The sequence below is a fragment of the Bacillus sp. YP1 genome (assembly GCF_000877815.1).
Lineage (GTDB): Bacteria > Bacillota > Bacilli > Bacillales > Bacillaceae > Bacillus > Bacillus subtilis.
Genome location: NZ_CP010014.1, coordinates 2,980,074 through 3,095,416 on the forward strand (window position 1 = coordinate 2,980,074; position 115,343 = coordinate 3,095,416).

Sequence of the window (115,343 nt, forward strand, 5' to 3'; positions counted from 1 at the left end):
GTATTTCATGCCGCTCGTGTTGAAAAATTTCTTGAGATCCAGCCCGCTTTTTTCATAAAGCGCTTTTAATTCTTCTTTGCTTGGCGGCTGCTCAGCAATATGTATTTCGTTTATTTCTTTCCCATGCTCTTCAAGCCACTTCTTTGCTTTGCGGCACGTTCCGCATTTAGGGTACCAGTAAAAAGTTAACGACATCTTCTTCCCCCTCAATAAAATAATCGAGGTTATTTTAACACAGTTTGTTTTAAAAACCTAAAACAGTGCTTCTTAAAAAAGAGCTCCGCGCATGCGGAGCTCATGGCCAATCAGACAGTATATTTCTCAGCCTCAAAAATGCCTGCCGCCGCCTCGCGTTTTTTCTGAATCACGTTTTTAGGCGTTACGCGTGTCAGCTTGCGCAGAGCGGAAAGCATCATGCGGAGTGAATCTCCTTCTTCCATTGCGATAAGGGATTCCTTTGCATGCGCTTCGATTTCGTTAAAGGCCTCTTGAACGAAAATTTCTGTGTACAGCACCTTTTGCGCTGCTTTTTCAGCGCCTTGTGCGGCAATGGCCTTTTCCGTTCTGAGCACGGCTGATTCCATTGCGTATACATTGCTGACGATATCCGCTACGTTCACGAGAATTTCTTGCTCACGATCGATCGCTTTTCCGTATTTTTGCGCGGCTAGGCCGGCAGCAAACAACGCAATTTTTTTGGCTTGCTTGACGATATATTTCTCCTGCTCTAAGACGCCGCTTCCAGGCTCTTCAGGCATAAGCATCATGAGTTCTTCCTGCAGCGACTGCGCTTTTTCGAATAAAGGCAGCTCGCCTTTAAGCGCTTTTTTCAGGAAGGTGCTTGGCACGATTAACCGGTTGATTTCGTTTGTGCCTTCAAAAATCCGATTGATCCTTGAATCCCTATAGGCCCTTTCTACTTCGTATTCCTGCATAAAGCCGTAGCCTCCATGAATCTGCACGCCTTCATCAACGATATAATCAAGCGTTTCAGAGCCGAATACCTTATTCAGAGAGCATTCGATGGCGTATTCCGCAATCGATTTGGCGATTTGCCGGCCGTCCTTGAGATCTTCGGCCGTGAACTGGCTCATATTGTCTTCAAACAGCCCGACGGTTCTGTATACAGAGCTTTCCATCGCATACAGCCTTGAGGCCATTGTCCCGATTTTTTCCTGTGTCAATGAAAAACCAGCAATCGGCGTTTTAAATTGGCGGCGCTGATTTGCGTATGCCGCAGACAGCTCGATGACGCGTTTAGATGCGCCGATTGTGCCAACCGCCAGTTTGTAACGGCCGATGTTTAAAATATTAAAGGCGATGACATGCCCTTTGCCGATTTCTCCGAGCAGGTTTTCCTTTGGCACTTCAGCTTGATCCAGAATGAGGGTTCTTGTCGATGATCCCTTGATTCCCATTTTCTTTTCTTCCGGTCCCGTGGAGACACCCGGGAACTCTTTTTCTACAATAAAGGCTGAAAACTTGTCGCCGTCTACCTTAGCGTAAACTACAAATACATCGGCAAAAGCAGAGTTGGTAATCCACTGTTTTTCCCCTGTTAATACATAATGGGTTCCTGCTTCATTCAGCACAGCTGTTGTTTTTGCTCCAAGTGCATCAGACCCAGAGCCAGGCTCAGTCAGAGCATAAGCGGCGATCTTTTCGCCTGAAGCGAGTCCAGGCAAATATTTTTTCTTTTGTTCTTCTGACCCGAAAAAGACGATCGGCAAGGAACCGATACCGACATGCGCGCCATAAGAAAGAGAAAAGCTTCCCGCACGCGAAAATTTCTCAGTGATGAGTGCCGAGCTGATTTTATCAAGGCCGAGCCCGCCGTATTCTTCCGGCACATCGGCGCCAAGCAGCCCTAGTTCGCCCGCTTTCTTCAACAGTCTGACAGAATGCTCGAATTGATGGTTTTCGATATCATCTATATGAGGGAGAACATCTTGCTCGATGTAATCCTCTGTTGTTTTCGCAATCATTTTATGCTCGTCAGTGAAATCCTCCGGTGTATACATTTGATCGTATGTGACATCCTCGATTAAAAATCCGCCGCCTTTTTGTACGTCAGCCGCTTTTTTTGCCATTTGTTTTTCCCCCTTTAGCATAATTCAAATACACCGGCCGCTCCCATTCCGCCGCCGATACACATGGTCACGACTCCAAATTGCTCGTTTCTCCGTTTCATTTCATGGATGAGTGAGAGTGTAAGCTTTGTGCCCGTACAGCCAAGCGGGTGTCCAAGCGCGATTGCGCCCCCGTTGACATTCACTTTTTCTTCATCAATTCCCAATTCCCTGATTACTTGAATGGCCTGTGAGGCAAAAGCTTCATTCAGTTCAAACAAGCCGATGTCCTGCAGCTGAAGTCCGGCAAGCTTCAAAGCGCGCGGAATCGCTTCCACCGGTCCGATTCCCATCACTTCCGGCGGCACGCCGCCTACCGCAAAGGAGCGGAATTTCACAAGCGGCGCCAGGCCAAGAGCATCGGCTTTTTCCCGGTCCATCAGCATGACAGCCGCCGCTCCGTCACTCGTTTGTGAGGAATTGCCCGCAGTCACCGTCCCGTCAACGGAAAAGGCCGGGCGCAATGTCGATAAGATGTCTGCAGTCGTTTGCGGGCGAACACCTTCATCCTGAGAAAACACAAACTGTTTTTCCATAGGCTTATGGTCTTCTCCGATTTCTGTCACCGTCACTTCGACGGGTACAATTTCATCTTTAAATTTTCCTTCTGCAAGGGCTTTAGCGGCGTTTTGATGGCTGCGAACGGCAAACGCGTCTTGATCCTCACGGGAGACGCCGTATTTTTTCGCGACTTGCTCGGCTGTGTGCCCCATGCTCATATAATATTCCGGTGCCTTTTCTGCCAAAGCAAGGTTCGGACGGGTAACATGCCCCATCATCGGAACTTGCGACATGGATTCTGCTCCGCCGGCGATCGCTGTATCGTAGGCGCCCAGCATAATTTTTTCTGCTGCATACGCAATAGACTGAAGGCCTGAAGAGCAATAGCGGTTAACTGTAATCGCCGGAACCGTGTACGGCAGGCCCGCGAGCGCACCGATATTTCTCGCCATATTAAGCCCCTGCTCCGCTTCAGGTGTTGCACAGCCGATAATCAAGTCATCAATATTGCCTTCGTAGCCGCCTGCCCGTTTCAGCGTTTCTTTTACACAAATCGCTCCCAAATCATCCGGGCGAACGGTGGCCAACGATCCTTTTTTTGCTTTTCCAACCGGTGTTCTTGCACCTGACACAATGACTGCCTCTTTCATAAGCTCCCTCCTAATTCCGTAAAGGTTTACCTTTCACAAGCATATGCTGCATTCTCGCTTGAGATTTTGCCTCTCCTGACAAACTCAAAAACGCTTCTCTTTCGATCTCCAATAAATACTCTTCATCAACCTCTGTACCAAACGGCACTTTTCCGCCCGCAATGACATAAGCGAGTTTTTTCGCGATCTTAAAATCATGCTCAGATATATAGCCGGACAGCTTCATCTGCTCAGCGCCAAGCAAGAGTGCCGCATAACCGGTTTCTCCCGGCACCTTGACCTTTTCTTTTACAGGCGGCCGCCAGCCGGTATCGTATAAAGATGCGGCCAGCTGCTTCGCATCGTATAACAGGTGGTCTTGATTCACGCTGATCTGATCCGTTTCTTTTAAGATGTTCATCTCACGAGCCTCTTGAGCGGAAGCGGACACTTTCGCCATCGCGATTGTTTCAAATGTTTTCATTGCCGCATTCATCGGATCATGGCCGCGGCGAAGATGGTTGATGTACAGCTCTTTGTTACCTCCTCCGCCAGGGATGAGGCCGACACCGGATTCCACAAGTCCCATATAGGCTTCGCTTGCCGCTTGAATGCGCGCCGCCGGCAGGCATGCTTCCGTTCCTCCGCCGAGCGTCATGCCAAATGGCGCGGCGACGACCGGTTTCGCACTGTATTTGATCTTCATCATCGTCTCCTGAAAACGGCGGATCACAAAATCAACTTCCAAAAAGTTGTCATCTTGGACTTCCATTAAGATCATGGCGAGATTCGCGCCGACGCAGAAATTTTTCCCTTGATTGCCGATGACAAGCCCCTTGTAATTCCGTTCTGTTTCCTCTAATCCTTTGTGGATCATTTGAATGATATCGAGGCCGATCGCATTGCTTTTCGAATGAAATTCAAGAAGGGCCACATCATCTCCAAGGTCAATTAAGCTTGCTCCGCTGTTTTTCGCAATCACGCCTTTTGTTTCTTTAAGTGCTTGTAAATGAATTCGTTTTTTGTTTTCTTTCACGGCTCTGTATTCGCCGCGGTCATAATAAAATACCGTTCCGTTCTCTTTGATGTAGAAGGTTTCATTTCCTTTGTCCAGCATCTCTTTTATCCAGCCAGGCATATCTGCTCCAAGCTGCTCAAGCTTTTCCGCTGACTGCTTGAGGCCGATGGCGTCCCACATCTCAAAAGGTCCCAGTTCCCAGCCGAATCCCCACTTCATGGCTTGGTCAATCGCATGAATATCATCGGCAATCTCGCCAAGCAGCTCGGCTGAGTAAAGCAGGGTTTGAGAAGTGATATTCCACAGCAAACGGCCGGCCCTGTCATCCGAATAAATAAGCGCTTTCATTTTGGCTTTTGTCCCTTTTGCCTGTTTTGCCGCTTCAAGTGCCGGTGATTTCATTTTTGTCCGCTCGCCGTAAGTAAGCGTCACTGGGTCAAGCTCATAAATCGTTTTTCCTTCTTTTTTATAAAAGCCTTGGCCGGCCTTGCTTCCGATCCACCCTTTTTCCAGCATATCGTTCATGAAGCTTGGAATGCGAAACACTTCTTTTTCATCGCCATCAGCTTTGTCATACACATTTCGGGCAACGTGGGCGAATGTATCGAGGCCGACCACATCAAGCGTTCTAAAGGTGGCGCTTTTCGGCCTGCCGATCAGCGGTCCTGTGATCGAATCAACCTCCCCGACCTGATAACCGCCTTTCAGCATTTCTTGGACTGTCACGAGAAGCCCGTAAGTCCCGATGCGGTTTGCGATAAAGTTCGGTGTGTCCTTTGCTGTAACAACGCCTTTCCCGAGGACATTTTCTCCGAAAGCTGTCATAAACTTTAAAATATCAGGATCCGTTTCCTTAATCGGAATGATCTCTAGCAGCTTTAAATATCGTGCGGGATTAAAAAAATGCGTTCCAAGAAAATGGGCTTTAAAATCATCCGACCGGCCTTCAGCCATTTCCTGCACTGATATGCCGGATGTGTTGCTTGAGACGATGCTTCCAGTCTTTCGATGTTCATCCACAAGAGCGAAAATTTTCTTTTTGACTTCAAGGTTTTCGACAACGACCTCAATAATCCAATCTGCTTCTTTCAGTTTTTCTGCATCATCCTCCAGATTGCCAGGTGTAATATAGGAGGTATTTTTCGCTGATGTGAGGGGAGCGGGCTTTTGTTTCAGCAGTTTTTTCATCGCCTGCCGGCTCAGCCTGCTGCGCACCTCCGAACTGTCCTTCGTCAGCCCCTTTTTTTCCTCTTCCTTTGTCAAATCGTTCGGCACAATATCTAGCAGCAGGACAGGAATTCCGATGTTAGCCAAATGCGCCGCTATCCCGGAACCCATTACCCCCGATCCTAAAACGGCTGCCTTCCGAATGTGTTTGTGCATGAGATATCCCCCTTGAACATTGAATGAATAGTCATTCATTTTTTGACTAAAAAAAATGAAACCCGTTTCTTCTTTCATCTTAAAAGATTTCCGGTTCGACTTCAATAGCTAATTTGTTATTTTTTTGTATGAAGCCTATAAAAGTCGGGCAACTTAAGCCCGGAGGTGAAGGGAATGGTACGAGAGAAAAAAAATCCGTCTTCAGCGGCAGTCAGCGCGGCGAGCGTAAAGGGAGATGCCGGTCCGACTCAGCATTACGGCGGCGGAAAACGGACAAGTCAAAATCAGCAGTATAAAAAACATAACATGGGACAATCATAATGCAGCTGCTTCCCACGGCTGCTTTCACTTTTTCAAAATTCCTTTTAACACAAACGCTGCATTGGCAGGCCGTTCGGCAATTCTTCTCATAAAGTAGCTGAACCAGTCCGTTCCATATGGGACATACACACGCATTCTGTAGCCTTCCTTGGCGAGTTCCTTCTGACGCTCCGGCCTGATGCCGTATAGCATTTGAAACTCAAATTGCGATGCGGGGATTTGATGTTCGGCGACGAGCTGTTTCGTAAATGCAATGATGTCATCGTCATGTGTGGCGACAGCCGTGTAGTTCCCGCTTAACAACTGCAGCTTTATTAAGCTCTGAAAATGAAGGTCCGTGCCTCTTTTGTCGGGAAACGCTACAGCCGCAGATTCTTTATAAGCGCCTTTTACAAGTCTGAGATTCGGCTTTAAGTCCCGCATCTTTCTGATATCTTCTGCCGCCCGGTACAAATACGCCTGAATGACCGTGCCGAGCTTCTCAAATTCCTGTTTGCATTGCCTGTAAATAGAAAGTGTCTGTTCATAATGAGAATAGTCTTCCATATCAATGGTCACAGCAACATCATATTGCTTCGCAACGGAAAGAATGGCGCGCAAATGAGTAAGAGCAAGTTCTTCTGAAAGATCGAGCCCGATTGAGGTCAGCTTAAGTGAAAGCTCTGAATTCAATTGATGTTCGGCAATGGCTTGAATGGCTTTCTTGCATTCCTCTGCGACTTGGTTTGCTTCTTTTTCCGAAGCTGCATACTCGCCTAAATAATCAATTGTTGCACACAAACCGGATCTGTTTAGCCTTTTGACGGTCTTAACCGCCGATTCAATCGTATCCCCTGCGACAAACCTTCGTGCTCCAAGCCGCGTTCCGTATGCTTTTGCGAACTTGGTAAGTGTTTTATTTTGAGATAAGAATAAAAACACATGTCTCAACATCCGACTCCCTCCCGCCGTCATCTTCAAAACACCTGTATATAACTCCCAGTCTGAAGGAAACTATAAAATGAACAGAAACCAAAGGAGGATCACAATGGATAATCAGCAGCAATCTCAAATGCCGCCTTCCGTTATTTCGACAAAGGATCATTTGTATCTCAATGACATGCTGAACTGGAATTTGCTCGCGATGAAAAAAGCGCATTTCATGGCGCAGCAGTGCCAGGATCAAACGTTAAAGCAAGAACTCGACCGCGTCGGACACATGCATCATGATCACTATCAAAGAATATTAAAGCACCTGCAGCCAGGCCAGCAGCAGTCCGGCTACATCCAATAAGGAGGCGCCAGAATGAATCAGCAAAATCAAAAAATCAGCAACCCGCAGACACCTGTACCGACAACATCGGAAATGAATGACAGAGATTTCGTCAACGAATTGCTGACAACCGAAAAATACATGACAACAGCTTATTGCACTGCCTTGCACGAATTCAGCCACGAGTCTCTTTATCAGGATATTCAATCCATTTTTGATGAGTCACAAAAAGCGCAAAGAAAACTATATGATCTCATGTTCCAATATGGATGGTATTCTGTTGAAGCGGAGGATTCACAAAAGCTGCAGCAGTCCTATCAAAAATTCCAGCAGACCATTCAGCAGCAGTCTCCTTATCAGCAATAACAACATTAGTAAAAAGGATACGATGTTCTTTCGGGCATCTATCCTTTTTTTGTGTAAAATCAGTTGACTTTTCATTTACGCTTATTTATATTTAATAAGCATTAACTATTTTGTCATTAAAATATATATACAGTGTATGTAACAGAGGGGAAATGAATATGAAGAGTGCGGATCAGTTAATGTCCGATATTCAATTATCGCTTCAGGCGCTCTTTCAAAAGATACAGCCTGAAATGCTGGAAAGCATGGAGAAACAAGGTGTCACCCCAGCGCAGCTGTTTGTGCTGGCCAGCCTAAAGAAACACGGCAGCCTCAAAGTTTCTGAAATTGCCGAGCGTATGGAGGTGAAGCCAAGCGCGGTGACGCTGATGGCAGATCGCCTTGAACAAAAAAATCTTATCGCCAGAACACACAACACAAAAGACAGGCGAGTGATTGATCTCAGTCTTACTGACGAAGGAGACATAAAGTTCGAGGAGGTTTTGGCGGGCAGAAAAGCCATAATGGCGCGCTATCTTTCCTTTTTGACGGAGGAGGAAATGCTGCAGGCGGCGCATATTACAGCAAAACTCGCACAAGCAGCAGAAACGGATGAAAAGCAAAACATGAAAAGAGGAAACGGATGAAAATGAGTAAAGAAGGCAAACAATCAAAACGAACGTTATTAATAACAGGCTTAATTATTGCCATGTTTTTTTCAGCCCTTGACGGTACCATTGTCGGAACGGCCATGCCGAAAATTGTCGGTGATCTGGGCGGTTTGAGCATGATGACCTGGCTGACAACTGCATATTTGTTAACATCAACAACCATTGTTCCAATTGCCGGTAAACTGGCTGATTTATTGGGACGCCGCATTGTCTATGTATCAGGTTTGATTATTTTTATGGCCGCTTCTGCTTTGTGCGGAATGGCCAACAACATGACGGAATTGATTATCTTCCGTGGACTGCAGGGCATCGGCGGAGGCATCATGATGCCGATGGCGATGATTGTCATCGGTGACTTGTTCACAGGAAAACAGCGTGCTAAATTCCAAGGTGTCTTTGGCGCAATTTACGGGCTGGCTTCAGTGATTGGGCCGCAAATCGGCGGCTGGATTGTAGACTCGTTAAACTGGAAATGGGTTTTCTATATTAACCTGCCAGTCGGAATTATTGCGGTTATTTTTATTGCCAGGGGATTACAGGGACGCCAGCAGACTGGTCCGATCAACTTCGATATCGCTGGTATTTTCACAATGATTGTCGGTGTGGTCAGCCTCCTGCTCGCCTTAAGCTTTGGCGGAAAAGATTATGCATGGGATTCATGGCAGATTCTTGGGTTGTTCGCTCTCGCACTGATCGGCATTGTCAGCTTTATCATCGTAGAATCAAAAGCAAAAGAGCCAATCCTGCCAATGTATTTATTTAAAAACAGAACATTTACATTTCTAAACTTGATCGGCTTCTTTATGAGTATCGGTATGTTTGGCGCCATTACGTTTGTTCCTTTCTTTATGCAGGGAATTGTCGGTGTAAGTGCGTCTGAATCGGGTACAATTATGACACCGATGATGATTTCTATGATTATCACAAGTATCATCGGCGGACAGCTTGTTTATAAAATTGGGATTAAACCGCAAATCATTACAGGCATGCTGGTTATGGCCGGCGGATTCCTGCTGTTAACGACATTGGATCTCGACACGAGCAAGCTTGTCGCTACATCTTTTATGGCGATTATTGGTCTGGGAATGGGTCTTGTTATGCCGATTCTGACATTGGCTTTACAGGAAAGCTTTTCGAAGGAGGAGCTTGGAGTTGTCACTTCATCCAGCCAATTCTTCCGTTCTATCGGCGGAACATTCGGCATTACCATGCTGGGAGCCGTAATGAATGCGAGATCAGGAAATCTATTAACAGATAAATTGGTTCCATATTTAGACTCTCTTCCGGCACAGGCAAGCTCGTTTGCCGCCCAGCTAAAGGGTATGATTGATACAAATCCGCAAGGGCTGCTGCAATCACTGTTCAGTCCGGACGCGGTCAAACAAATCCCTGCGGCTTTCTCATCCCATATTGTGCCGATTTTAAAAACATCGTTGATGGATTCGCTCCACAGCGTGTTTTATACGGGCCTGATCTTTATCGCAGTCGGAGCCGTATTCACCTTGTTCTTAAAACCTATCAAGCTATCAAATAAGAAAGCGGAAGACCAACAAGAAAAAGAGAAGGCGGCAAAAGCCGTTGAATCACCTTCCCATTAATAGAGCACCCCGCGGGTATCAATCCGCGGGGTTTTTTATTCAATCATCTGGGCTCTTCCATTTCCGAAAGACCAATCCTCATCCTGATTTCCGGCCAGCATGATAAACACATCTTCTTTTCTTACACCAAGCTCGGAATGAATCCGGCTCGCGATTGAGCGGTAAAGTGCTTTTTTCTGTTCAGTTGTTCTTGACTGTTTCAGTGTAAAATGAATGTATATCAGTTCATCAGTACGCTCGACTTGGAGATAAAATGGATCATAAAAAAATTCGCTTTTTTCATATTGTCTGATGACTTGGAAATAGTCATCTTCCGGCACATTGATTTCTTCAATCATCGATTGGTGGATAGTCCTGCTCAGTTTTTGAAGCCACACTTCGCTTCTTCCCGACCGTAAATGAATCTGTACAAATGGCATCTCCCCGCATCCCTTTCTTTACAGCGTCTGTCCGCTGTCAATTGTGATAATTTGGCCTGTGAGTGATTCCTGTTCAATTAGTGAACAAATCAATTTGGCAACATCATCTGGTTCAGCAATACACTGCAGCAGCAAAGAGCCGATCATGCTTTTCATTTTTTCTTCCCGTCCGGCCCACCATCTCGTTGCCACAGCTCCTGGTGCTACACCGCTCACTCTGATTTCAGGCGCTAAGGCGTGGGCCAATGATTTCGTTAAACCGTGCACCGCTGATTTTGATACTGCGTAAGGCATTGATGAGCCGGCACCAGTTATCCCTGCGATGCTGCCGACGTTTACGATCGCCCCGTCCTTGCTTTTCTTCATGAACGGAACCACTGCCCGCGCGCAGAAAAACATCCCTTTCACATTGACGGCATACAGCTCATCCTAGACGTCTTCTGTCGCAGCCTCAAGATCATCCATTGGAATATGCCGTGTAATGCTGGCATTGTTGACTAAAATATCAACCGTGCCGTGTGTGTTCACGATTGCTTGAATCATATCCTGCACGTCGCTGTTTTTGGATACATCTGCTTGGATGGCGAAGGCTTGCCCGCCAGCTTTTTGAATCATTTCCACTGTTTCCTCCGCTTCTGATTGCGAGCGTGAATAATTCACCGCCACAATCGCCCCACGCTTTGCCAATTCCATACTGGCTGCTTTTCCGATTCCTGTGCCGCCCCCCGTTACGAGAGCTATTTTGTTCAAGACATTCATTGCCGCCACTCCTTGCTGTTGACTAAAGTATATTTCTGATTCCATTGTAATCCAGCTTTGATGTTACGTATAATGATTGTTAAAGATACTAGATATCACTCAGATTGATAGTAAACGAACGGAGGAGTTCAAAATGGAAAGCGGAGATTTACGTGTGTTTCAAATGGTAGCTCGTGAAGGGACCATTACGAAAGCAGCCCTGCAGCTTGGCTATGTACAATCGAATGTCACGGCCAGAATTCAACAATTGGAAGCTGAGCTGGGTACCACACTGTTTTTGCGCCATAATCGGGGCATGACACTTTCTGCAAGCGGAAAATTGCTGCTGGACTACGCAAATAAAATTATAGGCCTTCTTGATGAAGCGTCTAAAGCGCTCTCATCCTCCGCAGAACCAAGCGGGCCGCTTATGATCGGCTGCACTCAGACAACCGCCGCGGTAAGGCTTCCAAAGCTTCTGGCATCTTATTATGAAGAACATCCAAACGTCCAGCTGTCTTTAACAACAGGACATACGCAATTTCTCCTTGATAAAGTTCTTCGTTATGAATTGGATGGCGCGTTTATCGGATGCGAATGCCATCATCCTGAGCTCGAATCCTATCCTGCGTTTGAGGAAGAACCAGTAGTTGTTTCGGCTGCCTCCGTGCCCGATGTTGAGGAAGCCATCACAAAGCCGATTCTCGTTTACAGCACAGGCTGTTCGTATCGAGAAACACTTGAAAAATGGCTGCGTTCCGTCGGTGTCACACAGCCGGTCATTATGGAATTTGGGACGCTTGAAGCAATTATCGGCGGGGTTACAGCAGGTCTTGGCATCTCGTTGCTGCCAAGAACGGTTGTGCAGAAACATGAAGCAGAAGGATCAATTCGATTGTACCCGCTGCCTGAAGCTCTCAGCCAGATGAAAACAGAGTTTATTGTTCGAAAAGATTCGTTTATCAGCAGCGCGCTGAGAACCTTTATGGATTCCTTTACGCCAGTTAAAACGGCTGAATCACAAAAAAGCAGTCTGCTATAATGAACAGACTGCTTTTTGGCTATTGTTTGTTTCGATGCGCTTCATTTAATTCCTTAATATGCTGAATGATCTCTTTAATGCCCTGCTTCGCGTCGGGGTATGTCGCATTCCAATGCTTAGCGAGCGGAGGCATGCTTTTGGCTATATGGGTGTACAAAATCCATTGCTTCACTTCTTCTTTTAGCTCATCGTTTGTTTCACCAAGCAGAAGCTCAGTATACTTCTCCAGCAATCCATCAAGCTGCTCCTGAAGTTTTTGTTCCATTTTCCATCTTCCTTTCGAAAAAACAGCAAGGAGCTTTCTCAATTGAAAGCTCCTTCGCTGCGTTATTTATCCATGTGATGTGAAAGCCGCTTCCTGGACAATGCATCTGCCCCTGCCATGAGGAATGCAAAGAGGCGTTCCGAAGAGCGGGTCCTGTGTAACCTGACAGTTCATAGAAAACACATTTTGCACAAGATCACAAGTGATGACCTCTTCCGGACGGCCTTCTGCATAAATCCGTTTATCTTTTATGGCCACAAGATGATGCGCATAGCGGCACGCCAAGTTTAAGTCATGGAGAACCATAACAATCGTCCGGTCTTCCTTTTCATTCAGCTCAAACAGCAAATCAAGAATTTCAATTTGATGCGTCATGTCTAAATACGTCGTCGGCTCGTCAAGAAGGATGATATCCGTTTCCTGGGCAAGCGTCATCGCGATCCAAGCCCGCTGGCGCTGTCCGCCTGACAAAGAATCAACGGCACGGTCAGCCATGTCCTCAAGCTTTGTTGCTTTAAGCGCTCTTTCAACTGCTTCCTCATCCTCTTTTGACCACTGCTTCAGCCAGTTTTGGTAAGGATATCTTCCTTGCTTCACCAGCTGATGCACCGTCAGCCCCTCTGGAGCCGAAGGACCTTGGGGCAGGATTGCGAGCTCTTTTGCGACTTCCTTCGTCGGAAGCTTGGCAATCGCTCTTCCTTCCAGCAGCACTGAACCGCCTCTCGGCTTCATCAGGCGCGCTAATGAACGTAAAAGTGTCGATTTTCCGCAGCCATTGCTGCCAATAAATACGGTAATTTCACCTTTGGGAATTGTTAAATTCAACTCATCAATAATAACGGCATCCCCGTATCCTAAGCTCAGCGTTTCTGTAGAAATTGCACTCATACCCATAACCGCTCCTTTTTGCTGGCTTTTTAGCAGCACTATGTATTGCACGTTTTCTATATACATGCTTTTAAGTCAATTGTCATCAATGCAAATGATTCCGATATTCAGCCATTTGATATGGTCATATATCCCTCATTGTAGCAGAAAACACTGACTTTGAAAATCATTTTCAATTAGTTTTATGGACATAATTGACGTTTATGGGTTTTTTATCACAAGATTACTTCTTGATTTCTCTGATGGAGCCGTCCTTCAGCTTCAATTTTAAATCGATATGATCATAATGACTGTCCAGATTAAATGCTGCCAGCACACTGTGTATCACTTCTGTTTCAGCCATTTGGTCTGTCACGGAAAGCTCGCTCAAAATCATTTTCATCTCATCTAACGCTTCTTCTCCTTCCTGATTGACACCGGAGAGCTTATCCTGTATTTCCGCTTTTTCCTGAGTCCCGTTCTTTGTATAGATTCCTTCATAACGGTTATGCTCACCATCCCCGTAGCTCACACGAAGCGAAAAATTACTGTAGGGAACGGACTTCAGCTGGGTGACGGCTGTATTTTCTCCTTCTGCCTGATGCTGGTCTTCATTGAAACGGCAGCCCGCAATCAGAACCACTGCGAGACATACAGCCCCGGCTGCTCTGATCAAATGCATATGTTTCCCCCCTGTAGGATTCCATTTATTTTAGGTATATCCAGAGAATGAAATCCTCATTCAGAGAAGAATTGAAAAAGCCGGGGCATTTAACGCCACGGCTTTTTCTTTAAGATTCGGTCATTTGTAAAAAGGTTTCGGCGTCACGCACAGCCAGCTTGATGGCATTCTCCCAGAAATCGCGCTTTGTGATGTCAGCGCCCAAATGCTTCATCGCCAAATCCTCCACTGTCATAGAAGCCGTATCGCGCAATAGCGCCATATACTTCTCTTCGAATGTGTCTTTTTCTTCAAGCGCCAACGCGTAAATACCAAGAGAAAACAGGTAGCCGAATGTATAAGGGAAATTGTAAAACGGCACCCTCGTGATGTGAAAATGAAGCTTTGATGCCCAAAAAAGCGGATGATATTCTTCTAACGCATTGCAGTATGCCTCTCTTTGCGCCTCTTCCATCAGCTCATTCAAGCGGCTGGCCGGTACCACTCCCCGCTTTCGTTCCTCGTAGAATCTCGTTTCAAATAGAAATCTTGCGTGAATGTTCATGAAGAACGCAACGCTTCTTTGCACTTTATCCTCCAGAAGAACAAGCTTTTCTTCCCTCGTCTCGGCCTGCTGGACAGTCGCGTCCGCCACTATCATCTCTGCAAACGTTGAAGCTGTTTCTGCAACGTTCATGGCGTAGGAACGGTTTAACGGCCTGACGTTGAGCATTGCTTCCTGATGGAACGCGTGCCCGAGTTCATGCGCAAGGGTAGAGACATTTGAGGCGCTTCCCGAAAATGTCATGAAAATCCGGGATTCCCCGCTGTCCGGAAAACTGGTGCAAAAGCCGCCGACTCTTTTTCCGCTCCTGTCTTCCGCCTCAATCCAGCCGTCCCGAAACGCTTTTTCAGTGAATGAGGACAGCTTTTTGCCAAACGTTGAAAACTGGCTGGTAATGATATTTGCGGCTTCATCATACGAATAGACCTTTCCGTCAGAACCGATCGGTGCCTCGACATCGTACCAGCTGAGTTTTTCAAGGCCGAGCATGGATGCTTTCCGGTTCAAAAACTGAACGAACGGCTTCTTGTTTTCAGTGATGACCTGCCACATCGTATCAAGTGTTTCTTTTTTCATCCTGTTAATTTGCAGCGGTTCCTTCAGGACATTCTCCCAGCCGCGCGCTTTATAGGTTTCAAGCCGGAATCCCGCCAAATGATTCAGCGTGCTGCTGAAAATATCTTGCTTGCTCTCCCAAGCTTGGCGGAAACGTTCATATACTGTTTTTCTGACAGTACGGTCTTGATGATCCATCATATTCTCCGCCTGACCGACAGACAATTGCTTGTTTTCACCGTTTTCCTCATACGGGATCGTCATTTTCCCGACAACCATATTGTATAAGTCACTCCAAGCGTGATATCCGTCCACCGCAAGGTTTCCGATCAGTTTTTCCTTACCGGGGCTAAGCTTTTCGGCAACCCTCTGTCTTCTTTCATTTAATATGTAAGAAACATCGCGCAATCCCGGTTTTGTTAACAATTCATTCCACACGTCTTGATTAATGTCCACAAGTTTATGATCTAATGTAACGAGCGACGATTGAAAATCTGCGGAAAGCCGATTCATGAGTGCCTGATGCTCTATAGCCTTTTGATCATTGATATTCTGGGCCTGGAGGCAAGCAACAAAAGCGCCGGCCTGCTGAAGCTTGACGGATGTCTGTTCGAATAAATCAAGCAACGCGGTCAGCCCTTCAGCCTCTTCAGGCGATTCAGGCACCTGAAACGCATCAGTCCTGTCTTGAAATGCACGCAGACTTTGTGACAGCTTCTCAATATAACCTTTGAATTCTTCCGATTGGCTCCCGCCCTTAAAAAATGAATCAAGATCCCATCTTTGGCCTACCCCTTGCAGCGCCATATCACAAAACCCCTTTCCTTCTTTCGTTCTATTATAGAACAATTCTGAATTATTGTATAAAAATTTCTATTACAGGCGTCATTTCGTGTTCAGGATAGTACAATAGCTGTAGCAGTTTAATAGGAGGGTTAGGATGAATAAAAAAATAGCCATCGTGACAGGAGCGTCCAGCGGCTTCGGTCTGCTGGCAGCTGTAAAGCTTGCCCGATCATTTTTCGTGATAGCCACATCAAGACAGCCTGAAAAAGCGGAACAGCTTCGAGAATTGGCTGCAGCACACAATGTGTCTGATTCTATTCACATTACAGCTCTCGATGTCACCGATGAACAATCTATAGTCTCATTCGGAAAAGCTGTTAGTGCTTACGCCCCGATCGATTTACTCGTTAACAACGCCGGAACGGCTTATGGAGGATTTATCGAGGATGTGCCGATGGAACATTTCAGACAACAATTTGAAACGAATGTCTTCGGTGTGATCCATGTGACAAAAACCGTGCTGCCTTACATAAGAAAGCATGGCGGCGCAAAGATTATAAACGTGAGCAGCATCAGCGGACTGACAGGATTCCCAGCGCTGTCGCCATATGTTTCTTCCAAGCATGCATTGGAAGGTTTTTCTGAAAGCCTGCGTATCGAGCTGCTTCCGTTCGGTATCGAAACCGCTTTGATCGAGCCGGGCTCATACAAGACATCGATCTGGTCAACGTCATTATCAAATTTTATGTCGGTGCCTGCTGACGATTCAGCCTATCATCAATACTATAAAAAGATCCTTTCCTATGTTCAAAAAAACGGAGAAGAAAGCGGAGATCCCCAAGAGGTTGCCGACCTCATTTATCAATTGGCAACAAAACAGCACATAAAGAATTTGCGATACCCGATCGGAAAGGGCATCAAGCTCACCCTGCTGTTCCGATCGCTTTTTCCTTGGTCTGCGTGGGAGTCTATCCTGAAGAAAAAGCTATTCAGCTGATCTAAATTATAATTATTATAATTTAGTATTGATTTTTATTTAGTATATGATATAATTAAGTCAACAGATCACAAGGAGGACGTTATCTTATGAAAACTGAAAACGCAAAAACAAATCAAACATTAGTTGAGAATTCACTGAACACACAATTATCAAACTGGTTTCTTTTATACTCTAAGCTCCACCGTTTCCATTGGTATGTGAAAGGGCCTCATTTCTTTACATTGCACGAGAAATTTGAAGAACTTTATGACCATGCGGCTGAAACAGTGGATACCATCGCTGAGCGCCTGCTGGCGATTGGCGGACAGCCTGTTGCCACAGTGAAAGAATACACTGAGCATGCATCTATCACAGACGGCGGAAACGAAACATCAGCATCAGAAATGGTACAAGCATTGGTAAACGACTACAAACAAATCAGCAGCGAATCTAAATTCGTGATCGGCCTGGCTGAAGAAAATCAAGACAATGCGACAGCGGACTTGTTTGTCGGATTAATTGAAGAAGTTGAAAAACAAGTGTGGATGCTTTCCTCTTATTTAGGGTAACAAAAAAGCTGAACCTTAATCGGGTTCAGCTTTTTGTTTTTTCTTAGCTTGAACTGCTTTCTGTCTGCTTGGTCAGTGTTGCGTTCAACGTTTTCGTTTTTCCCTTTCGCAGCACTTGGATTGTTGTTTTATCTCCGACTTTTAAGTCTTTGTAAAGGATCTGACGGATATCCGCACTGCTTTCCACGTCTTTACCGTTTAGTTTGACAATGACATCCTCAGATTTAATACCTGCTTTTTCTGCCGGCGAATTTGCTTGAACTTCTTTTACATAAACACCTTTGCCCAATTGATCTCCAAACAGGCCGAGCGTATTTTCCTGATAGGTTTCAGGAACTTGTGACATGTCAATCATCTGCACGCCTAAAAACGGACGGTCCACCTTCCCGTTTTGCAGCAGCTGGTCAACAATCGGCTCGACATCATTGCTTGGGATCGCAAATCCAAGTGATTCCACGCCGCTTTCGCTCACCTTCAAGCTGTTGATGCCGATGACCTGGCCGCTTGCATTGATTAATGGGCCTCCGCTGTTCCCCGGATTGATCGCTGCATCGGTTTGCAGCACGTTCATTTCCACCGTCCCCTGTGTTGTATCCACATCAATTGTCCGGTTCAGTCCGCTAATGATACCTTGTGTCACTGTACCGGAAAACTGCTGTCCGAGCGGGTTACCGATAGCGATTACCTTTTCGCCAGTGCGCAGCTGTGAAGAGTCACCAAAGCTCGCCACTTTTTTTACATTCTTGCCGCTGATTTCCAAAACTGCCAAATCAGTAATGGTATCGCTGCCGACAAGCTTGGCAGTTTCCGTTTCTCCGTTGTATAGCGTAACAGTCAGCTTGTTCGCGCCTTCAACGACATGGTTGTTTGTAATGATATACGCTTTATCGCTGTCTTTTTTGAAAATAACACCTGACCCGGTTCCGCTTTCACTTTCTGAGCTGGAGCCTCCTCCCGTGCCGAATGTGTTATTTTGAGAGGTTTGGATATTTGAGATTCCGACAATCGTAGGCTCTAAATCCTCTACCATATCAGCGATGTTTGATGCGTTCGTTATCGGCGCCGTTGTAAAATTATCAGACTGCACCTGTTTATTTGCGGAAGCGGTTTCGGTCGCCTGATTTTGGTCTGACGGCAGATAAGGCGCGATGCCAAGCATGAGGCCCCCGCCGATAATACCGCCTAAAATCGGGCTCAGCCATGCGGCTCTCCGTTTCTTTTCTTTTTTCACAGCCGTTTCTTGCTTTTCCATTTCTAAAGCAGAAGCCGTTTCCTGCCGTCCCGCTTCATACGACACAGGCGCGTCAAGCAATTCTTGTTCAGAATGTCCAATCAGCTTCTGGTTTTCTGTATTCTGCTGTTCTGTATGTGAAGGTTCAGTTTGATGTTGATCGTTTTGGCCATCACGTCGATAATCCATGTTCTTACACTCCTTTAACGGTTATTCATTTATCGTTACATATTCATCGCATGTACAAGTTCAATTGTCCCAATAATGAGGAGAAAAGCAAAGCACCAAAATAGAATATGTTTGATCATCCTACATCTTCCTCGCTCTTTTTCTCTTCCTTTCTTCCCTTAACCATATCATAAACAAACATTGTGGGATAAAAATGAAAAGAATATGTGAAATTATGAAAATTGCCTGCCGTATGTTAAAACTAGTTTATAATGACGTTGAAAGGATGTGAAGAGCCTTGTCATACACCATTTATCTAGTTGAAGATGAGGATAACCTGAATGAACTGCTGACGAAGTATTTAGAGAATGAGGGCTGGAACATTACATCTTTTACGAAAGGTGAAGACGCCAGAAAGAAAATGACACCGTCTCCCCACCTATGGATTCTCGATATCATGCTGCCGGATACCGACGGCTATACATTAATAAAAGAAATCAAGGCGAAAGATCCTGACGTGCCGGTCATTTTTATTTCCGCCCGAGATGCGGATATTGACAGAGTGCTTGGCTTAGAGCTTGGCAGCAATGACTACATTTCAAAGCCGTTTTTGCCGCGGGAGCTGATTATCCGTGTGCAAAAGCTGCTGCAGCTCGTATATAAGGAAGCTCCTCCTGTCCAAAAAAATGAAATTGCCGTCTCCTCGTATCGGGTCGCTGAAGACGCCCGCGAGGTCTATGACGAAAACGGGAATATCATCAATTTGACGTCAAAGGAATTTGATCTGCTGCTATTATTTATCCATCATAAAGGGCATCCATACTCTCGTGAGGATATCCTCCTAAAAGTGTGGGGACATGACTACTTCGGAACAGACCGGGTCGTTGATGATCTCGTCCGGAGACTGCGCAGAAAGATGCCTGAATTGAAGGTGGAGACGATTTACGGTTTCGGCTACAGGATGATGTCATCATGAAAAACAAGCCGCTCGCGTTTCAGATATGGGTTGTCATATCCGGCATCCTGTTAGCGATATCGATTTTACTGCTTGTGTTATTTTCAAACACGCTGCGAGATTTTTTCACTAATGAAACGTATACGACGATTGAAAATGAGCAGCATGTTCTGACAGAGTACCGCCTGCCAGGTTCGATTGAAAGGCGCTATTACAGCGAGGAAGCGACGGCGCCGACAACTGTCCGCTCCGTACAGCACGTGCTCCTTCCTGAAAATGAAGAGGCTTCTTCAGACAAGGATTTAAGCATTCTGTCATCTTCATTTATCCACAAGGTGTACAAGCTGGCTGATAAGCAGGAAGCTAAAAAGAAACGTTACAGCGCCGACGTCAATGGAGAGAAAGTGTTTTTTGTCATTAAAAAGGGACTTTCCGTCAATGGACAATCAGCGATGATGCTCTCTTACGCGCTTGATTCTTATCGGGACGATTTGGCCTATACCTTGTTCAAACAGCTTCTGTTTATTATAGCTGTCGTCATTTTATTAAGCTGGATTCCGGCTATTTGGCTTGCAAAGTATTTATCAAGGCCTCTTGTATCATTTGAAAAACACGTCAAACGGATTTCTGAACAGGATTGGGATGACCCAGTAAAAGTGGACCGGAAAGATGAAATCGGCAAATTGGGCCATACCATCGAAGAGATGCGCCAAAAGCTTGTGCAAAAGGATGAAACAGAAAGAACTCTATTGCAAAATATCTCTCATGATTTAAAAACGCCGGTCATGGTCATCAGAGGCTATACACAATCAATTAAAGACGGGATTTTTCCTAAAGGAGACCTTGAAAACACTGTAGATGTTATTGAATGCGAAGCTCTTAAGCTGGAGAAAAAAATAAAGGATTTATTATATTTAACGAAGCTGGATTATTTAGCGAAGCAAAAAGTGCAGCACGACATGTTCAGTATTGTGGAAGTGACAGAAGAAGTCATCGAACGATTGAAGTGGGCGCGGAAAGAACTATCGTGGGAAATTGATGTAGAAGAGGATATTTTGATGCCGGGCGATCCGGAGCAATGGAACAAACTCCTCGAAAACATTTTGGAAAATCAAATCCGCTATGCTGAGACAAAAATAGAAATCAGCATGAAACAAGATGATCGAAATATCGTGATCACCATTAAAAATGACGGTCCGCATATTGAAGATGAGATGCTCTCCAGCCTCTATGAGCCTTTTAATAAAGGGAAGAAAGGCGAATTCGGCATTGGTCTAAGCATCGTAAAACGAATTTTAACTCTTCATAAGGCATCTATCTCAATTGAAAATGACAAAACGGGTGTAACATACCGCATAGCAGTGCCAAAATAGACTGTAGATGTTTTGCAGTCTATTTTTTTATGTGAAAGAATAGCCGTTAAAATCTCTGTAATTTGTTTTGAGCGGCTGTTTGCATTGATGAACCCATTTTTTCTCTGACAAGGTCTGCTTCGGATATTTGACTTTCTCCACTTTGATTCCTCTGTTTCGCAAGCGGCTGATCATTTCGTCCAATTCTCTCATTCTAGATTCACCCTTTCGCTTGAGCTTTGACCATTCGGTCATCTCAATTTATAATATAAATAATACATGATAAAAAAACAAGTTACAATAAGGTTAATTTTATAACAGACGGTGTGACTATATGGTCATATCCTAGCAGGCCTCCGGGCTCCGAAAGGGTGGAACCATTGAAGGAAAAAGAAAAACTGATTATTGAAACAGCCTTAAAACTATTTGCCCAAAAAGGATACAACTCAACATCAGTCCAGGAAATCGCAAAAGAATGCAAAATATCTAAAGGCGCTTTTTATATTTATTTTCCTTCGAAAGAAGCGCTTCTTCTCTCTATGCTGAACTACTATTATGATAAAACGTTTACCCGAATTTTAAATATTAAAACGAAGGGCGACAGCCCCAGAACGGCTTACCGTAAACAGCTGACCGTCCTCTATGAAAACATTCTTGAACACAAAGATTTTATCAGCATGCAGTTGAAGGAGGGTTCTCTGCCTTACACAGAAGAAGTGGAGCAATGCGCAAAAAAAATCCGCCAGTCCTCACTTCAATTTCATATCGACAGCCTGCTGAACATCTATGGAAAAAAAGCGGAACCGTACACTGCTGAGCTTTGTTTTTTAATAGAGGGCATCAGCCAGATTTACCTGGAATGCATGATTTTGCTCGGGTACACTGTGAAGCCGTCTCAATTAGCTGATATCATTATGAATCGAATTGATGATATGGTAAAAGGCATGTCTGAACGAAACGATAAGCCTTTCATCACATTGGAAGAGGCGAGCTCTTTATTCGGACCTCTTACGCACGGACGGCCTGACCCGCTGACTGAATCAATTGTGAAAAGCCTACGTGACAAAATTAACAGCTTAAACACAAACTCCTCTCTTGAATTATCGGAGAGCTTGGACATACTTGAAGCAGAAATGAAGAAAAAAACACCGAAGCTGGCGATCATAAAAGGAATGATTCATAATCTGACGGAGTCTGAAGCTCTCGCCAAAGATGCGGAACAGCTTAAATATTTATTAAAACAGCAACATATTTAGAAGAACGGCTGCTTAAAAAGCAGCCGTTCTTCCTATTACGCCTTTGGTTTTACCATGTCTTCCGGCTTAACCATTTCGTTAAATTGCTCCTCTGTCAGCAATTCAAGCTTCAAAGCTGCTTCTTTGAGCGTCAATCCCTCTTTATGGGCAAGCTTGGCGATTTTCGCCGCGTTTTCATAACCGATATGCGGGTTCAGCGCCGTAACAAGCATTAATGAATTTGACAGGTTTTCCTGAATGGTTTCTTTATTAGGCTCAATACCGACAGCACATTTATCATGGAATGAATTCATGCCGTCACTGAGCAGCTGCACAGATTGCAGGAAGTTGTAAATAATAACAGGCTTAAACACGTTCAGTTCAAAGTTCCCCTGACTCGCCGCAAAGCCGATTGTCGCATCGTTCCCCATGATTTGCGCTGCGATCATTGTTAACGCTTCGCTTTGTGTCGGATTGACTTTACCAGGCATAATAGAGCTTCCCGGCTCATTTTCAGGAATGACGATCTCCCCGATGCCGCAGCGGGGTCCGCTTGCGAGCCATCTGACATCGTTCGCGATTTTCATTAAGTCAGCCGCAAGCGCTTTTAATGCGCCATGCGCATAAGTGATTTCGTCATGGCTTGTCAGCGCGTGGAATTTATTCGGCGAGCTGCTGAACGTTTGGCCGGTCAGCTTAGTGATCTCTTCTGAGACAAGCTCTCCAAACTCTGGGTGGGCGTTGATACCCGTTCCGACAGCCGTTCCACCAATTGCAAGCGCACGCATTTTATCTGTCGCTTCCAAAATCATTTCCTTCGAACGGTCCAGCATGTGAACCCATCCGCTGATTTCCTGTCCGAGGGTCAGTGGCGTAGCATCCTGAAGATGCGTGCGTCCGATTTTGACAATATCATTGTATGCTTTTGCTTTTTCATCCAGTGTATTGCGAAGCTGATCAAGCGCCGGCACAAGCTGCTCGTAAACAGCCAAAACAGCGGCAACATGCATCGCAGTCGGGAATGTGTCGTTTGAGCTTTGGCTTCGGTTCACGTCATCATTTGGATGAATCGTTTGATCAGAGTTCTTCTCTTTTAATAAAGCAGTCGCACGGTTGGCTACCACTTCGTTCATGTTCATATTGCTTTGTGTGCCGCTTCCGGTCTGCCATACGACAAGCGGGAAGTTGTCATCGTACTTGCCTTTGAGCACATCATCACAAACCGCTGCAATCGCTTCTGCTTTTTCAGCGTCCAGATTGCCGAGGCGTTTATTAGCTAGAGCAGTGCTTCGTTTTAAAATTGCAAACGCCTTCACAACACGCATCGGCATTTTTTCAGAACCGATCTTAAAGTTCTCCTTGCTTCGCTGTGTTTGGGCGCCCCAAAATTTATCAGCAGGAACTTTTACTTCTCCCATGGTGTCTCGTTCAATTCTGTATTCCATTTATGTATCCCTCCATAACGGTTGCTTCAATAGATCATAATTCGCCAATGACACAAAAAATCCTTTTTATTTTTCGATCTTGGCAGATTTTAATTTTAATTCAAGATATACGCGGGAATCCTTTGAATATTTGTATTTTGGATTTGTCCTGCCGTACTCCTTTGATGTATAAGAGACATCATAATGCTGTTCAAATGATCTAATGAGCTGTTCAATTTCTTCTTGTTTTCCAGCTAGCCTTACCTGTGCCACTTCGTATCCTCCGCTTTCATAAAAAAACTTACTCCATGAAATACTCTAACACAGTATATCATTTTTTTAACAGGAAAAGATAACCTCTACTAAGGTTTTGGATAAGAGGTGACCTCATTGGAACAAACAGAGTTTAAGGAATATATACACGATAATTTAGCATTGGTGCTGCCAAAATTAAAAGAAAACGATGATCTGGTGAAAAACAAAAAAATGCTTGCGAACGGACTGGTTTTTTACTATCTCTATTTCAGTGAAATGACTGATGAGAATAAGGTGTCAGAAGCCATTAAAACTTTGATTAAAGATGAGGAGACCTTAACGCTTGACCAGGTCAAAAAACGCCTTGACCAGCTTGACGCAAGACCTGTTGAAACTGCAAAAAAAACGATTGAATCGATTCTCAACGGCAATTGTGCTGTGTTTATCAACGGATTGGATAAAGCCTATATTCTGACCACAGGAAAGAAAAAAACAAGAAGCCTGACAGAGCCGACAACTGAAAAAGTGGTTCGCGGCCCAAAAGTAGCGTTTGTAGAGGATATTGATACAAATCTCGCTCTGATCAGACAAAGAACCTCTCATCCGAAATTGATCACCAAAAAAATCATGATCGGCGAAAACAAGCTGAAGCCTGCAGCCATTATGTACATTGAAGGCAAAGCAAAAAAGTCCGTCATAAAAGAAGTGAAGGCGCGGCTTAAAAATATCCAGCTGGAAGATATCCAGGACAGCGGAACGCTCGAGGAGCTCATTGAAGATAATAAATATTCACCATTTCCGCAGATACAAAATACGGAAAGACCTGACAAAGTATCTTCAGCCCTGTTTAACGGCCGTGTGGCAATTTTGGTCGACAGTTCACCATTTGTGCTGCTGGTGCCGGTTTCTCTCGGCATCCTGATGCAATCCCCGGATGACTACTATGAACGCTGGATTTCAGCATCTCTTATCCGGTCGCTGCGCTTTGCTTCTATCTTTATCACCTTGTTTTTGTCATCGATTTATATAGCACTTGTTTCCTTCCATCAGGGGCTGCTGCCGACCGCACTCGCCGTCACGATTTCGGCGAACAGGGAAAACGTGCCGTTCCCTCCGATATTTGAAGCCCTGCTGATGGAAGTCACCATCGAGCTGCTAAGGGAAGCCGGACTGCGACTCCCCAATCCGCTCGGACAGACGATCGGCCTCGTTGGGGGCGTAGTCATCGGACAGGCTGCTGTAGAAGCGAATCTCGTCAGTTCGATTATGGTCATTGTCGTCAGTGTCATTGCCCTGGCATCCTTTACCGTTCCTCAATACGGAATGGGTCTGTCTTTCCGGGTGCTGCGTTTTATTTCGATGTTTTCCGCCGCTATTTTAGGGCTATACGGCATTATTTTATTTATGCTTGTCGTTTATACGCACTTAACGAGACAAACGAGCTTTGGGTCTCCGTATTTTTCGCCAAACGGATTCTTTAGCCTGAAAAATACGGATGACTCCATTATCCGTCTCCCAATTAAAAACAAACCAAAAGAGGTGAATAATCCAAATGAGCCAAAAACAGACTCCACTGAAACTTAATACCTTTCAAGGTATTTCTATTGTTGCAAATACAATGCTTGGGGCCGGACTTTTAACATTGCCGCGAGCGCTGACCACTAAGGCTAATACGCCTGACGGCTGGATCACGCTGATATTAGAAGGTTTCATTTTTATTTTCTTCATTTATTTAAACACGCTCATTCAGAAAAAACATCAATACCCTTCACTCTTTGAATATTTGAAGGAAGGGCTTGGGAAATGGATCGGCAGCATCATCGGCCTTTTGATCTGCGGCTATTTCCTCGGCGTAGCCAGCTTCGAGACACGGGCAATGGCTGAAATGGTGAAGTTTTTCCTGCTGGAGAGAACCCCAATTCAAGTCATTATTTTAACGTTTATTTGCTGCGGCATTTATTTAATGGTTGGGGGCTTAAGCGATGTGTCGCGGCTGTTTCCCTTTTATTTAACGGTAACCATTATTATTTTGCTGATTGTGTTCGGGATCAGTTTTAAAATTTTTGATATCAATAATTTGCGTCCTGTTTTAGGCGAAGGCCTTGGACCCATTGCAAACTCCCTTACCGTCGTTTCCATCTCTTTTTTAGGAATGGAAGTGATGCTGTTTCTTCCTGAACATATGAAGAAAAAGAAATACACGTTCAGATATGCGTCTCTAGGATTTCTGATTCCGATTATCTTATATATCCTTACGTATATTATCGTTGTCGGAGCTTTGACCGCTCCCGAGGTGAAAACGCTGATTTGGCCGACTATTTCTCTCTTTCAGTCCTTTGAGCTTAAAGGCATATTTATTGAACGGTTTGAATCCTTTTTACTGGTGGTCTGGATTATCCAGTTTTTCACCACATTTGTCATTTACGGATACTTTGCCGCTAACGGGCTAAAGAAGACATTTGGATTATCGACTAAAACAAGCATGGTGATTATCGGCATAACGGTCTTTTATTTTTCTCTCTGGCCGGATGACGCCAATCAAGTCATGATGTATAGCGATTATCTTGGCTATATTTTTGTCTCCCTGTTTCTGCTTCCGTTCATTCTCTTTTTCATTGTAGCTCTCAAGAGGAGGATTACAACAAAATGAAAATCCGGATTTTATGTATGTTTATATGCACCCTATTGCTGTCCGGATGCTGGGACAGTGAGAATATCGAGGAATTAAGCTTAGTGATCGGAGTAGGGCTAGACAAGCCTGACGATGAAAATTTAGAGCTGACACAGCAAATTCTCGTGCCGAAAATAATCAGCGCCAAGGAGGGCTCTTCATCTGATCCGACACAGCTTTCTATCACAAAGGGTAAAACTGTCCATCAAATGATGAGAACCTCTGCATTAAAGCATAAGCCTACGTTTTCACAGCATTTGCGTCTCATTCTGCTTTCCAAAAGCGTGATTGCGGATCAAATTGGAATGGACGCCATTATTAACCAGTTTGTCAGAGACAACGGAACAAGGAGGAGTTCCTACGTCTTTATCACCAACGGCCGAACTAAGGATATATTTAACATGAATGATGAAGGCGAACCCGCATCCAACGTGATATATGATCTGACAGAGAATAATAAGGTGACGATCAGAACGATGGAGCCAGTTACATTGGGGGAGATCTCAGAACACTTAACCTCTGACGATTCATTCCTCATCCCTCATGTCGGTAAGGAAAACGGCAAGCTCGCGATAAACGGAGCCTCTATCATAAAAAATAAATTATGGCACCGGGACCTCACCCCGATTGAGGTTCAAAATATCAGCTTATTTTCAGGCACTGTCGAGGGAGGCGTCATTGACTTGAAGCGCGATGGCCATCTCTTTTCTTATGAAGTATATTCAAGCAATCGGAAGATCAAGACGGCATACAAGGACGGAAAGTTCAAATTCACCGTTACCCGCAATATTGAAGGTCGTCTATCTGAGGACTGGAATCCCAATGAAGACTCGTTTAAGGATTCATATATTAAAAGTATTGAAAAGACAGTCGAAAAACGAGTACACGAAACAGTAACGTCATTTATTACAGAGAAGCTGCAGAAAGAGATCAAAGCGGACGTAACCGGGCTGGGAAACGAGGTCAGAATTCATTATCCTCAAAAGTGGAAAAAGATTTCAAGAAAATGGGATGATGATTATTTCAGCAATGCGGAAATAGACTACCGGGTCAATGTGATTGTCAGAGACTTCGGAACGAAAGGCGCAAACAAATAGCAGCCGCCTAATTCACGAGATGATTTCGGTGTGCGTACACCGCCGCCTGCGTCCGGTCACTGACATCCAGCTTTGATAAAATATTCGTAATATGTGTTTTGACTGTTTTAATCGTAATAAACAGTTCCTCGCCTATTTCTTTGTTTGTCTTTCCTTCTGCGATCAGGCAGAGTATTTCGAGCTCCCGTTTTGTAAGCGATTCATGCGGGAGCGCGTTTTCACCTGAGTGGCGCAGCCTGGATAATACTTTTCCCGCCACTTTTGACTCCAGCTTCGGCTCTCCCTTGCTTGCGGCGCGGATGGCATCGGCGATTTCTGCCGCTTTTGAGGTTTTCAACAGATAGCTGAGCGCGCCAGCTTCAATAACCGGGTACACTTTGTCATCATCAATGAAGCTAGTGAGCACAATAATTTTCGGGTCGGAAAGCTCCCGGCAAATTTGCTTTGTAGCTTCAATGCCATCCATGCCCTCCATGACAAGGTCCATTAAAATGACATCAGGCGACAGTTCCACAGCAAGCCGAACACCTTCGCTGCCGTCCGATGCTTCGCCGATGACTTCAATATCGGGCTGCGCCTCCAAAAAAGCCGCGAGCCCCATTCTGACCATTTCATGATCATCAATCAATAATACTCGAATCACGTTCGTTCTCTCCTTTTTCTTCCGGAAAAATCGGGACCTTCACTTCGATTTGAGTGCCTTTTCCTTCTACTGAAATCACTTCGGCGACACCGCCGATTTCACTTGCACGTTCTTTCATAGAATTCAAGCCGTATGAGGAGGCTTTCACCTGGTCCATTTTAAAGCCTTTTCCATTATCAATCACCTTCAGACGGAGCTGGCTGTTCTTTATGCCCAGAATCACGGTTACTTTTGACGCTTTTGAATGTCTAAATACGTTTGAAAGGGCCTCCTGCACGATTCTGAACAAGTGGTCTTCAACACCCTTGGATATCGCTGTGTCCTGTATATCCCACTCAATATCAATCGGCTGCTTTTTTCGGAACTCGTCCAAAAGCTCCGTAAGGCCCTCCTTCAGCCCTTTTCCTTCAAGGGTAACAGGCCGTAAATGGAGCAGCAGCCCCCTCATCTCATTTTGGGCTTCGCCTGCCATATGCTCGACCATCCTGATCCGCTTGACTGTTTTGTCATCAGCATCCTTGACATGTTCCAGCACGGCTGATGTCATCATCGATATGGCAAAGAGCTGCTGGCTGACCGCATCATGAAGATCTCTGGCCAATCGCTGGCGTTCTTCTGAGATAACCGACTTCTTCATTTGAGCCTGCCATTCCGCACGTTCATTGGAAAGTTTCTGGAGGGATGCGACTTGAAGCTCCACGCGCTTCGCCATTTCGTTCAGCTGATCAGCAGCCAGGCCGATTTCATCATCACCGAGCGGCGGTATCCGATAAGCGAAATTGCCGTTTTCAAAGGTTAAAATGGATTCAATTAATGTATCAATCCTTGTCTTCAACCGGTTGCCGTACATATACCCTGAGGCGAAACCGACGGTCACGCTGATCAGAAGCAAAATCAGGATAAACGGAATTCCGAACCAGCTTGATGACAGCAAAACAAGCGGATCGAGCCGATAGTAAAACATCATAAAGGAAATCAGGCAAACAAAAAGGAGCAGGCTGATTCCCGTTGTCATGCGGATGGCGCGCCATTGGAGGCTGGCAAGCATTTTTTTTCTCATACGTACTTCACATCCACATCACCGATAAATAAGGAAACGGACACTTTTACCCGGCGCTTTGACTCGCTAAAATCAGTTGACGCGGCATATACCTTCGTGCTTAATCCGCTTTTCTTCGAGCCGATCAGATTAATGTCTCCTATAAAAACAGCCGAGCTGACAGCCACTTCAAGGTCCGATGGTACATAAATATCAACGTTACCAATGACTCCGCTAATGACGATTGTACTTTCTCCCTCGGGAATCATCGCTTTAGATAAATCGATTTTGATATCACCGATAAAACCAGAGACATTTAAATCGTTCAGGTCAAACGGCTGCTTCATCATTTGCAGCTCACCGATAAAAAAGCTGCGCATGTCGGGATGTTTTACATCTTTTGGCGGCTCATGATGTTCTTTTTTATTGAGATTGACCTGTTTCTCATTCGGTTCAAATATCGGCTTCCCTTTGATAAGCCTGTAGCCGGCGTAAATCAGAAATGCGGCAAACGCATAGCCGAATAAATTAAAGGTGATGCTGAAGAGGTTTTTCAAAAATAGAAACGCGGCAAAGATATACATGACGGAGCCAAGCCAATCACGGGAATATTTTTTAAGGAAATAGCCGGCAATCAGAAAAAAGAGCGGCCAAAACAGCAGATCGCCTATTCCGATAATTTGCAAAAACATACTGATGCCGAATAAAGCAATGATCAATCCGAGAAGCTGTTTTTTTGTCATTCCTGGTGTCCGCCTCCTTTCTTCTGCCTAGTGCTACCGTATCGCTAGATCCCCGCTGTCCGTTTTGATGTCGATTGGATGCCGGCCGCTTCCTTGCGTGCCTGTGATGTGATGCTGTTCTTTATGTCCTTTATCAGCAAATGAATACGGCGAACTGACGTCACCGCTTGCTGATAAAGCATTGACTGCAAAGCTGCCATTTTGGGGAAGGCTTACATTAGCATCACCGCTTGTCAGCGTGACAGATACGGGACCGGTTACCTTTTTCAATACAGCATTAAAATCTCCTGAAGTCATTTTCACATCAAGAGAGCCTGATACATGAACCAGATTTGCGTCCCCTGAAGCTAAATCAATGCCGGCTGTTTTGGAGACGGTATTTGAAATGGAAACATCCCCCGATGATGCCTTCACTTTCAGATCTTGAATGCGGACGTCCGTCACGCTCGTATTTCCGCTCGCAGATACTGCGTTCAGCCCGGAAAGCGCAAGATGGTCATTCCCGGCCACAGACACGTCACCGCTTGAGGTTCGTACTGCCAGATCACCTTTATAATCATACGGAAGCCTGACGATAAGAGTTGAACGGTTAAATCCATTCAAAAATTGAAATTCTTTTTCCTTTACGGTCAGCTCCAGTTTTCTTTTGTTTTCAGTAACAAATAACTTTCCTGAGTCTCCTGAAATGCCTGCCGATATGTCACTTCGTTCTTCCGCTATAATCCGGACATCCTTGCTATCCGACTCAATGACCATGCTGTCAATGTCCCGCGGCGATGCGCTGGCTGAATCAGCTTCTGTGCCATTTATGAAACCTAGGCCTGCAGCAAACACATCTTTTACGACGACGGCGAAAAAAACCAGAATACCGGCAGTGATCAACAGTTTGCCAAGCATTTTTTTCATTCGGTTTCATCCTTCTCATTCATTCTATTATAAAGGAAAAGCTTGCGAATTGATACGTGCGGAAGGGAAGGACTTGACCGCAAATCCTTCCCCGTTCCGCTTATTCATTTGCCGCTTTTGTCTGGTCTGATTTTTGCAGTGAAAGTGTCCGCATTTTTTCAATCTCCGCTTCCACATCGTCTGCGAATTCTTTACGTGTAAGTTCTGTGCCGGCTTCCGCTGACTTTGAATAATTCGCGCGGATTTCCATTTCTTCAATACGATTTTCAATACGTAAAAATTCACGATACGCGCTTTCACTGTCAATTTTGTCAAATGTCGTATTCATATGCTCTTTAGCTTTCGCCGCATTTGCCCGCGCAATCAGCGCCTGTTTTTTATCCTTTACGTCCTGAAGCTTTGTTTCAAGTGCAGCCAGCTGCTCTTTCAGATCAGCCAGCTGACTGTTTGCCTGTTCATAGGAAGCTTTATGCTCAGCCGCCTTCCCTTCTAAATACTTCATTTCAGTCAGCGCCTTTTTCGCCAGTTCTTCTTCACCTGCGTCAAATGCGAGCTGTGCCTGATTTTTCCGTTTGCCAGCCACTTCAGCGGCTTCTTCATATTTTTTCTTAAATTGATAGGCAATCGTGTGCTGTTTCACAATTGTTTGCTTTGCTTTTGCGATGTCGCTTTCCATATCGCGTACATATTGATTCAGCATCACCTTTGGATTCTCCATTTTATCAAGTCCTTCATGAACTGACGCAACAAACATGTCTCTGATTCTTTTTAATACCATACCTGATTCCTCCTAATATATTGATATTATTTTTTCTTCAAAAATTCTTCCCATTCGTCATCAAAGTGAGATTGGTAGGCAGCAGAAGCCGGTTCAGGATCAAAAGATGATACACCGTTATCAGCTGATCCGTTTTTCATCAGCTTCCAGCCGTAATACACCATAGCGGCCGCCAATGCGATTCCGACGACAAACGGAAGTGAGCAGATGAGCATAATGGCTCCGATACCGCCCACGATGATTCCCGTGATGGTTTTTCCCGCGGCAAACCTTTTGATTCCTGCGTATGTCATCAAGCTCCCGATGGCGAGCGGGATGATAAAGCCGAAGCTTCCTCCTCCAAAAAAGACGGAGATCCCAAATACAATTAATAAGAATCCGCCTATTGTTTTCTTGTTTATTTTCATGCAGATCCTCCTTTCGTTTTCCTTGTCTTCATCTTATACAAGTTGGAAGATATGCAAAACGAATCAGAGATTGATTTTTATATAAGACCGGAGTCGTATCTCGCACAGGACCCATCGGCACAAAAAAACGCCATGCACGAGGCATGGCGTTTTAAAACCCTTTACAGATGAACACTTGCTTCCCTTTCTTTAATCAGGTCGGACCTTTCTGCTTTGGCCAGTTTTGTAAACAGCAAGATTCCGATACCCGCAATAATTTCGACAATCCCGCCGGCAGCGATCACTTTACCTGAGCCGAAAGCATTTGCGGCATACCCGCAAATGACAGCTCCGGCAGGGATCGAAATATTGGAGATCATATGTATAACGGCGTAAACCTGCGGCTGATCCTCACTATCCACAGACGTCTGGATAATCGTGTACTCAGGAACATTAACAGCACTGACTGCGGCGCCAAAGGTAAAAGCAGCGAAAAAGACGAGCGGCAAAAAGGTATTCATCCCGGTAATAAAGAAAGCAAATCCTTCAATAATGCCGGCAGTGACGAATAACAAGCCGTACCTGTTTACCTTGACTTTCGCCAGCACAAACCCTAATAAAAACGCGCCCGCGGCGGTGGTGGCCTTTAAAAGCGAGTATACGATCGGCTGGCCGTTTAAATCTTCCGCAACGTATACGGCAGAGAGCGCTTCCCATGGGGCAGCCGCGAAATTCATAAAGATACAGTAAATGGCGAGCGGATATAAAATCTGGTGTTTTCTGACGAGCCTAAAGCCGCGTTTCAGTCTTCCGATATATGTGCCTCTCTGTGTAACAACCGCAGACTCTGATTGAGATTCAACCGCAGTGTACTTAATAAAAAGAACGAGAAAACCTGACACCAAATAGAGCACAAGTGCGATAAGCATGGTATAAGAAGGACTGATAAATGTAAGAAAAGCGCCGCATAATGTGACAGCCCCAAGCCGGACAATTTGAGCGGAGGATTGCAGCACAGCGTTTGCTTTTTGAATGCCCTGTTCATTGACGATTTGAGGAATCAAAGCGATAGAGGCGGGATTGTAGGCAGCTCCAGTAGCTGAATGCACAATCATAAGCGTCATGACAAACCACAGCGGAGAGAAGCCCGCAAAATGACATAGAGGGATAATCAAAACAATCGCCGCCCTTGTCAGATCTGAAAAGTACATCCAAAATTTCAGCGTGGTCTGTTTCATAAAAGGCCCCGTCACAGGCGCCAGAACGGCTTCCGGCAAAAACGTGACAGCAATCAATAAAGCAGTGCCGATCGCACCTTTGCCGTCATAAATTAAAAACCATAATATTGAATTAAATGCGAACATATCGCCGGATATCTTGACTATTCTTGAGAAAAACAGATAATTGAAATTTCTCTTCCAGATGCTATCACTTTCAATCAATTTCACCATCCATCAGAGCCCCCCGTTGCCTATTTTTTACATCTATTTATTACAATATCTCATTTTTCCATTTTTCAGTCAATAATTCATAAGGTTCATTTTTTGTCGTAAAATGGGAAATTGACAGAGTGAAAAACAAAAAAAGCCGGCATGTATTTGAACACGCCGGCTTTCGTTTTCACTTTTTATGATTAACTGCTGTCTCGGTCCCGAAACACAATGGCACTTCTTTCATATTCTACATCGCCAATACCGTTTCTTGCATTCACAACCCGTGCGGCGGCAAAGAAATAATCGGACAGACGATTGAGATAACGCAGCACTGTTTCATGAATCTCCTCCGATTTCATCAGCGCCACCACTCTTCGTTCTGCCCGCCTTGTAATGGTGCGTGCGATATGGAGAAGCGAAGCACACTTTGATCCGCCTGGAAGAATAAATTTCTTCAGTTCCGGCGCTTCTGCTGTATAGGCATCAATGCGCGTTTCTAAAAAGGAAACAGATTCTTCCGTTAGTTTGTAGTCTTTTCTTTCTGTGACGATTGCCAGATCGCCTCCGCAGTCAAACAGCTCATGCTGGATGGTCAGCAGCTCGGCTGTCAGATCTTCAAAGCCGGGCTGCCCGGAAAGCTCTGCCAAAGTAAGCCCGATAAAGCTGTTAAGCTCGTCAATCGTGCCGTAGCTTTCGACGCGTAGGCTGTCCTTGTCCGTTCTGCCCCCGACTAAGCCCGTTTGTCCCTTATCGCCTGTTTTTGTATATAGTTTCATACCCTGAATCTCCTTTACAGACTTATTCAAACAACTCAGCAGCCTCTTTTATACATTCAGCTGTCCCTTTCTTTATCAATTGATTCAGCCGCTGTTCTATGTTTTCGGATTGCTGAGTTTGAGTCGCGGCGATGAGAATATCACCTGTGCCTCCTCCGTCTCCCAGCACTTTCGTCCGTTCTGCTTCGGCAGCCATAAGAGCTTTGATGAAGAATTGATCTGCCGCATAGCCGTTTATCAAAATCCAAATCGAAAAGCCGGTCTGAACGCATATGAAAACGGATAACTCTCTGTCTTCATACGTTCGATACACGAAACGGTCAAGTCTTTCTGAAGAAGCCATCGCACACGTCTCCTGCAGTTGAAAACCGCTTTCTGAAAGACAGGCCGTAAGTCCTTCTATCGGATCTGGCTGATCTGGCAGCCGTTTATGGATCAGCGTCCTGCTCCACGAAAACCCTGCACCGATAGGCGTCGAGGACAATGTTCGAAGCGGGATTTCCGTTTGCAGAAGAATGTTATCACGCCCCGCTTGGAGCAATGCTTCAAATAGGATAGACTGCCGCTTCGCGCTATCTTTTTCAGGCTGAATCACAATCAACGGTTTAGGTGAGCTTTGATGTACCAAGGCGGTGACATCTGTATCGTACACCGCCTTTATGCTTTGTTCTGTGACAGCATATTCCGGTTTTTGCTTAGGACCAGCGGCACCGTTTTTCATAAACATGAGCTCATCACAGTACAGGCTTGCGGTGTTCAGATCATGAAAAACGCTGACAGCTGCCAATCCGCTTTCTCTCGTCAGGCGTTTGATCAGATCAAGCAGGTCTTTTTGATAAGCCAGATCGAGAAAATTAGTCGGCTCGTCCAAAAATAAAATACGCGGCTGCTGCGCCAAAGCTTGTGCCAAATACACCCGCTGCTGTTCCCCTCCGCTTAGTTCGCGAATAGGCTTTTGCGCAAAATCGGCCACTCCTGTTTGCTCCATTGCTTCCTGTACAATGGCTTCATCCTTTTCAGTCTGCTGTCTGAACAGCCCCGTTTGGAATGGATATCTGCCAAAGGCTACAGTTTCTTCGACGGTAAAGGTGAAGGCTTGATCCGTTTTTTGCGGCAGGACGGCCATGATTTGCGCCAGTTCCTTCGGTTTATAGTCCGCCAGCAGTTTTCCGGCCAGATAAACGCTGCCTTCCTTGGCCGGCAGCGTACCTGTCAGCAAGTGCAAAAGCGTAGTTTTTCCGCTTCCATTAGGGCCAAGAATTCCGAGAAATTCTCCCTTCTTCACTGTTAAGCTGACATTGTTGATTAGGCGGCTGTCGCCGTATCCTCCCGACAGCCCTTCTGCCTTCATCATAAGCTTCTCCTCCCGCGGTGCTGCCGAATTAAAATAAGAGCGAACACAGGCGCTCCCGCCAAGGACGTAATGATCCCGATCGGCAGTTCAATCGGCTCAATGATGGTTCTGGAAAGCAGATCGGCTAAAACGAGAAACCCTGCCCCGAGCAAGGCGGACAGCGGCAGTAAATGCCGATGGTCCGTTCCCCACAATAGCCTTGTGATATGCGGAATCACAAGGCCGACAAAGCCGATCGTGCCCGATACTGCCACAGCGCTTCCCGTCAAAAGAGATCCTGCTATTAATATCATCATCTTCCTCTGCTGAACGCTGACTCCAAGAAGCTTTGCTTTATCTTCTCCATATGTCATCACGTTCAGTTCCCTTCCGTTTATAATCAATAAAATGGTTCCCAAAAGAAAAAACGGGAGAAACAAAATAACATAGCTCCAGCCCCTCATTGAGACGCTGCCAAGCAGCCAATGCACAATCGGAAGCAGGTTGTCTCCTGTCAAGGCGATGATAAGAGAAATAAATGCGCCTAAAAAAGAGTTGGTGATGACACCGGTCAAAATGAGGGTGGAAACAGACATCGAAGCATGAACGAGGCGGCTGAAGAAAAGGACCGCCGCCATCGTGGCAAGTGCCGCGGCTACACTCACAACCGGGAGTGTAAACCCTCCGATGACAGGAAGGTGCAGACCTAAGAACAGAGTCACAACAGCTCCGACTGAAGCACCGGATGACACACCTAGCGTATAGGGATCAGCAAGTGGATTTTTCAATAATCCTTGAAAAGCGGCCCCTGCAATAGAAAGAGCCGCCCCCACAAGGGCGGCCAGCACAACTCTCGGCAGTCTGATATTCATCATAATATTAGTGTACATCGGATCATCAGAACCAATAGAGCCGCCGAAGCCTTGATGCCAAAAGACACGAAAAACAGCGGGAATAGGAATATGCAGGCTGCCGCAAGAAATTCCTAAGATGATGCTCACGGCTAAAAATGAGAAACCAATGATATATGCGGCATAACGATTATTCCTTAAACGTATCCGGGTAAATGCTTTCCGCAAGTTCTTCGACCCCTTCGATCAGACGGGGACCGGAACGTGTCACAAGATCAGGGTCCACATCATATACACGATGATGTTTCACAGCATTGATTTCGCTCCAGCCATCGCGTTTTTCCACAGCTTTCGCTTTCACACCGTCCGTTGTAACAATTGCATCAGGATTGAGTTTTACGATCGCCTCATCTGTCATTTGCACCCATCCTGTCTGATCCGCAGCTGCGTTTTTAGCATGGATGACATTCAGCATTTCATTCATAAACGTATCTTTTCCGGTTGTATAAATGTCAGGATCAGGAGAAACCTCGATAAATACGCTTTTCTCCTCGTCTTTTGAAATGGTTTTCGCTTTTTCTTGAATATCCTTTAGATCTGATTTCATGCTTTTCACGAGCTGATCAGCTTTTTTCTCCGCCCCGGCAGCTTCTCCGATCATTTCGATTGATTTGTACACCTCGGAGAATGATTGTGCATCATTGACAGTCAGCACTGTAATGCCCGCGTCCTTCAGCTGTTTGATGGCATCCGCTGATGCTGACATGGAAGACTCATGGGCCAGAACGAGATCTGGTTTTAGAGAAATGACTTTTTCAACGTTTACATTCATATCTCCGACTTTCTCAACCTTTTTGACTTCCTTTGGATATGTATCGTTTGTGGTGACACCGACCACTTTGTCACCAAGGCCGAGTGCGTATGTAATTTCTGTGTTGCTCGGCATTAATGAAACAATCTTTTTTGGCTCTTTTTTGATGGTTACATCTTGATTTGACGCATCATCAATGGTGACAGGAAACGCTTCTGTTTTTTGTTTTGCCTTTGAATCCTTCTGATCCGCAGGATTGCCGCAGCCTGCCAGCATAACAACAGCCAACAGGAGCGCAGTCCATATCCCGGCTCGTTTTTTCATAATTTTTTCCTCCTAAACGAACTAAAAAAGCATCTCTACGACGGTAAAGATGCTGTAAACAACACAAAAAAGCCTATTGTTTACACATCATCTGTCCTCGCAGAATTCGTGCTGATCAAACAGGCAGGTATCCTGGCTCTTGGCGCTTGGCCAATTACAGTGGCGGGACCGCACCGGCTTTTACCGGTTTCCCTTTTAAGCCGGCTGTTGTTCACGGACCGGCACCTATTTGACATTCGTATCCTTTTTTCGGAGTAATTATACTATATGACTGACAGGCTTGTATATGTGTCCTGAATGACTTTTCCCCATATTGTGTATGGGAGCAAAATCCTCGTAAACACTAAATTTGATCTTGTATACTTAATACCATCATCAATCAAAAGGAATGATTCTTATGGATTTACAGCTAAAAGACAAACTCGTCTTAATCACCGGCTCGACGTCCGGTATCGGGAAAGCCGCCGCAAAAAGCTTTCTGCAAGAGGGTGCGGCAGTCATTGTCAACGGACGCAAACAGGAGACTGTCGATCGCACCATTGAAGAGCTTTCTGGCTATGGAACAGTGCACGGTGCTGCTGCCGATTTGTCAAAAACAGATGAAGCAGCGGCTTTTATCGAGAAAGTAAATGAAATCGGTGATATTGATATCCTTGTCAACAACCTTGGTTTCTTCGAGGTAAAAGACTTTGCCGATGTGACAGATGAAGAGTGGAATCAATATTTCGAAGTGAACGTGATGAGCGCCGTTCGGACAAGCCGTCACTTCCTTCCAAAAATGCTTGCCAAAAACAGCGGCCGCATTTTAAATATTGCAAGTGAAGCAGGCGTCAAACCGCTGCCAACGATGATTCCATACTCAATGACAAAAACGGCGCTGATCAGCCTTTCAAGAGGAATGGCTGAAATGACAAAAGGCACAAATGTGACGGTTAACTCAGTGCTCCCGGGACCTACTTGGACAGAGGGCGTGGCATCCTATATGGAAGGTGCCGCACAAGCAGCCGGCCAGGATACAGATACATTTATCAAAGACTATTTCAAGGTCAATGAGCCAACCTCACTTATTCAGCGATACGCGACAGCAGAAGAAGTCGCCAACACAATCGTATTCCTCGCGTCTGACGCCGCATCCGCCATTAACGGCACGGCACAGCGTGTGGAAGGCGGCATTATCCGTTCTCTGTAGTATAAAAAACGCATCCGTGTTTCGGATGCGTTTTTTTATACGTCTCCAGCAAATGGTACCGGCTGATATCCGCCTGTTTCCAGTTGTGCTGAAAACAACCCTCCAGCGTGAGGCTGCTCGTATCTCTCTTTTTCTGTCATTTGTTCTGTTGCCGTTGTAATGTAAAGGTTTTTTAAGTCTCTGCCGCCGAACGCGCAGCACGTGACATATTTAGCCGGCACGCTGATTGAATTGATTTCTTTTTTCTGAAACGGGTCAATGTGAACAACGCGGCTGCCGCCAAACAGCGCCACCCACAGCATGCCATTTTGGTCAATTGTCATGCCGTCCGGTAATCCGTCTGACTGATCAAAACGATAGACAGGTTCTGGATTCGAAACATCTCCGCTTTGAGGATCATAGCTGTAACGCACAATCTCCTGCGTCGGCGTGTCGATGTAATACATCAAATTCCGCTCGCGGTCCCAATCCAAACCGTTTGAGGTGGAGACTTGATCCTTGATTTTGACAAGACTGCCGTCTAGATTCAAACGGTACAGCGACGCCTGTTTTTGCTCGCCTTCCATGCTCGTCGTCCCCGCCCAAAGCCTTCCGTACGGGTCACATTTAGCATCATTAAATCTCAGGCTCTCATGCATGTCCTTCGGCTGTTTAATTTTTTCCAAGCTGTCATCCCGAAGATGATACAGGTAAAACCCGTCCTTCATGGTCATAATCAGTTCATCCTTTGAATATTTCGCAAGCGCCGTCACAAAGGATTTGAATTTGATTGATCGGTTGATTTTTTCTTCAGGGTCAAAGATATGGAGCTCGCTCCCCAGGATATCAACCCAATATAAGCGGCCGTTTTCTTCATCCCATAACGGGCCTTCTCCAATCACTGCCCGAGTGTCTGCTTCCAATACTGCATCCATGTGTTACACCTCTTTAGCTTCAGTCTATATATTGTTATTCCCGGCAAAGAGGTGTCCAAACCACTTGATGTTTATTGTTTTTTAAAAAGGATGGTAATGACCGTTCCAATGTTCATTCTGCTGTTCACATGGATCGTTCCGTTATGGAGATGGACAAGCTCCTTGGCAATCGCGAGCCCGAGACCCGTTCCGGCAGTTGAATCTTTTGTGTTCGTCCCTCTGTAGTAACGGTTAAACAAATGGGTAATCGTTTCTTCATCCATTCCTTTCCCATTGTCCTTCACCTTTAAAGATATATGATTTTTTGTTTGCTCCAGAATGACTTGAATCTCTGTTCCTTTGTCGTTGTGCTTCACGGCATTCCCAAGGAGGTTTTCTAATATGCGCCTGAACCACGCTTCATCAAGGGCAAATTCAATATGCTCTTCTTTGGATACAAACGAGATATCATAGCCTTCAGAAAACGGATTTTTCTTAAAATCCTCAATGACATTTTTAAAAAACGGGATAAGGCTAGTGAGATTTCTCTCAATAGGAAGAGCATCATTTTTCAGCCGATACGTTAAATTTAAGTCTTCAATCAGCTTGGACATGTATTCAGATTTTTCTCTGACAACCTGCCCCATTTCTTTCACTTCTTCCGGCGACCAGTCATACTGCTTCGACTCGAGCATCATGCTGTAGCCGTAAATGCTGCTGAGCGGTGTTTTTAAGTCATGTGACAAACCGGCAATCCATTCTTCCCTTGTCGCCTGGATTTTTTCTCTGTTTCTTTTATCCCTTCTCAGCGTTTCAGTCAGCTGATCCATTGATTCAAATATCTCACCGAAGAAGCGGTACGGCTGTTTGATTTTTCCCTTTTTATTTTTGCTGACAGGACGGCCTTCCCGGTTTCTGGGCTCCTCAAGCTTCCCTTTTGACAGATTGACCAGCCATCTAATCGTGTGAAAAATCGGCAGCCCGAATCGGAACATATACCAAACGGTCATCCAAATGATATACATGAACAAAACGGCCATCACGAGAAACATCGCTTTTAATACAACCTTCAGGAATGATTTGTTAAACTCCTGATCGGTTACATAGACTGGGTTTGGCACCGTAGCGACCATCCATCTGTCTTTATTGAGGATCTTAACGGAAATTTCCCGCTTATAGTTCCAAGGCTTAGAGCTGTATTTAAGCAGCTCCAGCTGGTTCATCGTTTTTCTTTCGCTTTTTGTGCTGTTGATGCTGTCGAGAATCTTTCCATTGCTGTCTAACAGGTAAATGGCGCCTTTTTTCCGTTTAATATAGTCGACGGTACTGGACTTATAGTGCGCTAGCGAGTCTATCTTTTGTTCGCGCTTTTCAACGGAAGTCAGGAGCTGTTCACTTTTTGATTTCCAGCCGGACAATAGAAGATACGACTTATCTTCAATATTGATGGCCCAATAATTCAGTTTATAGTTATGAAGCTTTTTGGTTTTATAAATAGACAAAAGCTCTTTCTTGGTATAGGTGCCCGGCACGTCTTTTGGCACGCCGTAGGAATAATCAGTGTTTCCTTCCGAATCAATGATTTGCATCCAGCCGTGCTGTTTATCAACAGATTTCTTCAGGAAATTATCCACTTCCCATGTCCCGTCTTCGTTTACATCGAGATATGCCTCAAGTGTGTCGGTCGTTGCCTTCGTCAGCCCTGAATTGGATTCCGCATCGCTAAAACGAGCGTCTAAATAGAAAAACGACGCAACAAGCATAACCGTAAGCAGCAGGATCACAATCAGCATCTGGCCGAAAAAGTGAAACAAAAACTTCCATCTTAACCTCATGACCGCTTGCCTTCAGGATTTGGGATAAAACGATAGCCGAGACCTCGAACGGTTACAATATACTCCGGATTGCTCGGATCGCGCTCAATCTTCTCCCTAAGCTTGCGAATATGTACCATGACGGTGTTGTTGTCACCGTAGGAAGGATAGCCCCATACTTTTTCATATATTTGATCTTTGGAAAGCACCACGTTAGGGTGTTCACAAAAATACTGCAAAAGCTGCAGAAGCTGGGCTGAACAGGCAACGGCTTCCCCGCCTACGATCAACTCGGCATTTTGCGGAGAAAAAGTAAAGTAATCATATGTGTAGGTTTGATTTGAACTCGTTTCTTTCGATTGATATGTACGCTTGAGATGCGCTCTGATCCGCGCCGCTAATTCCAGCGGATTAAATGGTTTTGTGATATAGTCATCAGCTCCAACCGCAAAGCCCGATAATTTGTCCGCGTCGGATGATCTTGCCGTCAGGAAAAAAATCGGAGCGTCTGAATACTCTCTGATCAATGTGCAGGCTTCAAAACCGGACATTCCGCCCATCATGACATCCAGCACAATCAAGTCAACCTTATTGGCCTTCACAACGGGAATCGCTTCTTCTGCGCTTGCCGCATCCAGTATATTTCGATAACCTTCTTTTTCGAGAACGCGTTTGATCATGTCCACAATCGCTTTCTCATCGTCTACGATTAAAATTGACGCATTTTCCACTTTTATGTTCCTTTCTGTCACTGTTTTTTTCATCTTATCATTATATCGTTTATTTATGGTACATTTTTGAATACATTGGAGCTTGGCAAATCAAAACAGCAAAAAAGGAGCAAACAAGCGCTCCCTTTTGATGTTTTTTCAAATGAAAATATTATGAGTTCTCATCTACCATGTACAAAATAAACTCCCAAAACCCCGGGACATCCTGACATAAAAGCATATCAGCCTTTTCAAACATTTTGATCTTCAGCTCTTGCTCTAAATCTTCTCTTTCTTGATAGGACGTATTGCTGAGTTTTTTTCTGATCATCGGTGAAAAGCATGCAATCAGGTGCTCAATGTCATAAGTCTCGTCTTTTTGTTTCTTTTTTTGTTCAAACTGGCCGTTCACAGCTTACTTTTCCCCCTTTTTTTGCGCCGCTAGCTGCTTTCTGATATTCTCTAGCCCCTTTTTATGAATGTTGGAGATGTTTTGTCGGGACTCCCCTAATGAATCTGCAATCTCCTGCATCGTGGCACCGTGAAGATAGACTTTCGTCAGCACACTTTTTTGTTTGTCAGTCAGCTTCTGGATCGCTTGGTAGAGCTGGTAATCCTGTACATGCTGGCTCAAATCATCCTGCCTGTCTAAAAATTCTTCAAATGCATCGCTTCCTGTTTCGGAAGGAAGCCGATCTCCCGCCTCCGGATGATCTACCGTCAGCGGATACCGTTTTTGATTTTTGCGAACCCGCTTATCAAAATCAATAGAAAAGATGCGAATCATTGAATTCATATACTTGACGATACGGATTTCTTTATAAAATTGCTTAAATAGCTCGTCCAATGATTTTGCATCTTTTTCGTTAGGGCTTTCCAATACGTTTTTGAACAAACGGTAATGCTGAGGATTGCTCAAAAAATGCTTCACGATGGGATGCTTCATTATCTCCTTACATTTTGACCGTAAAAGACTTTGATAGTCCATCAAACCGCCTCCCTACTAAATTAAATGAAGGAAAGCAAAAAAAAGTAAACTACTACTTTCCGCCTAGTGTCTTCCAAAATACTTTGCAGCAGTTTACGTTTTATCGGTTTTCCTTCACTTACATACATGACTGAAGAAAAAGAAGGGAGGTATTTTCCTATGGATCAGGTTTTTATAGAGGAAGTCGTAAAACAGATCGGCAATTTTGGGTTTCCCGCGCTGATTGCAATGTATCTGCTGACCCGATTCGAAAAGAAGTTTGATCAACTAATAGAACTAATGACAGAACTGAAAGATCATGCAAAAAAATAATTTTTCAATCGAAGTTGACTTTTCACTGGTTTTTTTCACTTAACAAAACAGAAGGGAAAACGAAAGGCCTTTCACCTTCTCTTTCTGCTATCACATTTAAATGTAAGGAGGAAACATTTCATGAAAAAACAAAATGACATTCCGCAGCCAATTAGAGGAGACAAAGGAGCAACGGTAAAAATCCCGCGCAATATTGAAAGAGACCGGCAAAACCCTGATATGCTCGTTCCGCCTGAAACCGATCATGGCACCGTCAGCAATATGAAGTTTTCGTTCTCTGATACTCATAACCGATTAGAAAAAGGCGGATATGCCCGTGAAGTGACAGTACGTGAATTGCCGATTTCAGAAAACCTTGCATCCGTAAATATGCGGCTGAAGCCAGGCGCCATTCGCGAGCTTCACTGGCATAAAGAAGCTGAATGGGCTTATATGATTTACGGAAGTGCAAGAGTCACAATTGTAGATGAAAAAGGGCGCAGCTTTATTGACGATGTAGGTGAAGGAGACCTTTGGTACTTCCCGTCAGGCTTGCCGCACTCCATCCAAGCGCTGGATGAGGGAGCTGAGTTCCTGCTCGTGTTTGACGATGGATCATTCTCTGAAAACAGCACGTTCCAGCTGACAGATTGGCTTGCCCACACTCCAAAAGAAGTCATTGCTGCGAACTTCGGCGTGACAAAAGAAGAGATTTCCAATTTGCCTGGCAAAGAAAAATATATATTTGAAAACCAACTTCCTGGCAGTTTAAAAGATGATATTGTGGAAGGGCCGAATGGCGAAGTGCCTTATCCATTTACTTACCGCCTTCTTGAACAAGAGCCGATCGAATCTGAGGGAGGAAAAGTATACATTGCAGATTCGACAAACTTCAAAGTGTCTAAAACCATCGCATCAGCGCTCGTAACAGTAGAACCCGGCGCCATGAGAGAACTGCACTGGCACCCGAATACCCACGAATGGCAATACTACATCTCCGGTAAAGCTAGAATGACCGTTTTTGCATCTGACGGCCATGCCAGAACGTTTAATTACCAAGCCGGTGATGTCGGATATGTACCATTTGCAATGGGTCATTACGTTGAAAACATCGGGGATGAACCGCTTGTCTTTTTAGAAATCTTCAAAGACGACCATTATGCTGATGTATCTTTAAACCAATGGCTTGCCATGCTTCCTGAAAAATTTGTTCAAGCGCACCTTGACTTGGGCAAAGACTTTACTGATGTGCTTTCAAAAGAAAAGCACCCAGTAGTGAAAAAGAAATGCAGTAAATAAAAGACTTGCGGCTTGCAGAGAGCACTCGTTCTCTGCAAGCCTTCATAAGGAGCTGAACCAGTGAAACATCAAAACCCTTCAAAACGCTTATTGCGGCTCTCCATAAAGTACTTACTGGCCGCAGCAGCAGTGGTGTTGACCTATTTTGCTGTCATCTATATATTGTTTTCTTTAGCGGGAACGAGCTACCGCTCAGCAGCTCATGTCCTGCTTTTTGCCGTGGTATTTCTTGTTCTCGGATTATGCTTTGAACCATTTGAAAGGCTGATGATACATAGCTTTACATTTTTCAAGACAGGAAAACGTCTATTCATTCTCCTTGCCGGCATCGTACAGCTGCTATTTTTGTGGATGACTGCTCATACAACAGACCAATTGATCAGCGACATCTGGCTGTCCACCACAGAAGAAATGATTGTCGCAGCCGTTTTTTTGATTTTAGACAAATGCAACTCGGCTCTTCCCAGCTAAAAAAGAACGCATTCCAATTGGATGCGTTCTTTTTATTCATAGCGAAGCGCGTCTACAGGCTGAAGCTTCGAAGCCTTGATAGACGGAAGCAAGCCGAAGATAATGCCGACTGCCATTGAAAAGATCAGTGCTCCGACAACAGCTGGAATGGAGACGATAAAAGGCATCGGAAAAATGACCGTCAGCAGCTTGGCGATGCCGAAACCCGCCAGCACACCGAGTATTCCGCCAATGCTTGTCAGCACAACAGCCTCGGTTAAAAATTGAAATAAAATCACACGCCGCTTAGCACCGAGCGCTTTCTTAATTCCGATTTCCCTCGTGCGCTCCGTTACGGAAACGAGCATAATATTCATGACGCCGATACCGCCCACCAAAAGTGAAATACTGGCGATTCCGCCAAGCAGCAATGCAAATGACTGATTAAAGGACTCCACTTCCTGCGCGATCTCCTGAAGATCCATTACACTGTACTCTGCTTTTTCCAGCTCAGCTTCTGACAGTCCCTGATTTAAAAGATCTGCAGCCATTACACCCGCTTCTTGGATATGCTCAGAAGAATCAGCCTGCACGGCAATCTGCGTTGGCGCGTCAAACCCTTCAATAAGCGGCCACACTTTTTTCGGCACGTACAAAACCGGGTTCGCGTAGTCGCCTTCAAACATGCTTTCCTGTTGATTTTTTTCTTTAAAAACACCGACGACCTTAAACGGCACACCATTCATCTCAATGCTTTTATGCAGAGCTTCTCCGTCCGGAAACAGTTCATCTCTGACAGCTTCATTGATCATCACCACTTGGTGTGTGCTGTTTAAATCATTTTCCGTCAGCTTTCTCCCTTCGGTTATTCGGATTGGAAACATGTCGAAGTAATCATCGTCCACTCCATACACTTGGGGATACGAAACGTTAGTTAAATGAAAAACGCTCGCGCCTTCTGACAAGTAATATAAGGATAATCCTTTGACCATCGGATCTGATTTGATCGCCTTTACTGTTTCTTCCGCTACAGGCGGCGCGGACGCATACGACACCTGAGGGCCGCCGCTCTCCTCTTCTCCTCCAGACGGCTGGTAGACAACGTTGATGGCGTTGTTTCCCATGCCGATCATACTTTGCTTTAATTGCTCACTTTGGCCCTTCAGCATTGAAACAATCGCGATGATTGCCGCTATGCCGATAATCACGCCGAGCATTGTCAGAATGGATCTTAATTTATGAGAGAAAATGGATTGAAAGGAGATGCGAATATGTTCAAGCATGGCTGATTTCCCCTCTCTCATCTAATACCAGCTCTCCGTCTCTGATAAAAACGGTTCTGTCAGCTTTTTTGGCAACGTCCGGGTCGTGGGTTATCATAATAATGGTTTTGCCTTCCCGATGCAGTTCGGAAAACAGTGACAAAATTTGTTCACTTGATTTGGTATCAAGCGCCCCGGTCGGTTCATCAGCTAAAATAAACCTCGGCTGATTGACAAGGGCCCTCGCTATCGCCACCCGCTGCTTTTGGCCGCCGGACAGCTTAGGCGGTTTGTAGGAGACCCTGTCTTTTAATCCGACTTTTTCCAGCGCTTCATATGCCCGTTGTCTTCTCTCTTTTTTCTTCACTTTATTGTAGATCATCGGCAGCTCGACATTTTGCAGCGCGGTGAGACGCGGCAGCAAATGAAAAGTTTGAAACACAAACCCGATTGATTCATTGCGAATTTCGGCTAAAGCCCCGTCTTTCCCTTTCAATATATCGATCTGGTCAAGCATATAGGTTCCTGAGGTTGGCCTGTCCAAACAGCCGATAATATTCATTAACGTTGACTTTCCAGAACCTGAAGGCCCCATAATAGCTAAAAACTCCCCCGCCTGAACAGTCAGATTGATATGTTTCAAGATTGGAACTTCTTCTTTTCCCAGCTTGTATGACTTCGAAATATTATTCAGTGTCAGCATTGACTGTAACCTGCTTTCCTTCCTTGACCGCGGGATCAGGATAGATCACATAATCTTCCGGCGTCAGGCCGCTCTTAATTTCCACCATGTCATTTTCATCAGTCTCTCCGATTTCAACAGGCTGCTTAACCGCTTTGTGATTCTCATCAGCTTTCCACACATACGGTTCGCCGTCATCCTGAATGACCATGTCGGACGGCAGCTTGATCGTATCCGCATCAGCATTATCACTCATCACTTCGATGTTGACATGATAGCCGACTTCAAGACCTTTATGGCTGTCTAATAAAATGGTGAAAGGATAGTTAGAGGACTGGGGGTTCATTTCTTCATCAGCAAAGCTTTCTGATTCTTCACCCTCGCCTGCTCCCGCTGGAAGCTTGCCGATCGAGGTGACCTTTCCTTTCCACTCGCCCTCACCGCCTGTTTTCAGCGTGACCCTGACTTTGCTGCCTTTTTTGATCGTGTCCATTAACAGCTCATTGATTTGGCTTTTGACCAGATATTTGCCCGTCGAAACAATCTGGATATACGGGCCTGCTGCCTGGTCACCTGTTGCACCGTCAGTGATATCCTGATTGACGCTTTGAACGATTCCGTCATGCTTGCTTGTAATGACATTGGAACCTTTGTTTTTCGTCAGGCCAGCCAGTTCTTTTTGATGCTGCTTCAGTTCGAGCTGGCTTGTTTTCAAATCGAAATTGGCCTGATCAAGTTCATCTTGAAGCTGGGTTTTCTCTTCTTTTCCTGCAACTTTCAGCTTCTTTTCCGTTTCCGTTATTGATTTTTGCAAACGGTTGATTTGCAGATTTGTCATTTCAATTTGCAAATTGGCTTGCTCCACTTCATCAGAATGATCCTCGCCCTCATACTCAAAAAGCTTATCGCCCTTTTTAACCTGATCGCCTTCTTTGACGTATGTTTTTTTAATGCTGCCTTTTTCTGAATCTATGTATACTTTCTGCTGTTTCTCAGGTTCAACCTTTCCAGAAAACGTTTGGCCTGATTCTGAATCTCCTCCCATGTATACCGCGACCGATTCAGCATAGGGCTCCGATGATACGGCAACTTGGTTCATGTGGGTAAAAAAGTAAAAACCGCCAGCGCCGATCCCAGCCAATACAAGCACACCGGCACATATCGCACCGCCAATAAGCCATTTTTTCTTCTTGGACACAACGATCTCCTCTTTCTGTAAACTATGTAATATTTTCGAAACATTCTAACCAATATTATCTATTAATTCAAAAAGACTTGCAATCCTTTTATTGAAATGACGGAATCAAATAGAAAAATTGTATTTTCAAAGCCGAATAAAAAAAATCCCGGCTTCGAACCGGGATTTTTTCATACAGTAACTAGCTCTTTTTCATTTTTAATCAAGTCATAGGTCAAGCATACAGGTTTATTTGTACGGGGATCAGTCACGATTTCGGCATCAATCTGAAATACCTGCTTCAAAATGTCCGGTGTCATGACCTCCAGTGCAGTTCCTTCCTTGATGACCGTGCCTTTTTTGAGCGCGATCATATAATGAGAAAAACGAGCTGCATGGTTAAGATCATGAATGACCATTAAAATCGTCCGCCCTTGCTCTTTGTTTAGTCTGTCAAGCAGCTGCAGAATTTCAAGCTGATGTGCAAGATCAAGATACGTTGTAGGTTCATCCAGCAGAAGCAGTTCCGTACCTTGCGCAAGCGCCATGGCAATCCACACGCGTTGACGCTGTCCGCCTGACAATGCCTCAATCGGCCGTTCAGCATATTCAGCCATGCCTGTTTCTTCAAGCGCCCATTTGATAATCCGGCGGTCTTCGTCATTTAATCTGCCGAATCCTGATTGATGCGGAAACCTGCCGTACGACACCAATTCGTGCACTGTTAGGCCGCTCGGCGCTTCAGGTGTCTGTGGAAGAATCGCCATATCTTTCGCAATGTCCTTTGTAGACATTTTATGAATCGCTTTGCCGTTTAAATAGACGGCACCTGCATGTGAACGCATAATTCTGGACATTGTTTTTAAAATCGTTGATTTCCCGCAGCCGTTCGGGCCAATTAAGGTGGTAATTTTCCCTTTAGGAATCGATATATTTAAATCCTCTACAATCACCCTGTCGCCATAACCGATTCCAAGCTGTTCCGTTGATAATGAATTCATATTCGGCCCCCTCCTCTAATTCGCTTTCATCAATAAATAAATAAAGTAAGGCGCACCTAGCACGGAAATGACAAGTCCGACCGGAATTTCTGATGGTGCCAATACATTTCTCGCCAGCGTATCAGCAAGCAAAAACAGGAATGAGCCAATGAAGGCGGAGACCGGTATCAGCGTCTGGTGACGTGGACCGGTCAGCCTTCTAGCCACATGCGGCGCGATCAATCCGAGAAACGCAATGCCCCCCGCAGCTGCCACGCATGAAGCGGCAAGAGTGACCGCTGCCAGAAGAAGAATCCGTCTTTCCTTTTCAACAGCGGTGCCCAGCCCGGTCGCCAATTGGTCTCCGAGCTGCATAATGTTCAAATAGCGTGCCTTATATAAAGTAAACAGAAGCAAGATCACAATCCAAGGGAGAATCGCCCAGATCATATTCCAGTTCGCCCCCCATATTGAGCCGGATATCCAAACCGCGGCTTGCATAAAATCATGAGGGTCCATCTTAAGCTGAAAAATCAGCAACAGGGCATTGAATCCGGCATTCACCCCTATGCCGACTAAAATCAGCCGAATCGGTGTCACGCCTTTTTTCCATGCCAGAATATAAATGAGAAACGCAGCGAGGATTGCTCCTGCCAAAGCACTGAATGGCAGCATAAATGTTCCGAAAAAGCTGAGATCTGAAGCTGACCCTTGAAAAAAGTATATAAAAAGCACTACAGCAAGTGAACCGCCGGCGTTAATTCCGAGAATACCAGGCTCGGCAAGTTCATTTTGAGACACGCTTTGCAAAATGGCTCCAGCTACGGAGATCCCTGCTCCAACAAGCAAAGAAAGGATGATCCGAGGCAGCCTGAACTCAAATAAGACAAGTTCATCACGCGCCGTTCCTTGGCCGAAAAAGACCTGAAGCGTTTTAAGCGGTGCAATTTTGATAACGCCCAAATTGAGACTGATAAAAAAGACCACCACGATAAGCAAAAAGGTCACAGCCATTACAATAAGCGGTTTGTTTGTTTTTGTTTTCATTACAGCCCTCTCCTTTCACGACGTGCCAAATAAAAGAAAAAGGGAACGCCGATCAGAGAAGTCAGCGCGCCGACAGGCGTTTCAAAGGGCGCATTTACGAGTCTGGCCGCTATGTCAGCAAAAACAAGCAAAACAGCACCGAGCACCGCCGAGCAAGGAATGATCCACCGATAATCCACACCGACCAAAAAACGGGTAATATGCGGAATGATCAGCCCGATAAATGCAATGGTGCCGGCAATGGAAACCGCAGCTCCGGTCAGAATTACTACAATAAGCATGCCAACCAGTTTCACCGCTGATGTATATTGTCCAAGCCCTTTTGCCAGATCGTCACCGAGACTTAACACTGTAACAGACCGGGCGATGAAAAACGCGAGCGTTAAACCGACAGTCCCTGCAATAAGCAAAAGCTGGACCCCCGACCATTTCACACCCGCTACCCCGCCTGCGTACCAAAAGCTGATATCCTGAGCGACATCAAAGCGGATTGCAATGGCAGTTGAAATGCCGGTAAAGAAATAAGTAACTGCCGTACCCGCCAGAGCAAGCTTTACAGGCGTAAGTCCGCCCCTTGAAAACATGCCTATGCCCATTACCGTCGATGCCCCCAGCCCCGCTCCCGCAAAGGACCATAGCACAAGCCCCATTGCAGAAAGCCCGGGAAAAAAGGCAAACGCAATCGAAACTGCAAACGCAGAGCCTGATGTCACACCCATAATCGAAGGCTCTGCCAAAGGGTTTCTCGTCATCCCCTGCATGATTGCTCCCGACACTGCCAACAATGCGCCTACAAGCGCGGCAGCCGCCGTTCTCGGAAGCCGAAGATCATGTATAATTTGGTGAGATGTCTTTGTCGGCTGATAATGAAAAATGGCGTCCCATACAGTGCGCAAATGAATATCCGCTGCACCGAGGGATATGGATAAAAATGCGCCAAGGCAAAGCAGGCATAGACCTGCAATAAGGACGATGACCGCGCCATATGTCCTTGACGTCCATTGGATTTCTTCTGATGCAGTCCGTATATTTTTATGTTGACTCAACTGCCGTACTTCCTTTCTGTTACTGATAATGATTATCAATTGCTGTTTCAGTATATCACTTTTTTCAGCTGATTTAATAGAGTGTTTTGAACAAAAATGAAAATGCATTTGCAAAAATATCGTGTCAACCGGCACTTGCAGTGGTATAATCACAGATGATAATGATTCTCTTTTTCATCTATTTTTTAGAAAGAAGGTATGAGATATGACCCATATATACAAGAAACTCGGAGCCGCGTTTTTTGCCCTGTTATTGATTGCAGCGCTGGCAGCCTGCGGGAATAACTCAGAAAGCAAAGGTTCTGCCTCTGATTCAAAAGGCGCAGAAACCTATACATACAAGGCTGAAAACGGAAATGTAAAAATCCCGAAGCATCCTAAACGGGTGGTTGTCATGGCAGACGGCTATTACGGCTACTTCAAAACACTCGGCATCAACGTTGTCGGTGCGCCTGAGAATGTATTTAAAAACCCTTACTACAAAGGAAAAACCGACGGCGTCGAAAACATCGGAGACGGCACTTCGGTTGAAAAGGTCATTGATTTGAACCCTGACCTGATTATCGTCTGGACAACACAGGGCGCTGATATTAAAAAGCTTGAAAAAATTGCGCCGACTGTCGCAGTAAAATACGATAAGCTCGACAACATCGAACAGCTGAAAGAATTTGCAAAAATGACGGGAACTGAAGATAAAGCTGAAAAATGGCTGGCCGAGTGGGATAAAAAAGTTGCAGCCGCTAAAACAAAAATCAAAAAAGCGGTCGGTGACAAAACCATTTCCATTATGCAAACGAACGGAAAAGACATTTACGTATTTGGTAAAGACTTTGGAAGAGGCGGAAGCATCATTTACAAAGACCTCGGCCTGCAGGCTACAAAGCTGACAAAAGAAAAAGCCATTGACCAGGGGCCAGGTTATACAAGTATTTCATTAGAGAAGCTCCCTGATTTCGCCGGAGATTACATTTTCGCGGGTCCATGGCAATCAGGCGGTGATGATGGCGGCGTATTTGACAGCTCCATTTGGAAGAACCTGAATGCCGTTAAAAATGGCCATGTATACAAGATGGATCCGATTGGCTTCTACTTCACAGACCCGATTTCATTAGAAGGACAACTGGAGTATATTACGGAAAGCTTGACTAAATAAACAAAAGAGCCGCCTGCCCGCGGCTCTTTTGCTTATTTATAAGGAACGGCTCAATTTGAATCATATCGGATATTTTCTTTGAGCCATTCATATTAAGCTGCATCCTCAACACGATCAGTTTTTTTATGCTGGAGAGACTGAAAAACGTTTTTTGCATATTTAACGAACGGATTCCTAACAGGAGAAATTGTGATTTTATAAAAAAGACACCTGAGCAAATCAGGTGTCTTTTCATTATGCTTGTTTTTCTTTCTGGAACTTTTTACTCACAAATGGATAAACGATTAAGCCGACAAAGAATAAACCGATGCCGAGGATAAATGTCGTTAAATCTGCTGTGCCTGTTACGATAACAAACACGGAGTATGCACACGCCAGTATCGCGATCAATCCGTCTCTTACACGGGAGCCTTTCAGCTGGTCATACGTTTCACCTTTGATGACTACCTTCAAGCTGTAGATTGCAGATACCAGATACGGAATTAAATATGCGAGTGTAGCTGCTGTCGTTAAAAATGTAAATGCGTCACTTATTGTCCGGGAAATAACCGAGAAAATGAAGACCTGTGACATGACGTTTGTAATAATGAGTGCAATGACCGGACTTCCCTTTTTATTTGTTTTTGCAAAAAATGCCGGAAAATCTCCTGCTTTAGCGGCTTGGTATGGCACCTCAGAGCCGAGCAAAATCCAGCCAAGCATCGTTCCGAATAAACAAAGGATAGCCAAAAGCGCCATAATCACGCTTCCCGCGTTTCCAACAATCGCATAGAGTACATCAACAAATGGTTTTTCAGAGCCGACAAGCTTATCATGCGGCAGAACACCCATCGTAATTAAAGTCACAATAATATATATGCTCAAGGCAATCAACAAGCCGGTAATTGTCGCACGTTTCACATCACGCTGAGAGCGCGCACGGCCGGACAGGATCACCGCGGATTCAATTCCGACAAACGCCCACAGTGTAGAAATCGCGGCGTTATGAACCTGGCCGCCAATTCCAATACTTGTGCCGTTTTCTCCTTGAACCGGGAAATAAAAATGACCGAATAATGTCGTTTGAAACACAAACAAACCGGCAACGATAAAGAAGACAAAACCTAATACTTTAGAAAGCGTTGTGACAAAGTTTAATTTACTTGCGCCGTTAATGCTGGCAACAAGAATCGCGTGCGTTCCCCATAACAAGATCGTACATACGGCAAACGTCAGTAATTGGCCGAGTGTCACCTCTTGCCCGCCGATCGAAAACATCTCACGTTTATCAACCAAGATCGGGAAGAACGAAGTCAAGTAACCGGCGAGACTTGTGATGATCGCCACGTTACTGATCCAGCTCGCCACCCAGTAGCCCCACACCATTGTGAAACCGGCAGCGTTGCCTTTTTTCGGGTCAGAAAACAGCGCTCTTGCATAACTTTGCGGTCCCGCTGTCAGTTCAGGCTTGCGAATGGACAAGTGTCCGAACACAAGTGCAATCATCAGCACGCCGGCACCTGTCAAAAGCCAGGCGGACGTAGCTCCAAACGGACTCGCAATTGAAGCAAGCGAGCTCGGCAAGGAGAAAATTCCTGATCCAACCATATTTCCAACGACAAACGCCGTTAATAACCAAAAACCCCATTTTTTTGTCTGTTCCATTCCAGTACCTCCATGATTCTTTGTACGGACCAGACCCCGAGATCATATAAACGCAAAAAAAGCCTGAACAAAAGTCCATGCTTAAAGAAACACACACCCTTGATCTCCGGATAGCCCTCCGCGAAAAAGCACGCGGCAGTCCTGCACTTATTCAGATACAGTCCCAGCATAGAGAAGGATCGGCTTTCTCCACACTTCGGCGCTGATGCCTTTTACACATGTTTAACAGCCCCTGTCAGCCTGGCATGTGTGACTTATCATCCGCGCAACCTCTACCTCACTGAGAAAGAGTGAGGATTTAATTATTCAGTTACTCCCAGAAGGTTATCAAAGAAAGGATGATCTGTCAAAGGGAACAGATGGAAAATACGGATAGAGCCAAGCCCTATCCGCATGTGGTTATCGATTATTTTTCTTTTTTTGCACAGCTTCTTGAAGCGGATCATCTTTTAGAGCTGAACCAGCATCTTCAAGAGCTCCTTGGATTACGTTTTTTTCTTTTTCGGAACGTTTTCCTTTATCTTTATTAAAGAAACCCATTCGTATCACCTCTTTTAAAAAATAGGTACATGTTTAAGATGCCTCTTTCCTGAAAAATTATGCGGGATATTTTTTATCGTCCAAAGTCCTGTTGATCAAACATACATTCTCTTGATATATTTGTAATTCAGAGATTTTTTGCAAAAGATAAAAGGAGAAGCGGCAAATGACAGGAAAAACACACATCATGGGAGGCATCGCTTCTTGTACGGCAGCGGCTTATTATTATGGATTTGATCCAGTGCTTATGGCTGCGTCAGGCGCGGTTGGAGCATTAATACCCGATATCTGCCACACACAAAGCAAAATCGGGAGAAAATTTCCTATTTTATCGAAAGTGGTCAGCTCCGTTTTTGGCCATCGTACATTTACACACAGCTTGCTGTTTATGCTCATCATGTTTTTTATCACTTCTACATACATTCCAGATAAAAACATATCAGCCGGCCTGATGATCGGAATGGCGAGCCACTTGATTCTTGACGCTTGGACGGTGAACGGAATCAAATTATTATTCCCTTCAACGATCCGCGTTCGGCTTCCATTATATATGAAGACAGGCAGTTTTTCTGAGCAGCTCGTGCTAGCCGGCCTGACCCTTGCTTCATGTTACTACTTTTATATGCTGTTTCATGGGCGCATGTTTTAAACACATGAGTGCTGAGACTTGTCTGAACCGGCTGTTTTTAGTAGGTTTTACTTAAGAAGCATTTCATGCAGATGATCAAGAAAACGTGAGGAGTCATATTGATGAAAGGAACCTTTTTTCACAATCAGCGGTTTTTATGTTTTTCGATCTTATTTATGTGGATCAAAACGTATGTGATATATAAACTCGGCTTTGATTTGCAAATCGATACTCTGTTGGAGGAGCTAATGCTGCTGGTCAACCCGCTCAGCTTTATTCTTCCTTTATTCGGGATCGGCCTGCTTCTGAAAGGAAACAAGCAGCGGGCTTTTTTGCTGATTGCCAATTTGGTTCTGACTTTTATCTTGATCTCTAATACGATTTTTTACGGCTTTTATATCGATTTTATTACCATTCCGGTTTTATTTCAGGCGAGCAACATGAGCGATATGGGCAGCAGTGTAAAAGAATTGTTCCATCCTCTGTTTATCGCCCTGTTTGTGGATTTGGTTTTTCTGCTGCTGTTCGCCAGAAAAACCAAACACCCACAGACAAAAGCCGCTCCCCGCACGATCAAACGGTACTATGCAGCTTCCTGCGGCATGCTTTTATGCACACTGGCACTTGCAGAAGTACAGCAGCCGAAGCTTTTGGCACATTCTTTTGACCGGGAAATGCTAGTCAAAAGCATCGGCCTGTTTCAGTTCCATATTTACGATACAATTTCTCAGACTGTTAATATCAGCGCGAAAGCTTTTGCCGATGAAGACAGTATAACTGCCATTAAAAACTACACAGAGGCTGATTACAGCAAGTCTGATCAAAGCAAATTCGGTCTTGCAAAGGGGCGCAATGTCATCTTTGTAACACTTGAGTCGACCCAAAGCTTTGTTCTGAATGAAAAAGTAAATGGAAAAGAAATTACCCCATTTATGAATGATCTCATTAAAAAAAGCTATTCCTTTGATCATTTCTATCAGCAAACAGAACAAGGCAAAACATCAGATTCAGAATTTATCGTCGCTAACTCACTGTATCCTTCCCTTAGCGGCGCCGTCTTTTTCACGAAAAGCGACCATCAATTTCATACGATGTATAAATCGCTGAAGCAGCACGATTATTATTCAGCCGTCTTTCATGCTAACCATAAAACATTTTGGAACAGAGATGTCATGTACGATACATTTGGCATTGACCGCTTTTTTGATGTTGATGATTTTCATGTCACTCCCGGGACATCGACAAGCTGGGGCTTAAAAGACAAAGAATTTTTAGAGCAGTCCGCCGAAAAGCTGAAAAGCCTGCCGCAGCCGTTCTACAGCAGTTTTATCACGTTAACGAATCATTTTCCGTTTGAGATTGATGAAAAGGATCAGCTGATAGATGAATTCGATTCAAGCAGTGATCTGTTAAACCGCTATGTGACCACGGTTCGCTATGAGGATGAGGCATTGAAGCATTTTATCAAAAAACTGAAGGACGAAGGCTTATACGAAAATTCGATGATCGTATTTATGGGAGATCATTACGGCATTTCTGAAGCCCATAACGAGGCAATGGCTGAGTTTTTAGGGAAAGACGAAATCACACCGTATGACAACGTTCAGCTCCAGCGGGTGCCGTTTATCATACATATCCCGGGAATCACCGATCAAAAGCCGGAAACCATCCCTGATGCCGGGGGACAGGTCGACGTCAGGTCTACGCTGATGCACTTGCTCGGCGTTGAGACAAAAGGCGATATCCAATTCGGCAATGATTTACTGTCCAGCGACCGCACCCCATTCGCCGTTCTGCGAAACGGCAGCTTTATTACGAACGATTATATATACACAAAGAACACGTGCTATAGCCAAAAAACAGGTGAAGTGCTGGAAGATCAGGATGCGTGCCTCCCTTACAAGGAGAAAGCAAACGAAGAACTTTCTCTCTCTGATAAAATTTTAAATGGTGACCTGCTCAGGTTTTCCGAATAAAAAAATCCCTCTATCAAGAGGGATTTTTTACGTTTCCAACATCACCTTGCCAGTCAGCTTCGTTTCATAGCCGTTTAAATGAGACAAATTCGCCTTGTATTCCTCAGAATTCAAAATCTCCTTCACGGCCTTCAGTAGCTGCTCATGTTTTTTCAAAACAACGATATCATATTGTTCGTCGATGAGCGGGATAAAATCAACACTGCCCATATGTGCCGCGTGCTGCGCCCCGATTCCCGCGTCAGCCTGTCCGCTTGAAACTTGTGAAGCGGCAGCGTAATGATCGGTCACGATATCGCCGTATCCCTTTACATCAGCCGGATTCACACCAAGCAAGCCAAGCTGTTCATCAAGGAGTACCCTTGCGCCAGAACCCTTTTCCCTGTTGATGATCCGGATATCGGCTCTTTTCAAGTCTTTCCAGCCTTGAATGTTTTTCGGATTCCCTTTTTTCACATACAGTCCTGCTTTGCGGAGAACGACATTGATGAGACAAAACGGTTCACCTGTCAAAATCCGTTTTACATAAGGAGCGTTATACTGGCCCGTTTCAGCATCGTACAAATGGAGGCTGACAATGTCACACTTGCCTTGATACATATCAATCAGGCTGTTTAAGCTTCCTTTGTATTTACGGAGCGGCGTCTCCTGAATGGCATTCTCCAAATGCTTGCTGAGAAGATCCATCGAAATGTCCTGTCCGCTGATCATGACATTCCGTCTGCCGTCCGGCTCAGCCTCCTGCACCTGTTTCGGCGCTTCTGTTGCAGCGATGGGCTGAGACATTCTCATATTCGTTTTATATTGCTTTAAATCTTCTTCATCCACACGCATCTGCCTTCCGACACGATAAGCAGGCAGCACGCCTTTTTTAATCAAATCATAAACGGTCAGCTTTGATACCTTCAGCAGACCTGCAACTTCTTCTATCGTATAGGAAGAGGTTTCATTCATCATCATCACTCTCCTATTTTATTATACCTTTTCGCCGAATGTAAAAAAACCCACATAAACCAAACATAATCAGTTATAATTAGTTATATCTAATGATAAGGGGTGCAATCATGTTTAAGAAGTATTCTATTTTCATCGCAGCCTTAACTGCTTTTCTCCTTGCAGCAGGCTGTTCTTCAAACCAGTCTTCAACGGACAGCGAGAAAAAAGTAACGTTAACCATCTCAGCTGCCGCCAGCGCGCAGGATGCACTTGAGGAAATCCAAAAAAATTATGAAAAAGAGCATCAAAATATTACCATCCAAGATAACTATGGCTCATCCGGCGCCTTGCAAAAACAGATTTCTCAAGGAGCAGGAGCAGATCTGTTCTTCTCAGCTGCTGAGGATAAATTTAAAAAGCTGGTGGATGATGGAGATATCGCAAAAAAAGACAGCACTGATTTAGTCGGTAATGAAATTGTGCTGGTCGTACCGAAAAACGGAGATTCACCTGTGACAAGCTTCAGCAATCTGGCTGAATCAGAAAAAATCGCCCTTGGCACTCCGGAATCCGTACCGGCAGGAGCTTATGGGAAAGAATCACTGACAAAGCTGTCTTTATGGGACAAAGTGAAGGATAAAATTGTGTATGGAAAAGACGTTCGCCAAGTTCTTTCTTATGTTGAAACCGGCAATGTAGACGCAGGTATTGTTTATAAAACAGATGCCCTGGTCTCGAAAAAGGTCAACATTATTGACGAGGCAAAAGCAGATACACACAGCCCAATTGTCTATCCGTTAGGAATCGTAAAAGATACAAAACACCGTAAGGAAGCGAAGGAATTTTACGAATACCTGCAATCTGATGAAGCAATGAAAGTATTTGAGAAATATGGCTTTACTGCCTAGTAGCATAAGCGCTTCAGAATTTTTCACACCCGTTGCGCTTTCCTTTCAGGTGGCGGCAGTTGCCGGAATTGTTGTCATTATTCTCGGAACACTTGCTGGAGCATGGATGTCACGGGCATCATTTTTCGGAAAAACGGCACTCGAAACATGTTTTATGCTTCCGCTCGTTCTTCCGCCTACTGTTGTCGGTTTTATTTTGATCGTCATTTTCGGAAAGCACAGCTTCATCGGACAAGCCATCGAGTGGATTTTCCAGCAGCCTGTCATTTTCACCTGGTGGGCCGCTGTGATCGCCTCGGCTGTTGTAGCCTTTCCGCTTATGTATCAATCAGCCAAAACCGGATTTGCTGACATTGATCCCGATATACAAGGTGCGGCAATGGTAGACGGCGCTAGCAGATGGAAAGTGTTTATCCATATCTCCGTCCCGCTTGCCTATCCTTCGTTACTGACCGGAAGCATCCTCAGCCTTGCGCGGGCGCTCGGAGAATTTGGCGCAACACTCATGTTTGCAGGAAACATCCCCGGTGTTACGCAAACACTGCCGACGGCGATATATGTCGCATTGGATTCCGGCAACAATACCCTTGCTTGGGCGTGGGTCGTCTGTATTGTTGTCATTTCCTTTTTGATGCTGTTTTTCATTCAACAGAAAAAAACGCACTAAAAAAACTCCCCATAACGGGGAGTTTTTTGATTAAAACAGAAGCTCATCAGGATTTGGGCCGACACGCTCATCTTTATTTAATGCGTCAATTTTGTCCATGTCTTCTTGAGACAATTCGAAATCAAAAATATCAGCGTTTTCGATGATACGGTGTTCTTTAATGGATTTTGGAATGGTTACAACTTCATGCTGCAGATCCCAGCGCAAAATCACTTGAGCCACAGATTTATTGTGTTTTTCAGCAATCTGTGTCAGCACTTCGTTATCCAAAAGCTGTCCCTGCATGAGCGGAGACCACGCTTCCAGCTGAATGCCTTGCGCTTTGCAGTAATCTCTTAATTCTTTTTGCGTCAAACGAGGGTGAAATTCAACTTGGTTCACCATCGGTTTGATTTCAGCATCTTTCAACAGCTCTTCTAAATGATGAACTTGGAAGTTGCTGACGCCGATCGCGCGAATTTTGCCATCTTTGTACAGCTTTTCAAGCGCGCGCCATGTATCTTTATATTTATCTTTGCCAGGCCAATGGATCAAATATAAATCTAAGTAATCAAGCTGTAATCTTTCCAGGCTTTTTTCAAAGGCAGCAAGCGTTGTTTCGTAGCCTTGATCTTCATTCCACACTTTTGATGTGATGAAGAGCTCTTCTCTTGACACACCGGATTCTTTAATCCCGATGCCAACGCCTTCTTCATTTTTGTAGATCGCTGCTGTATCAATACTGCGATAACCATTTTTAATTGCCGCTTTCACTGATTCAGTCGCTTCATTACCATTTTCTACTTTAAAAACACCCAGACCGAACCAAGGCATTTCAACTCCGTTATGTAACTTTACAGTATCTTTTAAACTTGTTGGCACTTGAACATCCACCCTTTCACTGAAATGTAAGCGTCTATATTATCTCACATTCCTCTCAGCCGATACCAATAATACGCTTAAGACCCTCTTTTTGCTTCTTTTTTCACAGCACAGGCAAATTCAAACACTATTTTTTTCCTATTTTAACAATATTGAGATTACAAATACATTGAGCAGGGTATGCGTGTAGTGTAACCAAATGAAAACAAAGGAGGAAACAACTTGAAACGTATTCGTATCCCAATGACACTTGCTCTTGGTGCCGCTTTGACAATTGCCCCTTTGTCCTTTGCTTCCGCTGAAGAAAATCCTGCTCCGAAGATGTCGCAGACAACTACTGCTGGAACAACTGCCGCTGATGTAGGTTTAAACGTCAACCTGGATGTACTTGGAATTGCCAACCAGATCGCTGATGCCATCAAATCCGCACAGAATAGGGATGGCTTTGTGAAAAACCTCATGGAGTCTTCCTTCTACGCGTCCGGCCAAAAATATAACGTCATGGTCTTTAATTTAAGCCAGGAATATGAAGATCATTTGAACGGTGTGCAATTTTACGGCTCAGCCGTTTACGACGGCATTACGTATGGCATTTGGGTATTTGAAGACGGAACCTTTACAAACAAAGGCGATGGCGGCTGGATCAACTGGGCCTTCAGAGGCTGGTTCGACCGGGATGGCAGCACTGTCGCATTTCATCGCCCTTAATAAAAAAAAGCTGGCGCTCTAACGCCAGCTTTTTTGCTGCATTTATTCGCCGCCTTCAAGCATGGCGGCTTCGACATCATTAATGTATTGGCGAAGCTCATGGGAGATGTCCCGGGAAATTTCTCTTTCCTCGAAAAGTGTTTGAATTTCATTTCTGATCGCCTGTACAGCCTTCAGCTTCACTTCCAGCTTCTGATTTTCAAAATGGGCGCTTGATTTCAGCTCATGATGGCTGTGCTCCAGCCTGAAAATTAACTGTTTATAGAATGTAATGACAGATAAAAACACTTCTTTATGCTCTTCCGTCTTGTGTTTTTCCAGATATTCTATCGCTGCTTTTGCCGTTTTCACTCTTGTTGCCCGTATCAATCCCGCTTCATTTAAAATCGACATCTCCGGCTTTTTATGTTCACCGAAGAAAATCCAATACATCAGCCTCTTGAGCCTTGTTTTTGATAATCCGACTTTAAACGGGTTCGCATACAAAATTTCCAACTCGTTAAATCGTTCTTGCAGCACATTTGCTGTTTCTTCCGGGATGTCTCCCCGCTCCAGCATTTTCATCAGCGCCTCTTGCTCTGCCTTAACCCCTTGGGCACGGACTTTACGCTCGTGCTTTTTGATGCGATTAGACGATGTATATTGCTGAAAACGAAGATTTTTCATTTTCTCATTGTATTCAGCTATCACCGCAAGAGAGGCCGTTTTGTTTGTCTCATTCATGTCCTCTTTAATCGTTTGAAGGGCTGTTTTGATCAATTTGCGTCTCGCCGTCAGCAGCTTCTTGTTTCGTTCCTCGTCCTCTTCTTCTTTTTCAGTCAGAATCGGCAGCACAACGGTAGCAATGACAAGCGTGCATAAAATGACGCCGGCTGCTAAAAAGAGAATCAGATTTCTTTCCGGAAACGGCGTGCCGTCCTCCAGGAAATACGGAATGGAAAAAGAACCTGCAAGCGTTACTGCTCCACGCACACCAGAAATCGAAATTAACAGCGTCGAACGAAGACCCGGTTTATAGATGTTCTGATCTTTATTAAAGAACCATTTGCCGTTCCAGAAGAACAGCACCCACAGGAATCTCAGGAGCATTAACGTAAATGTGATGACTAGGATATAGCCGATCACCTTCATGTTGCTGATGGCAGTGTCGTTAAAGATAACAGAAATAACATCAGGGATTTGCGTGCCGAGAATAACGAAGACCAGGCCGTTCAAAATAAATAAAATAATGTTCCACGTACTTGAGGAGACAATTTGCAGCTTGATCATCGTTGATTCCAGACGATCCTGTTCAACCGCATGGGTAATACCGCCAGCCACAACAGCTAAAATGCCGGAAACGCCGATTTCTTCAGCTGCCAAATAAATCACAAACGGCGTCAGAATTTGAATCAGCATATGCATCGTGACATCCTGCATGCCAAGGCGGCGCAGAAATAGGCGAAAACGAATAATCAAAAATGAAATGACAACTCCGCACAGCAAGCCTCCGAGAGAAATAAAGACAAAGCTGACAGCCGCTTGTGCTAATGAAAATGCACCAGTCACTGCCGCTGCAATCGCAAACTTAAAGGCCACCAGACCTGATGCGTCATTCATCAGCCCCTCACCTTCCAGCAGGCGAAGAATCCCTTTTGGCATTTTCACTCTTCCTGATAATGCGCTGACAGCGACGACATCAGTCGGTGAAAGAATGGCCGCAAGTCCAAAGGCCGCTGCCAGCGGAATAGCAGGAATCATCCAGTGAATCGTGTAGCCGCCTACAATCACAGTCGCAAATACAAGGCCGAGTGCAAGCAATAAAATCGGAGCCCTTAAATTCCAAAGCTCTGCCCGCGGTGTCCTCTTTCCATCATTAAATAGCAGAGGCGCGATAAACAGAACAAAAAACAATTCGGTATTTAATTCAAAATGAAGACCCTGTGGAAATGAGGCGGCAAGAATCCCAAGAGCCACTTGAATCAGCGGCACCGGAATAAACGGAATAAACCGGTTCACGATATTAGAAATCGCAATAATCGTTAATAATACGAGCACAACTAAAAATATGTCCAAATGCATGACCTCCTTCGTCTGTTGTGTGTCGGCATGATGAGCCAAAAAATCTGTTTGTCTAAAAGCCCTTGAGCTAGGGTGGCCTTGCATACGCTATGTGGTTTCGCAGGAGTTCTCTCCACACTTGTCTTCTTTTATAGTACCCTTTTTAGGGTATTTTTTCTCATGATATGCTCATAGTGAACTTTTTTGCAGCAGAGCAAATTACAGAAAAAAGAGACAGGAAGCTATTCCCTGTCTCTCTTCTTAGTTTTCTCAATCATGAAAATTCGTACCGTCAGTTGTTGCTTTAATAATGCCCGCACGGATGACAAAGTCACCGAAATGCTCGCCTTCCTCGCGTTCTTTCGCATAGCGGGAAAGAAGGACACGCAGCTCGCTTAAAATGTCTGCTTCACCGATGTTTTCACGGTACATTTTGCTTAAACGGCTTCCGTCAAACGCAGCGCCAAGATACATATTATATTTGCCCGGCGCCTTTCCGATAAATCCGATCTCACCGAGTGCATGACGTGCACAGCCGTTCGGACACCCTGTCATACGAATGGTGATTTCCTGATCACGAAGGCCGTTTTCGTCAATAATCTCTTCAATCTTATCTAACAGGGTCGGCAAATAACGTTCTGCTTCGGCCATTGCCAATCCGCAGGTCGGAAGAGCGACGCATGCCATCGAGCTGCGGCGAAGCGCTGAATAATGCTTGCCGTCAGTTAATCCGTATTGTTCAATTAAAGCACTGATTTCTTCTTTTTTATCGCTTGAAACGTTCGCAATCATTAAGTTCTGATTGGCCGTCAGCCGGAACTCGCCTGTATGAACTTTGGCGATTTCCCGCAAGCCTGTCATCAGTTTATAGTCATCGTAATCTGTTACACGGCCGCCTTCGACAAACAGCGTAAAATGCCATTTATCCTCAATGCCTTCCACCCAGCCGTAACGGTCGCCGTTATGATCGAAATGATACGGCTTCGCTTCTTCCAGGCTCCAGCCGAGACGGTTTTCCAATTCTTCTTTTACGTTTTCTAAACCGAGGCGGTCAACTGTGTATTTGAACCGCGCATTTTTACGGACAGAACGGTTGCCGTAATCACGCTGAATCGTAATCGTTTTTTCAGCAACGTCATACATTTGCTCAGGCCGGCAGAATCCGATCACCTTGGCTAATTGCGGATATGTCGCAGTATCGCCATGCGTCATTCCCATACCGCCGCCGATTGCCACGTTAAAACCGATCAGCTTGCCATCCTCGACAATCGCAATGAATCCCAGATCTTGTGAAAAGACGTCAATATCATTAGACGGCGGAACGGCAATACCGATTTTAAACTTCCGCGGCAGATAGAGCGGTCCGTACATTGGCTCGACTTCTTCCTCCGGCGTGCCGGCAACTTTTTCCTCATCAAGCCAAATTTCATGATATGCTCTCGTCCGCGGCAGCAGATCATCACTTAACTTTTTAGACCACTCGTATACCTCTGAGTGGATTTCAGATTGATAAGGGTTTGATGCACACATGACGTTACGGTTTACGTCTCCGCAGGCTGCGATCGTATCCAAAAGTGCTGAGTGGATCGTCTGAATGGTTTTCTTCATGTTCCATTTCAGAATCCCGTGCATTTGGAACGTTTCACGTGTCGTCAATTTTAATGTGCCGTTCCCGTATTTCTGGGACAGGTCATCCATGACAAGCCATTGTTCAGGCGTCGAGACGCCCCCTGGCATACGCACGCGCAGCATAAACTGATATGCGGGCTCAAGTTTCTGCTTTTGGCGTTCATTTCGGAGGTCCCGATCATCCTGCAAATAACTGCCGTGGTGTTTCATCAGGCGGTTATCATCATCCGGAATTCCGGCACTGATTCGATCGAGCATCACTTCTTTCAGCGTGCCGCGCAAATAATCACTTTCTTTTTTAATGCGTTCAACATCACTTGGAGAGCCGTCCGGTGCTTTTAGAATTTTGGTCACCATGTTGAAAAACTCCTTTCAAGTCAAATCAATATACATCACGCTGATAGCGTTTTTGCTGCTGCATATCGGCAAGATAAGCCTCCGCTTCTTCGCGGCTCATATTGCCTTCTTTTTCGATAATTTCAAGTAATGTGTGATGGACGTCATGCGCCATATGCTTTTCATCTCCGCAAATGTAAACAGCCGCTCCTTCTTGAAGCCATTCAAACAATTCTGCGCTATGTTCAAGCATGCGGTGCTGCACATATACTTTTTCTTCCGTATCACGTGAGAACGCCACATCCATTTTTGTCAGCACACCGTCTTTGAGCCAATTCTGCCACTCTGTCTGGTAAAGGAAATCCGTGACAAAGTGCTGATCGCCAAAGAACATCCATGCCTTTCCTTCCGCTCCCGTCTCCTCACGCTCCTGCATAAAGGAACGGAAAGGTGCGACGCCTGTCCCAGGGCCCACCATGATAATCGGTGTTTCAGGGTCTTTCGGAAGCTTAAAGTTTTGATTGTGCTGTACATAAACCGGCAGTGTGTCACCCGGCTGCAGACGTTCCGCGCACAAAATCGAGCAGACGCCTTTTCGTTCACGGCCGTGCGCATCGTAGCGGACTGCGCCGATTGTTAAATGCACTTCATCCGGATTTGCGGATAAACTGCTTGCAATCGAATAAAGGCGGGCAGGCATTTTTCGCAAAATCGAGACAAACTCCTGCGCAGATACACTAAATGGGCCATAGTCACGGACGAGATCAAGCAAATCGCGCCCTTCAATATAGGCTTTTACATTCTCCTCATTTCCCGGGGCTAAAAGCTCTCTAAGCTCATCGTTCCCTGTCAGCTGGGCTGCCTGTTCAAGAAGCGGTTTTGTGAGAACGGTAATCTCATAGTGAGAAATCAGCGCTTCTTTCAGCGGACGGACATCACCTTGCTTATTAAGCGTCACAATTTCTTCCGGGTCCCAATTCATTTCCTTAAGGAGCAGCTCGACAAGTTCCGGATCGTTTTCCGGATAGACGCCGAGGCTGTCACCAGGCTCGTAAGTCAGGCCAGATCCTTCAAGAGACAGCTCCACATGACGTGTTTCTTTATTTGATCCTCTGCCGTTTAAATTTAAATTTTCTAACACTTCAGCCCGAAACGGGTTTGTTCTGGAATACGAAGACTCACCGGTTTGTGACGCAGCCGCCGGCGCAGGCGCGGCGCTTCCGCCCCCAGCTTCATTTAATCCTTTCAATACACCCTCAAGCCATTCGGCTGCCGGTTCATCATAGTCAAGATCGCAATCAACGCGCGGAGAAATCCGTTTTCCGCCGAGTTCTTCTAAGCGCTGATCAAATTCTTTCCCTGTCTGGCAGAAAAATTCGTACGAACTGTCACCAAGCGCCAAAACGGAAAAGCGCAGGTCTTCAAGCTTAGGCGCCCGTCTTCCGTGCAGAAATTCATGAAACGACAGCGCGTTATCAGGCGGCTCGCCTTCTCCATGCGTACTGACGACGATTAAAAGATTGGTTACCTTCTTCAGCTGATTCGGCTTAAAATCGCTCATGGATGAGACGGTCACTTGAAAACCGCTCTGTTCAAGCTGCTTGCCGGCATTTTCTGCAAGCCCCTGTGCGTTTCCCGTCTGTGAACCATAAAGAACGGTCACTTCTTTTGAAACGGCCGGTGCCGGTGCTTCCGCAGACACAGCTGCCGCCGGCGTACCCGCAGTTTCTTGGACGGAAACAGATTGAGCGGATAAATATCCGCTCAGCCAGATTTTCTGGGATTCGGTCAAGGTCGGCAGAAGGCGGTTAAGGAGCTCTGCCTGCTCCTGATTAAACGGACTGTTCATTACCTGAAGTTGCAACGTATCCACCTCACAAAGTTATAAACTGATCGAAAATTGCATCTAATTGAACTTTACCGGAATACTAGGCTTAAGTAAAATATATTTACATGATGATAACTATTAAGAATCCTAATGATAAAACGGCTATGCTTCATGTAAATAGAAAAAAGAGAAGGACTCCCTTCTCTTCATTCAGCAATCTGATATAAGTGAGGCGGCACAGCGGTTACAAACGGACTGGCTTCACCTGTATAAAATACCGCCAGCATGTGCATCGCACGGGTGCACGCAGTATATAAAAGCCTGCGGTCGTGCTCTGTATGATAGTGTTCTTCAGATGCATCATAGACAAGCACTGCGTCAAATTCAATTCCCTTCGCTAAATACACCGGAATCACGCAAACACCCTTTTGGAATGGTTGATTTTCTTTATGAATCAGGCGAACATCTGTATATTCACTCATGTGGGCGTGCGCCTGTATGCATTGCTGCGCAGTCTTGCAGATGACGGCTATTGTTTCGTGCCCTTTTTTCTTGAGCCGGCCAATTTCTTGCGCGAGCTTTTGGCAAAGGCTCTCATGTCCTTCAGTTTTGACAACGAGCGGCATTTCCCCGCTTCTATTAAACGGCTCAATATCCGCTCCATCTTGAAGCATCGCTTTGGTAAACTCGACAATCTGCCTTGTTGATCTGTATGTTCTCTTTAAACGAACATACTCAGCAGGATCATCCTCAAAGCACGCATCCATACGCTGATCCCCGTGTATGGTATGCGCGTAGATGGACTGATTGATATCACCGAGCACTGTCATGCTGGCAGCCGGAAAAATGCTTCTCATGTAAGCCATCTGAAACGGTGAATAGTCCTGGGCTTCGTCAATAAATAGATGTTTGATCTTCGTATTTTTCTTTCTGCCCTCAATCAGATCCTGCATATAAAGAAACGGTGCCGCGTCCTCATAGAGCAATTTATTATCCGTAAATGCCGAACGGGTCAGCTCACCTATCACGGCCATCTTCTCATGCTGAAATTTCCCTCCCCAGCCAGAAAACAATTGCAAATACAGCTGTGAAACATCAAGAAATGCAAGGAGCCTGACTGCCTGCTTGAGCGGTTTGAAAGCTTTTTTCACAATGATGGCGGCAAGCAGCTGCTGCTCTCTTTGATAATCGTTAAACGTACTCTCGCTGAACCGTTTCCTTTCCTGCAGTTTTTTGTACACGTCCAAGTAGTCCTCTTTGTCAAGCAGCTCAGCTTCATGAACGACCCAATCCTTTCGCCGTTCCTTTTTCTCAAGCTTGTTAAGCTCACTCAGCAGCCACTTCGCGGTTTGCTCCATCCGATTCGGAATGGAGTGATTTTGATCCAATGAGTAAAAATAGGATTGAATTTGCTCCTTTGTGATCAGCTTTTGTCCGCGGAATATAATATTTTTAAAAATCATCCCTTCAGAGGAAAGCCGTGTGACGTATTCATTAATGAATTGCTGAAAGGATAAACCCGCCTTCCATGTGATTCCCGCAAGCCTTGTTGGAAAATCGCCTCCCTTTGTTTCGGTCAGGCAATATTCGAGCTGATCAAAGGGGCTTTCACATTTGAACTTGCGGCCAAGACGATGCTCGATATATTCCTGAAACGTCGCCTGCTCCATATTCTCTTCTCCTAACTCCGGCAAAACAGAGGAGACATAGCTGTTAAATAAGAAGTTGGGAGAAAACAAAACGATTTGTCCGGCATCAATGACGCCACGGTGCCTGTATAACAAATAAGCGACACGCTGAAGCGCAGCCGATGTTTTCCCGCTGCCAGCCGCTCCCTGCACGATCAGGATCTTGCTTTTTTCATTACGGATAATCTGATTTTGTTCTTTCTGAATCGTAGACACGATGTTTTTCATTTGGGTATCGGAGTGATGGCTTAATACCTCTTGCAGCATTTCATCACCAATCGTCATATCGGTATTAAACATCGCCTTGAGAGTGCCGTTTTTGATCATAAACTGGCGTTTCAGCACCATTTCCCCTTCTATCGTTTCACCGGGCACCTCGTACTCCGCTTTACCTGGGGAATAATTGTAGTACAAACTTGATATCGGCGCCCTCCAGTCATAAATCAGAAAGTGTTCCTCCTTCTCATCCAAACAGGAAGCTAAACCGATATAAATTCGCTCTGCCTGCTCCTCGCCGTTTTCAATAAAATCAATTCGGCCGAAATAAGGCGATTTTTTTAATTGATGAATTCGTTTGAGCTGCTGATCCATGCGCCGATGATTGTGTTCCCGATCAGACAGCAGCTCTGCCTGCTGCTTAATGCTTGCCATCGTTTCAATCGCTTCATGGGCATCATCAAAATTAACCTTAACATCCTCCCAAAAGCTTTTTCTTAATCCGATGATATCATGCTTCAACCCGCCCGCAGACGTTTCCAGAAACCGCTCTTTTTTTTCGAGCTCCTGCAGCACCTCATCTATTCTCGACTGCTCTTCCTTCCATTCCTTATCCTGCTGATTCATGAACGGCACCTCCAGAAAATAGTTGACAAACATAGATGAAATACTGTAAAATATAATTGGATACATATATCGAATGTATGACGAAACTGGCAAATACAATTTATCTTAGCACATTCACCCAATACCAATCAAGGTTTGGGTTATTTATATGCAGAAAAAACCGATTTCAACTCGAAATTGGTTTTTTCTCTTATGATTTCACATTGATCACTGTTGGAGGTGCTTTTCTTAGGTTGCGAATCTTCTCTTTCATCAGTATCGATTCCTTATTCCATTCAATCTTCGATATAATATTTCTTTTTCATTTTAAAAACACCGCAGAGCTTTACCGTGTTTGTCTGTTCATCTAACGTGAAGAATGACTAAACTGGCTGTTATTGTCATCTTCCATAAAACAACTACATCCTCGCTATCGTATCTATAGTCGCAGTAAAATAGTCATTTTTCATCCAATTTCGACATATTTCAACAAATTGAAGTTTTTCATTTGGGAGAATAGGACGATGTTACATTATTTCTCTCGGTTTATGATAAGAACATGAAGAAAGAACCAGAATTAGTTAGGAGGAAATACTCAGTGAAGAAAAAGCTATCTATGATGTTGCTGGCATTCGTCGTAGCCGTAACAAGTTTTACGGCAATTGACCTAGTAAACAACAAAGCGGAAGCTAAAGATTGGGTTAAAAAAGGTCAAATATGGAGTACTCATTACCATTCGGGCTCATTTAAAAACTATACTTACTCGCCAACATTTCAGATTTATTATCCGGGACGAGGAACTTGGGCCAACATGACAGCAAACGGATCAGGCAGCGGGAAAATTACAGCAACTCTGCAACAAAAGACAAATAAAGGCTGGAAAAATGTTAAAACTTTTTATGCAACGAAAAAAGGCTCTACAAATTTAAGTTACAAACAAGCTTCTAAAAGCTACAAAACAAAATACAGATTCAAATTCACTAACACAGGAACTAAAAAAACCATCAGCTATACCTTTTGGGCTACCTATTAATTTTCAATAGCTTTGCTCTGCGCGTCAGCATTCGAAAAGGACTTTTTATTTGATCCCGGCAGGCTACCATAAAAGAAACCTCTCCATGACGGAGAGGTTTCTTTTATTTTACTGACTATCTAAGCGAAAAGAACGGTTTGGCAGCTTCCAATTAAACATATAGGAACAAACCCGGCAAACAACGAGCACGAAAAACAGAACGTACAAGCCGAACGAGTTTCCCAGCCAGCCCAAGCCGACGATTAAACCGCCGAGAGCCGCCCAGACTGCATAAATTTCTGCCTTCAGCACAAGCGGTTTGCGCCCGGCAAGAAGGTCGCGGATGATTCCGCCCCCGCTTCCCGTCAGCACCGCAGCCACGATCACGGCACTAAGCGGATGGCCCATTTTGACAGCATACAGTGCGCCTTGGATAGCAAAGGCAGCGAGGCCGATCGCATCTGATAAATTGCCCCACTTATTCCAATGCTTCAGCAGCAGCTTCGGAAACAGAAACACAATTGTAATAGATAAAAGCGCGATTTGAAAGTACGCTCCCTGCTCCCATAGCGCTGACACCGGAACACCGATCAGCAAATTGCGGATCGCTCCTCCTCCAAAAGCGGTGACAATCCCTAATATATAAACTCCTAAAATATCATATTCCTCTTCCATCGCAACAATTGCGCCGCTGACTGCAAACGCAATGATGCCAATCACACTGAGCAGCTCCCAAGCCATTCTGATGACTCCCTTTTATGTTTGTTAAATTTTCTGACGACCTCTAGATTTTATAATCGCTCCAGCGTAAAATCAATAACATTTTTATGAGAAAAAAAGATAAATTTAGAGGGAATACGGCTATTGCTGATGGACATGAGTTTGCGAAATTAAAAAAGCGTCCGGCATACGCGGGCGCTTTTTTTGTTATTCAGATTTTTCGCCTTTCAGCAGGCACATAAAAATGATAATCAGGATAAAAGCAATCAGGGCCAGGAATGGAATCGTAATAAAACCAAACCAGTTAATATATTGGCCCGAGCACGGCACGCCGCTAACACATGGCTTAATGCCGCTAAAGCCGGGCACTTTTTGCTCTAAGTAATGCATGATCGAAATGAATGCCCCTATAATCGCCATCGGGAGCACATATTTTTTCACTCGTGTGTCCCCTTGAAAGGTGGCGATGCCTAAAATCAGGACGAGCGGATACATGAGGATACGCTGGTACCAGCACAGTTCACATGGAATAAACTTTCTGATTTCACTGAAATACAGGCTGCCCAGCATAGCGATAAGAGCCACAACCCAGGAAGCATATAAAAATACGATTCTATTTTTCATATCGTTACTTCCCTTTCAGCTCTTTTTCTATTGTCTCTTTGATTTCATCATAATCCGCAAAATTTTTGATCACTTTATCATTGACGTAAATCGTCGGTGTTGCCTGTATGTTCATTTTTTGATTAAGGTCAGAATCCTTTTCCACTTGAGAAGCGAATGTTTCCTTATCAAGATTTTCCTTGAGCGTCTCAGGTTTTATCTTTGTGGTGCTTTTTGCAAGATCACCAAGGAGGCCTGGGGTTACCCATTCCTGTTCCGTATCCGGCTGTTTTTCGAACAGCTTTTCATGGAAATCCCAGAAAGAGTCAGGGTCTTCCTTCCATACTTCTTCAGATGCAAGAGCCGCTAACCTTGAACCTTTTCCATGGAACATGACGTTCACGAAAGAAAATTTCACATCGCCCTTATCAATAAAGTCTTTTTGTATTTTTGGAAAGATGTCACTGTTAAACACCTTGCAAGACGGACATTTGTAATCTCCGAATTCTACTACAGTTACCGGTGCATCGTCCTTGCCAAGCACAGGCTGCCCTTTGATAGACGGCTGTCCGGAAACCGCATCATTGCCTTGTTCCGTTTTGTTATTAATGATGACAATGGCTGCTAGCAATACAACAACCACAACCGTAAGGATGACCGCGAATTTCGCAGAAGACTGCTGTTTCTTTTTCACTCCGACACCTCATCGTTTTAAAATTAAAAAAGAAGCGGATCGCAATTGACCCACTTCTTTATTTTAACAAGACAAGCGCTGATAAGAAAACCCCGAAAAAATGAATTCTCTCCGACAATTTATTTGTTTTTGAGACGCATGACGCGCATGGCGTTCGCCACAGCAAGCAGTGTAACGCCGACATCTGAGAAAACCGCTTCCCACATGGTCGCAATTCCAAATGCACCAAGAATAAGAAAGATCGCTTTCACACCTAAAGCAAATCCGATGTTTTGCCACACGATACGCCGTGTCCGTTTCGCAATCCGAATCGCTTCCGCAATTTTTGACGGCTGATCTGTCATTAGCACGATGTCTGCGGCTTCTACCGCGGCATCTGAGCCAAGGCCTCCCATCGCGATCCCTATATCTGCGCGGGCAAGCACCGGCGTATCATTGATACCGTCACCGACAAAAATGAGTTTTTCATTAGGCAAAAGCTTAGCTTCTAATGCTTCGACCTGCGCGACTTTATCTTGCGGCAGCAGCTCTGCATATACCTCACCAATCCCAAGCTGTTTTCCGACGGCTTCTCCCGTTTGTTTCGAATCACCCGTCAGCATAGCTGTCTGTTTGATCCCAAGCGACTTCAGATCAGCAACCGCCTGTGCTGCGTCTTCCTTTATCTCATCCGCTATGATGATTGCTCCGGCATAGCGGTGATCAACAGCAACGTGTACGATTGTTCCAGCATTTTCATCCGGGACATCCTCAATTTGTTCTCTTTCCATGAGCTTTTTATTCCCAGCAAGGATCTCAGTTCCATTTACCTTTGCAAAAATGCCGTGACCGGAGATTTCTTCGTATGACTCAATCTCATCGGAAGAAAGCATTTTCCCGTAAGCTTTACGCACAGATTCAGCAATTGGATGCTGTGAATGAAGCTCAGCGTATGCCGCCGCTTCAAGTAATCTATCCTTTGTAAAACCTTCCGCGGGTTTGATTTCTGTCACTTCAAAGCTGCCTTTTGTTAGTGTTCCCGTTTTATCAAACACCGCGTATTTGACTTGATTCAAAGCTTCTAAATAATTGCTTCCCTTTACAAGCACTCCGGCCTTTGAGGACGCTCCGATTCCGCCGAAGAAACCGAGCGGAATGGAGACAACAAGCGCACAAGGACAAGAAATCACTAAAAAGATAAGCGCGCGGTACACCCAATCGGAAAGCGCGGCGCCAGAAAGAACAAGCGGCGGAACAAAGGCCAGCAATACCGCGATGATCACAACAGCAGGTGTATAATACTTGGCAAACTTCGTGATAAAGTTTTCTGTCCGGGCTTTACGGCTGCTCGCATTCTGAACCAAGTCTAATATTTTTGATACTGCTGATTCCTGATAGCCCTTTGTGACTTCAATATGCAGAACGCCGTTTTGATTGATAAAGCCTGACATTACATCTTGTCCTTCCGCAGCTTTTCTCGGAACGGACTCACCTGTTAAAGCAGATGTATCAACCATCGCTGACCCTTGCACGACCTTACCGTCCAGGGGTATGCTTTCTCCCGGATTAACCACAATGATGTCTCCTGTCTGAACATCCTCCGGGGAAACCTGTTCGATGCCGTTCTTTGTTTTGAGATTAGCGTAATCAGGCCGTATGTCCATTAACGCACTAATTGATTTTCTGGAACGGCTGACCGCGGCACCTTGAAAAAGCTCACCGATTTGATAAAACAGCATAACGGCGACGCCCTCAGGGTATTGCTGAATCAGAAAGGCGCCGATTGTAGCAAGAGCCATTAAGAAATGCTCATCAAACACCTGACCGCGGATGATGTTTTTGACTGCGCGGATCATAATGTCACCGCCGATGATCAAATAAGCAGCGAGGAAAAGGAAAAGTTCAATGGTTCCCGAATGAACCAAATATGCCGCTGCGCCGAGAATGACAGCCGCCGCCATTCTGATCAGCATATTGACCATTCGATTACGATAGCCATCATCAGCTGATTTCTTTATATGCTTTTGGCGAACCGTTACATGCGGATCAATTGATTTCACTTTTTTCTCTACTTTATTCGTGACCCATTGCTCTTCTTTCCCATCGGCTGAGACAGTTAAGGTGCTTGCCGCAAAATTTACCGCGCATCCGTCAATGCCTTTTATGCCTTTGACTCCATTTTCGATTTTTTGGGCACAATTGCTGCAATCCAAACCGTCCAGAACGTATTCCTGTTTCACTAGTCTCACCTTACCTTCCGATTTAGGGTTCCCTTTTCAAAGCGTATCAATGAGTATTGCATTCATTTTAATATATATGAGCATATACTCATATATAAGTTACACCTATTATATGTTGTTTTCCAAGAAAGTGTCAATGAAAAACAAAAACCGGCATATAGCCGGTTTTTCATTTTACTTTTTGCAGACGAAGAGCATTCAGAACAACGGAAACGGAGCTGAATGCCATTGCTGCTCCTGCTATCCACGGTGCTAAAAATCCAAGTGCTGCGATTGGGATGCCGAGGCTGTTATAGCCAAGCGCCCAGAATAAATTTTGTTTAATGTTTTTCATTGTCAATCTGCTCATGCGGATTGCGTCGGCAATACTGTTCAGATCGCCGCGAATCAGTGTAATGTCTGCTGTTTCCATGGCAATGTCCGTGCCAGTTCCAATCGCCATGCCGATGTCAGCTGTGGCAAGCGCCGGCGCATCGTTAATTCCGTCGCCTACCATTGCCGTCTGGCGGCCCTCTTTTTGTAGGCGGGCAATTTCTGCTGCCTTTTGTTCTGGAAGGACTTCCGCAATGATATTCGTAATTCCCGCTTCCTTCGCGATAGCTTCTGCGGTTCTGCGATTGTCTCCTGTCATCATGATGACATCAAGGCCCAACTCTTTCAGACGGGCAACAGCCTTCCGTGACGTGTCCTTAATCGTATCTGCAACCGCTACTAGCCCAGCTGCTTCTCCATCAATGGATACAAGCATAACTGTTTTTCCTTCTGCCTCTAGCTCTTCCATTTTGGCGAGAAGAGCCCCATGCTCAACCTGTTCGCTCTCCATTAATTTTCTTGTGCCGACGAGAATGCTTTTTCCTCCGGCTTCAGCCAAAATGCCTGCGCCGACTTTTGCTTCAAAACGGGTTAGCTTCGGTATCTCAAGCCCTTTATCTTTCACGCCAGCAATAATCGCTTCGCCAAGCGGATGCTCTGATCCCGTTTCGGCTGCCGCTGCAAATTGAAGCAAATCTTTTTCTTCAAAACGGCCGAATGGAATGGCATCTGTCAGACGCGGCTTCCCGTTTGTCACGGTTCCGGTTTTATCAAGAACAATTGTATCGAGACGATGTGTTTTTTCTAAATGCTCGCCGCCTTTAAATAAAATCCCGAATTCAGCAGCGCGTCCAGATCCAGCCATTATGCTTGTCGGAGTGGCAAGACCGAGGGCGCAAGGACAGGCAATGACAAGAACCGCAATGAACTTGCTGATCGCTTCAGCAAAATCGCCAGGAGCCGCCCAAAGGTACCAAATGAGAAAAGTGAGAACGGCAATCCCCAATACAATGGGTACAAAAATGCCTGAAATCTGGTCAGCGAGACGCTGGATCGGCGCTTTTGACCCTTGTGCTTCCTCAACAATTTTGATGATATGAGAAAGCGCAGTATCCTTTCCGACGTTGACAGCTTTAATTTTCAGGAAACCGTTTGCGTTAACGGTTGAACCTGTCACGCTGTCACCCGGATTTTTGTCAACAGGAAGACTTTCTCCTGTAATCATCGATTCGTCAACCGCTGAACGGCCTTCAACCACTTCTCCGTCGACAGGAATTCGTTCGCCAGGTTTGACGTAAACAATGTCATTAACAAGCACTTCGTCGATCGGGATGATTTGCTCCTGTCCGTCTCTTACAACAGTCGCTGTTTTCGCTTGAAGCTTCATCAGCTTTTTAATCGCATCCGAGGAACGGCCTTTTGCTTTTGTTTCAAACAACTTGCCTAATAAAATCAGCGTCAGCAAAATCGCGCTTGTTTCATAGTAAAGGCCATCTGTATGCCCGTGAGAGCCAAGGCTTTGAAAAGTAAGATAAAGGCTATAAGCGTAAGCAGCCGTCGTACCGAGGGCGACCAATACATCCATATTGGCGCTTTTATTTCTGAGCGCCTTATACGCACCCACATAAAACGGCCAGCCGATCAGAAATTGGACTGGTGTCGCCAGCGCAAATTGCATCCACGGATTGAGAAATATATCGGGTACCCAAATGAATGATGTAAATGTAAAATGGCTCACCATCGCCCAAAGCAATGGAAACGACAGGACAGCTGAAAAAATCAGTCTCGCTGTTTGCTTCCGTTCTTCTTTCTTTTTAGCAGCAGCAGCCTCACTGTCCTGTTCACCCTTCAACTTTAGCTTATATCCAAGCTTATCTACCGCTTCTTTCAAATCGCCGACAGACGCTTCTTTTGGATTGTATTCGACCGTAACTGTTTCTAATGCGAAGTTTACTGGTGCATTTGCGACGCCTTCTATTTTGTTAAGCCGTTTTTCAATCCGATTGGCGCAAGCCGCACAGGTCATGCCCTCAATATCGAATTCAGCTTTTTCTGTAACAACGTGATAGCCCAGCTTTTCTATTTTTTCTTGAATCGCTGCAGTCCCTGTTTCAGCAGGATCGTAGATTACATTTGATGTTTCCGTTGCCAGATTAACATTGGCATCCGTGACACCGGGCATCCGCTTCAGGCCTTTTTCAATTCTGGCAGCACATGCCGCACAGGTCATACCAGAGACCTGCATCGCGATTTCCTTTTGTTCACTCAACATACTCACTCCTTTATATACACCTGGGGGGTATATAAAAATGAAAGAAATATCGCGCCTCCCTAAAGGCGCGATACCTTGAATCACTCAGCTACGTCATAGCCCTGATCTTCTATCGCATCCGCAATATCTTTGACTGATACTTTGTCAGCATCAAACGAAACATCGACTTTACCCGCTTCCAGATTGACATGAACGGCACTGACGCCGTCCAGTTCTCCTACGCTTGTTTCTACTGCTTTGACGCAGTGCTGACAAGACATTCCTTCAACTTGCAATGTTTTTTGTTCCATAATCAATTCCTCCTGTTTATTCTTTCTATTTACATCCTACCATACCCCCGTAGGGTATTACAATAAAAAAACGCTTTATGATTTTGTGAACTTTTTAAATACGTCCAAAAGCTCAGAAATGGCCTGTTCCCCGTCGCCGCTTTTGATGGCATCTGCTACACAATGATGGGCATGATCCTCAAGCAAATGAAGCGCCACGTTTTTCATTGCCGCCTGAACAGCTGAAATTTGCACAAGAATATCTACACAATATCTGTCGTTTTCCACCATGTTTTGAATGCCTCTGACCTGGCCCTCAATCCGCTTAAGCCGGTTTGTAATCTGATCTTTTTCTTTCGAGCTTTTATGGTTTAATGTTTTATGTTCGTTATGCTTTTCCATGCGTACACCTCTGTTTAATGATATTAATTCCCATTATACTGATTGTCCAAACGGTTGTCTAAGCATGCCGACGCAAAAAATGAATCAGTTACGTTTTACCATTTGATCAGGAGGGTATATACTTCTGTTGATAACGCTTTTAAAGGGGAGAAGAAAAGTGGATACGATCAAGGTTGGAATATTAGGATACGGATTGTCCGGTTCTGTTTTTCACGGGCCGCTGCTGGATGTTCTGGATGAATATCAAATCAGCAAAATCATGACATCTCGGACAGAAGAAGTGAAACGGGACTTTCCAGATGCTGAGGTTGTACATGAGCTTGAGGAAATCACAAATGACCCTGCCATTGAGCTTGTCATTGTCACCACCCCGAGCGGCCTTCATTACGAGCATGCTATGGCATGCATACAGGCCGGAAAACATGTTGTGATGGAAAAACCAATGACAGCAACAGCCGAAGAGGGGGAAACATTAAAAAGGGCTGCCGATGAAAAAGGCGTATTATTAAGCGTATATCATAACCGACGCTGGGATAACGACTTTTTAACGATTAAAAAGCTGATCTCTGAGGGATCTCTTGAAGATATCAATACATATCAAGTTTCCTATGACCGCTACAGACCTGAAGTTCAAGCGCGGTGGCGGGAAAAAGAAGGCATTGCCACTGGTACGCTGTATGATCTCGGCTCCCACATCATAGACCAAACCCTGCATTTGTTTGGGATGCCTAAAGCCGTGACTGCAAACGTGATGGCCCAGCGGGAAAATGCCGAAACGGTTGACTATTTTCATTTAACCCTGGACTATGGCAAGCTTCAAGCCATTCTATACGGGGGATCAATCGTTCCGGCAAACGGACCTCGTTATCAAATCCATGGAAAAGATTCCAGCTTTATCAAATACGGAATTGACGGACAGGAAGACGCACTCAGAGCGGGAAGAAAACCAGAGGATGACAGCTGGGGTGCAGATGATCCGGAGTTTTACGGACAGCTTACAACCATTCGTGGCTCCGGCAAAAAAACAGAAACGATCCCATCAGTAAATGGCTCCTACCTTACTTATTACCGCAAAATAGCGGAAAGCATACGGGAAGGTGCTGCGCTGCCAGTCACTGCTGAGGAAGGTATTAATGTCATCCGCATCATTGAAGCCGCGATGAAAAGCAGTAAAGAGAAACGAACCATTATGCTGGAGCACTAAAACAAAAGCCTCCCCAAATAAGGGGAGGCTTTTTCATTAGAATGTTTTTCCTGCTTCTTTCGCACGCGCAATCGCGTCTTCTTTGATTTGCTGTGCTTTATCAGGCTCCGCATTATGTCCCTCTACGAAAATGCCTTCGAATGATGGTACGCCGAAGAAGTTCATCATGATGCCGATGTAGCGGTGTCCCATTTCCATCTCAGCCGCAGGGCCTTCTGAATAGTAGCCGCCGCGAGCTTGGATATGAATTGCTTTTTTATCAGTCAACAAGCCGACAGGACCTTGTTCTGTGTATTTGAATGATTTTCCTGCAACAGCAACAGAATCGAGATACGCTTTCATCACTGGCGGGAATGAGAAGTTCCATAAAGGTGTAACAAATACGTACTTATCAGCTGATGCAAATTGATCGCTAAGCTCTCCCAAACGGCCTACTTTCGCTTTTTCGCTTTCAGAAAGCTCTTCAAAGCCTGTACCTGACTGAAGCTTTCCCCATCCGCTGAATACATCTGCGTCAATGTGCGGGATGTTTTCTTTGTACAAATCGATATGTACAACTTCATCATTTGGATTTGCTTCTTTGTAAGATTCGATAAATGCTTTACCTGTTGCCATACTGTACGAAGTTGCTTCGTCATGCGGATGAGCAGTGATATATAATACTTTTGCCATTTTTACCAGCCCTTTCGTTTTTAAAAATCACACACCAATTATTATCATACAGATGCATAATGATTATTCTGTCTCTCTTAGACTTTATTATAGAGACAAAGAAATTTACTTTCAAGTAAAACATCTCGAATTAAAGATTATTTAACTTTCCAAACAGCTTACTTTTCAAAAGCTGTTCTCAAGCCTGAATACAGCGCGGACAATTCTTTACTGATTCGAGGATAATGAGGAACATGCGGCACTTGAATATCCGCAGGCATCCTTTTCATGATAAAGGATTGCTGAGCCTGTTCAAAAAACGCCCGCAGCTGGTTGATCTCTTCATCAGAAAACGGAGCAGGCGGACGGCGGTGAGCTTGGGCCGAGAGCAAATAGTACCCTAAGTGCTGAGCACCGGAAATGGCAGGCCAGAGCGCCTCCGCATTCGCATGAGGAAACTCGCCAAGGGCCTTGTCATACGCATCCCGAAGCCTGACAAGACTCACCCTTAACTTGTGTTCGTCGGCATTCTGCCCGGTTAACAGTTTCTCCATAAACTGCCCTTCCAGCCGGATGACGTTCCTCATCAGTTCAGGCAGTCGCTTCGTTGAAAACCGCCGCCACAAAAGCATTGTTCCCAACAGCCCGATCACGCTGCCGACAGCTACATCAGTCAGCCTCGCTATCATAAAATAACCGGCGCCCGCGCCGCCATGCATACTTTCTGTGATAACAAGCGCATTTGCGGTTAAAAAGGGAACAGCCAGCGCATAATTGCGGACGATCAGCATCTCAAGAAGACATTGCAGCGCTGCAATACAAAACGCAATATAAATACCGCCCGGCTTAAAAAACAGGATTGCGCCTGCCAGTATAACACCGATCACCGTTCCGGCCGAACGCTGAATAGCCCTGTGAAGCGTAAAAACAACAGTAGTGCCAAGCATGACCGCTGCTGCCGAAAGCGGAATCCAATAGGAGCGTGCAAAGCCGAATGCGAGGGCAAACATATCGGCGGCAAACAGAACAATTCCGTACTTTAACGCTCTAATTAAAACTGGAGACTTCCAGTCAAAAGCATTTCTCAAAAAGTAAAAAGAGGATGGCAGGCGGCTCGGCTCCCCGTCAAGCTGCTTATCAAAACGTTCTGAAGCGATATGCAAAACCTCATTGATTTCTTCAAACAGCTTCCGCCTAGGCTCAGATTCATTTTCATTAATCTGAAACGTATTGAAAACCCGTGCATTCGCAAGCATATCTCCGGTTTGGCGAAGTGCCTTTTCAATCTGCGCGGTCTCTCTGTCCGGCGTTTCAGCTGAAAAATGAATAATGGCAATGAATATGTCGTCAGCTTTTTCAAGGAGGCGGAAAAATCGTTCATCATGCCGCGATTTTTTCCGTCTGTTCCCTTTCCCAAGAACCGTTTGGCGGGCTGTTCTAAGCATGAGCACGGTCTGATGCTGTGCGTTATGAAAACCTGGCGTTCCGACGGCTGAAAGACATGCAGCCAGCTGATGATATGTTTTTTGCAGCACCGCTCCCTCCGGTCCATGTTTGTTCGATAACCAGCCGATTAAAGCGATACCCATGGCGAAGATGCCGCCGAGAAACGTCAGTCCCGCTCTGAACAGCGCTTGTGAAGGATCGGCCGGCAGCCCGGAACTGACTAAAAAGGCAAGGACAAAAAACATCGGCGCAGGGCCTTGAATGCCGAGCGCGCTAAAAATAAACATCGCCGCTGCACCGACCAGCCCCAAAACAGCCGCCATCATCCAAAGCGTCCCGGACAAAAGCGTCCCTAAACCAAATGAGAGGGCGATCCCAATAGAAACTAAGAGCAGCTTCAAGGCGCGCTTTTTGTACGATTCACCGCCCGCATATAAATAAACAAAGCCTCCGATACTTGCAATTAATCCGTAATCCGTGTGACCTGCCAATGCACCGACCAGCACAGGAAACCCTGAAGCGAAACCTGATCCGATAGCCTTTTTCCAAGGAAATGGATTTGCATGAATGCGAAAGGCATCCTTCACGATAGGCATGATTCTTTGATTGTTCGCAGCAGTTTTGTTCATTTGACAAAATCCTTTTCAATGAATGTGTAGAACTTTTCCCGTTTCTTTGCTTTAGTATGCCCAAAAACGCGGTTAGCTTCTCAATTGGTGCGCCCGATAAAAAAACAGAGACTTATACCGTCTCTGCTTCATTACATCAGTTTATTATCATAAAAGCGGCACCTGTCAGGACTGTTTTGTCCTTCTGCCTTCCTTCAAGAGCAGGTGAATAAAAAATAAAGGATAAATCAATAGATACCCATTAAACAGCCACCATACAAGATCAAAGTCCCTGCTGAATGTCCAGAATGATATCGCCTGCAGACCTGAACAACAGGTCAGCACAAGAGAAATCAGCGCCATCATTTTCCAGTCAGCACGATTCACCCGCTGTAGGTACAAGCTGTACAACCCTGTGACAGAAATCAGGATATCCAGCGGAAAAAAAGACCAGTTCCAAGCGATCATAAACGGATGGTCATGATGTTTAAAAGCCCAGCTTTCCGGTATGAGCGAAAACCCGGCTGACAACCAGTACAAGATAAAACCGATATCAGTCACGAGAAAAAACAGCTTCATATATCTCATTTGTACTGCCCGCTTTTATGTACCGGCTCAGACACCGCAGCATGCTCAATCAGGTTTAAAGACACAACACCGGCAATAATCAATCCAATTGAAATGACTTTGATGACACTAACATGTTCTTGAAAAAACAAAAAACCAACGACTGTAATCAGGACAATTCCCATCCCTGACCATACAGCATAAGCAACTGATACATCAATGGATTTAAGCGTAAGCGTCAGAAAGAAAAGACTCCCTCCATAAAAGAAAATCAACAGCAAACTGGGAATAAGCTTTGTAAAACCAGACGATAGCTTCATGCTGACCGTTCCCACAACCTCAAACAAAATCGCCAAGCATAGAAACACCCAATTCACGTGGCATCAGCCTCCTCATCAGCTGTTATACCGTTAAACAAAACATCTACAATTGATTCAAGTACCTCTCCTGTCGTGAACTGATGTTTCAGTGGATATTCAGGGTCATACACTTGGTTGATGCTCCCTATATACATGTGAATAAACAGGTCCGGATTGATGTTTCTGATTCTCTTTTGCTGTTTGCACTCGTTTAATAATTCTAGGACAATGGCCCATTCTGCCTTAATAAACGTGTCTAATGTAAGCCACGCATCGTAATGGTATTTCTTTAGTTCATTTAATAATCCCATGTTCAGCAGTTCCATTCCCTGCGGAAGGCTGATCAGCATTTTTTTCACCTTTTCAAGCACATTTAAACTTTCATTTTCATAGATGTCTCTTTCCATTTGCTTCATTTCGGCTAAAAATTGTTCGACAACCGCCTCAACAAGCTGATCTTTAGATGAATAATATGCATAGAGCGTCCGTTTGCTCGTTCCCAGCGCTGCAGCCAAATCATTCATCGTAAATGAAAATCCTTTTTGCTTGATCAGCCGGAAAGTTTCCGCCAGAATTCTTTTATCCATATTAATCCCCCGCTTTCGGTACCAAGAAAACTATTTCGGTACCAATATTATACGGCAGAAATTTATGGAAATCAACAATATATAAAAAACCTCTCCTGTTGGGAGAGGTTTAAAAGACACTGCGGACCAAACCGCCGTCCGCCCGAAGTGCCGCGCCATTGATCGCAGAGGAAAGCGGGCTGCTTAAAAATGTAACGAAATGGGCGATTTCTTCCGGACGGATCAGTCTTTGAATAATAGATGTCGGCCGGTTTTCTTTCATAAAACGTGCCTCAGCTTCTTGAACAGTCAGGTTTTCACCAGGATACAGCGAGTTCAGCATGGTTTCCACACCCTCTGTTAAGGTAGAGCCCGGCATGACGGTGTTGACTGTGACATTCGTGCCGGTTGCCAGCTCCGCCAAACTGCGGGAAATGGACAGCTGCATCGTTTTTGTCGCACTGTAATGGGCCATTTCCTGTGACGGCATAATCGCCGCTTCACTGGCAATGAAAATCACACGCCCTTCTTTTTTCTCTATCATGTTATGCAAATACCTGCGTGTCAGCCTTACACCGCTCATAATATTCACTTCAAAAAAACGAAACCATTCATCGTCGGGAATATCAAAGTACTCCGCCGGTTCAAAAATCCCTAAATTGTTGACCAAAATATCAACCTCTGGATATGCCTGAAACAGCTCATTGCAGCCTTCTTCAGTTCCCAAATCAAATGCGGCCGGATAAAGAACCGCTTCAGCATGTTGTGTTTTCAGTTCATCTATCGTCTGATTCACTTTCTCTTCCCGGCGTCCGTTAATGATCACTGCCGCACCTTCTTCAGCTAACGAAGAGGCAATAGCTTTTCCGATCCCTGATGTCGAACCGGTCACCAGTGCGGTTTTTCCTTGTAAATTCAGCTTCATTATTCATCCCTCCGTTTTTGATTTCTCTTATTTATTGACAGAAATCTGATTGGTGAAACATCTGCTCTGCAATCAGTATGAAACAGCTGGGATTGAAATGGAAGTACGCACTTTTTGGTGCCTGTGGTTTGGAGAAAAAATAAAGCAGAACCTCTTAAGAGGTTCTGCTTTATGCTCATTATGTATGGAGACAGCGGGAGTCTATTACCATGGTATGGTTATGTTTTAAAATAGTTACAAACCGTTGATATATAAGCCTTTACGTATGATAAAAAATCAGTTTAAAAACTATAATTTTATATTTTTGTTATCAAAATGTTACCGCAAATGTCATGGACCTACACACATACTCAATGCCTTGAATTCTGCTACGATGCGGTAGGTCCATTTACCGATCGTTCCCCTCCCTCCTCATTTTCCCTGTTCTGGTCCATAATCACCTTATCATTCAACCTAAGGGTAATTTTTACATGATAGCTAACACTTTGATTTGATTTATTTTAAAAATAATTCTTTGTTTATCAATATACTCATTATCTAAATCTACTTTAAAAAATGGAACTGCCCTTGTAGAACTTTCTGCCTGCAAATAAAAAGGGCCTTCACTAGGAAAGGGCCTTTTCCATTCCTCTCTAAAAATGGAGGAACTTGATTCCAGATTGTAATTCTAACATTTTAAAAGCAAAGACAAACATTCCTTTAAAATGGTTTCCGCCAAAAAGTCTCACTAGATATAATTGAATTATGTGCATATGTGCTTTAAAGATAGAGGTGAATATATATGAAATTAACTTTGATCCGCCTGTTGATATGGGGTGTGGGTGATACAGAAAACACAAATGAGCATGACAAATTTTGAACGCAAGTTATATCAGTTTTTTGTTAATATGCGGCTTTACAGAAAAAAAGAAAGACCGTAAAAAGTGAACAGGAAATACGTGATACCACGAAAACCTTATCCGAAAAATGGATTGTTTAGAAAGTCCTACTCGATGAGGACTTCTTTATGAATAGGCTAAATTCTCTTCAAAATAAATTTTACATTTGGTAAAATAATGGATATATGAAGGAGAGTGATTGATACATGTTGCTATTTATAGGTAAATTCATATTGCTCTATATCTTCTGTTCTTTTGCTTATTATTTATTTAAAGTCGCTTATTACAATATTGGTAAAAAATTAGCGCTAAGCACATCGGAAGGAACTAAAGCGAATTGGGTCGCAAACGTGTTTATTAAAAACGGTACTAAGCTAACTGATGGTGATTATTTTATGGTTGCAGTTGTTTCAGCATTGTGGCTTTTACTTAGGTAAAATAACAAGCCTCCCTTTACAGGAGGCTTGTTTTTATTCAGTTGGATAACCATTTGCCTTACAGAAACTCTTAATATATTTGTTTTTGCTAGCAAATTTTCTGCAAGCTTTATTCATCCCAGCGTTATAAACTTCTTTCAAGAATTGTTGAGCTATCCCAGCCAGACCAATTGCAGTAAGAAGAGCAATAAGCTCTTGCAATCCAATATATACTACCCACGGGAGTGCTGGAACAATTGCAGTGGAGGCATCTCCAACTTTGACTTCTTGTCCTTTGTTTTGCTCTAACCATTTAACCTGTTCAGTTGGAATGCTAGCATAAAATAATGAAAGGTTAAAGATTTCATCACCAGTATAACCAATTTGTTTAGCTTTTTCTTTATCTACGCTGTATGTAAAATCATCGTTGAGTTTTAAAGCTTCTTTGACAAATTTCTCTGCTTTCTCAAAATCAGCTTCCTTTGCATGCTTTAATGCCTCGCTTACCTTCTCTTTCGATGTTAAATTGTTCATAATTGATTTTGCTTCTACGGTGTTGGCAGGAGTGCTTAAGAGGACAGTGACTAAAAGGGCAAAAGACGACAAAATGACAATTATGCTACTTTTTAGCTTACTCATTCCTTTAATCATTCCTTTCTACTAATTTGTTACATGCTAAATATTATCATATTTGGAATTTAATTTACATTACAAAACTGTGACATTTAAACTTTTTACACATTAAAAAAGCCCTGCTCATACGAGGGGGCTCAATTATTATGCGGACGATATTTTTTATTTGTTTCAAGCTATTCTTTCAACGCCTCCGCATCTTGCAGTAAAGACAAACTTGTATTCCCTATCTTTTTTTTACAGCTTCAATGCGTTTGTCACTTATCAATTTACTCATGCGCTGCTTATTTACCCCTAAAATCTCGGCAACTTCAGAAGTGCTGAGGACCTCAGTTTTCAGGAAGCCTTCAACCTCCTCACGACCGCCGAAACATTAAACACGTATAGTCACCTTTATCCGTCTGCACAACGTGAGGTTATTGGCTTTATGAAAAACGAAAAATTTTAAAAGTGTTACCAAAATGTTACCGCAGTGCCCTCAAAAGCTTTAAAAGCCTTGATAGCACTGCGGTTTCAAAGTATGTATGGAGACGGTGGGAGTCGAACCCACGTCCAGAAACATCGATTACTTAAGCGTCTACGAGCGTAGCCTGCATATTTATGGTTTCACTCATCTTCTTGCCTGCGGGCGGGCCTTCCGAGAGCTAGTCTGTTCATCTCTTCTTACGTTCTCAGACAGGAACGCAAGCGTAGCCTACTTGGATGTGCTCTTCACAGACACATAGGCAATGTCAGGAAGAGCTCGCTGCGCTTATTAGGCAGCTAATGCTACGTTTTGGTTAAAACTGTTAGTTTTGCCAGTTATATTTAAGTGCGTGTTTACGAGATCGCCTCTCGGCTCGCAGCTCAAGCTCGATCCATCCCTGTCGAATCCGTAACGTCCCCTTGGTATAAGGGAAATACGGGAGAAAATATCAAGCTCTCACTCAAACTGGCTATAGTCTTATTATAACATGATCACGGCTCTTTTCAATTGTCAAATCCTTCAAATGAATGGCGACGTGATCTGATCGTGACCACAGTATAGCACAGGCCTGATTTTCGAATCAAGCACTATGCCTTTAGAAGCCTTTTTGACTGTCTCTGAACGCTCTTTCGATTTCCCGCTTCGCGTCCTTGCGCTTCAGATCTTCCCGTTTGTCATAGTTCTTCTTCCCTTTTCCAAGGCCGAGAAGCACTTTGGCAAAGCCGTTTTTTAAATACAGCTTCAGCGGAACGAGAGAATAGCCTTTTTCCTTTGTTAACCCGATCAGCTTATTAATCTCCTTGCGGTGCATTAACAGCTTTCTTGTCCGAAGCGGATCGTGGTTATAGCGGTTTCCCTGCTCATATGGGCTGACGTGCATATTGTGGAGAAACACTTCTCCCCGTTCGATTTTGGCGAAGGAATCCTTAAGGTTTACGCGGCCGGCGCGAATCGATTTGATTTCGGTTCCTTGCAGAACGATGCCTGTTTCATAGGTTTCTTCTATAAAATAATCGTGATTGGCTTTCTTATTTTGAGATAATACTTTTCCTGACCCTTTTGGCATGCCAGAACCTCCTCTCTCTAAGGAAAAACTGTCCACCTTTTGCGATACGCTCTATTTTACCAAATGTCACGTACCGCTACAATGAAAAGCTGTTTCCGAAAGAAAGCAAATAGAGCGCTGCGGCCCTATTTGCTGGTTGAGCTGCTATTTCTTCTTTTTCCGTTTCTGTTTCGGAGCATTCTGGAAGCCGCGTTTTTTCTTTTTCTTCTTCGGCTTAGTGAACCACTCCCCTTTTTCCTCAGACGGAGCTGGAGAAACAGGTGTATTGGTGCTTTGAACACGTTTTCTGGCAGGCTTTCCGCGTTTTCTGCTCCGGCTGCTGTCCAATTCTCTCGGACGCCGCGGAGTGCCCTTCATGCCGACAATTTCAAAGTCGATATTGCGCTCATCTTTATTGACATCGACAACCTTGACTGTGATTTCATCCCCGATGCGGAAGACGTTGCCTGTCCGCTCGCCGATCATTGCGAAATGCTGTTCGTCAAAGCGGTAGTAGTCATCTGTCATAAAGCTGACGTGGACGAGTCCTTCAATTGTATTCGGCAGCTCGACGAACATTCCGAAGTTTGTCACAGAGCTGATCATGCCGTCAAACTCTTCACCGATTTTATCAAGCATGTATTCCGCTTTTTTCAGATCATCCGTCTCACGCTCGGCGTCAACTGCACGGCGCTCCATTGATGATGTATGTTCGGCGATATCCGGCAGGCGTTCAGCCCACTTTTCCTGAGTCGCTTCATCGACTTTGCCGTTGATCAAATACGTTCGGATCAGGCGGTGAACGATTAAGTCCGGATAACGGCGGATCGGCGATGTGAAATGCGTATAGAATTCCGTTGACAGACCGAAGTGCCCCAAGCTTTGCGGGTCGTATTTCGCCTGTTTCATCGAACGGAGCATAACAGTAGATATAACCGTTTCCTCTGGTCTGTCACGCACAGCGTCCAGAATGCTTTGCAGCGCGCGCGGATGAATATTCCCCGCCGTTCCTTTCACCACATAGCCAAATGTCGTCACAAACTCTAAAAACTTTTGCAGCTTTTCAGCATTCGGCTCTTCGTGAATCCGGTATATAAACGGGACGTTCATCCAATGGAAATGCTCCGCTACTGTTTCGTTTGCCACAAGCATAAATTCTTCAATCAGCTTCTCGGCGACAGAGCGTTCTCTGATCACAACGTCTTTAACCGCTCCTTCGTCATCAACAAGCACCTTTGCTTCTTTGAAATCAAAGTCAACGGCGCCGCGGTCCATCCGCTTATCGCGAAGAATTTGAGCCAGGCGCTCCATGTCTTTGAACATCGGAACAAGAGGCTCGTATTTTTGCTTCAGCTCTTCATCATCGTCAACAAGAATTTTATTCACATCTGAATATGTCATTCTTTCCGTTGTTTTGATGACACTTTGGAAGATCTCGTGCTCTGTCACCTGTCCCTGACTGTTAATTGTCATTTCACAAGAAAGCGTCAGGCGGTCAACCTTTGGATTTAAGGAGCAGATGCCGTTTGACAATCTGTGCGGAATCATCGGGATGACACGGTCAACCAGATACACACTTGTCCCTCTTTCAAGCGCTTCTTTGTCAATCGGCGAGTTTTCGGTTACGTAATGGCTGACATCAGCTATGTGAACGCCAAGCTTGTAGCTTCCATCATCAAGTTTCGTCACGGTAACTGCATCATCCAAATCCTTCGCATCCGCACCATCAATGGTGACAATCACCTGGTCACGGAGATCACGGCGGTCTTTCAGATCTTTTTCATCAATCGTGTCAGGCGTACTTGATGCCTGTTCCATCGCGTCAGCTGGAAATTCTCCCGGCAGGCCGTGCTTATGAATGACCGATAAAATATCAATGCCCGGGTCGTTTTTGTGGCCGAGAATGGTTTCAACCTCACCCTCTGCGTTCATGCGGCCTTCAGGATAGCTCGTCAGCTTGACAACAACCTTATGCCCTTCCGCAGCTCCATTTTTCCCATTTTTCGGAATGAAGATGTCACTCGTGATTTTTTTGTCGTCCGGAATGACAAAGCCGAAGTTTCTCGTTTCTGTATACGTGCCGACAACCCGCTGAATCGCTCTTTCTAAAATCCGTATGACGGTTCCTTCCTGCCTGGAGCCGCTTGACTGTGAATTCAGACGCACCATGACGATATCGCCGTTCATTGCCGTATTTAGCTCATTAGGCGGAATAAACACATCACTTAACGACGAATCCTCAGGCAGCAAAAAGGCGAATCCTTTCGCATGGGCTGAAATCTTTCCTTTTATTAAATTCATCTTCTCCGGAATGCCGTAGCGGTCGCTTCTCGTCCGTACGATAAGCCCTTTTTCTTCCAAGGCGACTAACGCTTTGACTAGCTCTTTAAACTCCTCGGCTTCCGTAATATTTAACATCTCCTCAAGTTCCTGAACGGTCAGAGGTTTGTACGCCTCTTCCTTCATAAACGAGAGAAGCTTTTCCATAAATGCTTCTTTTTCCATTATCCGACCTCCTGTTGATTACCAATCGAGCTTCTCTAAAAATTCATACACATCCTGATGGACGAGGTCACGTTCTTTGTCGAGTGTAATGACATGCCCTGATTCCTCGTACCATTTCAGCTGTTTATCATCAGTTTCCACTTCGTTGTAAATAATATTGGCGCTTTCGGTATTAATCATGTGGTCATGACGGGCCTGCACCACAAATGTCGGTGAATAAATCATATCGACATTATTCCGCACATCAGCAATTAAGTCTTGCAGCGCCTTGAGGGTATTCATCGGCGTTTTTTCGAATTCTTTCATTTCCTCTTCAATTTGCTCCGGGCTTTTCCCCTCAAACTTTTTGTAATTGCGAGCGTATGAAAGAACGCCTTGATACATGACCTCTTCACTCTTAATATGCATCGGTGCGCACATTGGGACAATTCCCTTTATGGGTACAGTGTAACCCAATTTCAGCGAAAAAACCCCGCCAAGCGACAGTCCGCAGGCAGCAATGCTCTCATAGCCTTCAGATTTTAAGTATTCATAGCCATCCATTACGTTTTTCCACCAGTCTTCGGGCCCCGTATGTACAAGTTCTTCAGGCGGGACGCCATGTCCTTCATATTGAGGCGCGTGGCACGTATAGCCGCGTTCATTCAAATATCGTCCCAGCATCCTTACATCCGCTGTATTGCCTGTAAAGCCGTGCAGCAAAAGCACCGCTTTGTCTCCGCCTTTAAATGTAAATGGTTTTGGTGTCACAACTTTCATGCTCATGTCTCCCTTTCTATCTGCACGATCATTTTAGTTTTCCACAGTTTAATCAGAAAAAAACGTATTGAATATCATCCAGAAACGTGAAAAAGGCCTGACTTCACATCAGACCTTATACAAACATTGCCCTATAGGATATAAGCAAGCGCAATCGTTAACACGAAAAACAAGACTGCCAGCACTACCGTAATGCGGTGCAAAATTAAATCAAGACCTCTTGCTTTTTGTTTCCCGAAGAGCTGCTCCGCTCCGCCTGAAATCGCACCAGATAATCCGGCGCTTTTACTGGATTGAAGCAAAACGACAATAATAAGTGCAATGCTGACGATAACCAACAAGGTAATCAAAACTGCGTGCATCCCATACACCTCCAGACTCACTGGCTACATTACTTCTATTTTACATGAAAAGGGTTGGCATGTCACGCTGTATCAGACGCCAAAAGGCCGGATAAGACGTTTTATCTTGGTTACCCTATTCATATGAAAAGGTCAAAGGAGAAAAGCGATGCCGCTTATCAGCATAGACAGCAGGAAACATCTTTTTTATGAAGAATATGGACAGGGAATCCCTATCATTTTTATCCACCCGCCGGGCATGGGACGCAAGGTTTTTTATTATCAGCGCCTTCTATCCAAGCATTTCAGGGTGATTTTTCCCGATTTAAGCGGCCACGGTGATAGTGATCACATCGATCAGCCAGCGTCTATTTCCTATTACGCAAACGAGATCGCGCAATTCATGGACGCTTTGCACATTGATAAAGCTGTGTTATTCGGGTATTCTGCCGGAGGCTTAATCGCGCAGCATATCGGCTTTACCCGCCCGGACAAAGTGTCACACCTTATTCTGTCCGGCGCCTACCCAGCTGTTCATAACGTAATCGGCCAGAAGCTGCACAAACTGGGAATGTATCTGCTTGAAAAAAACCCCGGTTTGCTCATGAAAATCCTCGCTGGCAGCCACACAAAAGACAGACAGCTTCGCAGCATATTAACAGACCATATGAAAAAAGCAGACCAGGCCCATTGGCATCAGTATTATCTGGATTCGCTTGGCTACAATTGCATTGAACAACTGCCCCGCCTAGACATGCCAATGCTGTTTATGTATGGCGGCCTGCGGGACTGGACCTTTACAAACGCAGGCTATTACCGAAGATCGTGCAGACATGCCGAATTTTTCAGATTGGAATATCAGGGACATCAATTGCCGACAAAACAATGGAAAACGTGCAATGAGCTGGTGACAGGGTTTGTGCTGACACATCATTCATAGGAATAGAAAACGCTTGGCTTCCTTGCGTTTTTTGTTACTTTATTGACTTTTGTCAATAAAGTCATAGTAAAAAAGATCCTCAAATTTCAAATTAAAATAGTGAAGCATTTTACCGATCACAAGCTGCCCCGGCCGTCTTTCTCCATTCAGCACGCGGCTCAGTGTGGCGGGTGAGACTCCGATTTCCAGCGCAAGCTGATTAAGGGAATAATCGTTATTAACCATATACTGCAAGACATAATCACGTCTAATCTGTATCTTTTCTACTGGCACTTTCCTCACCTTCCATTCCTGAAAAACTTTTTTCTATACTTTTACATTACGGCTTATGTTAACTTTTGTCAATACATTTCCAGTCTACCTATTCCCTTTAGTCAATAAACATACTAAAATATGAGTAACAGTGAGGGACGGGGTGAGATATATGGAAAGCTTTGGCGAACAATTACGGGCATTGCGTGAAGAGAGAAAGTTAACAGTCAACCAGCTGGCGACTTATTCAGGCGTAAGCGCGGCCGGCATCTCCAGAATCGAAAACGGAAAACGGGGCGTTCCCAAACCTGCCACCATCAAAAAACTGGCAGAGGCCTTAAAAATTCCTTATGAGGGGCTTATGTACAAGGCTGGTTACATCGAAGAAGTGCATGAAGCCAAGGCTCCTTATGAAACGAAGTGCAAGCTGCTCGAAAAAGCGGAGGCCTATGACCTGAAAAACCTTGCGCTTCTTGAGAACGAAAAATGGCAATATCTCAATAAAGAAGATTTGCTCATGCTGGATCATTATTTTTCGTTTATTTCAGACGAAGCCAAAAAACGGTCTGCTGATGACTGACTCTATAGAAATGTGAGGGCGATAGACCATGTCACCATTCGGACAGCAATTACGGGAGCTGCGCCGCGCCCGCAAACTGACAGTGAATCAGCTTGCGGTGTACTCAGGCATCAGCTCGGCCACCATTTCAAAAATTGAAAACGGCAAACGCGGGACGCCAAAACCCGCCACGATTAAAAAACTGGCAGCCGTCCTGAAAGTGCCGTACGAAAACCTAATGGCCGCCGCAGGCCATATTCAGGCCTTTCCTGAAGAAATCCGCGAAGCATCTGAAAGCTATCAATCCGTTTATGAAATTTACCAGACGGCTGTCACTCGCGGAGCGGAGCACCTCCCGATTTTCAATAGTCAAAAATGGGAACATCTCTCAAAGCAGGATATTGAAAATCTCAGCAAATACTTCGATTTTTTGTCTTCAGAAGCAAAAAAACGCGCCTCTTCCTCATAATCCCCTGTTTCTCTTTCTGCATTTTATCAATCACGCTTGCATACCCTCCCTCGTTATTTGCGTTATAATAGTGACAGACGAGGTGAAAAGTATGAACCAATCAGAAATGTGTCCTAGATTTGAAAAAGCAGTCGACATCTTAAGTAAACGCTGGGTCGCTTTGATCGTATTTCAGCTCTTGAACGGATCGCAGCGATTTAGCGAAATTGAAGCAGCACTTCCAAATCTAAGCGGCAGAGTTCTGTCAGAACGGCTGAAAGAACTTGAGCTTGAAGGAGTAGTGAAGCGGGATGTCATCCCTGAAACTCCGGTTCGCATCGAATATTCATTGACTGATAAAGGAAAGGCACTGGCCCCCATTCTAGGTGAGATTTCTAAATGGGCGACTGAATGGATTGACCCTTCCTTTCTTGACTAATTGCTAAAACGGTTCTGATCTCAAAGACGAGAAAAGAGCCGTTTTTTATTTTTTTCCAGGTGAAAAAACGATTTCTCAGCCGATATATAGTACATCCACACATTACGTTTTTAAAGGAGACCACTATATGCGACTGACGATTTCCCGCAAATTCAGCCTGGTATTTTTGACACTGATCCTGATCAATTTACTTGTAGGCGGAATAGGCGTTCTTAATATGCAGCATATCATTCAAAAAACAGATGAAATCAACACAAAATGGATTGACGGCATCAAAGGAATCACTTCAATTAATTATGTAACCGAGCACCTGTCTTCTAAAGAAAAGGACTTTCTGATTTATACAGACAAAAGCAAAATGGATACACTTGATCAAGAAATGAATCAAATCATGGAAGACATTAACCAAAAGCTCGATAACTACGAAAAAACGATCTCCACTGATAAAGAGCAGAAACTGTTCGAGCAGCTTCAAACTGAAGTGAATACCTATATGGATATTCATGCGCAAATTATCGAAAGCGGCCGCACGAATGACATGGACAAAGCAAGAGGTTTATTGGTTCAGACTGAGGCCAGCTTTGAGGATATGAAAAAAACAATCACTCAGCTTGTTGACTTAAATCAAGAAGGCAGCAACACAGCGGTAAAAGAAACGAAGGCCGTCTATCATAAAGGGCTCATTTACACTGCTTTGCTTGTGGCAGCATCGATCCTCATCAGCATTTTCATCTGGCTTTATATCACGCGAAACATTGTAAAGCCTATCATTCGCATGAAGGAATCTGCCAATCATATTGCCGAAGGCGATCTGTCGAACGATATGGAGCCGCTCAACTCAAAAGACGAGCTGGGTGATCTGAATGAAGCGCTGCAAAAAATGGTAGGGAATCTGAGAGATATTGTCGGATATTCTAAAGACATATCAAGCCGGGTTCTTTCTTCTTCACAGGTGCTTGCAACCGCAACGAATGAAACAAGTTCCGGCAGCAAACATATTACCGAGACGATGAACGAAATGGCTGAGGGCTCTGAACAGCAGGCCCAAGACGCCGTGACGATTGCCGAATCGATGAATGAGTTCACTGAAAGCATTGATAAAGCCTATAATCACGGCATCACCATCAGCGATACGTCGCAAAACGTTCTCGAACTCGCGGTAAGCGGAAACGAAAATATGGCTACGTCATTACAGCAAATGAAAACCATCCATCATATTGTTGAAGAAGCCGTGCATAAAGTGAGATCACTTGAACAGCATTCTCAGGATATCAACAAGCTCGTTCAGGTCATCAACGGGATTGCCGAGCAGACGAATTTGCTGTCCCTTAACGCCGCGATTGAAGCTGCCCGCGCAGGAGAAAGCGGCAAAGGCTTCGCCGTTGTGGCAGAGGAGGTCAGAAAGCTGGCTGACGGCGTTTCTGATTCCGTGCAGGATATTACCCGGATTGTAGGCGGGACACAGCAGGAGATCCACACTGTCATTACGTACTTGGAAAGCAGCTTTACAGAAGTCGAAAAAGGAACGGAAAACCTGACAGACACCGGACAGGCTATGCAGCATATCAAACAATCCGTCACCCATGTTGCAGACAGCATTAAGGAAGTAACGGATGGCCTGAAGCAGTTAACAAACCAATCGATTACCATCAATCAATCGATTGAAAATATCGCTTCTGTATCCGAAGAGTCGGCCGCCGGCATTGAAGAAACATTTTCAATAACCGAGCAATCCGCCCATTCGATGGATCAAGTGCTTCAAAATACTGAAGAGCTTGAGCAGCTGGCGAAGGAGCTTAATGAGAAGATGGGTCAGTTTACGATTTAAAAATAACCCACGTCCAGATAGGGCGTGGGTTTAATGATTTCTATATAAGGGTATTTTCACTCGCACTTCTCCGCCACCCTCTATAGTGTTTCCAAGAGTAAGTTCTCCATTATGAAGATTCACAGCATTTTTTGCGAAGGTCAACCCCATTCCATAATGACCTTTAGACTGACGGGCCTTGTCATCCATGTAAAAAAGTTCTGTTGCTTTTTTTAGCCCGATTTCCGAAAATCCATTTCCTGTGTCTTTTACAAAAAAATAAAAAGTATCAGAATCGCATTCAGCATGCACCGAGACAGTCCCATCCTCCGGTGTATAATCAACTGCATTTGTTAAAATATTCAATAACGCCCTATGTAACAGTTGCCAGTCTATTTCCGCCTCTTTCTTGAGATTTTCTTTTTTAAATGAAATATTTATTTTTTTATTTCCTTTATAGGCGGATATATCTTTCTGTAGAGTTTCTGTCAGCTTATCTACAAAGGCTTTCTTCAAATGAATAGTTAAGGAATCCTCCGTTCTCGAGAGGTGAATCAGCTGAGAAATATATTGTTCAATTTGATTTCCTGCTCCAAGAATATATTTTGTATACTCAGCTTGTTCTTCGCTTTGAATAGACAAGCTGAGTAATTCAGCATTTCCCTTAATAATGGTAATCGGGATCTTGATATCATGTGCCAAAGCACCAATTTGCTCTTTCTTATTTTTTTCTAATCGCCACTGAGCTTCGAGTGATGACCGAAGAGCATCTCTCATTTCAATTAAGGAATCAATTACATCATCAAATTCCTTAATATGTGTAAATTCGGGAGTAAACTGCAAATTTTGCTCTTTTATATATCGAGTAATTACGTTCAGTGTCTCAAAATGTTTTCTTAATCTATTAGCAAAGTAAGTTGTTATAATAGAAATGACTACAATGAGTAAGACTATCAAAATACAAATACTCGTTAATTCATAATTAGGAAGGTATTTTCTTAATAAAGGTGAGCTAAAATCTGCACGTAATGAATATTGCAAAATACAATACTCTTCATTTCTATTTATAACCAAATATCCTTTTTGTTTATAATTGACATACGGTTTTTTTTCAATCTTCTTTTTAACCAGTTGCAGATCTTTTTCTTTAATGGTTCCGGCTGTTTTTTGTTTTGTTTCTTTATCAAGGATGGCATATGACATTGTATCTGGAATCATATCAGCAGTGACTTTAGCTGTATTTTCCAGCTTTGGCGCAAGTTTTTCTGCTTCTCGTTCATTATAATTCGCGGGATGTGAGAAACCCGTATTCATTGCGATTGTATTTATAAATAAATATAGCAGAGCCAGTACAACTAAACTTATACATAACGTGACCATATACTTTATCAGTTCTCTAAGAAGTGTTTTCTGGCCCTTAAAACCTATTCCCATTTGTACCCAACACCCCATACCGTTTTGATAGGGTCTGTATTATGCTCTTTACATTTTTTTCGAATCGTTCTGATAAATTCAGTAATTGTTGAATACAAAGCATTCCCCTCTAATCCATATATCTCCTCGTAAATTTGTTCTCTTGAAAAAGTTCTCCCTTTATGTTGAGCTAAAAATTCACAGATTTTATATTCATTTTTTGTTAGGTTAAGTTTGTGGTTATTGATAAATACTTCTTTACTATCAAAATGAAATAAAAAACCCGAGATGACTCTTTTCGATTGATGTTTATCTCTCCGTTCCCTTCTTAAGTGAGCATTAACTCTAGCACTAAGCTCTCTAACACCAAATGGCTTTGTAATATAATCATCTCCGCCGGTAATAAGACCTTTTACTATCGCTTCCTCTTCTGTTTTAGCCGTGAGGAATAAAATTGGACAATCAACCAAAGGACGTATCTGTTTACATAGCTCAAAACCATCAATATCTGGCATCATAACATCCAGCAAAATTAAATCATATCCTTGAAATACGTCAGGCGGCTGTCCTTTAACACGATCTAAAATGTCAACTTGATGCTGGTCACGGCGCAAAATATTTTGTATCAGTACAAGAATATCTTTTTCATCATCGACAGCAAGGATTTTGGCCATTTCCTGTCCCCCTCATACTATTCAAACGTTTTTCTGCCTTCCCATTTACTAAACCATATTAGACTGGCAATGATTATACATATTATACCAAAAATCATAACCAATACCCCTGAATTTATTTCATGCATTAATAAAGGATTATCCCCTTTTTCTTTAAAGTGGAGTACCCCATTTAAACCTGACAATCTAATACCCCAAGCCCAAGGGTTATATTTCCATATAGCATCTCCTAATCCAGTATTCATTAGAGCGGTCATAAGCAGGCCAGCTCCGCCTATCAGGACAGAAGCACCCATTCCAAACATACAGCTGATAAAAAAGTAAATACAATATAGGGCTACACTACCCGCAACTAGCCAGGCACCACCTGTTATAAAAATATCGTAAGACAAATCCGGCACATGTAAAATAAATTTTAATACTATTATATAAATGAAAAGCGCTATACCAATAGAGCAAAGTTCCATGAAAAGCAGCATTAACATTTTGCTGGCATAAGCAATGACTTTTGGAGACGTACTCCCTAGTAACACTTGAAATTTCCCTGCCTGTTCTTCTAAGGATGCAGTCATTCCGCATAACACCCCTATAAGCAGCGGCAATGCAACTGCAATAGCTTCCATAAAAGACTTATACAAGTGAAATTGACTCTGATCTCTCTCATAAAAATACAGAATCAATACAGTTGAAAAAGCTATAGGAATAATTAAATGGAGCCACATAAAGGAGGTGTGTTTGCTTTTCTGGAAATCAGCTTTTAAACACCTCAAAAGTAATCTCACCTTATATCGCCCCCTGCTTTTTTGTTCTGTAATCGATTGAAGGGGCAAACGAACGGCTAGTCAAAAACGCTATTATTAAAAATAATAGAATAGAAATCAATATAGCAGGAGGGACGACCATCCAACTCAACAAAGGATCATTTTTTTCAAGCAACAGACCGTTAGGATGAATACCTATTGTGGGACACATCATTCGAATTGGCCAGCTCCAAGGAATAAACCACCAAAAGGAACGAGATGCCGGCATTATACCTAGAACAAGGGTTCCTATAAGATTTAACATTACCGCTATTGTAAGCCCCCACTTTTTTGCCACAAATAAACAAAGTGGAATTTGCCAAAGGCTTGTTACCCAAAGCAATAAACTTGCGGCAATTGTAGAAAGCGTAACAATAGCAAAATCAGCTATAACAAACCCCATTAGTAACATAAACACTAAAAATACAATTTGAGATAATAGCGAATAAATCATAATAATTACAATCTTAGAGTACCATAATCTTCCTAAATCAATAGGCAATGAATACGTACCATTATAATTAGAGGCCTTTTTTTCTTTTTGATGAGATAAAGAACAAAATAAAGCTATCATCACCGGCATAAATATAATAGACCACCAGTTAAAAGTACCGGGAACAAAAAATTGAATGTTCATCAAAAAAGAAAAACCTATATTAAGCAGCGGCACTAAGATAATCATTTTTCTAGAAAAGGTCCTTTTAAACTTCAGGTTTTCGGCCTTCATATAATTCATCATCTTTTTACACCCTCTTTTTCACGGCTTGCCTTTACAACTTCCATAAACAAATGCTCTAAATCATCAGTCTTGTTTATTTCCCCCTGGTACCCAAGATGACCGCCGATGATAATCCCAATATGATCTGCTATTTGCTCGACTTCTGAAAGTATATGACTAGATAAAATCACGGTTATTCCTTCCTGAGGAAAAGAGCGAATAAGATCTCTGAGCTCCTGAATGCCGATTGGATCTAGCCCATTCGTAGGCTCATCAAGAATTAATAATTTAGGGTGATTTAATAAAGCAATAGCAATTCCCAGCCGCTGCCTCATCCCCATCGAAAACTGCCCTGCTCTTTTCTTTCCAGCATGCTGCATATCTACTGTCTTTAGCACGCTGTTTATGCGATCCTCAGATAGGCCCAGCAACGTTGCATGTACTTTTACATTTTCAAATGCTGTTAAATTATCGTAAAGGGGTGGAGCTTCTATTAAAGATCCGATATTTTGCAAATCAGAACGTTTCCATTTATGTCCGTCGAAGAAAACCTCACCAGAAGTTTTCCGTAAAATTCCTGTTAAAATTTTAAGTGTCGTCGATTTTCCAGCTCCATTTGGTCCAAGCAGACCGTAAATGCTGTTTTTTTGAACAGTTAATGAAACATCTGAAACAGCTGTTTCTTTGCCAAACTTTTTTGTAAGACTTTTGGTTTCTAATAGGACTGTACTCATGTCACACTCTCCCTTATCCCTTTTCATTCTTAATCAAAACCGCTCGATAATACTCGCGATTAAACTCCACAATGATTTCATCTTTGGCATCAGTATCCTCGTTCGCACTGTAAACCTTCCCATAGCGTAGAGGTTTTTTCTCTCTGGTTTCATCCGGATCATTAGAGATATACGGTTCTTTCAGTTCTTCTTCAGACCATCTCTTTCCCTCACTATCTACAAAGAAGGTTTGACCTATTGCCCCTATTACTTTTCCTTTTTTGTCTTCATCAACTTTATCTTTCATCTGATAAAGTTTTTCGTTATAGACCACTTGATCGAGCTTTCCCTTATCAATCAAGCTCTCCATTGTTTCAGATGTTTCGTTGTTATCCTCAGTAAAATGCACTGTTTTTTTTGTTTCTTCAACAGTTTTATCTTTAAACTTCGTTAATGCTTGACAAGCAGATAACATAAATAAAACAATAAAACAGCCTGAAATGTTTACACATCTTTTCAAAAACACGTACATCACCTCAATCTTATGAATTTTCCCCAATAGATGTTAAAGATAAAATGAATTCTTCCTCTGCGCGGTATCTATGTGGGATGTTGATCATTCTAGAATACTTTTATCAAAATTTAATCAAAATACTTTTTCTAACTGGAAACTTAAAGCATTTGGGCTTCTGGCAACACAATCAACTTGTCTAAATAAAAAAGCGTGATCAGGTCACACTGTTTACTCCAGATAGATCTATCTCATATTGATCTATCCATTAAAATATGAATTTCTGAGGAATTTCCTTAAATTGTCTGTACATGATAAAAAGACTGACTTGGGTATGTATTAGAGTGTTGTTTAAATCGACTTATCCATCATCCCCCTTGTTACTTTTTTCCACATGAAAAACGGGTGTGAAATTTAAACTCATTCACACCCGTTACTTTTTACATCATTTTTAGGCCCTAACTCTATGAAAATAGTATGTATAACGCTCAGGAATGCAAGGAGTCAGAGCAAAGTGATTCAATGGTTTTACTTATTTAGAGATTTTGCAGTTACAAGTTATTGTTTGAAGGAAGCAAGTTTGCAATACACCAGTTACACACCCAGGTGTACAAAGTGATTCACTTTTCCATTGAGGAGTGATTTTAGAGTCTTGTTTAGAGACTTTTACTACATCCAAATCGAAATCATCGAACTTTGACATATTGGTCACCTCCTTTCAATACCTATATAGTAACAGAAGAATATCAAGATTTTATCATTTTTTCCTTTTTTTATTAAATAAGTAATGCTTTTGTCCAATCTGTTTTTGAGCCTAATTCCATGTTTAATAGCCCTAATCCTACACCTACAGCTCCATCCAATAGACCGACGTACTGCAAAGGTACTGCTTCATTCCCTTCAATTGATTCATAATTGTGGAACCCAAAGATATAATCCTTGTCATAGTAGCTCATAATTTTTTGTTTGATCTTTTGAAGCTCTTCGTTAAAAAATTCTTGTCCAGTGAGTTGATTCACTGCAAGCAAAATCTGGCTTATTCCACTATAGCCATGGCATATCGTAGGAGAAAAAATCCCCTGTATATCAGATGCTGTGCACCTTAAATTCTGTACACCTATATTTAAAAATCTAGTATTTTGAAGTGCTTTTCCCGCTTTAACAATCGCAAGACATACTCCAGGTCTCCCATAGCACCAAGCATCTCTACTAAAATTTAGAGCGTTAGGTGGAGATCCGTATTGATACTCCTCAAAGCTTATATTTCCTTTCCAAAACAAGTTGCCTTGATCTTTTTCAGAAAATCCCAGTAAGAAATCTACCATTTTTTCAATTGCACGTACTTGACCCTTTACTTTAATTCCCTGCATGAGTGCTGAAGATAGAATGCAAATAGGACCAGGTATCCCATGTGCTAATCCCATATTAAAGTTTCCATTTGGATAAGCTTTTTTTTCGATATCTGTAAACTGATGTTCAGATGGAATATGCCATCCAGGAACTTTTTCTCCATTCATGGTAATGTCTTCAGTTAATCTAACCAGATACTTTAAAATATCAATTAACAAATCCTTCATTGCCTTATCTTCTTGAAATAGCAGAAGATAACTTGCAATTCCACTGACACCTTCTATTACATCGTAGTCACTCATATACACTTCCCGCTGAGAAAATTCAGTTAACAATTGAGGTACTACTTCAGCCAAATATTCGTTAATACGGGAAATGAAACCTTTGTAATAGGTGAAATGTTGCGATAAACAGACAGCTGCAAGTCCAATGCCAGCTGCTCCGGAAAACATAGATGGAGTATGCAGCCCTTTTTCTTTTATTTCATTTACTAAAATCGATAAATATTTGTGTCCTAAATCGTCCCATCCTTCCTCAGGAAAATGAGCGTGCAATTCGCCATACAGCATACATATGCCTGGTATACCATGACTCAATGCGGTCGGCTTCCAAGGTATAAGAGGAACTTCCCCAATACTGAGGAAGTTATCTTTTTTATTCACTATTTCAAGTACTTTATCGTAATTAGAAACTTGTCGAGCGATTTCCTTCACCAGTTCAACTTCTATCCCTGATACAGCGCCTCTTCCCATTTAGTACCGTCCTCCTCTAGCGGATTCATATAGTTCTCGGATTCATCCATCTTTTTATACAGTGGACATGTTTTTAATAACTCTTCATGTGTTCCTATTCCTACTATTTCCCCTTTATCCATAACAATGATCCGATCTGCAAGTTTAGCAGCAACCAATCGATGGGAAATAAATATTCCTATTTTATCTTTTGACAAACTGAAAAAAGTATCGAAGGTTTCTTTTTCTGCAATTGGATCCAGCGCAGAACTTGGCTCATCCAAAATATACAAAGAAGCTTCCCTAAAATAAGCCCTAGCCAAAGCAATCTTTTGCCATTGTCCGCCGGATAATTGCCTTCCTTCATCAAACCATAATCCAAGCTGTGTATCGAATTGATAGGATGAATGACCTTTTAAAAAATCAGCTTTTACAATATCGAGGACCTCATGCATTTTATTTGTCTGATGTAGTTTATCAATTTGTCCAAATCCTATATTTTCCTTTAAGGTCATTTCATATTTCATGAAGTCTTGAAAGAGTGCCGCAATTTGTTCCATATAACTGTCCATATCCAATTCTTTAATATTTACTCCATTAACCAAAATGTCACCTTGCTGAACTTCATATAATCCGGTAAGGAGCTTAATGAATGTACTTTTCCCTGACCCGTTTGGCCCAACAATGGCTATTCGTTCTCCTTTATTCAATGAAACATTAATATGATTCAGTGTCTGTTCTCCTTGATTAGGATAGATAAAGCTGACATTCTGAAAGATAACAGAATGAATAGGCTCAACAATTTGCTTCTTATGACCTTGATTTTTCTCTTCTCTTAATTCCAGAAATTCATACAATTGATTCATATAGAGATTGCTGTTATAGATGGAATAAATGCTAGTCATGATAGACTGTGAGTGACTTTGCACCAGCGAAACAGATCTGATATAACTCATCACATTACCGACCATTATTTTTCCCGCAAAAGCAGACATAATAGCAATAAATATAATGACAGCTCCAACTAATTGCACTGCAATCTCATATATTAGGTTCAAATAAGTTTTCTTTCTCAATATTTTTGTATCTTGATCAATAAAGGATTTTTTAATATCCCAGTATTTGTTTAATAAATAATCTTTAAGGTTATACAATTTTAATTCTTTAAAAGAAAAATCGTGTGTGAGTATATAACTGATATACCACGATTTCCTTTCCTGTCCTGCTCGTTTCCAATGTATAAAAAATTCTTGCTGTCCAATCTTCAAAAAATAGAATAGAGAAATCACTGGAATAACCAACAAGAGCAGCGAAACTTTAGGGTTCCATGACATCAAAAATGCAATTGATGAGAGCAGAGTCACAAATGATGTGGTCATTGTAATGATGGCTTGAATGATTTGGTAAGGTTTATAGCTGATTTCCTTAGTTACCCTTTCTAATTTGTCGTATATTTCAGGATTTTCGAAATCCTTCAATGCTAGATTACTGCTCTTTTTCATGACTTTATAGTTCAGTTTATAACCAATATTTAATTGGAATTTACCATTATAATATTCAGAAACCTGAGAGATCAGCTCCGAACAAAATGATACGCCAAGATATGTTAAGAAAATGGAGATAACAACTGAAACATCTTTGCGTATAGTCACAAGGGAATTAATCAATTCTTGGGAAATATAGAGTGAAACAATTGGCAGAATACCGGTAATAATACTGAATAAAATTAACTTTAAAAACAGTGATCTTTCTAAGGTGAAAATTAATTTGATAGTCTTAGGCATTTGTTTCATGATAAACAGCAGCTCTTTTAGCTTTAGTTGTTCCTTTACTTCCATGCTAAACTACCATTCTTCTTTTGATATCTCTGGGCATATAAAGAGTGTCTGCAAAGTGTAAGTATTTTAGTTTCCATTTCTCTATCAGTGCCGAATAAACGATTGCAATGTAGGTGAATTACACTACCTATGCGTGAATATACTGCTTCTTTGTTATCAAATGCCTTGTTTATTAAGCATGCATAATTAGCTGCAGCTATTTTTCTAGTTTTCAATATTTCATATAATATTCTGCCATCACTTGTTTTTCTGAGATTATCCCATTCTCTATCAGAGTTGCATATTTCAATATACATTTCTCTATCCTTCTTAAATTCAGTACGATACTCATTCTGCAGGCAATTTTTTTCTAAAAACGTTAACTGCTCTTCGAACGTAAGCTCGAACTGTTCTAAAAACTGTATGACAGAAACCATACCTGCGATTTCCTTGCTTATCGCAATATCCTTCATGCGATGCATTCTGATCATCGTTTCAACAACTTTGCTATCTTCACAGAAAACCTGTTCTGCAGCATCCATTAGGTCTAGCCCGCCATATCGTTCTATTTCCCGCTCATATTGGGTGATAACAAACTCAGTAACCAGTCCTTTTTCTCTTAAGCTTTTCAGCCAATTCAATAATTGTGGAAATAAACTGTACAGCACCTCTGCTTTTCCATTCAATCTAAGTCTTATATGAGGCTTCGGATCTCGATACCTCATAAAGAAATGTCTGACTGGATATTGATCAGAAATCTGGTTATAAATATCCGCTATTTCAAAAGCAATTAGCTCTTCTTCTCTAGTTTGTTTACAATAAAGTTTAATAAACAGCCAATCTTCAAATGGCATTTTAATTCTTTCGGATCCATTTTCCTCTACTGAGTTAAGGACCGGTAATTTCAATGGTTTTTCTGGTTTTTTCCTGATCAGCGGAACAACGATTTCCCCCGAATAGACATTTTGGTTTCTATCCTTTAAAGCATTTGCATCAAGCTCAGCAGCCACAAGTTGTAACGGATGGTTATGATTCGTTTTTTTAAGTTCCCAGAAAAAAACATCTAAAGTACGATCATCTTCTATATCAATTAATAATCGATTGTCTGCGTTAACGATATAAAATCTTTGCGGAAGATCATAAGTACGATGAAATTCAAAAAATGCAGATTTCACCTCGTCTATCGATGAATTCGAATGAATGCTTAAATCACTTTTGTGTATCAGCCATTGTTCACATGATAAGATTATTTCTTTATATTTGATTTCAGGAATATACTTAAAATCACTATAGATGCCCATCCACGGGAAATCATTCCATTTTCTTTTGCCGTCTCTTGAAATTTCCAATAAAAATCGTATGGCATTTGGCATTAATAAAGGATTAAACATATGATTTGATTCAAAAGACAGAATTTCGCCAGTACATTTATGTCTGGCATAAAAGATATGGTTTTTATCGATTCCAATTAGAACATCTTCAGCTTTAATAGAATCATTGTGATGCAAGACACTGTTTGTAAAAAGGTTCATTTCTTTTTCCCGATAACTTACATTTCTTGTTACATTTCCAGACCTGACCTGATTAGGCACAATACTCAGCTCACAAATTTTCTTATTTTTGCCCGTTAACTCTTTTTCCTTATTATGTATATTTTTTATAACGGCATTGATTGAATCAGATAAGTGAGTGAACCTTCCAAATGTTTTCCCTGCACGTGTAGATCCGACATTTGGTCCTAAATAAAGCATGACTGTGCCATTGCGCAATTTAACAAAGAAATTGAGTTCAAATGATACTGGAATTTCTTCATCTGCAATTTCGTAATTGCAGATTCTATGGAATGTTTCGTCGTGTAATTGAATGGGAGCTTTCTTTCTAACTGATTCAAAGTATTTTTTCATAAAAAATTGTTTCATTTCAGGTGAAAATTGATCCTCAAATGATATTTCTTCGAAGAATTCATTAACAGGATTCGTGTAAGTAGCAGGGGCACCAATGCCAGCGTTGGAACAAAGCATTTCTAAAAGAGGAACTTCTCTTTCATACCCATAACGCTCCAAAAACACATTTTTGTACTTTTCTAAGTGGTCTAGTCTTTCTGCGGAGGGAGCAGCCATATAAGTAAACATACTAGCCAATTCACTTATCGCAAGAGATGTTTCATTATCTAGTTGAATGGAGGAGTCACCTAAACCCGTGTCCACTTGCAGAGGAGATGAAGTCTTTACGAGTTCGTTCATTGTTTCAATCAGATTTAAATACTGGTCCTCTCCCTCTCCGATAGTGATCCGGTTATATGCATCTATCTGATATTGTATTTTCCTGCAAGCCTGAAGAAGCTCACTTGGAATTCGGCTGCTTTCCGCTTGAGTAATTAAATACTGAAATTGATCTGAAACAGTCATTGGCGGCCGTAAATTTGATATCAGGAACTCTTTGTCAATAAGATCTTCTACGTACTGATTAATTTTGCTTATTGGGGTATTTTCATAGTTCTCTGTCAAACTACGAATAATATCATGATAAGCAACACATTCACCACAAAGTTCATTTATTAGATGGAAAACCGATGTTGCACGAACACTAACCTCTTCAGATTTTCCATCTGTGCTATACAACAAGTAAGCCCGATCACCTTTGATGTAACAAGCGGGGTTTAATGTAAACGAAAGCCGGTCGATGTATTCGTTTTCTAGTTTTCTCATCAATTGATAGAGCCACTCAAAATCAACACGTGCTTTTTTGTAAAATGAATGCTGATTAAAAGATAATTGATTTTTATCGGAAAATGCCCCTATACCCACTGAAGAAAAAAGGCCAAAAGGCGTTGTTCTAGTTGCTCTTCTTGTTGCATACTTCAAAATAGCTTGCTGGAAGTTCCGCTTTTTTTTTCCTTTTAATTTATCGGGCGTTTGAAGGAAAATATTCATTGTGTCATATAGTGTCCTGCTAGATACCAGTATTTGTTCACGAAATAATGAATCATTACAAAGGTCATGCAATAACTGATCTGTATCCTCAGAGTTCTCATTTTTCAAGGCCTGATGTACCAAAGGAACCCGAATCATATAATAATCTGTAGGTGTATATAAGGATTTCATCTTAGTCTTCAACCTCCCATATTTATCCACTTCGATAACAACAACAATTCAACATCCCTTCGTAAAGTCCTCCATTTTATTCATTCCATTCTAAAATTTTCATAATATTCTATTTAAACTATACATTTGAAAAATCAAAAAAAAATCAAGATTCACCCAATAAATCCCATAAAAAAAGGACTCTTTTCCCTTTTAGAAAAGAATCCTTTTTGCTTAACTCGATACACGAATTAACTTTTTTCTGTTTTTTTGTTTAACTGGGTTCAACAATCTTTCAATCCAGGCCATGAGCAAATCCGCCCCTACCGCCATCACCGCAGTTGGTATCGCTCCGGCTAGAATAATCGCAGTTCCGTTTGTCGCGTTTGAGCCGCGGACGATCATGTCCCCAAGGCCTCCGGCACCGACAAATGTGCCGATCGCAGTAATTCCAATGGCAATGACGAGAGCTGTGCGAAGGCCCGCCATAATGACAGAAAGTGCGAGCGGGAGCTCAACCATTCTGAGCACTTGGAATTTCGTCATGCCCATTGCTTTTCCCGATTCTAAGTAGGCATGCTCAATACTGATAATGCCTGTGTACGTGTTTCGAATAATCGGCAGCAGGGAATACAGAAATAATGATAGAATCACGGTATTTGCGCCGAGCCCCATAACAAGCATTAAGACGGCCAGCATAGCGAGCGCCGGGATTGTTTGAATAACGTTTGTTACTGCAAACACCCAGGCTGACAAACGGCGAAAATGCGCGATGAGGATTCCGGCCGGAACCCCGACGACAGCGGCAAATAAAACGCCGTAAGCCGACATGAGAAAGTGGCGGCCGAATTCATCCATGACGTAACTGCCATTCTGCGCGTAATACGTCATTAACTGTTCAAGCACGTTCATTGACCTCTTCCCCCTTTCACGATTCGAAGTAGTGATGTTTTTCTAAATATTCCTTGGCAACGACAGACGGTTCTTTGAGATTGCCGTCGACTTCATAGTTAAGCTCCTGCATCGTGGCTGTGTCGATTTTTCCGAGCATTTTCTTGATGATGCCTTCAAGCTCAGGATGTTCTTTGAGCACCTTTTCCGGAACAACCGGAGAACAGTCGTACGGCGGGAAAAATTGTTTATCATCCTTTAGCATTTTGAGACCATAGGACTTGATTCTTCCATCGGTTGAATACGCAAGCACAATGTCCATTTTTCCGCTTTTCACCGCGTCGTACACAAGGCCGATCTGCATCGGATACGTGCCGCCGAATGTCATGCCGTAGGTTTTCGTAAAATCCTGATAGCCGTTTCCTTTGAGCTTCATCCAATAGTTATCAACGCCCAGCTTTAATTGCGGCGCCCATTTTTTAACGTCTGATACGGTCTCTAAATGGTATTGGTCGGCCAGCTCCTTGCTGACTGTAAAGGCATATGTATTATCAAACCCGTAGGAGTCATACCACTTTAAATCATATCTTTTTTTAAACTCCCGCTGAGTAAGCGCCAGCGCTTTGTCCGGATCTTTTTCAGGTTCCATTCTCAGCGTGCCTGTCAGCGCGTCTCCCGTATATCTTGTGGCGGCAATGTCGATTTCCCCGTTCATTAAAGCCTGCTGCTGCACCGCGTTGGAGCCAAGATTTTTAATCGTTGCTGTTTTGAGATCTGTATGGTGTTCGATCAACTGGCCAAGCATGCTGGCGATGATTTCTGATTCGCTCATGCTTTGCGCGCCGATTTTAATGGTCTGGTCTGCAGCAGCGCTGAGACCAGGAAGCGAACATCCGCTCAGCGTCAGCGTTGCCACAAGTGATAAACCTATCATTAATTTGAGATATTTTCTTTTCATGAGCCGCCTCCTTATGACAATTCCTTCAATCTCTGCATGCCGGCAGGTGTCAGTTTTCGTTCAGCAACTGCCAGCACATAATCAATCACAATTGCCAATATCGTGACAGGTACCGCGCCCCCGATGATATATTCCGGCTGATATAAATTCAGTCCGATAAAAATGTAATCACCCAATCCGCCGCCTCCGATAAAGGAAGCAAGCGTGGCCCAGCCGATTAAGTAAATCGTCGATGTTCTGATTCCCGCCATGATCACTGGCGCGGCAAGCGGCAGCTCCACCAAGCGGACTTGTTCAGCCGGCGTCATTCCGATGCCTTTGCCAGACTCGAGCAGATTTTTGTTGACGCCGCGAATGCCGGTATACGTGTTGCGAAGAATCGGCAATACGGAATAGAAAAACAAAGCCACAATGGCCGGAACCTTTCCTACACCAAGGAGCGGGATAAAAAAAGCGAGGATGGCCAGACTCGGCAGCGTCTGAATGATATTGGCAATGCCGATAATGGTGCCGGCTCCTTTTTTCATTCTGGTAAGCACAACCCCGAGGGGGACGGCAACCAGCACGCCTAAGATCACAGCAATGAGCGATATCGTAATATGCTCGTATGTTTTATAAAGAAGCTCGTCCCCATTGGTTTGCAAAAATTGAACAATATGATGCATGACTTATCGCGCCTCCCTATGACAATGCTGCGAGCTGCTTTTCTTCTCCCCAGAGGGAGTCATACACGATGTCGACCAGACTTGCCCTCGTCACAATTCCGATCAGGCGTCGGTCTTCATCCACAACGGGAACATATTTGACACCCCGTTTTAAAATTTTGCGGACCGTGTCGCGCAGCAGTGTGCCGCCCAGTACTGTGTATATATCTTCATGTAAAACTTCACTGACGAGATTGGCCTTTTTCCGGCATTGATCAATGATTTCAACATCGACATAGCCTTGCAGAACGCGCTCGTCATCGACGACCAGCAATGAATCGACCCGTTCCTGCCTCATCAGCTGAATGGCCTCAGAAAGCGTTTTATCCGCGGTGATCGTTACAGGCTGTGTGTTCATAATCTGGTCAACCCGTTCAACATCCGGGCTGGATGACTGAATCAGCCGCTCCTTGCCGATAAATTCCTCAACAAATTCGTCTGCCGGATTTCTTAAAATGTCATCGGGCGTTCCAACTTGAACGATTTCTCCCGCTTTTAAAATCACAATCCGGTCTGCCAGCTTAATCGCTTCATCCATATCGTGGGTAACAAATACGATGGTTTTATGTAAGGTTTTTTGCAGTTTTTTAAATTCTTCCTGGAGGGAATCCCTCGTAATCGGGTCGAGTGCCCCAAACGGTTCATCCATTAAGATAAGCGGCGGCTCCGCGGCAAGTGCCCGTAATACACCAATTCGCTGCTGCTGTCCCCCGCTTAATTCATGAGGGTAACGGTCTACATATTCTGGCCCCATATCGACCAATTTTAAAAGCTCACGCGCCCGCTCTTTCCGCTGCTGCTCCGGCCATTTCAGCAGTTTTGGGACGAGTGAGATATTCTGCTGAATAGTCATATGGGGAAACAGGCCGATCTGCTGAATCACATAGCCAATTTTGCGCCTGAGCTCTACAGGATCCTGGTCCATGATGTTTTCACCGTCAATGAAAATCTTTCCGGCGGAAGGCTCAATTAATCGGTTAATCATTTTCATTGTTGTTGTTTTTCCGCAGCCGCTCGGCCCGATAAAGCAGATAAATTCGCCTTTTGCAATCTTAAGATTTACGTTGTTCACGGCTTTTTTGCCGCCCTTGTATGTTTTCGAGACATTTTCTAATGTCAGCAAACATCGCACCTCCAAAATTAAGTTTATTCAATTTGTTCAGTTTAAATTTAATTTTTCAGACAATTGAATGCTTCCCATTATAGAATAAAGTTTATAAAATAAAAAGTTTACAATTTGTTCATATTATTTATAAAGTATGTGTAAACGCTGATTTACCCGCATTGACGTGTGTTGATCTCCTTATTGCTCCAATTTCCTGCCAAATTCTCTTTTGACAGCATTCTCGCCGTATCAAAAATGTGGTATATTGACATCGGAATTGTTAGCTGAAAGGATGAAACCGTTGGAGAAAGATCCGTTAACGATCATTGAACAGGCCGAGGACCATTTTATAGAAAGAATCGCGGAAAACATGCATGCATTTGGAATGCCCTCTACCGTCGGACGAGTGCTGGGCATTATTTATATGAATCGAAAACCGATGACGCTTACGGAATTATCTGAGGCCACCGGCATGAGCAAAACACGCATGAGCCAGGTAGTGCGGGAAATGCTTGATGCCAACATTGCCGAGAAGGTGTTCGAAAAAGGCGTCCGAAAAGATTTATATGAGGTTGAGCAGGACTACTATCAAACATTTATCACGCTGTTTTCAGCCACCTGGAGCAAAGTCATCAGCAAAAACAAAATGATGCATAAAAAACTCAATCGGGAGCTGCTTAGCGTGTTGGATGAAGAGCTTACTCCTGAAGCGGAAGAAAAAGTGAATGAACTGCTGAAAGAATTAAAGGAATGGCTTGATTATTATAATTGGCTCAGCCGTTTGATTGAGTTTTTTGAGAGCGAAGAAATTTTTAAATATGTGCCGAAGCCGTAAAAAACGCCCTGTCATTACAAGGCGTTTTTTCTTATGCGGCACCTGCCAGATTTTTCTTCTTTCTCTTTTTAATCGGGCTTAATGCTCGTTCAAGCCAGCCCATGACCAAATCGGCAATCACCGCCATCAGAGCTGTGGGGATCGCTCCCGCTAATATAATCGCGGTTCCGTTTGTGGCGTTTGATCCTCTGACGATGATGTCCCCGAGACCGCCAGCACCGACAAATGTCCCGATGGCCGTAATGCCGATGGCAATGACAAGCGCGGTGCGCAGGCCGGCCATTATGACAGAAAGCGCAAGCGGAAGCTCGACCATCCGCAGCACTTGAAATTTTGTCATCCCCATTGCTTTTCCGGATTCAAGATAGGCGTGCTCAATACTGATAATCCCAGTATACGTATTTCTGATAATCGGCAGAAGAGAATACAGAAATAATGACAATATCACCGTATTAGCGCCCAGCCCCATGACAAGCATCAGCACGGCGAGCATGGCGAGAGCCGGGATGGTCTGAATGACGTTCGTGACCGCAAAAACCCATCCGCTTAATCTTCTGTATCTGGCTATCAGGATGCCAAGCGGAATTCCAACAATGGCAGCAAATAAAACGCCGTACACCGACATCAGAAAATGGCGGTAAAATTCCTGCATCACGTAACCGCCGTTTTGCGAATAGTATGTGCCAAGCTGCTGTAGTACTTCCATATGATCCACCTCTTTTCTTAGTCAAAATAATGATGTTTCTCTAAAAATTCCTTTGCTACGACAGACGGCTCCTTCAGCTTGCCATCCACTTCATAATTAAGTTCCTGCATCGTTTCCGTGTCGATTTGCCCAATCAGCTTATTGATCACACCTTCAAGCTCCGGATGCGCCTTAAGCACCTTTTCCGGAATCACCGGTGAACAGTCATACGGCGGGAAGAAACGCTTATCATCTTTTAAGATTTTCAAGTCATAGGCTTTAATCCGTCCATCCGTTGAATAAGCCAGAACGGCGTCCATTTTCCCGTTTTTGACTGCGTCATAGACAAGCCCGATCTGCATTGGATAAGTTGTGCCGAATTCAAAGCCATATGTGCTGACAAAGCCTTTATACCCGTCGCCTTTTCGTTTCAGCCAAGCATTGTCGACGCCTAATTTATATTGGGAGGCATTTTTTTTCAGGTCGGATACGGTGTTAATATGCTCATTTTCCGCAAACTTTTTTGTTACGGTGAAGGCATACGTGTTATCAAAGCCGTAGGAATCAAACCATTTATAAGAAAAGCGCTTTTGAAACTCGTTCTGCACAATGTTCAGCGCTTTTTTTGGATCTTTCTCCGCTTCCTTGCCGAGGGTGCTTGTTAAATCTGTTCCGGAATAGCGCGTGGCTGAAATATCAATGTCACCGCCCAGCATCGCTTGGTGCTGAACATAGTTTGAGCCGAGGTTTTTCACTAAAGCGGTATTCAAATCTGTATCATGTTCAATAAGCTGCGCGATCATATTCGCTAAAATTTCTGATTCTGTCATGCTTTGCGCCCCGATTTTGATTGTGTCGTCAGAAGCGCCGCCGAGACCCGGCAGAGAGCAGCCGCCTAGCAGCATGACAAAGACGAGAGCAAACGCGCCAAGCCATTTGATTTTTGTCATTTTCAACAGAGCCAACTCCTTACGAAACTTCCTTCATCCCTTGCAAGCCTTTCGGCGTCACCTTTCGTTCTGTCACGGCTAGGACATAATCAATGATAATTGCCAGAATTGTGACAGGCACGGCACCGCCAATGATATATTCAGGCTGGTATAGGTTCAGGCCGATAAAAATATAGTCCCCGAGGCCGCCTCCCCCGATAAACGACGCAAGTGTCGCCCAGCCAATTAGGTAGATCGTTGATGTGCGGATCCCCGCCATGATGATGGGAATCGCCAGCGGGATTTCAACGAGCCGAATCTGCTCCCAGCCGGTCATGCCAATTCCTTTCCCCGATTCCAGGAGGTTTTTATTTACACCTTTAATGCCGGTATACGTATTGCGCAAGATCGGCAGTACCGAATAGAAAAATAAAGCGACAATCGCAGGCACTTTTCCTACGCCGAGAAGCGGAATAAAAAAGGCTAAAATCGCCAGACTCGGCAGGGTTTGCACAATGTTTACGAAACCGATAACCGCACCTGCGCCTTTTTTCATTCTGGTAAGAGCAACGCCGAGCGGCACTGCAACGATAATGCCCAATACAACGGCTATGAGTGAAATATATAAATGCTCTCCTGTTTTATACAACAGCTCTCCGCCGTTCGTTTGCAAAAAAGTCATCATTTGATTCATCTTAAAAGAGCTCCTCCCCTGGTCAGATCGTCATGAGCTGGTTTTCCTCGTCGCCCCAAATGGAATCGTACACGATATCAACAAGGCTCGCTCTTGTCACAATCCCTGCTAAATGGTTCTGTTCATCGACCACCGGAACATACTTGATCCCCTGCTTCAAAATTTTTCGGACTGTATCGCGAAGAAGCGCCCCTTTTTGAACGGTATATATATCTGAACGGTATACGTCGCCAACGATGCTTGCTTTTTTGCGGTTTTGATCAATCATTTCCACATCAACATAGCCCTTCAGCACGTTTTGCCGGTCCACAACGAGCAGCGAGTCAACACGTTTTTCTCTCATCAGCTGAATCGCCTGAGAAAGCGTTTTGTCCGCAGATACCGTCACCGGCGTTCTGTTCATCATTTGCTCTACCCGCTCGATATCCGGTCTTGACTGAATCAGGCGCTCTTTCCCGATAAATTCTTCAACAAACTCATTTGCCGGGTTTCGAAGAATCTCATCAGGTGTGCCGACTT

General features: G+C 43.9%; 115 protein-coding genes, 1 other RNA gene, 1 pseudogene and 2 riboswitches (2 of these 119 cut by a window edge). Of the genes and pseudogenes, 33 read left to right on the forward strand and 84 right to left on the reverse strand.

Annotated elements, in window-relative coordinates; genetic code table 11:
• The 4 genes from QF06_RS14730 to QF06_RS14745 all read right to left on the reverse strand — a co-directional run.
• Nucleotides 1-195: the 5' portion of an arsenate reductase family protein gene (locus QF06_RS14730; RefSeq protein WP_003222779.1), read on the reverse strand. 162 nt of this gene lie to the left of the window's left edge; 195 of the gene's 357 nt are visible here — the first part of the coding sequence; its start codon is at nucleotides 193-195; its stop codon lies beyond the left edge, outside the window.
• 110 nt (nucleotides 196-305) lie between these two features.
• Nucleotides 306-2,090, reverse strand: coding sequence for an acyl-CoA dehydrogenase FadE (gene fadE / locus QF06_RS14735; RefSeq protein ID WP_003244094.1), 1,785 nt, complete (start codon nucleotides 2,088-2,090; stop codon nucleotides 306-308).
• Between the two features lie 14 nt (nucleotides 2,091-2,104).
• Nucleotides 2,105-3,280 carry an acetyl-CoA C-acetyltransferase gene (locus QF06_RS14740; RefSeq protein WP_003228574.1) on the reverse strand — a complete coding sequence of 392 codons (1,176 nt, stop codon included), beginning with the start codon at nucleotides 3,278-3,280 and terminating at the stop codon, nucleotides 2,105-2,107.
• A 10-nt stretch (nucleotides 3,281-3,290) separates the two neighbouring features.
• A complete protein-coding gene (locus QF06_RS14745) occupies nucleotides 3,291-5,660 on the reverse strand; it encodes a 3-hydroxyacyl-CoA dehydrogenase/enoyl-CoA hydratase family protein (RefSeq protein ID WP_003243831.1) in 2,370 nt (789 codons plus the stop codon).
• Between the two features lie 174 nt (nucleotides 5,661-5,834).
• Here QF06_RS14745 and QF06_RS21470 point away from each other — a divergent pair, with 174 nt between their 5' ends.
• The gene (locus tag QF06_RS21470; protein ID WP_003228571.1) at nucleotides 5,835-5,981 is read left to right on the forward strand and encodes a YuzL family protein; all 147 of its coding nucleotides are present in this window, start codon (nucleotides 5,835-5,837) and stop codon (nucleotides 5,979-5,981) included.
• A 24-nt stretch (nucleotides 5,982-6,005) separates the two neighbouring features.
• Here the strand turns inward: QF06_RS21470 and QF06_RS14750 are convergent, their stop codons facing one another.
• Nucleotides 6,006-6,914 (reverse strand): proline dehydrogenase family protein, encoded by a 909-nt coding sequence (locus QF06_RS14750; protein ID WP_003228569.1) that lies wholly within the window; start codon nucleotides 6,912-6,914, stop codon nucleotides 6,006-6,008.
• 94 nt (nucleotides 6,915-7,008) lie between these two features.
• Between QF06_RS14750 and QF06_RS14755 the strand changes: the two genes are divergently transcribed.
• The 4 genes from QF06_RS14755 to mdtP all read left to right on the forward strand — a co-directional run bounded on the left by QF06_RS14755 (nucleotide 7,009) and on the right by mdtP (nucleotide 9,847).
• Nucleotides 7,009-7,254 (forward strand): hypothetical protein, encoded by a 246-nt coding sequence (locus tag QF06_RS14755; RefSeq protein WP_003228567.1) that lies wholly within the window; start codon nucleotides 7,009-7,011, stop codon nucleotides 7,252-7,254.
• A gap of 12 nt (nucleotides 7,255-7,266) precedes the next feature.
• Nucleotides 7,267-7,599, forward strand: a complete 333-nt coding sequence (locus QF06_RS14760) for a spore coat protein (RefSeq protein WP_003228564.1) — start codon at nucleotides 7,267-7,269, stop codon at nucleotides 7,597-7,599.
• Between the two features lie 158 nt (nucleotides 7,600-7,757).
• Nucleotides 7,758-8,225 (forward strand): MarR family transcriptional regulator MdtR, encoded by a 468-nt coding sequence (gene mdtR, locus QF06_RS14765; RefSeq protein WP_003242592.1) that lies wholly within the window; start codon nucleotides 7,758-7,760, stop codon nucleotides 8,223-8,225.
• Entirely contained in the window at nucleotides 8,222-9,847 is a 1,626-nt protein-coding gene (gene mdtP / locus QF06_RS14770; protein ID WP_003228559.1) for a multidrug efflux MFS transporter MdtP, read from the forward strand. The genes mdtR and mdtP overlap by 4 nt, the downstream gene beginning before the upstream one ends.
• A gap of 35 nt (nucleotides 9,848-9,882) precedes the next feature.
• Here the strand turns inward: mdtP and QF06_RS14775 are convergent, their stop codons facing one another.
• Nucleotides 9,883-10,266, reverse strand: coding sequence for a tautomerase family protein (locus tag QF06_RS14775; RefSeq protein WP_009968136.1), 384 nt, complete (start codon nucleotides 10,264-10,266; stop codon nucleotides 9,883-9,885).
• 18 nt (nucleotides 10,267-10,284) lie between these two features.
• Nucleotides 10,285-11,025, reverse strand: a pseudogene (locus QF06_RS21475) (SDR family NAD(P)-dependent oxidoreductase).
• 133 nt (nucleotides 11,026-11,158) lie between these two features.
• Between QF06_RS21475 and QF06_RS14790 the strand changes: the two are divergent.
• Nucleotides 11,159-12,046: a LysR family transcriptional regulator gene (locus tag QF06_RS14790; RefSeq protein ID WP_003228551.1), complete on the forward strand. Its 888-nt coding sequence runs from the start codon at nucleotides 11,159-11,161 to the stop codon at nucleotides 12,044-12,046.
• 19 nt (nucleotides 12,047-12,065) lie between these two features.
• Here the strand turns inward: QF06_RS14790 and QF06_RS14795 are convergent, their stop codons facing one another.
• The 4 genes from QF06_RS14795 to QF06_RS14810 form a co-directional block, all read right to left on the reverse strand.
• Nucleotides 12,066-12,353 (reverse strand): YusU family protein, encoded by a 288-nt coding sequence (locus QF06_RS14795; protein WP_003228549.1) that lies wholly within the window; start codon nucleotides 12,351-12,353, stop codon nucleotides 12,066-12,068.
• A 24-nt stretch (nucleotides 12,354-12,377) separates the two neighbouring features.
• The gene (locus tag QF06_RS14800) at nucleotides 12,378-13,205 is read right to left on the reverse strand and encodes an ABC transporter ATP-binding protein (RefSeq protein WP_010886609.1); all 828 of its coding nucleotides are present in this window, start codon (nucleotides 13,203-13,205) and stop codon (nucleotides 12,378-12,380) included.
• A 217-nt stretch (nucleotides 13,206-13,422) separates the two neighbouring features.
• Nucleotides 13,423-13,860 carry a YusW family protein gene (locus tag QF06_RS14805; RefSeq protein ID WP_003228545.1) on the reverse strand — a complete coding sequence of 146 codons (438 nt, stop codon included), beginning with the start codon at nucleotides 13,858-13,860 and terminating at the stop codon, nucleotides 13,423-13,425.
• Nucleotides 13,861-13,969: 109 nt separating this feature from the next.
• Nucleotides 13,970-15,766, reverse strand: a complete 1,797-nt coding sequence (locus QF06_RS14810; protein ID WP_032677050.1) for a M3 family oligoendopeptidase — start codon at nucleotides 15,764-15,766, stop codon at nucleotides 13,970-13,972.
• 133 nt (nucleotides 15,767-15,899) lie between these two features.
• On the opposite strand from QF06_RS14810, the gene QF06_RS14815 reads away from it, so the two are divergent.
• Together QF06_RS14815 and mrgA are read left to right on the forward strand one after the other, a co-directional pair.
• Nucleotides 15,900-16,742: an oxidoreductase gene (locus QF06_RS14815; protein ID WP_003228540.1), complete on the forward strand. Its 843-nt coding sequence runs from the start codon at nucleotides 15,900-15,902 to the stop codon at nucleotides 16,740-16,742.
• A gap of 89 nt (nucleotides 16,743-16,831) precedes the next feature.
• Nucleotides 16,832-17,293: a metalloregulation DNA-binding stress protein MgrA gene (gene mrgA / locus QF06_RS14820; protein WP_003228537.1), complete on the forward strand. Its 462-nt coding sequence runs from the start codon at nucleotides 16,832-16,834 to the stop codon at nucleotides 17,291-17,293.
• A gap of 43 nt (nucleotides 17,294-17,336) precedes the next feature.
• Here mrgA and htrB read toward each other — a convergent pair whose 3' ends face one another.
• Entirely contained in the window at nucleotides 17,337-18,713 is a 1,377-nt protein-coding gene (gene htrB, locus QF06_RS14825; protein WP_003228534.1) for a serine protease Do-like protein HtrB, read from the reverse strand.
• A gap of 277 nt (nucleotides 18,714-18,990) precedes the next feature.
• Between htrB and cssR the strand changes: the two genes are divergently transcribed.
• Nucleotides 18,991-19,668: a two-component system response regulator CssR gene (cssR, locus tag QF06_RS14830; protein WP_003228529.1), complete on the forward strand. Its 678-nt coding sequence runs from the start codon at nucleotides 18,991-18,993 to the stop codon at nucleotides 19,666-19,668.
• Nucleotides 19,665-21,020, forward strand: a complete 1,356-nt coding sequence (cssS, locus tag QF06_RS14835) for a two-component system sensor histidine kinase CssS (protein ID WP_003228527.1) — start codon at nucleotides 19,665-19,667, stop codon at nucleotides 21,018-21,020. The genes cssR and cssS overlap by 4 nt, the downstream gene beginning before the upstream one ends.
• A gap of 27 nt (nucleotides 21,021-21,047) precedes the next feature.
• On the opposite strand, the gene spxO is transcribed toward cssS, so the two are convergent.
• Entirely contained in the window at nucleotides 21,048-21,212 is a 165-nt protein-coding gene (spxO, locus tag QF06_RS21480) for an anti-adapter protein SpxO (RefSeq protein ID WP_003221681.1), read from the reverse strand.
• 167 nt (nucleotides 21,213-21,379) lie between these two features.
• Here spxO and QF06_RS14840 point away from each other — a divergent pair, with 167 nt between their 5' ends.
• Entirely contained in the window at nucleotides 21,380-22,255 is an 876-nt protein-coding gene (locus QF06_RS14840; protein WP_003243192.1) for a TetR/AcrR family transcriptional regulator, read from the forward strand.
• Nucleotides 22,256-22,290: 35 nt separating this feature from the next.
• On the opposite strand, the gene fumC is transcribed toward QF06_RS14840, so the two are convergent.
• Nucleotides 22,291-23,679 carry a class II fumarate hydratase gene (fumC, locus tag QF06_RS14845; RefSeq protein ID WP_003228523.1) on the reverse strand — a complete coding sequence of 463 codons (1,389 nt, stop codon included), beginning with the start codon at nucleotides 23,677-23,679 and terminating at the stop codon, nucleotides 22,291-22,293.
• A 66-nt stretch (nucleotides 23,680-23,745) separates the two neighbouring features.
• On the reverse strand, nucleotides 23,746-23,931 hold the full coding sequence (locus QF06_RS14850) for a YvzF family protein (RefSeq protein ID WP_003244599.1): 186 nt from the start codon (nucleotides 23,929-23,931) through the stop codon (nucleotides 23,746-23,748).
• 117 nt (nucleotides 23,932-24,048) lie between these two features.
• Here QF06_RS14850 and gerAA point away from each other — a divergent pair, with 117 nt between their 5' ends.
• From gerAA to gerAC, 3 genes are read left to right on the forward strand one after another with little or no spacing between them, the layout of a single operon-like run.
• Nucleotides 24,049-25,497, forward strand: coding sequence for a spore germination receptor protein GerAA (gene gerAA, locus QF06_RS14855; RefSeq protein WP_003243555.1), 1,449 nt, complete (start codon nucleotides 24,049-24,051; stop codon nucleotides 25,495-25,497).
• Nucleotides 25,466-26,563 (forward strand): spore germination receptor protein GerAB, encoded by a 1,098-nt coding sequence (gene gerAB / locus QF06_RS14860; protein ID WP_009968145.1) that lies wholly within the window; start codon nucleotides 25,466-25,468, stop codon nucleotides 26,561-26,563. Before gerAA ends, gerAB begins: the two co-directional genes overlap by 32 nt.
• Complete coding sequence (gerAC, locus tag QF06_RS14865; protein WP_003243203.1) at nucleotides 26,560-27,681, forward strand: spore germination receptor protein GerAC; 1,122 nt, start codon at nucleotides 26,560-26,562, stop codon at nucleotides 27,679-27,681. The genes gerAB and gerAC overlap by 4 nt, the downstream gene beginning before the upstream one ends.
• 7 nt (nucleotides 27,682-27,688) lie before the next feature.
• On the opposite strand, the gene liaR is transcribed toward gerAC, so the two are convergent.
• The 11 genes from liaR to QF06_RS14920 all read right to left on the reverse strand — a co-directional run bounded on the left by liaR (nucleotide 27,689) and on the right by QF06_RS14920 (nucleotide 37,704).
• Nucleotides 27,689-28,324, reverse strand: coding sequence for a two-component system response regulator LiaR (gene liaR, locus QF06_RS14870; protein ID WP_003243201.1), 636 nt, complete (start codon nucleotides 28,322-28,324; stop codon nucleotides 27,689-27,691).
• Complete coding sequence (gene liaS, locus QF06_RS14875; RefSeq protein ID WP_043940191.1) at nucleotides 28,302-29,384, reverse strand: two-component system sensor histidine kinase LiaS; 1,083 nt, start codon at nucleotides 29,382-29,384, stop codon at nucleotides 28,302-28,304. The genes liaR and liaS overlap by 23 nt, the downstream gene beginning before the upstream one ends.
• Entirely contained in the window at nucleotides 29,381-30,106 is a 726-nt protein-coding gene (liaF, locus tag QF06_RS14880; RefSeq protein WP_003242605.1) for a LiaRS two-component regulatory system accessory protein LiaF, read from the reverse strand. The genes liaS and liaF overlap by 4 nt, the downstream gene beginning before the upstream one ends.
• Nucleotides 30,107-30,139: 33 nt before the next feature.
• A complete protein-coding gene (gene liaG / locus QF06_RS14885) occupies nucleotides 30,140-31,012 on the reverse strand; it encodes a LiaG family protein (protein ID WP_003244420.1) in 873 nt (290 codons plus the stop codon).
• Nucleotides 31,013-31,112: 100 nt separating this feature from the next.
• Nucleotides 31,113-31,790: a stress responsive protein LiaH gene (liaH, locus tag QF06_RS14890; protein ID WP_003243047.1), complete on the reverse strand. Its 678-nt coding sequence runs from the start codon at nucleotides 31,788-31,790 to the stop codon at nucleotides 31,113-31,115.
• Between the two features lie 26 nt (nucleotides 31,791-31,816).
• Nucleotides 31,817-32,197: a cell envelope stress-induced membrane anchor protein LiaI gene (gene liaI / locus QF06_RS14895; RefSeq protein WP_003243447.1), complete on the reverse strand. Its 381-nt coding sequence runs from the start codon at nucleotides 32,195-32,197 to the stop codon at nucleotides 31,817-31,819.
• Between the two features lie 161 nt (nucleotides 32,198-32,358).
• Nucleotides 32,359-33,627, reverse strand: coding sequence for an MFS transporter (locus QF06_RS14900; RefSeq protein WP_029318421.1), 1,269 nt, complete (start codon nucleotides 33,625-33,627; stop codon nucleotides 32,359-32,361).
• A 182-nt stretch (nucleotides 33,628-33,809) separates the two neighbouring features.
• Complete coding sequence (locus QF06_RS14905; protein ID WP_019712957.1) at nucleotides 33,810-34,385, reverse strand: cob(I)yrinic acid a,c-diamide adenosyltransferase; 576 nt, start codon at nucleotides 34,383-34,385, stop codon at nucleotides 33,810-33,812.
• A gap of 22 nt (nucleotides 34,386-34,407) precedes the next feature.
• Nucleotides 34,408-35,736: an ABC transporter ATP-binding protein gene (locus QF06_RS14910; RefSeq protein WP_080015538.1), complete on the reverse strand. Its 1,329-nt coding sequence runs from the start codon at nucleotides 35,734-35,736 to the stop codon at nucleotides 34,408-34,410.
• On the reverse strand, nucleotides 35,736-36,797 hold the full coding sequence (locus tag QF06_RS14915; protein ID WP_019712959.1) for a FecCD family ABC transporter permease: 1,062 nt from the start codon (nucleotides 36,795-36,797) through the stop codon (nucleotides 35,736-35,738). Before QF06_RS14915 ends, QF06_RS14910 begins: the two co-directional genes overlap by 1 nt.
• Nucleotides 36,760-37,704, reverse strand: coding sequence for an ABC transporter substrate-binding protein (locus QF06_RS14920; protein ID WP_041850549.1), 945 nt, complete (start codon nucleotides 37,702-37,704; stop codon nucleotides 36,760-36,762). Before QF06_RS14920 ends, QF06_RS14915 begins: the two co-directional genes overlap by 38 nt.
• A gap of 105 nt (nucleotides 37,705-37,809) precedes the next feature.
• A riboswitch (cobalamin riboswitch) is annotated at nucleotides 37,810-37,948 on the reverse strand.
• 153 nt (nucleotides 37,949-38,101) lie between these two features.
• Between QF06_RS14920 and QF06_RS14925 the strand changes: the two genes are divergently transcribed.
• The gene (locus tag QF06_RS14925) at nucleotides 38,102-38,893 is read left to right on the forward strand and encodes an SDR family NAD(P)-dependent oxidoreductase (protein ID WP_015384617.1); all 792 of its coding nucleotides are present in this window, start codon (nucleotides 38,102-38,104) and stop codon (nucleotides 38,891-38,893) included.
• 35 nt (nucleotides 38,894-38,928) lie between these two features.
• Here QF06_RS14925 and QF06_RS14930 read toward each other — a convergent pair whose 3' ends face one another.
• The 5 genes from QF06_RS14930 to sigO form a co-directional block, all read right to left on the reverse strand.
• Nucleotides 38,929-39,807, reverse strand: a complete 879-nt coding sequence (locus tag QF06_RS14930) for an SMP-30/gluconolactonase/LRE family protein (protein ID WP_043940192.1) — start codon at nucleotides 39,805-39,807, stop codon at nucleotides 38,929-38,931.
• A gap of 71 nt (nucleotides 39,808-39,878) precedes the next feature.
• On the reverse strand, nucleotides 39,879-41,621 hold the full coding sequence (yvrG, locus tag QF06_RS14935) for a two-component system sensor histidine kinase YvrG (RefSeq protein ID WP_003228489.1): 1,743 nt from the start codon (nucleotides 41,619-41,621) through the stop codon (nucleotides 39,879-39,881).
• Nucleotides 41,618-42,331, reverse strand: a complete 714-nt coding sequence (yvrH, locus tag QF06_RS14940) for a two-component system response regulator YvrH (RefSeq protein WP_003243545.1) — start codon at nucleotides 42,329-42,331, stop codon at nucleotides 41,618-41,620. Before yvrH ends, yvrG begins: the two co-directional genes overlap by 4 nt.
• Before the next feature lie 151 nt (nucleotides 42,332-42,482).
• Nucleotides 42,483-42,722, reverse strand: a complete 240-nt coding sequence (rsoA, locus tag QF06_RS14945) for a sigma-O factor regulator RsoA (RefSeq protein WP_021480583.1) — start codon at nucleotides 42,720-42,722, stop codon at nucleotides 42,483-42,485.
• A 3-nt stretch (nucleotides 42,723-42,725) separates the two neighbouring features.
• Nucleotides 42,726-43,256, reverse strand: a complete 531-nt coding sequence (sigO, locus tag QF06_RS14950) for an RNA polymerase sigma factor SigO (RefSeq protein ID WP_076457680.1) — start codon at nucleotides 43,254-43,256, stop codon at nucleotides 42,726-42,728.
• Between the two features lie 201 nt (nucleotides 43,257-43,457).
• Here sigO and QF06_RS21485 point away from each other — a divergent pair, with 201 nt between their 5' ends.
• From QF06_RS21485 to rsiO, 3 genes are all read left to right on the forward strand, one after another.
• Nucleotides 43,458-43,610 carry a YvrJ family protein gene (locus QF06_RS21485; RefSeq protein ID WP_017696403.1) on the forward strand — a complete coding sequence of 51 codons (153 nt, stop codon included), beginning with the start codon at nucleotides 43,458-43,460 and terminating at the stop codon, nucleotides 43,608-43,610.
• Nucleotides 43,611-43,730: 120 nt separating this feature from the next.
• Nucleotides 43,731-44,888, forward strand: a complete 1,158-nt coding sequence (oxdC, locus tag QF06_RS14955) for an oxalate decarboxylase (protein ID WP_041850547.1) — start codon at nucleotides 43,731-43,733, stop codon at nucleotides 44,886-44,888.
• Between the two features lie 60 nt (nucleotides 44,889-44,948).
• On the forward strand, nucleotides 44,949-45,359 hold the full coding sequence (gene rsiO / locus QF06_RS14960; protein ID WP_003243579.1) for an acid stress-sensitive anti sigma factor RsiO: 411 nt from the start codon (nucleotides 44,949-44,951) through the stop codon (nucleotides 45,357-45,359).
• Nucleotides 45,360-45,391: 32 nt separating this feature from the next.
• Here rsiO and QF06_RS14965 read toward each other — a convergent pair whose 3' ends face one another.
• The 6 genes from QF06_RS14965 to QF06_RS14990 all read right to left on the reverse strand — a co-directional run bounded on the left by QF06_RS14965 (nucleotide 45,392) and on the right by QF06_RS14990 (nucleotide 51,532).
• The gene (locus QF06_RS14965) at nucleotides 45,392-46,621 is read right to left on the reverse strand and encodes an ABC transporter permease (protein WP_003244568.1); all 1,230 of its coding nucleotides are present in this window, start codon (nucleotides 46,619-46,621) and stop codon (nucleotides 45,392-45,394) included.
• Complete coding sequence (locus QF06_RS14970) at nucleotides 46,614-47,303, reverse strand: ABC transporter ATP-binding protein (RefSeq protein WP_021480586.1); 690 nt, start codon at nucleotides 47,301-47,303, stop codon at nucleotides 46,614-46,616. Before QF06_RS14970 ends, QF06_RS14965 begins: the two co-directional genes overlap by 8 nt.
• The gene (locus QF06_RS14975; protein ID WP_041850546.1) at nucleotides 47,287-48,480 is read right to left on the reverse strand and encodes an efflux RND transporter periplasmic adaptor subunit; all 1,194 of its coding nucleotides are present in this window, start codon (nucleotides 48,478-48,480) and stop codon (nucleotides 47,287-47,289) included. The genes QF06_RS14970 and QF06_RS14975 overlap by 17 nt, the downstream gene beginning before the upstream one ends.
• 170 nt (nucleotides 48,481-48,650) lie before the next feature.
• Entirely contained in the window at nucleotides 48,651-49,460 is an 810-nt protein-coding gene (locus QF06_RS14980; protein ID WP_003243882.1) for an ABC transporter ATP-binding protein, read from the reverse strand.
• 15 nt (nucleotides 49,461-49,475) lie between these two features.
• Complete coding sequence (locus tag QF06_RS14985; protein WP_003244298.1) at nucleotides 49,476-50,486, reverse strand: FecCD family ABC transporter permease; 1,011 nt, start codon at nucleotides 50,484-50,486, stop codon at nucleotides 49,476-49,478.
• A complete protein-coding gene (locus QF06_RS14990) occupies nucleotides 50,486-51,532 on the reverse strand; it encodes a FecCD family ABC transporter permease (protein WP_041850615.1) in 1,047 nt (348 codons plus the stop codon). The genes QF06_RS14985 and QF06_RS14990 overlap by 1 nt, the downstream gene beginning before the upstream one ends.
• Nucleotides 51,533-51,737: 205 nt before the next feature.
• Between QF06_RS14990 and QF06_RS14995 the strand changes: the two genes are divergently transcribed.
• Complete coding sequence (locus QF06_RS14995) at nucleotides 51,738-52,685, forward strand: iron-hydroxamate ABC transporter substrate-binding protein (RefSeq protein WP_021480591.1); 948 nt, start codon at nucleotides 51,738-51,740, stop codon at nucleotides 52,683-52,685.
• Nucleotides 52,686-52,919: 234 nt separating this feature from the next.
• Here QF06_RS14995 and QF06_RS15005 read toward each other — a convergent pair whose 3' ends face one another.
• Both QF06_RS15005 and sspJ read right to left on the reverse strand, forming a co-directional pair.
• A complete protein-coding gene (locus QF06_RS15005) occupies nucleotides 52,920-54,329 on the reverse strand; it encodes an amino acid permease (protein ID WP_021480593.1) in 1,410 nt (469 codons plus the stop codon).
• A gap of 103 nt (nucleotides 54,330-54,432) precedes the next feature.
• Nucleotides 54,433-54,612, reverse strand: a riboswitch (Lysine riboswitch).
• A 116-nt stretch (nucleotides 54,613-54,728) separates the two neighbouring features.
• On the reverse strand, nucleotides 54,729-54,869 hold the full coding sequence (gene sspJ, locus QF06_RS15010) for a small acid-soluble spore protein SspJ (RefSeq protein ID WP_003221612.1): 141 nt from the start codon (nucleotides 54,867-54,869) through the stop codon (nucleotides 54,729-54,731).
• Nucleotides 54,870-55,035: 166 nt separating this feature from the next.
• Between sspJ and QF06_RS15015 the strand changes: the two genes are divergently transcribed.
• Together QF06_RS15015 and QF06_RS15020 are read left to right on the forward strand one after the other, a co-directional pair.
• Nucleotides 55,036-55,518, forward strand: coding sequence for a metal-dependent hydrolase (locus QF06_RS15015; RefSeq protein WP_003228444.1), 483 nt, complete (start codon nucleotides 55,036-55,038; stop codon nucleotides 55,516-55,518).
• Nucleotides 55,519-55,619: 101 nt separating this feature from the next.
• Nucleotides 55,620-57,473, forward strand: a complete 1,854-nt coding sequence (locus tag QF06_RS15020) for an LTA synthase family protein (protein ID WP_041850545.1) — start codon at nucleotides 55,620-55,622, stop codon at nucleotides 57,471-57,473.
• 27 nt (nucleotides 57,474-57,500) lie between these two features.
• Here the strand turns inward: QF06_RS15020 and QF06_RS15025 are convergent, their stop codons facing one another.
• The gene (locus tag QF06_RS15025; protein WP_033882087.1) at nucleotides 57,501-58,427 is read right to left on the reverse strand and encodes a substrate-binding domain-containing protein; all 927 of its coding nucleotides are present in this window, start codon (nucleotides 58,425-58,427) and stop codon (nucleotides 57,501-57,503) included.
• Between the two features lie 110 nt (nucleotides 58,428-58,537).
• Here QF06_RS15025 and modA point away from each other — a divergent pair, with 110 nt between their 5' ends.
• Both modA and modB read left to right on the forward strand, forming a co-directional pair.
• On the forward strand, nucleotides 58,538-59,317 hold the full coding sequence (gene modA, locus QF06_RS15030) for a molybdate ABC transporter substrate-binding protein (protein WP_041850544.1): 780 nt from the start codon (nucleotides 58,538-58,540) through the stop codon (nucleotides 59,315-59,317).
• On the forward strand, nucleotides 59,292-59,984 hold the full coding sequence (modB, locus tag QF06_RS15035) for a molybdate ABC transporter permease subunit (protein WP_121517036.1): 693 nt from the start codon (nucleotides 59,292-59,294) through the stop codon (nucleotides 59,982-59,984). The genes modA and modB overlap by 26 nt, the downstream gene beginning before the upstream one ends.
• A 30-nt stretch (nucleotides 59,985-60,014) precedes the next feature.
• On the opposite strand, the gene pgoN is transcribed toward modB, so the two are convergent.
• Complete coding sequence (gene pgoN / locus QF06_RS15040) at nucleotides 60,015-60,845, reverse strand: glyoxal/methylglyoxal reductase (protein WP_041850543.1); 831 nt, start codon at nucleotides 60,843-60,845, stop codon at nucleotides 60,015-60,017.
• 222 nt (nucleotides 60,846-61,067) lie between these two features.
• Between pgoN and yvgO the strand changes: the two genes are divergently transcribed.
• A complete protein-coding gene (yvgO, locus tag QF06_RS15045; RefSeq protein ID WP_003243913.1) occupies nucleotides 61,068-61,553 on the forward strand; it encodes a stress response protein YvgO in 486 nt (161 codons plus the stop codon).
• A gap of 42 nt (nucleotides 61,554-61,595) precedes the next feature.
• Here yvgO and QF06_RS15050 read toward each other — a convergent pair whose 3' ends face one another.
• The 4 genes from QF06_RS15050 to helD all read right to left on the reverse strand — a co-directional run bounded on the left by QF06_RS15050 (nucleotide 61,596) and on the right by helD (nucleotide 69,917).
• Nucleotides 61,596-63,608, reverse strand: a complete 2,013-nt coding sequence (locus tag QF06_RS15050; RefSeq protein WP_015714699.1) for a Na+/H+ antiporter — start codon at nucleotides 63,606-63,608, stop codon at nucleotides 61,596-61,598.
• A 255-nt stretch (nucleotides 63,609-63,863) separates the two neighbouring features.
• Nucleotides 63,864-65,579: an assimilatory sulfite reductase (NADPH) hemoprotein subunit gene (gene cysI, locus QF06_RS15055; protein WP_041850542.1), complete on the reverse strand. Its 1,716-nt coding sequence runs from the start codon at nucleotides 65,577-65,579 to the stop codon at nucleotides 63,864-63,866.
• 25 nt (nucleotides 65,580-65,604) lie between these two features.
• Nucleotides 65,605-67,422, reverse strand: coding sequence for an assimilatory sulfite reductase (NADPH) flavoprotein subunit (locus QF06_RS15060; RefSeq protein WP_041850541.1), 1,818 nt, complete (start codon nucleotides 67,420-67,422; stop codon nucleotides 65,605-65,607).
• A 170-nt stretch (nucleotides 67,423-67,592) separates the two neighbouring features.
• Nucleotides 67,593-69,917, reverse strand: coding sequence for a DNA helicase IV (gene helD / locus QF06_RS15065; RefSeq protein WP_041850540.1), 2,325 nt, complete (start codon nucleotides 69,915-69,917; stop codon nucleotides 67,593-67,595).
• 577 nt (nucleotides 69,918-70,494) lie between these two features.
• Between helD and QF06_RS15070 the strand changes: the two genes are divergently transcribed.
• Nucleotides 70,495-70,929 (forward strand): hypothetical protein, encoded by a 435-nt coding sequence (locus tag QF06_RS15070; protein ID WP_014477979.1) that lies wholly within the window; start codon nucleotides 70,495-70,497, stop codon nucleotides 70,927-70,929.
• Nucleotides 70,930-71,037: 108 nt separating this feature from the next.
• Here the strand turns inward: QF06_RS15070 and QF06_RS15075 are convergent, their stop codons facing one another.
• From QF06_RS15075 to csoR, 7 genes are all read right to left on the reverse strand, one after another.
• Entirely contained in the window at nucleotides 71,038-71,649 is a 612-nt protein-coding gene (locus QF06_RS15075; protein WP_003228419.1) for a trimeric intracellular cation channel family protein, read from the reverse strand.
• 186 nt (nucleotides 71,650-71,835) lie between these two features.
• Nucleotides 71,836-72,252, reverse strand: coding sequence for a disulfide oxidoreductase (locus QF06_RS15080; protein WP_003228417.1), 417 nt, complete (start codon nucleotides 72,250-72,252; stop codon nucleotides 71,836-71,838).
• Nucleotides 72,253-72,256: 4 nt separating this feature from the next.
• The gene (gene bdbD / locus QF06_RS15085) at nucleotides 72,257-72,925 is read right to left on the reverse strand and encodes a disulfide bond formation protein BdbD (protein WP_003228414.1); all 669 of its coding nucleotides are present in this window, start codon (nucleotides 72,923-72,925) and stop codon (nucleotides 72,257-72,259) included.
• Nucleotides 72,926-73,044: 119 nt separating this feature from the next.
• The gene (locus QF06_RS15090) at nucleotides 73,045-75,153 is read right to left on the reverse strand and encodes a heavy metal translocating P-type ATPase (protein ID WP_125121138.1); all 2,109 of its coding nucleotides are present in this window, start codon (nucleotides 75,151-75,153) and stop codon (nucleotides 73,045-73,047) included.
• A 160-nt stretch (nucleotides 75,154-75,313) separates the two neighbouring features.
• On the reverse strand, nucleotides 75,314-77,725 hold the full coding sequence (gene copA, locus QF06_RS15095) for a copper-exporting P-type ATPase CopA (protein ID WP_041850539.1): 2,412 nt from the start codon (nucleotides 77,723-77,725) through the stop codon (nucleotides 75,314-75,316).
• Between the two features lie 83 nt (nucleotides 77,726-77,808).
• Nucleotides 77,809-78,018 (reverse strand): copper chaperone CopZ, encoded by a 210-nt coding sequence (copZ, locus tag QF06_RS15100; RefSeq protein ID WP_003228406.1) that lies wholly within the window; start codon nucleotides 78,016-78,018, stop codon nucleotides 77,809-77,811.
• A gap of 75 nt (nucleotides 78,019-78,093) precedes the next feature.
• Nucleotides 78,094-78,399, reverse strand: coding sequence for a copper-sensing transcriptional repressor CsoR (gene csoR, locus QF06_RS15105; protein WP_003228404.1), 306 nt, complete (start codon nucleotides 78,397-78,399; stop codon nucleotides 78,094-78,096).
• Nucleotides 78,400-78,526: 127 nt separating this feature from the next.
• On the opposite strand from csoR, the gene iolW reads away from it, so the two are divergent.
• Nucleotides 78,527-79,603, forward strand: a complete 1,077-nt coding sequence (gene iolW / locus QF06_RS15110; RefSeq protein ID WP_014480865.1) for a scyllo-inositol 2-dehydrogenase — start codon at nucleotides 78,527-78,529, stop codon at nucleotides 79,601-79,603.
• Between the two features lie 36 nt (nucleotides 79,604-79,639).
• Here iolW and azoRB read toward each other — a convergent pair whose 3' ends face one another.
• The 6 genes from azoRB to QF06_RS15140 all read right to left on the reverse strand — a co-directional run bounded on the left by azoRB (nucleotide 79,640) and on the right by QF06_RS15140 (nucleotide 84,725).
• Nucleotides 79,640-80,275: an FMN-dependent NADH-azoreductase AzoRB gene (gene azoRB, locus QF06_RS15115; protein WP_003228400.1), complete on the reverse strand. Its 636-nt coding sequence runs from the start codon at nucleotides 80,273-80,275 to the stop codon at nucleotides 79,640-79,642.
• A 158-nt stretch (nucleotides 80,276-80,433) separates the two neighbouring features.
• Nucleotides 80,434-82,329 carry an FUSC family protein gene (locus tag QF06_RS15120; protein WP_041850538.1) on the reverse strand — a complete coding sequence of 632 codons (1,896 nt, stop codon included), beginning with the start codon at nucleotides 82,327-82,329 and terminating at the stop codon, nucleotides 80,434-80,436.
• Between the two features lie 165 nt (nucleotides 82,330-82,494).
• Nucleotides 82,495-82,896 (reverse strand): YvaD family protein, encoded by a 402-nt coding sequence (locus tag QF06_RS15125; RefSeq protein ID WP_021480606.1) that lies wholly within the window; start codon nucleotides 82,894-82,896, stop codon nucleotides 82,495-82,497.
• Complete coding sequence (locus QF06_RS15130; RefSeq protein ID WP_041850537.1) at nucleotides 82,893-83,252, reverse strand: DMT family transporter; 360 nt, start codon at nucleotides 83,250-83,252, stop codon at nucleotides 82,893-82,895. Before QF06_RS15130 ends, QF06_RS15125 begins: the two co-directional genes overlap by 4 nt.
• Nucleotides 83,249-83,821 (reverse strand): TetR/AcrR family transcriptional regulator, encoded by a 573-nt coding sequence (locus QF06_RS15135; RefSeq protein ID WP_032722523.1) that lies wholly within the window; start codon nucleotides 83,819-83,821, stop codon nucleotides 83,249-83,251. Before QF06_RS15135 ends, QF06_RS15130 begins: the two co-directional genes overlap by 4 nt.
• Before the next feature lie 109 nt (nucleotides 83,822-83,930).
• Entirely contained in the window at nucleotides 83,931-84,725 is a 795-nt protein-coding gene (locus QF06_RS15140; protein WP_003228388.1) for an SDR family NAD(P)-dependent oxidoreductase, read from the reverse strand.
• A 1,084-nt stretch (nucleotides 84,726-85,809) separates the two neighbouring features.
• Here QF06_RS15140 and QF06_RS15145 point away from each other — a divergent pair.
• Nucleotides 85,810-86,040, forward strand: a complete 231-nt coding sequence (locus tag QF06_RS15145) for a hypothetical protein (protein ID WP_021480611.1) — start codon at nucleotides 85,810-85,812, stop codon at nucleotides 86,038-86,040.
• A 33-nt stretch (nucleotides 86,041-86,073) separates the two neighbouring features.
• Here QF06_RS15145 and QF06_RS15150 read toward each other — a convergent pair whose 3' ends face one another.
• The 7 genes from QF06_RS15150 to secG form a co-directional block, all read right to left on the reverse strand.
• Complete coding sequence (locus QF06_RS15150) at nucleotides 86,074-86,658, reverse strand: PTS lactose/cellobiose transporter subunit IIA (RefSeq protein WP_041850536.1); 585 nt, start codon at nucleotides 86,656-86,658, stop codon at nucleotides 86,074-86,076.
• A 220-nt stretch (nucleotides 86,659-86,878) separates the two neighbouring features.
• Complete coding sequence (locus QF06_RS22170; RefSeq protein WP_223497724.1) at nucleotides 86,879-86,992, reverse strand: helix-turn-helix domain-containing protein; 114 nt, start codon at nucleotides 86,990-86,992, stop codon at nucleotides 86,879-86,881.
• A 182-nt stretch (nucleotides 86,993-87,174) separates the two neighbouring features.
• Nucleotides 87,175-87,537: a transfer-messenger RNA gene (gene ssrA / locus QF06_RS21495) on the reverse strand.
• 176 nt (nucleotides 87,538-87,713) lie between these two features.
• Entirely contained in the window at nucleotides 87,714-88,184 is a 471-nt protein-coding gene (gene smpB, locus QF06_RS15155) for an SsrA-binding protein (RefSeq protein WP_003220025.1), read from the reverse strand.
• A 144-nt stretch (nucleotides 88,185-88,328) separates the two neighbouring features.
• Entirely contained in the window at nucleotides 88,329-90,668 is a 2,340-nt protein-coding gene (gene rnr, locus QF06_RS15160) for a ribonuclease R (RefSeq protein ID WP_021480613.1), read from the reverse strand.
• An 18-nt stretch (nucleotides 90,669-90,686) separates the two neighbouring features.
• On the reverse strand, nucleotides 90,687-91,427 hold the full coding sequence (locus tag QF06_RS15165; protein WP_003242610.1) for an alpha/beta hydrolase: 741 nt from the start codon (nucleotides 91,425-91,427) through the stop codon (nucleotides 90,687-90,689).
• Nucleotides 91,428-91,558: 131 nt separating this feature from the next.
• The gene (gene secG / locus QF06_RS15170) at nucleotides 91,559-91,789 is read right to left on the reverse strand and encodes a preprotein translocase subunit SecG (RefSeq protein ID WP_003220028.1); all 231 of its coding nucleotides are present in this window, start codon (nucleotides 91,787-91,789) and stop codon (nucleotides 91,559-91,561) included.
• Nucleotides 91,790-91,937: 148 nt separating this feature from the next.
• Here secG and QF06_RS15175 point away from each other — a divergent pair, with 148 nt between their 5' ends.
• Nucleotides 91,938-92,708 carry an alpha/beta fold hydrolase gene (locus QF06_RS15175; protein ID WP_015251223.1) on the forward strand — a complete coding sequence of 257 codons (771 nt, stop codon included), beginning with the start codon at nucleotides 91,938-91,940 and terminating at the stop codon, nucleotides 92,706-92,708.
• Nucleotides 92,709-92,747: 39 nt separating this feature from the next.
• Here QF06_RS15175 and QF06_RS15180 read toward each other — a convergent pair whose 3' ends face one another.
• Nucleotides 92,748-92,981 carry a helix-turn-helix domain-containing protein gene (locus QF06_RS15180; RefSeq protein WP_003220031.1) on the reverse strand — a complete coding sequence of 78 codons (234 nt, stop codon included), beginning with the start codon at nucleotides 92,979-92,981 and terminating at the stop codon, nucleotides 92,748-92,750.
• 151 nt (nucleotides 92,982-93,132) lie between these two features.
• Here QF06_RS15180 and rghR point away from each other — a divergent pair, with 151 nt between their 5' ends.
• From rghR to QF06_RS15200, 4 genes are all read left to right on the forward strand, one after another.
• A complete protein-coding gene (rghR, locus tag QF06_RS15185; protein WP_014665397.1) occupies nucleotides 93,133-93,540 on the forward strand; it encodes a transcriptional repressor RghR in 408 nt (135 codons plus the stop codon).
• A gap of 28 nt (nucleotides 93,541-93,568) precedes the next feature.
• Nucleotides 93,569-93,988 (forward strand): helix-turn-helix domain-containing protein, encoded by a 420-nt coding sequence (locus tag QF06_RS15190; protein ID WP_014480905.1) that lies wholly within the window; start codon nucleotides 93,569-93,571, stop codon nucleotides 93,986-93,988.
• A 91-nt stretch (nucleotides 93,989-94,079) separates the two neighbouring features.
• The gene (catR, locus tag QF06_RS15195; RefSeq protein WP_003242888.1) at nucleotides 94,080-94,406 is read left to right on the forward strand and encodes a catDE operon transcriptional regulator CatR; all 327 of its coding nucleotides are present in this window, start codon (nucleotides 94,080-94,082) and stop codon (nucleotides 94,404-94,406) included.
• 127 nt (nucleotides 94,407-94,533) lie between these two features.
• The gene (locus tag QF06_RS15200) at nucleotides 94,534-96,234 is read left to right on the forward strand and encodes a methyl-accepting chemotaxis protein (protein ID WP_041850534.1); all 1,701 of its coding nucleotides are present in this window, start codon (nucleotides 94,534-94,536) and stop codon (nucleotides 96,232-96,234) included.
• Between the two features lie 30 nt (nucleotides 96,235-96,264).
• On the opposite strand, the gene QF06_RS15205 is transcribed toward QF06_RS15200, so the two are convergent.
• From QF06_RS15205 to opuBA, 14 genes are all read right to left on the reverse strand, one after another.
• Nucleotides 96,265-97,647, reverse strand: a complete 1,383-nt coding sequence (locus tag QF06_RS15205) for a HAMP domain-containing histidine kinase (RefSeq protein ID WP_043940193.1) — start codon at nucleotides 97,645-97,647, stop codon at nucleotides 96,265-96,267.
• Nucleotides 97,638-98,300, reverse strand: coding sequence for a response regulator transcription factor (locus QF06_RS15210; protein ID WP_032726858.1), 663 nt, complete (start codon nucleotides 98,298-98,300; stop codon nucleotides 97,638-97,640). Before QF06_RS15210 ends, QF06_RS15205 begins: the two co-directional genes overlap by 10 nt.
• A 17-nt stretch (nucleotides 98,301-98,317) precedes the next feature.
• Complete coding sequence (locus tag QF06_RS15215) at nucleotides 98,318-99,082, reverse strand: lantibiotic immunity ABC transporter MutG family permease subunit (RefSeq protein WP_043940194.1); 765 nt, start codon at nucleotides 99,080-99,082, stop codon at nucleotides 98,318-98,320.
• A gap of 1 nt (nucleotide 99,083) precedes the next feature.
• Nucleotides 99,084-99,839: a lantibiotic immunity ABC transporter MutE/EpiE family permease subunit gene (locus tag QF06_RS15220; protein ID WP_032726860.1), complete on the reverse strand. Its 756-nt coding sequence runs from the start codon at nucleotides 99,837-99,839 to the stop codon at nucleotides 99,084-99,086.
• Nucleotides 99,836-100,552 (reverse strand): lantibiotic protection ABC transporter ATP-binding protein, encoded by a 717-nt coding sequence (locus tag QF06_RS15225; RefSeq protein WP_038829373.1) that lies wholly within the window; start codon nucleotides 100,550-100,552, stop codon nucleotides 99,836-99,838. Before QF06_RS15225 ends, QF06_RS15220 begins: the two co-directional genes overlap by 4 nt.
• A 13-nt stretch (nucleotides 100,553-100,565) precedes the next feature.
• Complete coding sequence (locus QF06_RS15230; RefSeq protein ID WP_032727099.1) at nucleotides 100,566-101,057, reverse strand: NisI/SpaI family lantibiotic immunity lipoprotein; 492 nt, start codon at nucleotides 101,055-101,057, stop codon at nucleotides 100,566-100,568.
• Between the two features lie 517 nt (nucleotides 101,058-101,574).
• Nucleotides 101,575-101,745 carry a gallidermin/nisin family lantibiotic gene (locus QF06_RS15235; RefSeq protein ID WP_032726862.1) on the reverse strand — a complete coding sequence of 57 codons (171 nt, stop codon included), beginning with the start codon at nucleotides 101,743-101,745 and terminating at the stop codon, nucleotides 101,575-101,577.
• A gap of 73 nt (nucleotides 101,746-101,818) precedes the next feature.
• Complete coding sequence (locus QF06_RS15240; RefSeq protein WP_043940195.1) at nucleotides 101,819-103,144, reverse strand: lanthionine synthetase C family protein; 1,326 nt, start codon at nucleotides 103,142-103,144, stop codon at nucleotides 101,819-101,821.
• Entirely contained in the window at nucleotides 103,117-104,961 is a 1,845-nt protein-coding gene (locus QF06_RS15245; protein WP_041850530.1) for an ABC transporter ATP-binding protein, read from the reverse strand. The genes QF06_RS15240 and QF06_RS15245 overlap by 28 nt, the downstream gene beginning before the upstream one ends.
• A complete protein-coding gene (locus tag QF06_RS15250) occupies nucleotides 104,952-108,044 on the reverse strand; it encodes a lantibiotic dehydratase (RefSeq protein WP_041850529.1) in 3,093 nt (1,030 codons plus the stop codon). Before QF06_RS15250 ends, QF06_RS15245 begins: the two co-directional genes overlap by 10 nt.
• Nucleotides 108,045-108,257: 213 nt before the next feature.
• Nucleotides 108,258-108,935, reverse strand: a complete 678-nt coding sequence (gene opuBD / locus QF06_RS15255) for a choline ABC transporter permease OpuBD (RefSeq protein WP_041850528.1) — start codon at nucleotides 108,933-108,935, stop codon at nucleotides 108,258-108,260.
• A gap of 16 nt (nucleotides 108,936-108,951) precedes the next feature.
• Complete coding sequence (gene opuBC, locus QF06_RS15260; protein WP_041850527.1) at nucleotides 108,952-109,872, reverse strand: choline ABC transporter substrate-binding lipoprotein OpuBC; 921 nt, start codon at nucleotides 109,870-109,872, stop codon at nucleotides 108,952-108,954.
• Nucleotides 109,873-109,883: 11 nt separating this feature from the next.
• Entirely contained in the window at nucleotides 109,884-110,537 is a 654-nt protein-coding gene (gene opuBB, locus QF06_RS15265; protein WP_041850526.1) for a choline ABC transporter permease OpuBB, read from the reverse strand.
• 16 nt (nucleotides 110,538-110,553) lie between these two features.
• Nucleotides 110,554-111,699 carry a choline ABC transporter ATP-binding protein OpuBA gene (gene opuBA / locus QF06_RS15270; RefSeq protein WP_003228368.1) on the reverse strand — a complete coding sequence of 382 codons (1,146 nt, stop codon included), beginning with the start codon at nucleotides 111,697-111,699 and terminating at the stop codon, nucleotides 110,554-110,556.
• Nucleotides 111,700-111,982: 283 nt separating this feature from the next.
• On the opposite strand from opuBA, the gene QF06_RS15275 reads away from it, so the two are divergent.
• Entirely contained in the window at nucleotides 111,983-112,516 is a 534-nt protein-coding gene (locus QF06_RS15275) for a GbsR/MarR family transcriptional regulator (RefSeq protein ID WP_032726868.1), read from the forward strand.
• Between the two features lie 31 nt (nucleotides 112,517-112,547).
• Here the strand turns inward: QF06_RS15275 and opuCD are convergent, their stop codons facing one another.
• The 4 genes in view from opuCD to opuCA are tightly spaced (at most 22 nt apart) and all read right to left on the reverse strand, a layout consistent with a single transcriptional unit that may run on beyond the window.
• Nucleotides 112,548-113,222: a glycine betaine/carnitine/choline/choline sulfate ABC transporter permease OpuCD gene (gene opuCD / locus QF06_RS15280; RefSeq protein ID WP_015714713.1), complete on the reverse strand. Its 675-nt coding sequence runs from the start codon at nucleotides 113,220-113,222 to the stop codon at nucleotides 112,548-112,550.
• 17 nt (nucleotides 113,223-113,239) lie between these two features.
• Entirely contained in the window at nucleotides 113,240-114,151 is a 912-nt protein-coding gene (opuCC, locus tag QF06_RS15285; RefSeq protein WP_072173533.1) for an osmoprotectant ABC transporter substrate-binding lipoprotein OpuCC, read from the reverse strand.
• 19 nt (nucleotides 114,152-114,170) lie between these two features.
• On the reverse strand, nucleotides 114,171-114,824 hold the full coding sequence (gene opuCB / locus QF06_RS15290; protein ID WP_003228349.1) for a glycine betaine/carnitine/choline/choline sulfate ABC transporter permease OpuCB: 654 nt from the start codon (nucleotides 114,822-114,824) through the stop codon (nucleotides 114,171-114,173).
• Nucleotides 114,825-114,846: 22 nt separating this feature from the next.
• Nucleotides 114,847-115,343 carry the final stretch of an osmoprotectant ABC transporter ATP-binding protein OpuCA gene (gene opuCA / locus QF06_RS15295; protein ID WP_003243370.1) on the reverse strand. 646 nt of this gene lie beyond the right edge of the window, so only the last 497 of its 1,143 coding nucleotides appear in the window; the start codon falls outside the window, past its right edge; it ends in the stop codon at nucleotides 114,847-114,849.

Excerpts from the sequence above, each read along its gene's own strand:
- opuCD (WP_015714713.1), bottom strand. The coding sequence starts at position 113,222 with ATGGAAGTACTACAGCAGCTTGGCACATACTATTCGCAAAACGGCGGT.
- QF06_RS14965 (WP_003244568.1), bottom strand. The coding sequence starts at position 46,621 with ATGCTTGAACATATTCGCATCTCCTTTCAATCCATTTTCTCTCATAAA.
- QF06_RS15175 (WP_015251223.1), top strand. The coding sequence starts at position 91,938 with ATGCCGCTTATCAGCATAGACAGCAGGAAACATCTTTTTTATGAAGAA.
- QF06_RS14900 (WP_029318421.1), bottom strand. The coding sequence starts at position 33,627 with ATGGTGAAATTGATTGAAAGTGATAGCATCTGGAAGAGAAATTTCAAT.
- QF06_RS14920 (WP_041850549.1), bottom strand. The coding sequence starts at position 37,704 with ATGAAAAAACGAGCCGGGATATGGACTGCGCTCCTGTTGGCTGTTGTT.
- QF06_RS15150 (WP_041850536.1), bottom strand. The coding sequence starts at position 86,658 with ATGAGTAAGCTAAAAAGTAGCATAATTGTCATTTTGTCGTCTTTTGCC.
- opuCB (WP_003228349.1), bottom strand. The coding sequence starts at position 114,824 with ATGAATCAAATGATGACTTTTTTGCAAACGAACGGCGGAGAGCTGTTG.
- QF06_RS15080 (WP_003228417.1), bottom strand. The coding sequence starts at position 72,252 with ATGAAAAATAGAATCGTATTTTTATATGCTTCCTGGGTTGTGGCTCTT.
- QF06_RS14970 (WP_021480586.1), bottom strand. The coding sequence starts at position 47,303 with ATGCTGACACTGAATAATATTTCGAAGTCATACAAGCTGGGAAAAGAA.
- QF06_RS15145 (WP_021480611.1), top strand. The coding sequence starts at position 85,810 with ATGTTGCTATTTATAGGTAAATTCATATTGCTCTATATCTTCTGTTCT.
- rnr (WP_021480613.1), bottom strand. The coding sequence starts at position 90,668 with ATGGAAAAAGAAGCATTTATGGAAAAGCTTCTCTCGTTTATGAAGGAA.
- QF06_RS15165 (WP_003242610.1), bottom strand. The coding sequence starts at position 91,427 with ATGAAAGTTGTGACACCAAAACCATTTACATTTAAAGGCGGAGACAAA.
- gerAC (WP_003243203.1), top strand. The coding sequence starts at position 26,560 with ATGAAAATCCGGATTTTATGTATGTTTATATGCACCCTATTGCTGTCC.
- cysI (WP_041850542.1), bottom strand. The coding sequence starts at position 65,579 with ATGGTGACCAAAATTCTAAAAGCACCGGACGGCTCTCCAAGTGATGTT.
- QF06_RS14925 (WP_015384617.1), top strand. The coding sequence starts at position 38,102 with ATGGATTTACAGCTAAAAGACAAACTCGTCTTAATCACCGGCTCGACG.
- QF06_RS15200 (WP_041850534.1), top strand. The coding sequence starts at position 94,534 with ATGCGACTGACGATTTCCCGCAAATTCAGCCTGGTATTTTTGACACTG.
- QF06_RS14750 (WP_003228569.1), bottom strand. The coding sequence starts at position 6,914 with ATGTTGAGACATGTGTTTTTATTCTTATCTCAAAATAAAACACTTACC.
- liaF (WP_003242605.1), bottom strand. The coding sequence starts at position 30,106 with ATGACAAAAAAACAGCTTCTCGGATTGATCATTGCTTTATTCGGCATC.
- QF06_RS15020 (WP_041850545.1), top strand. The coding sequence starts at position 55,620 with ATGAAAGGAACCTTTTTTCACAATCAGCGGTTTTTATGTTTTTCGATC.
- secG (WP_003220028.1), bottom strand. The coding sequence starts at position 91,789 with ATGCACGCAGTTTTGATTACCTTGTTGGTTATCGTCAGCATTGCACTT.
- csoR (WP_003228404.1), bottom strand. The coding sequence starts at position 78,399 with ATGGAAAAGCATAACGAACATAAAACATTAAACCATAAAAGCTCGAAA.
- QF06_RS15245 (WP_041850530.1), bottom strand. The coding sequence starts at position 104,961 with ATGGAAGTAAAGGAACAACTAAAGCTAAAAGAGCTGCTGTTTATCATG.
- fadE (WP_003244094.1), bottom strand. The coding sequence starts at position 2,090 with ATGGCAAAAAAAGCGGCTGACGTACAAAAAGGCGGCGGATTTTTAATC.
- mdtR (WP_003242592.1), top strand. The coding sequence starts at position 7,758 with ATGAAGAGTGCGGATCAGTTAATGTCCGATATTCAATTATCGCTTCAG.
- sigO (WP_076457680.1), bottom strand. The coding sequence starts at position 43,256 with ATGAAGCATCCCATCGTGAAGCATTTTTTGAGCAATCCTCAGCATTAC.
- QF06_RS14930 (WP_043940192.1), bottom strand. The coding sequence starts at position 39,807 with ATGGATGCAGTATTGGAAGCAGACACTCGGGCAGTGATTGGAGAAGGC.
- htrB (WP_003228534.1), bottom strand. The coding sequence starts at position 18,713 with ATGGATTATCGACGTGATGGCCAAAACGATCAACATCAAACTGAACCT.
- cssS (WP_003228527.1), top strand. The coding sequence starts at position 19,665 with ATGAAAAACAAGCCGCTCGCGTTTCAGATATGGGTTGTCATATCCGGC.
- QF06_RS15250 (WP_041850529.1), bottom strand. The coding sequence starts at position 108,044 with ATGAAATCCTTATATACACCTACAGATTATTATATGATTCGGGTTCCT.
- QF06_RS15235 (WP_032726862.1), bottom strand. The coding sequence starts at position 101,745 with ATGTCAAAGTTCGATGATTTCGATTTGGATGTAGTAAAAGTCTCTAAA.
- QF06_RS14775 (WP_009968136.1), bottom strand. The coding sequence starts at position 10,266 with ATGCCATTTGTACAGATTCATTTACGGTCGGGAAGAAGCGAAGTGTGG.
- QF06_RS14760 (WP_003228564.1), top strand. The coding sequence starts at position 7,267 with ATGAATCAGCAAAATCAAAAAATCAGCAACCCGCAGACACCTGTACCG.
- QF06_RS14805 (WP_003228545.1), bottom strand. The coding sequence starts at position 13,860 with ATGCATTTGATCAGAGCAGCCGGGGCTGTATGTCTCGCAGTGGTTCTG.
- QF06_RS15240 (WP_043940195.1), bottom strand. The coding sequence starts at position 103,144 with ATGGGAAGAGGCGCTGTATCAGGGATAGAAGTTGAACTGGTGAAGGAA.
- spxO (WP_003221681.1), bottom strand. The coding sequence starts at position 21,212 with ATGAGAGAATTGGACGAAATGATCAGCCGCTTGCGAAACAGAGGAATC.
- helD (WP_041850540.1), bottom strand. The coding sequence starts at position 69,917 with ATGAATCAGCAGGATAAGGAATGGAAGGAAGAGCAGTCGAGAATAGAT.
- modA (WP_041850544.1), top strand. The coding sequence starts at position 58,538 with ATGTTTAAGAAGTATTCTATTTTCATCGCAGCCTTAACTGCTTTTCTC.
- liaI (WP_003243447.1), bottom strand. The coding sequence starts at position 32,197 with ATGAAAATAAACAAGAAAACAATAGGCGGATTCTTATTAATTGTATTT.
- sspJ (WP_003221612.1), bottom strand. The coding sequence starts at position 54,869 with ATGGGTTTCTTTAATAAAGATAAAGGAAAACGTTCCGAAAAAGAAAAA.
- QF06_RS14755 (WP_003228567.1), top strand. The coding sequence starts at position 7,009 with ATGGATAATCAGCAGCAATCTCAAATGCCGCCTTCCGTTATTTCGACA.
- QF06_RS14910 (WP_080015538.1), bottom strand. The coding sequence starts at position 35,736 with ATGAAGGCAGAAGGGCTGTCGGGAGGATACGGCGACAGCCGCCTAATC.
- QF06_RS14740 (WP_003228574.1), bottom strand. The coding sequence starts at position 3,280 with ATGAAAGAGGCAGTCATTGTGTCAGGTGCAAGAACACCGGTTGGAAAA.
- QF06_RS14745 (WP_003243831.1), bottom strand. The coding sequence starts at position 5,660 with ATGCACAAACACATTCGGAAGGCAGCCGTTTTAGGATCGGGGGTAATG.
- QF06_RS14800 (WP_010886609.1), bottom strand. The coding sequence starts at position 13,205 with ATGGGTATGAGTGCAATTTCTACAGAAACGCTGAGCTTAGGATACGGG.
- catR (WP_003242888.1), top strand. The coding sequence starts at position 94,080 with ATGAACCAATCAGAAATGTGTCCTAGATTTGAAAAAGCAGTCGACATC.
- opuBC (WP_041850527.1), bottom strand. The coding sequence starts at position 109,872 with ATGAAAAGAAAATATCTCAAATTAATGATAGGTTTATCACTTGTGGCA.
- opuBB (WP_041850526.1), bottom strand. The coding sequence starts at position 110,537 with ATGCATCATATTGTTCAATTTTTGCAAACCAATGGGGACGAGCTTCTT.
- QF06_RS15220 (WP_032726860.1), bottom strand. The coding sequence starts at position 99,839 with ATGATGAATTATATGAAGGCCGAAAACCTGAAGTTTAAAAGGACCTTT.
- QF06_RS14985 (WP_003244298.1), bottom strand. The coding sequence starts at position 50,486 with ATGAAAACAAAAACAAACAAACCGCTTATTGTAATGGCTGTGACCTTT.
- QF06_RS14995 (WP_021480591.1), top strand. The coding sequence starts at position 51,738 with ATGACCCATATATACAAGAAACTCGGAGCCGCGTTTTTTGCCCTGTTA.
- fumC (WP_003228523.1), bottom strand. The coding sequence starts at position 23,679 with ATGGAATACAGAATTGAACGAGACACCATGGGAGAAGTAAAAGTTCCT.
- opuBD (WP_041850528.1), bottom strand. The coding sequence starts at position 108,935 with ATGAACGTGCTTGAACAGTTAATGACGTATTACGCGCAGAATGGCAGT.
- QF06_RS14905 (WP_019712957.1), bottom strand. The coding sequence starts at position 34,385 with ATGAAACTATATACAAAAACAGGCGATAAGGGACAAACGGGCTTAGTC.
- QF06_RS15225 (WP_038829373.1), bottom strand. The coding sequence starts at position 100,552 with ATGAGTACAGTCCTATTAGAAACCAAAAGTCTTACAAAAAAGTTTGGC.
- QF06_RS15135 (WP_032722523.1), bottom strand. The coding sequence starts at position 83,821 with ATGGATAAAAGAATTCTGGCGGAAACTTTCCGGCTGATCAAGCAAAAA.
- QF06_RS15210 (WP_032726858.1), bottom strand. The coding sequence starts at position 98,300 with ATGGCCAAAATCCTTGCTGTCGATGATGAAAAAGATATTCTTGTACTG.
- oxdC (WP_041850547.1), top strand. The coding sequence starts at position 43,731 with ATGAAAAAACAAAATGACATTCCGCAGCCAATTAGAGGAGACAAAGGA.
- QF06_RS14810 (WP_032677050.1), bottom strand. The coding sequence starts at position 15,766 with ATGGCGCTGCAAGGGGTAGGCCAAAGATGGGATCTTGATTCATTTTTT.
- QF06_RS14790 (WP_003228551.1), top strand. The coding sequence starts at position 11,159 with ATGGAAAGCGGAGATTTACGTGTGTTTCAAATGGTAGCTCGTGAAGGG.
- QF06_RS21470 (WP_003228571.1), top strand. The coding sequence starts at position 5,835 with ATGGTACGAGAGAAAAAAAATCCGTCTTCAGCGGCAGTCAGCGCGGCG.
- QF06_RS15015 (WP_003228444.1), top strand. The coding sequence starts at position 55,036 with ATGACAGGAAAAACACACATCATGGGAGGCATCGCTTCTTGTACGGCA.
- QF06_RS15120 (WP_041850538.1), bottom strand. The coding sequence starts at position 82,329 with ATGAACAAAACTGCTGCGAACAATCAAAGAATCATGCCTATCGTGAAG.
- mdtP (WP_003228559.1), top strand. The coding sequence starts at position 8,222 with ATGAAAATGAGTAAAGAAGGCAAACAATCAAAACGAACGTTATTAATA.
- smpB (WP_003220025.1), bottom strand. The coding sequence starts at position 88,184 with ATGCCAAAAGGGTCAGGAAAAGTATTATCTCAAAATAAGAAAGCCAAT.
- QF06_RS15190 (WP_014480905.1), top strand. The coding sequence starts at position 93,569 with ATGTCACCATTCGGACAGCAATTACGGGAGCTGCGCCGCGCCCGCAAA.
- QF06_RS21485 (WP_017696403.1), top strand. The coding sequence starts at position 43,458 with ATGGATCAGGTTTTTATAGAGGAAGTCGTAAAACAGATCGGCAATTTT.
- liaH (WP_003243047.1), bottom strand. The coding sequence starts at position 31,790 with ATGGTATTAAAAAGAATCAGAGACATGTTTGTTGCGTCAGTTCATGAA.
- copZ (WP_003228406.1), bottom strand. The coding sequence starts at position 78,018 with ATGGAACAAAAAACATTGCAAGTTGAAGGAATGTCTTGTCAGCACTGC.
- QF06_RS15025 (WP_033882087.1), bottom strand. The coding sequence starts at position 58,427 with ATGAATGAAACCTCTTCCTATACGATAGAAGAAGTTGCAGGTCTGCTG.
- gerAB (WP_009968145.1), top strand. The coding sequence starts at position 25,466 with ATGAGCCAAAAACAGACTCCACTGAAACTTAATACCTTTCAAGGTATT.
- QF06_RS14980 (WP_003243882.1), bottom strand. The coding sequence starts at position 49,460 with ATGAATTCATTATCAACGGAACAGCTTGGAATCGGTTATGGCGACAGG.
- rghR (WP_014665397.1), top strand. The coding sequence starts at position 93,133 with ATGGAAAGCTTTGGCGAACAATTACGGGCATTGCGTGAAGAGAGAAAG.
- QF06_RS15125 (WP_021480606.1), bottom strand. The coding sequence starts at position 82,896 with ATGAGATATATGAAGCTGTTTTTTCTCGTGACTGATATCGGTTTTATC.
- liaG (WP_003244420.1), bottom strand. The coding sequence starts at position 31,012 with ATGAAAAAAATGCTTGGCAAACTGTTGATCACTGCCGGTATTCTGGTT.
- yvrG (WP_003228489.1), bottom strand. The coding sequence starts at position 41,621 with ATGAGGTTAAGATGGAAGTTTTTGTTTCACTTTTTCGGCCAGATGCTG.
- QF06_RS14815 (WP_003228540.1), top strand. The coding sequence starts at position 15,900 with ATGAATAAAAAAATAGCCATCGTGACAGGAGCGTCCAGCGGCTTCGGT.
- QF06_RS15005 (WP_021480593.1), bottom strand. The coding sequence starts at position 54,329 with ATGGAACAGACAAAAAAATGGGGTTTTTGGTTATTAACGGCGTTTGTC.
- opuCC (WP_072173533.1), bottom strand. The coding sequence starts at position 114,151 with ATGACAAAAATCAAATGGCTTGGCGCGTTTGCTCTCGTCTTTGTCATG.
- azoRB (WP_003228400.1), bottom strand. The coding sequence starts at position 80,275 with ATGGCAAAAGTATTATATATCACTGCTCATCCGCATGACGAAGCAACT.
- QF06_RS15075 (WP_003228419.1), bottom strand. The coding sequence starts at position 71,649 with ATGGCTTGGGAGCTGCTCAGTGTGATTGGCATCATTGCGTTTGCAGTC.
- QF06_RS15205 (WP_043940193.1), bottom strand. The coding sequence starts at position 97,647 with ATGGGAATAGGTTTTAAGGGCCAGAAAACACTTCTTAGAGAACTGATA.
- QF06_RS15140 (WP_003228388.1), bottom strand. The coding sequence starts at position 84,725 with ATGAAGCTGAATTTACAAGGAAAAACCGCACTGGTGACCGGTTCGACA.
- mrgA (WP_003228537.1), top strand. The coding sequence starts at position 16,832 with ATGAAAACTGAAAACGCAAAAACAAATCAAACATTAGTTGAGAATTCA.
- liaS (WP_043940191.1), bottom strand. The coding sequence starts at position 29,384 with ATGAGAAAAAAAATGCTTGCCAGCCTCCAATGGCGCGCCATCCGCATG.